Raw genomic sequence first — 115343 nt, 5'->3', positions numbered from 1 at the left:
GCCCAGCGGGTAATGGTGATGAACGGCGGTGTTGCCGAACAGATTGGCACACCGGTGGAAGTGTACGAAAAGCCCGCCAGCCTGTTTGTAGCGAGTTTTATCGGTAGCCCGGCGATGAACCTGCTGACAGGCCGCGTGAATAACGAAGGCACGTATTTCGAACTGGACGGGGGTATCGCGCTGCCGCTAAACGGTAGCTACCGTCAGTACGCCGGACGTAAAATGACCCTCGGTATTCGCCCGGAACATATTGCGTTAAGCTCACAGACAGAAGGCGGTGTGCCGCTGGTGATGGACACGCTGGAGATCCTCGGCGCAGATAACCTGGCGCACGGACGCTGGGGCGAACAGAAGCTGGTGGTAAGACTGGCGCATCAGGAACGCCCGACGGCAGGCAGTACACTGTGGCTGCATCTGCCGGAAAATCAGCTGCATCTTTTTGATGGTGAAACAGGACAACGAATATGAGTAACTGGCCTTATCCCCGCATCGTCGCCCATCGTGGCGGCGGTAAACTGGCCCCGGAAAACACTCTGGCGGCAATCGACGTGGGGGCAAAATACGGTCATAAGATGATCGAATTTGACGCAAAGTTATCGAAAGATGGCGAGATCTTCTTGCTTCATGACGATAATCTCGAACGCACCAGCAACGGCTGGGGCGTCGCTGGCGAACTGAACTGGCAGGATTTGCTGCGCGTGGATGCGGGCAGTTGGTACAGCAAAGCGTTCAAAGGTGAGCCGCTGCCATTGCTTTCGCAGGTGGCGGAACGCTGTCGCGAACACGGGATGATGGCGAATATCGAAATCAAACCCACCACTGGCACCGGGCCGTTGACGGGCAAAATGGTGGCGCTGGCGGCACGCGAGCTTTGGGCTGGTATGACGCCGCCGCTGCTGTCATCGTTTGAGATTGATGCTTTAGAGGCCGCACAATTGGCAGCGCCGGAACTGCCGCGCGGTTTGTTGCTTGATGAGTGGCGCGACGACTGGCGCGAACTGACGACGCGGCTGGGCTGCGTCTCTATTCATCTCAATCATAAGTTGCTTGATAAAGCGCGAGTGATGCAGTTGAAAGACGCCGGATTACGGATTCTGGTGTATACCGTCAACAGACCCCAGCGCGCGGCAGAGCTGTTACGCTGGGGCGTGGATTGCATCTGTACTGATGTGATTGATGTGATTGGTCCGAACTTTACGGCCCAATAGTTTTCAACGGAATGTCAGGCTGCGACGTGCTGGGCGGATTCAGCATGTCGCCGTTTCTCCTCTCTTGCAGCATATGCTGCTGATTTAGCGAGCTATCCGGATTATGGTTGCTGTTTAACATCCCGCCGTTGGTGTTGGGTAGCATTTGCTGCCGGGCGGGATTTAGCTCCCCCGGCTGCGACTGCAATACCCGCTGGGAGTTGCTATTAATCTGATTTTCTAAATGCTGCTGCTGCAACTGAGTCTGTGTTTTCAGTTGCTGGTTTAGCATCCCTTTTTGCTGGATTTGCTGCGTTTGCATTTGAGTTTGCATCCGCTGCTGGCTGGGGATCTGATATCCCGGCTGGTTGGGGTTATTCAGAGTATTAATGGGCTGTGCAAAGCCGACAAACGGCAGGAGTGCCGTCAAAAGCAGAAGTCGTTTCATCGCGTATCCTCCTCTGAAGATATCCTTTAAGTTTACTCTGTTCCCGGCGAAACGATGATTATTTCAGAGTTATACACCAGGCTTAAGTGGGGAAGGCCCCTCACATAACTGGAGAATAACGATGATAAAACCGACGTTTTTACGCCGGGCGGCGATTGCTACTTTGCTTTCAGGATGCTGTTTTAGTGCTGCCGCCGCGCCACCTGCGCCGCCGCCCGTTTCGTATGGCGTGGAGGAAGATGTCTTCCATCCGGTGCGCGCGACGCAGGGGATGGTGGCTTCTGTGGACGCCACTGCCACTCAGGTGGGGGTAGATATCCTTAAGCAAGGCGGGAATGCCGTTGATGCCGCCGTTGCGGTAGGGTACGCGCTGGCGGTAACGCATCCGCAGGCGGGGAATCTGGGCGGCGGCGGTTTTATGCTGATCCGTTCTAAAAATGGTAACACCACTGCTATCGACTTTCGCGAAATGGCGCCAGCCAAAGCGACCCGCGATATGTTCCTCGATGACCAGGGCAACCCGGACAGCAAAAAATCACTCACTTCGCATCTGGCTTCCGGCACACCGGGTACGGTAGCGGGCTTCTCGTTGGCGCTGGATAAATACGGCACCATGCCGTTGAATAAAGTGGTGCAACCGGCGTTTAAACTGGCACGCGATGGTTTTATTGTTAACGACGCGTTGGCAGACGATCTCAAAACCTACGGCAGTGAAGTGCTGCCTAATCACGAAAACAGCAAAGCTATCTTCTGGAAAGAGGGCGAGCCGCTGAAAAAGGGCGACAAACTGGTGCAGGCGAATCTGGCAAAGAGCCTGGAGATGATTGCTGAAAACGGCCCGGACGAATTCTACAAAGGCACGATTGCGGAACAGATCGCTCAGGAGATGCAGAAAAACGGTGGTTTGGTAAGCAAAGAAGATTTAGCCGCGTATAAAGCGGTAGAACGCACACCGATTAGCGGCGATTATCGCGGGTATCAGGTTTACTCCATGCCACCGCCATCTTCCGGCGGGATCCATATCGTGCAGATCCTCAATATTCTGGAAAACTTCGATATGCAGAAGTACGGTTTTGGCAGCGCCGATGCGATGCAAATCATGGCAGAAGCTGAGAAACACGCCTACGCCGACCGCTCGGAGTATCTTGGCGACCCGGATTTTGTCAAAGTCCCGTGGCAGGCGCTAACCAATAAAGCCTATGCCAAATCTATTGCCGATCAAATAGATATCAATAAAGCGAAGCCATCCAGCGAAATCCGCCCAGGCAAACTTGCACCTTATGAGAGTAATCAAACTACCCATTATTCGGTGGTAGATAAAGACGGTAACGCGGTGGCGGTGACCTATACGCTGAACACCACCTTCGGTACGGGCATTGTTGCGGGCGAGAGCGGTATTTTGCTTAATAATCAGATGGATGATTTCTCCGCCAAACCGGGCGTACCGAACGTTTATGGGCTGGTGGGCGGTGATGCCAACGCCGTCGGGCCGAATAAACGTCCGCTGTCGTCAATGTCGCCAACGATTGTGGTGAAAGATGGTAAAACCTGGCTGGTGACTGGCAGCCCTGGTGGGAGCCGGATTATCACCACCGTGCTGCAAATGGTGGTGAACAGCATCGATTATGGAATGAACGTTGCCGAAGCGACCAATGCGCCGCGTTTCCATCATCAGTGGTTACCGGACGAACTGCGTGTCGAAAAAGGATTTAGCCCGGATACGCTCAAACTGCTGGAAGCAAAAGGTCAGAAAGTGGCGCTAAAAGAGGCGATGGGCAGTACGCAAAGCATTATGGTTGGACCGGACGGCGAGTTGTACGGCGCATCCGACCCGCGCTCGGTGGATGATTTAACAGCGGGGTATTAATATTTCCCTTATTTTTCAGCCCTCTCTCGGTGGGAGAGGGCTGAAATGAGAGCGTTCGACCGAAAATTCTTTATTTCACCCGCGCCATATAATACGCATCGACATATTCACCGTTTCGTAATGCGTACTTCTTACCAGTCCCTTCAATTTCAAAGCCGAATTTTTTATAGACCTTAATCGCCGGGGCGTTATCGACAAACACAGTTAGCTCAATGCGATCTACCCGCAGCCAGTTATCACACATCTCAATCATCTCTCGCATCAGGGCGCTGGCGACACCGCGATTCTTCCAACGGAAGTCGACGCAGATACCAAAATCGGCAACATGACTGCGGCGAGGGCGTTGCTGTACGTCAATGGTGAGATGACCCACGACGGTTCCATCAATACAGGCGACTAACTGTTTGATACCAGGAAGATCGGCGAGTCGCTCCTGCCACATATGATCGGAAGGATGAGGCACTTGTAGTGTGTTGTAATACACCTCCGGCTGGGCGTGAATTTGCCGAATGGCCTCGTAATCCCGTGTTTCAGCGTGGCGTATTACTATCTCACTCATTCCTCTGTCCTCTTTGGGGTAAATGTCCCTTTCAACATCATTGACTTTCAAATACGAGTCAAATGCATTTTTTTGCAAAAAGTGTTGGACAATTGCGAATGAGAATGATTATTATTGTCTCGCAATCAGGAAGACCCTCGCGGAGAACCTGAAAGCACGACATTGCTCACATTGCTTCCAGTATTACTTAGCCAGCCGGGTGCTGGCTTTTTTTTTTTGCTTGTCATTTTGTCCACGGGGAATGTTCCTCGTGTTGAGACAAATGCAAAATCGCCAGATGCGTTACGCTTATCAGACCTACAAATAGTCCTGAACCGTAGGCCGGATAAGGCGTTCACGCCGCATCCGGCATGAATAAAACGCACTTTGCCAACAATCTGACCTACTGAAGCACAGGCATAGGAACCGTGTCCGCTTTGCGCTAAGGTGTAACTAACCACCTTAAAAAGGACGAAATCATGGTCATCAACTGCGCCTTTATTGGCTTCGGCAAAAGCACCACCCGTTACCATCTGCCGTATGTACTTAACCGCAAGGATAGCTGGCATGTCGCGCATATTTTTCGCCGCCATGCGAAGCCGGAAGAACAGGCCCCCATTTACTCCCATATCCATTTCACCAGCGATCTCGACGAAGTGCTAAACGATCCCGACGTTAAGCTGCTTGTCGTCTGCACCCACGCGGACAGCCACTTCGAGTACGCGAAACGCGCGCTGGAAGCCGGGAAAAATGTGCTGGTCGAAAAACCGTTCACCCCGACGCTTGCTCAGGCGAAAGAGCTGTTTGCGCTGGCGAAAAGTAAAGGGCTGACCGTTACGCCGTATCAGAATCGTCGCTTTGACTCCTGCTTCCTGACGGCAAAAAAAGCGATTGAAAGTGGCAAGCTGGGAGAGATTGTTGAAGTGGAAAGCCATTTTGACTATTACCGCCCGGTAGTAGAAGCCAAACCTGGACTGCCGCAGGATGGCGCGTTCTATGGTCTTGGCGTGCATACTCTGGACCAGATTATCTCGCTGTTTGGTCGTCCTGATCATGTGGCCTATGACATCCGCAGCCTGCGTAATAAAGCTAATCCTGACGACACCTCCGAAGCGCAGTTGTTTTATGGCGACCTTAAAGCGATCGTTAAAACCAGTCATTTGGTGAAAATCGATTATCCGAAATTTATCGTTCACGGTAAGAAAGGTACATTTATTAAATACGGCATCGACCAGCAGGAAACCAGCCTGAAGGCTAATATTATGCCGGGCGAACCGGGATTCGCGGCGGATGATTCAATCGGTGTGATGGAGTATGTCAATGACGAGGGCGTTACGGTCAGAGAAGAGATGAAGCCGGAGATGGGCGACTATGGCCGTGTATATGATGCGTTGTACCAAACCATCACCAACGGTGCGCCAAATTACGTCAAGGAATCTGAAGTTCTTACCAATCTGGAAATCCTTGAACGCGGTTTTGAGCAAGCCTCTCCCTCCACAGTGACTCTCGCGAAGTAAGTTTTATGGCCCCTCAAATAGTTCAATTTTTTTGAATAGAGGGGTCAATTTTCACCCTCTATCATCCCAGGCGGATCGGGTCCACACTAAGCCCATCGAAATCATTCAGGGGGCGAATACAAATGATCTACTTACGCAAAGCAAATGAACGCGGTCATGCTAATCATGGCTGGCTGGACTCCTGGCATACTTTCTCTTTTGCCAACTATTACGATCCGAACTTTATGGGCTTCTCCGCGCTGCGCGTGATTAACGACGACGTGATTGAAGCAGGGCAGGGCTTCGGCACTCACCCGCATAAAGATATGGAAATTTTGACCTACGTGCTGGAAGGTACTGTTGAGCACCAGGACAGCATGGGTAATAAAGAGCAGGTTCCGGCGGGCGAGTTCCAGATTATGAGTGCGGGTACGGGTATTCGTCACTCAGAGTACAACCCAAGCAGCACTGAGCGTCTGCATCTGTATCAGATCTGGATCATGCCAGAAGAAAACGGGATTACGCCGCGTTATGAACAGCGTCGATTCGATGCCGTGCAGGGCAAACAACTGGTGCTCTCGCCGGATGCGCGTGACGGTTCGCTGAAAGTGTATCAGGATATGGAACTGTACCGCTGGGCGCTGGTAAAAGATGAGCAGTCGATACATCAGATTTCCGCTGAACGCCGCGTCTGGATCCAGGTAGTGAAAGGCAATGTCACGATTAACGGTGTCAAAGCTTCTACCAGCGATGGTCTGGCGATTTGGGATGAGCAGGCGATTTCCATCCATGCTGATAGCGACAGTGAAATTCTGTTGTTCGATTTACCGCCAGTCTAAATTTATCTCACAACCTTCCTGAGGAATCAGGAAGGTTGTGATGCGTCCGTGGTAAACTAAAGGAATCTATCCCTTTTGTACCTTTCAGGACGATGAAAAAGAAAAGACCCGTACTTCAGGATGTGGCTGACCGTGTAGGCGTGACCAAAATGACGGTCAGCCGTTTTTTGCGCAACCCGGAGCAAGTTTCCGTCGCTCTACGTGGCAAGATTGCCGCCGCTCTTGATGAACTGGGCTATATTCCCAATCGCGCGCCCGATATCCTCTCTAACGCCACCAGCCGGGCGATTGGCGTCCTGTTACCTTCGCTTACTAACCAGGTTTTCGCTGAGGTTTTACGCGGCATCGAAAGCGTCACCGACGCGCACGGTTATCAAACTATGCTGGCCCACTACGGTTATAAACCGGAAATGGAGCAAGAACGCCTCGAATCAATGCTCTCCTGGAATATCGACGGCCTGATCCTTACCGAACGCACCCATACGCCACGCACCTTAAAGATGATTGAGGTAGCGGGAATTCCTGTGGTGGAGTTGATGGACAGCAAGTCGCCGTGCCTCGATATCGCCGTCGGTTTTGATAACTTTGAAGCGGCACGCCAGATGACCACCGCCATTATTGCTCGCGGGCATCGTCACATTGCCTATCTCGGCGCACGTCTCGACGAACGTACTATCATCAAACAGAAGGGATACGAACGGGCGATGCTGGATGCGGGCCTGGTGCCGTATAGCGTGATGGTCGAGCAATCTTCTTCTTACTCTTCTGGTATTGAGCTGATTCGTCAGGCGCGGCGGGAATATCCGCAACTGGATGGCGTGTTCTGTACCAACGATGACCTGGCTGTCGGCGCAGCGTTTGAATGCCAGCGTCTGGGGCTGAAAATCCCTGACGATATGGCAATTGCTGGTTTCCACGGCCACGATATTGGTCAGGTGATGGAGCCTCGGCTGGCGAGCGTGCTGACGCCGCGTGAGCGGATGGGCAGCATTGGCGCTGAACGCCTGCTGGCGCGTATTCGTGGCGAAACCATAACACCAAAAATGTTAGATTTAGGTTTCACCTTGTCACCGGGCGGATCTATTTAAGCTCACAAATTTGAAGTAGCTCACACTTATACACTTAAGGCACGGATGGATATTGCTTCTGTTTTTGTCCGGCTGGAGAATGTTACCGATAACAGTTACCCGTAACATTTTTAATTCTTGTACTGTGGGGGCACCACTTTGAGCACGACTAATCATGATCACCACATTTACGTCTTGATGGGCGTATCGGGCAGCGGCAAATCTGCGGTTGCAAGTGAAGTGGCGCATCAACTTCATGCCGCGTTTCTTGATGGCGATTTCCTCCATCCGCGCTGCAATATCGAAAAAATGGCTTCCGGCCAACCGCTGAATGATGACGATCGCAAACCGTGGTTACAGGCGCTGAACGACGCCGCGTTTGCTATGCAGCGCACCAATAAAGTGTCGCTGATCGTCTGTTCCGCACTGAAAAAGCACTATCGCGACCTGCTACGCGAGGGCAATCCGAATCTCTCTTTCATCTACCTGAAAGGTGATTTTGATGTGATTGAAAGCCGCCTGAAAGCGCGCAAAGGCCATTTCTTTAAAACCCAAATGCTGGTGACGCAGTTTGAAACGCTGCAGGAGCCTGGTGCGGACGAAACCGATGTACTGGTGGTGGATATCGATCAACCGCTGGAAGGTGTTGTGGCAAGCACCATTGAGGTTATTAAAAAAGGCAAATAAGTAGTGACTACATTAACGCTTGTTTTAACAGCAGTAGGGTCTGTTTTACTGCTGCTGTTTTTAGTCATGAAAGCGCGTATGCACGCTTTCCTGGCTTTGATGGTGGTGTCTATGGGGGCTGGCCTTTTTTCCGGTATGCCGCTCGATAAAATCGCAGCGACAATGGAAAAAGGGATGGGAGGCACCCTCGGCTTCCTGGCGGTGGTTGTCGCCCTGGGAGCCATGTTTGGCAAGATCTTACATGAAACCGGCGCAGTCGATCAGATTGCTGTCAAAATGCTCAAATCCTTCGGTCACAGCCGCGCGCATTATGCCATTGGCCTTGCGGGTCTGGTTTGTGCGCTGCCGCTGTTCTTTGAAGTGGCAATTGTTCTGCTGATTAGCGTTGCCTTCTCGATGGCACGCCACACCGGCACGAACCTGGTGAAACTGGTGATCCCGTTGTTCGCAGGCGTGGCGGCAGCGGCGGCATTTCTGGTGCCAGGGCCAGCGCCGATGCTGCTGGCATCGCAGATGAATGCCGACTTTGGCTGGATGATCCTGATTGGTCTGTGTGCGGCAATTCCGGGGATGATTATTGCTGGTCCGCTGTGGGGCAACTTCATCAGCCGTTACGTTGAGCTGCACATTCCTGACGACATCAGTGAACCGCATCTTGGCGAAGGCAAAATGCCATCCTTCGGATTCAGCCTTTCGCTGATCCTGCTGCCACTGGTGCTGGTAGGTCTTAAAACCATTGCTGCGCGTTTTGTACCAGAAGGATCAACTGCTTACGAATGGTTTGAGTTTATCGGCCATCCGTTTACCGCGATTCTGGTTGCTTGTCTGGTAGCGATTTATGGCCTGGCCATGCGTCAGGGCATGCCAAAAGACAAAGTGATGGAGATTTGCGGTCACGCGTTGCAACCGGCGGGGATCATTCTGCTGGTGATTGGTGCGGGCGGCGTATTCAAACAGGTGCTGGTTGACTCTGGCGTAGGTCCGGCACTGGGCGAAGCATTAACCGGGATGGGTCTGCCGATTGCCATCACTTGCTTCGTGCTGGCAGCAGCGGTGCGTATCATTCAGGGTTCTGCCACCGTTGCCTGCTTAACGGCGGTAGGGCTGGTGATGCCGGTTATTGAACAACTGAATTACTCCGGTGCGCAAATGGCGGCACTGTCTATTTGTATCGCCGGTGGTTCGATTGTTGTCAGTCACGTTAACGACGCTGGTTTCTGGTTGTTCGGTAAATTTACCGGTGCAACCGAAGCCGAAACGCTGAAAACCTGGACCATGATGGAAACCATCCTCGGCACTGTCGGTGCTATCGTCGGGATGATTGCGTTCCAGCTGTTGAGTTAAGTTTGTTCGCCCGGTAGTTCTGACGCTACCGGGCTCATTTCGAGAAATTATCCCCGTCACCCCTTCATCCACATCCGAATTCCGTCGAGGAACATCTGGGTTGCCATCATCACCAGAATCAATCCCATCAGACGTTCCAGTGCATTCACTCCTTTCTCACCCAGCAGACGCAAAAATAGCGATGACTGTAGCAGGATGACAAATGTGCCGCCCCAGGCCAGCAGCAGAGCAATCACCAGATGCCCCATCTGATTCGGGTACTGATGAGACAGCAGCATTAATGTGGCGAGGATAGTCGGTCCAGCCACTAATGGGATTGCCAACGGCACGATAAACGGCTCTTCACCAGCCGGAAGCCCGCTACTGTTTCCTGAGGCGCTGGGGAAAATCATCTTAATGGCGATCAGAAATAGAATGATGCCGCCGGAAATGGAGACGGTTTCTGCCCGCAGGCTAAGAAATGCCAGAATTTTCTCACCCGCAAACAGGAACACCAGCATCACCAGGAGAGCAATAAGCAACTCTCGCACCATGATTGCCCGACGTCTTTTCGGTTCAGTATGTTTCAGTACGGACATAAAAATAGGTAGGTTTCCGAGCGGATCCATAATCAAGATCAATAAAACTGCTGCAGAAATGATTTCATTCATAACTCAAGTTCCCTGATAATTGCCTTGGACTTTCTGCGTGCTACGAAAGCAGGATAAGTCGCATTACTGATGGCTTCGCTATCATTGATTAATTTCACTTGCGACTTTGGCTGCTTTTTGTATGGTGAAAGATGTGCCACGAGGACACCGGCACATATATACAGCACACATCTTTGCAGGAAAAAAACGCTTATGAAAAATGTTGGTTTTATCGGCTGGCGCGGTATGGTCGGCTCCGTTCTCATGCAACGCATGGTAGAAGAGCGCGATTTCGACGCCATTCGCCCTGTCTTCTTTTCGACTTCCCAGTCTGGTCAGGCTGCGCCTTCCTTTGGCGGTGCTTCTGGCACACTTCAGGATGCCTTTGATCTGGAGGCGCTGAAGGCCCTCGATATCATCGTAACCTGTCAGGGCGGCGATTATACCAACGAAATCTATCCAAAGCTCCGTGAGAGCGGATGGCAAGGTTACTGGATTGACGCAGCATCGTCTCTGCGCATGAAAGATGATGCCATCATCATTCTTGACCCAGTCAATCAGGACGTCATTACTGACGGATTAAATAAAGGCATCAGGACTTTTGTTGGCGGTAACTGTACCGTAAGCCTGATGTTGATGTCGTTGGGCGGTTTATTCGCCAATGATCTTGTTGATTGGGTTTCCGTTGCGACCTACCAGGCGGCTTCCGGCGGTGGTGCGCGACATATGCGTGAGTTGTTAACCCAGATGGGCCAGCTGTACGGCCATGTGGCGGATGAACTCGCGACACCGTCCTCTGCTATTCTCGATATTGAACGCAAAGTCACGACCTTAACCCGCAGCGGCGAGTTGTCAGTGGATAACTTTGGCGTGCCGCTGGCGGGCAGCCTGATTCCGTGGATCGACAAACAGCTTGATAACGGTCAGAGCCGCGAAGAATGGAAAGGGCAGGCGGAAACCAACAAGATTCTCAACACATCTTCCGTTATTCCGGTAGATGGTTTGTGTGTGCGTGTCGGGGCGTTGCGCTGCCACAGCCAGGCATTCACCATCAAATTGAAAAAAGATGTGTCTATTCCGACCGTGGAAGAACTGTTGGCGGCCCATAACCCGTGGGCAAAAGTGGTTCCAAACGATCGCGAAATCACCATGCGTGAGCTAACCCCAGCTGCCGTCACCGGTACGCTGACCACGCCGGTAGGCCGTCTGCGTAAGCTGAATATGGGACCTGAGTTCCTGTCAGCCTTTACCGTGGGCGACCAGCTGCTGTGGGGGGCCGCGGAGCCGCTACGTCGGATGCTTCGTCAACTGGCGTAATGTTTATTCATTAAATTTGGGGCGTAATGCAGCCCCTTTTAGTGCGTAGTACAGGAGTAAGCGCAGATGTTTCATGATTTACCGGGAGTTAAATAGAGCATTGGCTATTCTTTAAGGGTGGCGGGATACATACGTATTCAATGCCTTACCTGAAGTGAGGACGGCGTAGAGAGGATGCACAGAGTGCTGCGCCGTTCAGGTCAAAAAAATGTCACAACCAGATGTCAAAAATTAGTTGGATGGGGTGACACAATAAAACAGGAAGACAAGCATGTCCGATCGTATCGATAGAGACGTGATTAACGCGCTAATTGCAGGTCATTTTGCGGATCCTTTTTCCGTACTTGGAATGCATAAAACCACAGCGGGACTGGAAGTCCGTGCCCTTTTACCTGACGCCACTGATGTGTGGGTAATTGAACCAAAAACTGGACGCAAAGTTGCTAAACTGGAGTGTCTCGACTCTCGTGGCTTCTTCAGCGGCGTCATTCCTCGGCGTAAGAATTTTTTCCGCTATCAGTTGGCGGTTGTCTGGCATGACCAGCAGAATCTGATTGATGATCCTTACCGTTTTGGCCCTTTAATCCAGGAAATGGACGCCTGGCTGTTATCTGAAGGTACCCACCTGCGCCCATATGAAACCTTAGGTGCGCACGCAGATACTATGGATGGCGTTACCGGCACGCGTTTTTCTGTCTGGGCGCCAAATGCCCGCCGTGTCTCGGTTGTTGGGCAATTCAACTACTGGGATGGTCGTCGTCACCCGATGCGCCTGCGTAAAGAGAGCGGCATCTGGGAACTGTTTATCCCTGGCGCGCATAACGGTCAGCTCTATAAATACGAAATGATTGATGCCAATGGCAATCTGCGTTTGAAGTCTGATCCTTATGCCTTCGAAGCACAGATGCGTCCGGAAACCGCTTCCCTTATTTGCGGACTGCCTGAAAAGGTCGTGCAGACCGAAGAGCGCAAAAAAGCGAATCAGTTTGATGCGCCAATTTCTATCTATGAAGTTCACCTGGGGTCATGGCGTCGTCACACCGACAACAACTTCTGGTTAAGCTATCGCGAACTGGCCGATCAACTGGTGCCTTACGCTAAATGGATGGGCTTTACCCACCTCGAACTGCTGCCAATCAACGAACATCCATTCGATGGCAGCTGGGGCTATCAACCGACGGGGATGTACGCGCCAACTCGCCGTTTTGGTACTCGCGATGACTTCCGCTATTTCATTGATGCCGCCCACGCAGCAGGTTTGAACGTCATTCTCGACTGGGTACCGGGCCACTTCCCGACTGATGACTTTGCACTTGCCGAATTTGACGGCACAAATCTGTATGAACACAGCGATCCGCGTGAAGGTTACCATCAGGACTGGAATACCCTGATCTACAACTATGGCCGTCGCGAAGTCAGCAATTTCCTTGTTGGTAACGCGCTGTATTGGATCGAGCGTTTTGGTATCGATGCGTTGCGCGTCGATGCTGTAGCTTCGATGATTTATCGTGATTACAGCCGTAAAGAGGGCGAGTGGATCCCGAACGAGTATGGTGGACGCGAGAATCTCGAAGCGATTGAATTCCTTCGCAATACCAACCGTATTATCGGTGAGCAAGTCCCGGGCGCGGTGACGATGGCGGAAGAGTCTACCGACTTTCCTGGCGTTTCTCGCCCGCAAGATATGGGCGGTCTGGGTTTCTGGTACAAGTGGAACCTGGGATGGATGCACGACACCCTCGACTACATGAAGCTCGACCCGGTTCATCGTCAATATCATCACGATAAACTCACCTTCGGCATGCTCTACAACTACACTGAAAACTTCGTCCTGCCGTTATCGCATGATGAAGTGGTGCACGGCAAAAAATCGATTCTCGACAGAATGCCGGGCGATGCATGGCAGAAATTTGCCAATCTGCGAGCCTACTATGGCTGGATGTGGGCGTTCCCGGGCAAGAAACTGTTGTTCATGGGTAACGAATTTGCCCAGGGGCGTGAGTGGAACCACGATGCCAGCCTCGACTGGCATCTGCTGGAAGGCGGTGACAACTGGCATCACGGTGTCCAGCGACTGGTACGCGATCTGAACCATACTTATCGTCACCACAAAGCACTGCACGAGCTGGATTTCGACGCGTATGGCTTTGAATGGCTGGTGGTGGATGACCATGAACGCTCGGTGCTGATCTTTGTGCGTCGCGATAAAGAGGGTAACGAAATTATCGTTGCCAGCAACTTTACGCCAGTGCCGCGTCATGATTATCGCTTCGGCATTAATCAGCCAGGTAAATGGCGTGAGATTCTCAACACCGATTCCATGCACTACCACGGCAGCAATGCTGGCAATGGCGGCGCGGTACATAGCGATGAAATCGCCAGCCACGGTCGTCAGCATTCATTAAGCCTTACGCTACCGCCGCTGGCCACTATCTGGCTGGTCCGGGAGGGATAATGACACAACTCGCCATTGGCAAACCCGCTCCCCTTGGCGCGCACTATGATGGTCAGGGCGTCAACTTCACGCTCTTTTCCGCTCATGCCGAGCGGGTAGAGCTGTGTGTGTTTGACGCTCAGGGCATCGAACACCGGTATGACTTGCCAGAACGCAGCGGCGATGTCTGGCACGGTTATCTGCCGGATGCGCGCCCGGGTTTGCATTATGGTTACCGCGTTCATGGCCCATGGCAACCCGCCATGGGACATCGCTTTAACCCGGCGAAGTTGTTGATTGATCCTTGCGCGCGGCAAATTGTCGGGGAATTTAAAGATAACCCGCTGCTGCACGCAGGGCATAGTGAACCTGACTATCGCGACAATGCTGCCATTGCGCCGAAATGCGTAGTGGTGGTCGATCACTATGACTGGGAGGATGATGCCCCGCCGCGTACGTCGTGGGGCAGCACCATCATTTATGAAGCCCATGTCAAAGGCTTAACCTATCTGCATCCGGAAATCCCGGTGGATATCCGCGGCACCTATAAAGCGCTCGGTCATCCGGTGATGATCAACTATTTAAAACAGTTGGGCATTACGGCGCTGGAACTGTTGCCGGTGGCGCAGTTTGCCAGTGAACCACGCCTGCAACGCATGGGGCTAAGTAACTACTGGGGCTACAACCCGGTGGCGCTGTTTGCGCTGCATCCGGCATATGCCTGCTCGCCCGAAACGGCGCTGGATGAGTTTCGCGATGCAGTCAAAGCTCTGCACAAAGCGGGCATTGAGGTCATTCTTGATATCGTGCTCAACCACAGTGCGGAACTGGATCTCGACGGCCCGCTATTCTCACTGCGCGGGATCGACAACCGTAGCTATTATTGGATAAGAGAAGACGGCGATTATCACAACTGGACCGGTTGCGGCAATACGCTCAATTTGAGTCATCCAGCTGTGGTGGAGTACGCCAGCGCCTGTCTACGCTACTGGGTGGAAACCTGCCACGTTGATGGCTTCCGTTTCGATCTCGCAGCAGTCATGGGGCGAACACCGGAGTTTCGTCAGGATGCGCCGCTGTTTACGGCTATCCAGAATTGCCCGGTGCTTTCACAAGTGAAGTTAATTGCTGAACCGTGGGATATCGCGCCCGGCGGCTATCAGGTGGGCAATTTCCCACCGCTGTTTGCTGAGTGGAACGATCATTTCCGCGATGCCGCCCGCCGTTTCTGGCTGCATTATGATTTACCGCTGGGAGAGTTTGCCGGACGCTTTGCCGCATCCAGCGATGTTTTTAAACGTAATGGCCGTCTGCCGAGTGCTGCGATTAATCTCGTTACCGCGCATGACGGTTTTACGCTTCGCGACTGTGTTTGTTTCAACCATAAACACAATGAAGCAAACGGAGAAGAAAATCGCGACGGAACCAACAACAATTACAGTAACAATCATGGTAAAGAAGGGTTAGGCGGTACTCTTGATCTGGTTGAACGGCGGCGCGACAGCATTCACGCCCTGTTAACGACGTTGTTGCTTTCCCAGGGTACGCCGATGTTGCTGGCAGGTGATGAACATGGTCACAGCCAGCATGGCAATAACAATGCCTACTGTCAGGATAACCAACTAACGTGGTTGGACTGGTCACAGGCAAGTAGTGGGTTAACGGCGTTTACCGCCGCGTTAATCCATCTGCGCAAGCGCATTCCTGCTTTGGTAGAGGATCGCTGGTGGGAAGAAGGCGATGGTAATGTCCGTTGGCTGAATCGATATGCTCAACCTTTAAGCTCGGATGAGTGGCAAAACGGGCCAAAGCAGCTGCAAATTTTGCTTTCGGATCGTTTTTTGATCGCAATAAACGCCACGCTTGAGGTAACAGAGATTGTTTTACCTGCTGGGGAGTGGCACGCCATTCCCCCATTCGCTGGAGAGGATAACCCAGTGATTACGGCTGTCTGGCCGGGACCTGCACACGGACTGTGTGTGTTCCAGAGATGATAAAAAAGGAGTTAGTCATGATTAGTTTAGAGAAGAACGATCACTTAATGTTGGCGCGCCAGCTGCCATTGAAATCTGTTGCCCTGATACTGGCGGGAGGACGTGGTACTCGCCTGAAGGATTTAACCAATAAGAGAGCAAAGCCTGCCGTACACTTCGGCGGTAAGTTCCGCATTATCGACTTTGCGCTGTCCAACTGCATCAACTCTGGAATCCGTCGTATGGGCGTGATCACCCAGTACCAGTCTCACACCCTGGTGCAGCATATTCAGCGCGGCTGGTCGTTCTTCAATGAAGAAATGAACGAGTTTGTCGATCTGCTGCCCGCGCAGCAGAGAATGAAAGGGGAAAACTGGTATCGCGGTACCGCAGATGCGGTCACTCAAAACCTCGATATCATCCGCCGCTATAAAGCGGAGTATGTGGTGATCCTGGCCGGTGACCATATCTACAAGCAAGACTACTCGCGAATGCTTATCGACCACGTCGAGAAAGGTGCGCGCTGTACCGTTGCTTGTATGCCTGTACCGATTGAAGAAGCCTCTGCATTTGGCGTTATGGCGGTTGATGAGAACGATAAAATTATCGAATTTGTTGAAAAACCGGCTAACCCACCGTCAATGCCAAACGATCCGAGCAAATCTTTAGCGAGTATGGGGATCTACGTCTTTGACGCAGAGTACCTGTATGAACTGCTGGAAGAAGACGATCGTGATGAAAACTCCAGCCACGACTTTGGTAAGGATTTGATTCCAAAAATTACCGAAGCAGGCCTCGCCTATGCGCATCCATTCCCGCTCTCTTGCGTACAGTCCGACCCGGACGCCGAGCCGTACTGGCGCGATGTGGGTACGCTGGAAGCTTACTGGAAAGCGAACCTGGATCTGGCCTCTGTGGTGCCGGAACTGGATATGTACGATCGCAACTGGCCGATTCGCACCTACAATGAATCATTGCCGCCAGCGAAATTCGTTCAGGATCGCTCCGGTAGCCATGGGATGACCCTTAACTCACTGGTTTCCGGCGGTTGTGTAATCTCTGGTTCTGTGGTGGTGCAGTCCGTTCTGTTCTCGCGCGTTCGTGTTAATTCATTCTGCAACATTGATTCCGCCGTATTGTTACCGGAAGTATGGGTAGGTCGCTCGTGCCGTCTGCGTCGCTGCGTCATTGACCGCGCTTGTGTCATTCCAGAAGGCATGGTGATTGGTGAGGATGCAGAAGAGGATGCACGTCGTTTCTATCGTTCAGAAGAAGGCATTGTGCTGGTTACGCGCGAAATGCTACGGAAGTTAGGGTATAAACAGGAGCGATAATGCAGGTTTTACATGTATGTTCAGAGATGTTCCCGCTGCTTAAAACCGGCGGTCTGGCTGATGTTATTGGGGCATTACCCGCAGCACAAATCGCAGACGGCGTTGACGCTCGCGTACTGTTGCCTGCATTTCCCGATATTCGCCGTGGCGTGACCGATGCGAAGGTGGTATCTCGCCGTGATACCTTTGCCGGACATTTCACGCTTCTGTTTGGGCATTACAACGGGGTTGGCATTTACCTGATTGATGCACCGCATCTCTACGATCGTCCCGGAAGCCCGTATCACGATACCAACTTATTTGCTTACACCGACAACGTATTGCGTTTTGCACTGCTCGGGTGGGTTGGAGCGGAGATGGCAAGCGGGCTTGACCCATTCTGGCACCCCGATGTTGTGCACGCGCACGACTGGCATGCGGGTCTTGCGCCTGCGTATCTGGCGGCAAATGGGCGTCCGGCGAAGTCGGTGTTTACTGTGCACAACCTGGCCTATCAAGGCATGTTTTATGCACATCACATGAATGACATCCAATTGCCATGGTCATTCTTTAATGTTCACGGACTGGAGTTCAACGGGCAAATCTCTTTCCTGAAAGCCGGACTGTATTACGCTGACCATATTACAGCGGTTAGTCCGACCTACGCTCGCGAGATTACTGAACCACAGTTTGCCTACGGTATGGAAGGTTTACTTCAACAGCGTCATCGTGAAGGACGGCTTTCCGGCGTACTGAACGGCGTGGACGAAAAAATCTGGAGTCCAGAGACGGACTTACTTTTAGCCTCGCGTTACACCCGCGATTCATTGGAGGATAAAGCGGAGAATAAGCGCCAGCTGCAAATCGCAATGGGGCTTAAGGTTGACGATAAAGTGCCGCTTTTTGCAGTGGTGAGCCGTCTGACCAGCCAGAAAGGCCTGGATCTGGTGTTAGAAGCCTTACCGGGCCTTCTGGAACAGGGCGGACAACTGGCGCTGCTCGGCGCGGGCGATCCGGTATTGCAGGAAGGTTTCCTTGCTGCAGCGGCGGAGCATCCCGGCAAGGTTGGTGTACAGATTGGTTATCACGAAGCATTTTCGCATCGCATTATGGGCGGCGCGGACGTCATTCTGGTTCCCAGCCGTTTTGAACCATGCGGTTTAACACAACTTTATGGATTGAAGTACGGCACGCTGCCTTTGGTGCGGCGTACCGGTGGGCTTGCTGATACGGTTTCTGACTGTTCTCTTGAGAACCTCGCAGATGGCGTCGCCAGTGGGTTTGTCTTTGAAGATAGTAATGCCTGGTCGCTGTTACGAGCTATTCGACGTGCTTTTGTACTTTGGTCCCGTCCTTCACTTTGGCGGTTTGTGCAACGTCAGGCTATGGCAATGGATTTTAGCTGGCAGGTCGCGGCGAAGTCGTACCGTGAGCTTTACTATCGCTTGAAATAGTTTTCAGGAAACGCCTATATGAATGCTCCGTTTACATATTCATCGCCCACCCTTAGCGTAGAAGCGCTTAAGCACTCTATCGCTTATAAGCTGATGTTTACGATTGGAAAGGATCCTGTCGTCGCCAATAAACATGAGTGGCTGAACGCAACGTTATTTGCTGTGCGCGATCGTCTCGTGGAGCGTTGGTTGCGCTCGAACCGTGCCCAACTGTCGCAAGAAACTCGTCAGGTTTACTACCTGTCGATGGAGTTTTTGATTGGCCGTACTCTCTCCAACGCCATGCTGTCGTTAGGTATTTATGACGATGTCCAGGGGGCGCTGGAGTCGATGGGATTGAATCTCGAAGAGTTAATTGATGAAGAAAATGACCCGGGCCTCGGGAACGGTGGTCTGGGCCGTCTGGCAGCTTGCTTCCTGGACTCACTGGCGACTTTAGGGTTGCCAGGTCGCGGCTACGGTATTCGTTACGACTATGGCATGTTCAAACAGAACATCGTTAACGGCAGTCAGAAAGAGTCTCCGGACTACTGGCTGGAGTACGGCAATCCGTGGGAATTTAAACGCCACAATACGCGCTACAAAGTGCGTTTTGGCGGTCGTATTCAGCAAGAAGGCAAGAAAACGCGCTGGATTGAAACTGAAGAAATTTTGGCCGTGGCTTACGACCAAATCATCCCCGGCTATGACACTGACGCAACTAATACCCTGCGTTTGTGGAGCGCACAAGCCAGTAGCGAAATAAACCTGGGTAAATTTAACCAGGGGGATTACTTCGCAGCGGTGGAAGACAAAAACCACTCCGAGAACGTATCCCGCGTACTGTATCCGGACGACTCCACTTATTCCGGACGTGAACTGCGCCTGCGTCAGGAATACTTCCTGGTTTCCTCGACCATTCAGGACATTTTAAGCCGCCATTATCAGTTGCATAAAACCTACGATAATCTGGCAGATAAAATCGCGATTCATCTCAATGACACCCATCCGGTGCTGTCAATTCCTGAGCTGATGCGTCTGCTGATTGACGAGCATAAATTCAGCTGGGACGACGCTTTTGAAGTGTGTTGTGAGGTCTTCTCTTACACCAACCACACGCTGATGAGCGAGGCGCTGGAAACCTGGCCGGTCGATATGCTGGGTAAAATTCTGCCGCGTCACTTGCAGATAATCTTTGAAATCAATGACTATTTCCTGAAAACCTTGCAAGAGCAGTATCCTAACGACACTGACCTGCTTGGACGGGCGTCAATCATTGATGAATCTAACGGGCGTCGTGTGCGGATGGCCTGGCTGGCGGTTGTCGTGAGTCATAAAGTCAACGGTGTGTCGGAGTTGCACTCTAACCTGATGGTGCAGTCGCTGTTTGCTGATTTTGCGAAAATCTTCCCGGGTCGTTTCACCAACGTTACCAACGGTGTGACGCCGCGTCGCTGGCTGGCGGTTGCGAACCCATCGCTTTCAGCCGTGCTGGACGAACACCTGGGCCGTAACTGGCGTACCGATCTGAGTCAATTAAACGAGTTGCAGCAGCACTGTGATTTCCCGATGGTCAACCATGCGGTGCATCAGGCGAAGCTGGATAACAAAAAACGTCTGGCGGAGTACATCGCCCAGCAGTTGAATGTGGTGGTGAATCCAAAGGCGCTGTTCGATGTGCAGATCAAACGTATTCACGAATACAAACGTCAATTGATGAATGTGTTGCACGTTATCACTCGTTATAACCGTATCAAGGCCGATCCGGATGCTAATTGGGTGCCGCGCGTGAATATTTTTGGCGGCAAGGCGGCTTCGGCTTATTACATGGCGAAGCACATTATCCATTTGATCAACGATGTCGCTAAAGTGATCAACAACGATCCACAGATTGGCGACAAGCTGAAAGTGGTGTTTATCCCGAACTACAGCGTTAGCCTGGCGCAGTTGATCATTCCGGCGGCCGATCTGTCTGAACAGATTTCGCTGGCGGGGACGGAAGCCTCCGGCACCAGTAACATGAAGTTTGCGCTTAACGGTGCGCTGACTATCGGTACGCTGGACGGTGCGAACGTCGAGATGCTGGATCATGTCGGTGCTGACAACATCTTTATCTTTGGTAACACAGCGGAAGAAGTGGAAGAACTGCGTCGTCAGGGCTACAAACCGCGTGAATACTACGAGAAAGACGAAGAGCTGCATCAGGTGCTGACGCAAATCGGCAGCGGCGTGTTCAGCCCTGAAGACCCAGGCCGTTACCGCGATCTGGTTGATTCGCTGATCAACTTTGGCGATCACTACCAGGTGCTGGCGGATTATCGCAGCTATGTCGATTGTCAGGATAAAGTTGATGAACTCTATGAGCGTCAGGAAGAGTGGACTGCGAAAGCGATGCTGAACATCGCTAATATGGGCTACTTCTCTTCAGACCGTACGATCAAAGAGTACGCCGATCTTATCTGGCATATTGATCCGGTGAGATTGTAATTTCGCTAAAAATAGAACGGGGCCAAAAGGTCCCGTTTTTTTTCGCCTTTATTTCGGAAAAGTGTCCAGCGGGGGGGAGGATACAGGAGGAGTATAATTTCGCCATTCAGAAAGAATGGACAGAATGATGCAAAACAGAAAATGGATTTTGACCTCGTTGGTAATGACTTTTTTTGGTATTCCCATACTGACGCAATTTTTGGCAGCGGTTGTTGCCATGCTGGGTGCCGGGCTTGCCGCTATTCTTGAGTTTTGCAATCTACTCCTCACACCAACAATTTACCTTCTGCTTAACATTTTTATGCTGGCGCTGGGCGCAATAGTGATATTTTTCTCGGGGCGAGTGTGGGCGGGAGATAGTGCACCAGAAAACAGAGAAATAGCCGTCTGGAGACAGTGTCTTTTTTTAATACCCGCATTATTAACCCTGGTTGGCTGGATAATCACGCTATATCTGGCCGATTATCAATTTCGCCAGATGGGAACTGGTTGGTTGGCAAACCTTATGCTTCCCTGGCTGGGCGTTTTGTTAGTCTCATTAGTCGGTGGTGAGTATTGGTGGGTAGTCATAATTCCCGTTGGGGCGCATATCAGTTTTTCGCTGGGATACGCCTGGCCGACAAGACATCCTTTAACCGGCACGTCCGGACTACGTTGCCGTAACTTACTCCTGTTTCTACTTCTCTTACTCGGTATTGTCGCCGGGTATCAGGCCCATTTATATAAGCAACAAAACCCTGGTGTCGGTGTGCGCGAAAATATTGATACCTGGGCCTGGCGACCCGATAAACTCAATAATCAACTGACGCCACTGCGTGGTAAACCGCAAATTCAGTTTACGCAAAACTGGCCGCGACTCGATGGCGCGACGGCGGCATATCCAATTTACGCCTCTGCCTTTTATGCGTTAAGCGTAATACCAGAGGATTTTCACGCCTGGGAATATCTGGCGAACTCTCGCACGCCAGAAGCGTATAACAAAATCGTTAAGGGCGATGCCGATATTATTTTCGTGGCGCAACCTTCCGGTGGGCAGAAAAAACGCGCAAAGGAATCGGGCGTCACTTTGCTGTACACACCCTTTGCCCGTGAAGCGTTTGTTTTTATCGTCAATGCGGATAATCCGGTTAATTCCCTGACTGAACAACAAGTACGTGACATCTTTAGTGGTGCAATTACTAACTGGCGTAATGTCGGCGGTAACGATCAGGAGATCCAGACCTGGCAACGCCCTGAAGACTCTGGCAGTCAGACGGTGATGCAATCACAGGTCATGAAAAATGTCCGCATGATCTCGCCGCAGGAAACGGAAGTGGCAAGCGTGATGGAGGGAATGATTAAGGTCGTTGCCGAATACCGTAATACAAACAACGCAATAGGCTACACCTTCCGCTATTACGCGACGCAAATGAACGCTGATAAAAATATAAAATTGCTAGCGATTAACGGCATTACACCGACTGCGGAAAACATCCGTAACGGTAAATATCCGTATATCGTCGATGCTTTTATGGTAACGCGGGAAAATACGACATCAGAAACACAAAAATTGGTGGAATGGTTTTTAACTTCGCAGGGGCAGAGCCTGGTGGAAGATGTGGGCTATGTGCCGCTGTATAAAACGCAACCTTAAAGCAGGGGAATAATATGGATACCGTTACTATTCGCCTGAACGCAGCGAATGCCCGTTTTGTCTGTCAGCCGTTTACATGCGATCAGCGGGAGAGGGGATAATTATGCAACCCAGTCCCGCCATGCAGGTATTAATTGAGCAGATATATTACACCTTTCGCCGTTATCCGGCGCCGAAGCAATTTGTGGTTTGTTGTGAATATTGCCTGAGTCAGCAGGAACAAAAGGCATTACGCAATACATCGTTACGAGCGATCCCTTATTCCTTAATCAATGCCTGGAATAGTAGTCCAGGTCCTGATCCGCAAAACAGCGATGAAGTCCGTTATTTTCTGCCGCGTTTACTGGAGTTTGTTGTGCAGGGGTATTTTGACAACATTCACGAAGTATTTACTCTACGCCGTATAAACCTTGCTAATAAAGCAAACTGGCGTGCGGATGAACTGGCGATATTGCAGCGATTTGCCTGCCAGTATATGGCTGATTGGGTATCTGGCGATGAAGCTGTCGAATTACATTACATGCTGGAGATGTTTTTCCGTGCCGATATCGCCCTTGCGCCATTGCTTGATGCGGTTATCTCTGTACCCGGTTACCAGCCCACAGTATCGATGGCATGTTTGCTGTGGCATAACAGGGAAGAGAATATCCAGAATAGTCGTTTTGAGCAGAATGATGACGATAAAGCGATTACCGCCCAAATCAATGCCTGGGCCGTCAACAATCAATCCATCCTGAAAGAACGCGCGCGGCAAGCGATTGAGAACCCGCTTAAGCAGCCCGAACAGGATACACGATATCAGGTCTGGGAAGACGACTGGATGATTGATGAGTGTTTATGCGTGATGTATGACGCATCACCCGAACCATCAGGACAATAAAGATGAACAAATTCAGACTTTATATTCCACCTGTCATTCTCGGCTTTGTTATCGTGCCGTTGTTGGTATGGCCGACGGTGGTTGCGCTGGCTGCTTGTGTTATCACATTGAGTTTTCTGGGGGAGATACTGTTCTCTATCCCGCTCATGATCAGGCGTATTTCACTTCTGGAATTACAACTTTGGTTATTGGCTGAATATACGCTTGCTTTCTGTGCAATGTGTTACGTCGGTTGGCAATTTGCCCGCAGAACACCATCGGAACTAAAAAACAGACCTCACTGTTGGCTGGTATTCACACCGGTCTATTTCTGGTTAATTCTCTGGAATATTATTTTTTATATTGCGCCAGAGAAGTCAGCTGTGCTGGAAAATATCCGCAAGTTCTTTCTGAGTGTTGTCTGGTTACCGCTGAATTTTTCGCCATTTTGGTCCCAACCCTGGACCGACTTTGTCGGTCCGATAAGCGCACAGCTTGGTTTTGCGTTGGGATATTACTGCCAGTGGCGCAGCAAAAACAGAAGTCAGGGGCAGAAGTGGAGCGAGTGGGGAACGTGCTTAAGTTTTGTTACGTTGGGTATGATGGCGTGGGCTTTGTCGTAATTCCCTGAATCCAAAAGTTGGTCAGATTGTTGACAAAGTGCGCTTAGTTCATGCCGGATGCGGCGTGAACGCCTTATCAGGCCTACAAAATCATGCAAATTCAATATATTGCATAAACCACGTAGGCCTGATAAGCGTAGCGCATCAGGCAGTTTTTGTGTTTGTCATCAGTCCAGCCCGCTTACGTTAAATCACGACGCCAGCGACAATTTCTGCTGCGTATACTCCAGCAACCACTGACTCACTCGAGACTGTTGTTCCGCATTCAGCCACATACCTTGTTTCGTGCGACGCCACAGGGCATCGTCGGCGCGGCGGACCCATTCATGATCCACCAGATATTTTAGCTCCGCTTCGTAGAACTCATGACCGAAATCTTCCCCGAGGTCGCTTATAGCCCCCGCATTGCCGAGCAGCAGCTCGCTGTTGCTGCCGTAGGTGCGTGCGTAATGACGTGCCAACGATTCGGTCAGGAACGGGTAACTGCGGCGCAGGCGGGCTGCGTAGTCGTCGCGGTCGCCTTCGATGGCGCCACCCGGTAACACACTCTCTTTCGTCCAGGCCGGGCCAATACCCTGATAATACGGTGTCAGTTTTTCCAGCGCGTGCTCTGCCAGTTTGCGGTATGTGGTCAGCTTGCCGCCAAATACCGACAACAGCGGCGCTTTGCCGTTTTCATCATGGATATCGAGCGTGTAATCACGGGTAATGGCCTGCGGCGAGTCGGATTCATCATCACAAAGCGGGCGCACACCGGAGTAGGTCCAGACGATATCGTCCCGGCTTAACTGCTTTTTAAAGTGCGTGTTATACACTTTCAGCAGGTAATTGATTTCACTCTCTTTAATCTTCACTGCTTTCGGGGAGCCTTTGTATTCCACATCGGTGGTGCCGATGATGGAAAACTCGTCCATCCACGGGATCACGAACACAATACGTTTATCTTCGTTTTGCAGAATGTAGGCTTGTTTTTGGGTATGTACGCGTGGCACCACAATATGGCTGCCTTTGATCAGGCGAATGCCATAAGGTGAAGGCAGATGCATGCCTTCGTCGAAGAACTGTTTCACCCACGGGCCGGTGGCATTAACCAGGCCGCGTGCCTGCCATGTGTATTTTTTGCCGGTATCGATATCTTCCGCTTCCACAATCCACATACCGTTTTCGCGGCGAGCAGACGTGGCGCGAGTACGGGTAAGTACTTCGCCGCCTTTACGCACCACCATCTGAGCGTTGGCGAGTACCAGACGGGCGTCGTCTACCCAGCAGTCGGAATATTCGAATCCGCGCGTAATTTCCGGTTTTAACACTGAATTTGCGCCAAAACGCAAACCGGTTGATCCCGGCAGACTGGTGCGTTTTCCCAGATGATCGTACATAAACAGACCAATACGAATCATCCACGCCGGGCGCAGATGCGGGCGATGCGGCAGGCGAAAACGCATCGGGAAGGCGATATGTGGAGCCATTTTCAGCAGCACTTCACGTTCAGCCAGCGCCTCGCTGACCAGACGGAATTCATAGTGTTCAAGGTAGCGCAGGCCGCCGTGAATGAGTTTTGAACTGGCGGAAGATGTCGCACAAGCAAGATCCTGCGCCTCCAGCATCAGCACGGATAAACCGCGTCCAGCGGCGTCTGCCGCGATACCAGCACCATTGATGCCGCCACCTATCACAATCAGATCTTTGGTTTCCATGCTGCCCTCATTCACTTTCGTTAAAGCTCATAAATGTTCGTTATCGAACATATTAGCAAAGAATCGCGCTTTAGGTAACATTGAAAAAACATTTTAGAGTGATATGTATAACATTATGGCGTTTATCTGCCGCTTCGACGTAAACTGGGCGGTAAATTTGCCCACTTGTTTGTAAAGAAAGAGAGACGCATGGATCAGTTCGAATGTATTAACGTTGCCGACGCGTACCAGAAGTTGCAGGAAAAAGAGGCGGTGCTGGTCGATATTCGCGATCCACAGAGTTTCGCAATGGGGCATGCGGCGCAGGCTTTTCATCTGACCAACGATACGCTGGGCGCGTTTATGCGTGATAACGACTTTGACACTCCGGTAATGGTGATGTGTTACCACGGTAACAGCAGCAAAGGCGCGGCGCAGTATCTGTTGCAACAGGGCTACGATATGGTCTACAGCATTGATGGCGGTTTTGAAGCCTGGCAGCGTCAGTTTCCCACAGAGGTGGCGTACGGCGCGTAAGGCTTTATACTGTCCCCTTTTGTGTGGAATAAGCGACAGCAACAATGTTGATGATTACCTCTTTTGCTAACCCCCGCGTGGCGCAGGCGTTTGTCGATTACATGGCGACGCAGGGTGTTATCCTCACGATTCAGCAACATAACCAAAGCGATGTCTGGCTGGCGGATGAATCCCAGGCCGAACGTGTGCGGGCGGAGCTGGCGCGTTTTCTCGAAAACCCGGCTGATCCGCGTTATCTCGCCGCCAGCTGGCAGTCAGGCCATACCGATAGTGGCCTGCATTATCGCCGTTATCCTTTCTTTGCTGCCTTGCGTGAACGTGCTGGCCCGGTAACCTGGGTGATGATGATCGCCTGCGTGGTGGTGTTTATCGCCATGCAAATCCTCGGCGATCAGGAAGTGATGTTATGGCTGGCCTGGCCATTTGATCCGACACTGAAATTTGAGTTCTGGCGCTACTTCACCCATGCGTTAATGCACTTCTCACTCATGCATATCCTCTTTAACCTGCTCTGGTGGTGGTATCTTGGCGGCGCGGTGGAAAAACGTCTCGGTAGCGGTAAGTTAATTGTCATTACGCTAATTAGCGCCCTGTTAAGCGGCTATGTGCAGCAAAAATTCAGTGGGCCGTGGTTCGGTGGACTTTCTGGCGTGGTTTATGCGCTGATGGGCTACGTCTGGCTGCGCGGCGAGCGCGATCCGCAAAGTGGCATTTACCTGCAACGTGGGTTAATCATCTTTGCGCTAATCTGGATTGTCGCCGGATGGTTTGATTTGTTTGGGATGTCGATGGCGAACGGAGCACACATCGCCGGGTTAGCCGTAGGTTTAGCGATGGCTTTTGTTGATTCGCTTAATGCGCGAAAACGAAAATAATTCCAGGGACTTGTAAATGAAACAAACACAACGTCACAACGGTATTATCGAACTGGTTAAACAGCAAGGTTATGTCAGCACCGAGGAACTGGTGGAGCACTTCTCCGTCAGCCCGCAGACTATTCGTCGCGACCTCAATGAACTGGCGGAGCAAAACCTGATCCTGCGCCATCATGGTGGTGCGGCGCTGCCTTCCAGTTCGGTTAACACGCCGTGGCACGATCGTAAAGCCACCCAGACCGAAGAAAAAGAGCGTATTGCTCGCAAAGTGGCGGAGCAAATCCCCAACGGCTCCACGCTGTTTATCGATATCGGCACCACGCCGGAAGCGGTGGCGCACGCGCTGCTCAATCACAGCAATTTGCGCATTGTCACCAACAATCTCAACGTTGCTAACACGCTGATGGTAAAAGAGGATTTTCGCATCATTCTTGCCGGTGGCGAATTACGCAGCCGTGACGGCGGGATAATCGGTGAAGCGACGCTCGATTTTATCTCCCAGTTCCGCCTCGACTTTGGCATTCTCGGGATAAGCGGTATTGACAGCGACGGCTCGCTGCTGGAGTTCGATTACCACGAAGTTCGCACCAAACGCGCCATTATTGAGAACTCGCGTCACGTGATGCTGGTTGTCGATCACTCGAAATTTGGCCGTAACGCAATGGTCAATATGGGCAGTATCAGCATGGTTGATGCCGTCTACACCGACGCCCCGCCGCCTGCGGGCGTGATGCAAGTGCTGGCGGACCACCATATTCAGCTGGAGCTGTGCTGATCCTGCACTTCCTCCCACGTCAGACCAAAACGCGCCAGGTATTTGCGTAGCCGATCCGCGTCGTTGACGCTGGCTTTGCCCTGGCGCGAAACGTCAAAAAGCTGACGTCCGGCAGCAGAAAGCGACTTTGCCTGGCGGCAGATAGCGATAACGTGTTCCAGTTGCAGTCTGTCAAAAAGGTCGATGTTTTCCGCCTCTGCGCCCAACAGTTGTGTAAGCGCCGAAGGATGACTTTCCTGCCAGTTATAGCGCAGACGATTAATCTCATCTTCTACGGTTTTAAGAGTGATTCGTCCACTTTCGGCAAACGTCGCCATCCGCGTAACGCTGGCAGAAAGTTCGCGAAAATTACCGCGCCATGTCGCCTGAGGCGATGTCGCAAAAGCCAGCCAGGCGCGCCGCGCTTCGGTGTTAAAGCGTACGTGGTCGCCAGTGAGCGAGGCGTGGCGCTCTACTTCATAATCCAGATTAGGTTCGATATCTTCCTGGCGCTGGCGTAGCCCTGGCAGGGTGAAGGTCCAGAGATTAATCCGTGCATACAGGTCTTCGCGAAACTTGCCTTCGGCAACCAGCTGGCGTAAATCGCGCACCGTACCGGCGATAAGCTGAAAATCACTGCTCACCTGGCGATCGCTGCCAAACGGGTAAAAGGTTTTCTCTTCAATGGCTTTCAGCAGCATTGCCTGTTCGTCCGCGCCCAGTTCGCCAATCTCATCGAGAAACAACATCCCGCCGTTGGCGCTACGTAGCAGCCCTTCCCGTGATTCCCGCGCCCCGGTGAACGCGCCTTTCACATGACCAAATAGCGCCGACATGGCGGTATCACCGCGCAAGGTGGCGCAGTTCACTTCCACAAACGCGCCGCTAAACTGATGCCGCGCCTGTTTTAACTCGAAGATGCGTCGCGCCAGAAACGACTTACCCGCACCAGTAGGGCCGTTAAGCAGAATTGGCGCGCGGGATTTGATCGCCACTTTTTCGATCTGCTCAATCATGCGGTTAAAGAGGGGGTTACGCGTAGCGATACCGGATTTGAGGAAATCGAGGGTTTGCTGGCGTTCTTCGGCAAAGCGGCTGGCGATAGCGTTATAACGGCTTAAATCGAGATCGATAATCGTCACTTCACCTGCGCTGCGCGGTTGTTCTTTTTTGCGCGGTGGTGAAGATTGTATCAAACGGGCGGGCAAGTAACGGGCTTCCGCCAGCAGAAACCAGCAAATCTGCGCGACGTGGGTGCCGGTGGTGATGTGAATTAAATAGTCTTCTTTATCAGGTTTAAAAGCGTAATGCCGGGCGAAATCATGCAGGCAGGCGTAAACCTCTTCGAAATCCCACGGGTTATGCAGTTCAATCTCAACGCCTACCACTTCTGTTTCTGGCGAAACGCTGGCGATATCGCGTTTAAGCGTTTCAAATAGCGAGCGCGAGCGGGCGTCATGCAACAATTCCAGCCGATCGATGACTAACGATTCTTGCTGGCATAAACAGAGCGTCGGGCGCCATTTTGACCAGCGTTGACTGCCGCGCCCGGCATAATCCAGCACGGTTCCGACAAAGCCAAAAGCCACTGTTTTACGCATCTTAGATATCCTTATAAAAGACGATATTTCATTATCGGTTAAGTGACTTTATAGAAAATCTCCGTTTACGGACTTTGTACTTTTAATTAAATAAAAACAAACAATTATAAAATTAATTCGCTGATTTAATTTTCTGGCACGACGGTTGCAATTATCAGGACAGCAAACAACGAAAAGAGAAAAACATAATGAATTACGAATTACTGACCACTGAAAATGCCCCGGTAAAAATGTGGACCAAAGGCGTACCGGTAGAAGCCGATGCGCGTCAGCAACTTATTAATACGGCGAAGATGCCGTTTATTTTCAAACATATTGCGGTAATGCCTGACGTGCACCTGGGTAAAGGTTCCACCATTGGTAGCGTGATCCCAACGAAAGGGGCGATTATTCCGGCGGCGGTGGGGGTGGATATCGGTTGTGGAATGAACGCGCTGCGTACCGCGTTAACGGCAGCGGACCTGCCTGAAAACCTGGCGGAGCTGCGTCAGGCGATTGAAACTGCCGTGCCGCACGGGCGTTCCAATAATCGTAGCCGTCGTGATAAAGGCGCATGGGAAAATCCGCCTGTTAACGTCGACGCTAAATGGGCCGAGCTGGAAGCCGGTTATCAGTGGTTAACGCAAAAATATCCGCGTTTCCTTAATACCAATAACTACAAACATCTGGGAACGCTGGGAACGGGTAACCACTTTATTGAAATCTGCCTAGATGAGTCTGACCAGGTGTGGATTATGCTGCACTCTGGTTCACGCGGAATCGGTAACGCCATCGGGACGTACTTTATCGATCTGGCACAAAAAGAGATGCAGGAAACGCTTGAAACGTTGCCGTCGCGTGATCTGGCGTACTTTATGGAAGGTACGGAATACTTTGATGATTACCTGAAAGCCGTGGCCTGGGCGCAATTATTCGCAAGTCTTAACCGCGATGCGATGATGGAAAACGTGGTAACGGCGTTGCAGAACATTACGCAGAAAACGGTGAGACTGCCGCAAACGCTGGCGATGGAAGAGATTAACTGTCACCACAACTATGTGCAAAAAGAGCAGCACTTTGGCGAAGAAATCTATGTAACGCGTAAGGGCGCGGTGTCTGCGCGTGCCGGGCAGTACGGAATTATTCCCGGTTCGATGGGAGCGAAAAGCTTTATCGTCCGTGGGCTGGGAAATGAAGAGTCATTCTGTTCGTGTAGCCACGGTGCCGGGCGGGTAATGAGCCGTACCAAAGCGAAAAAACTGTTCAGCGTGGAAGATCAAATTCGTGCCACCGCTCATGTGGAATGCCGTAAAGATGCCGAAGTGATCGACGAAATTCCGATGGCGTATAAAGATATTGATGCGGTGATGGCGGCACAAAGCGATCTGGTGGAAGTTATCTACACCCTGCGTCAGGTGGTGTGCGTAAAAGGATAAATGATGAAAAGGATGATTGCGCTGGATGGCGCACAAGGCGAAGGTGGCGGGCAGATCCTGCGCTCGGCGCTGAGTCTGTCGATGATAACCGGCCAGCCATTTACCATCACCGGCATTCGTGCCGGGCGGGCGAAACCGGGGCTGTTGCGCCAGCATCTGACCGCAGTAAAGGCGGCGACGGAAATTTGCGGGGCAACGGTAGAAGGCGCGGAACTGGGGTCGCAACGTCTGGTCTTCCGGCCCGGCACCGTGCGCGGCGGCGATTACCGCTTTGCTATCGGTAGCGCCGGAAGTTGTACGTTGGTGCTGCAAACGGTGCTGCCCGCGCTGTGGTTTGCCGATGGGCCATCGAGTGTTGAAGTGAGCGGAGGCACCGATAACCCGTCGGCGCCGCCTGCGGATTTTATCCGCCGGGTGCTGGAGCCGCTGCTGGCGAAAATAGGAATTCATCAGCAAACCACATTATTACGCCACGGTTTTTACCCTGCCGGAGGCGGCGTGGTGGCAACGGAAGTCTCGCCCGTGGCATCGTTTAACACCTTGCAACTTGGCGAGCGCGGGAACATTACGCGCCTGCGTGGTGAGGTGTTATTAGCTGGCGTGCCGCGCCATGTTGGTGAGCGTGAAATCGCTGCGCTGGCAGCGAGTTTTTCTCTGCATGAGCAGAATATTCATACCCTGCCGCGCGACCAGGGGCCAGGTAATACCGTCTCGCTTGAGGTCGTTAGTGAAAATATTACCGAACGCTTTTTTGTCGTCGGTGAAAAACGTGTCAGTGCCGAAGTGGTAGCCGCGCAGTTGGTGAAAGAGGTGAAACGTTACCTGGTAAGCCCGGCGGCGGTGGGGGAATATCTCGCTGACCAGCTTGTGTTACCGATGGCGCTGGCGGGCGCGGGAGAGTTTACGGTCGCCCATCCTTCATGCCATCTGCTGACCAATATCGCCGTGGTGGAGCGTTTCTTGCCGGTGCGGTTTGGTCTGATAGAAACAGACGGCGTAACGCGGGTTAGCGTTGAATGATGTAAAGATGTAAGCCGGATCCGACGCGTTATCCGGCAAACTCACACTCCATACCCCATCATCTTCAACAGTTTCTGTGCATGTTGCACGGCAGCCTGACGATGGGCCACGCCGAGTTTCTGATACAGATTACGGATATGCGTCTTGATGGTGGTCGCCGCCACTTCCAGCTCGCCTGCAATTTGTTCGTTACTGTAACCGGAGTAAATCAGCCCCAGTACCTGCCATTCGCGTTGGGTTAGCGGACTGGTACGGATCAATTCTGGTACTTCCGGATGATTTAGCAGACGTTCAACGAAACTCTCATCGAAATGGGCGAATTTATGTCGATGATGTTGATTTATTTTCCGCAGAATACGCTGCGCGCGGTGCTGTTCCAGTTCCGGCAGCGTATTGAGCTGAATCAGCTGACGTAACTGCTGCGCCATCGCTTCGCCTTCAATTACAAAATGGCTGATAAATCCGGTGCGATTCGCCAGTTTTAATGCATCCAGCAATACTCGCTGGGCGTCGCTTTTACGCCCGGCTTGCCAGTACAACTGATTGAGTAAAAGCAGGTTACGGTTGAGATCGCTCATTAACCGCAGACTGCGGGCATTTTCGTTCAGTTCTTCGAGGACTATTTCCGCAGGTTCAAACTCGCCCAGCAAGATTTGTGCGCGGGCAATGTTGCGCCATTGACCTTGCAGGAAGTGGTTGTTAGCAAACTCCGGTTTGGCTGTGTGACGCAACCAGTTGGCAGCAGCCGCTTTATCGCCGGTCATCTGCCAGTAAATCACGCGAACTTTGTTGGCGTTAGAGATCCAGTCGCTGTGGTATTTGCCATTTCCCAGCAGGTTTTCCAGACGGTTTAGCTGGCTACGGGCATTATCTAAATCGCCACGGGCCAGCGAGCATTGAATTAACATTGCCAGGCACTGAAGCTGTTGCTGCGGCTGATAAGATGACAAGACTTCAATCCCGCTTCGCGCCGAGGCTTCTGCTTCATCCAGCCGCGCCCAGGCCCATAGCAACTGTGCACGGATGCGCACCAGAAACTCATGCATCGGCAACTGTTCCAGATGCTGCTCGTTAATCAACTGGAACGCTTTTTCCTGCGTTTCCCACGCAGTTTGCAAGAACCCCTGGGCAAACAGAATTTCACTTTGCTGGATTAAACTCCACAAGGCGTAGTGCCAGACATCATGCTGACGCGCCATTTGCTCGGTTTGCTGCATAAGCGCCAGCGAGCGGGTAAGTTCACCTTTACAGTGCAACACTTCGCCAAGTACGGAGGTCGCGACAATGCGACTGTAGAACCAGCCCGGAGGCAGTTCTTCCAGTGCCTGTTTTGCCAGCCGTTCGGCTTCTTCCGGATTACCGTCGTTAATGGCGACCTGGGCGCGCAGAGCGTTAAATTCTGCGTGCATGGTGCCTTCTCTGATGCCCTGGATTTCGTGTTCGGCTCGTGCCAGCAGGGTATTTACTTCGCCGTAGCGATGCTGACTTTGCATCAACCAGGCCTGCAACAACACCAGTTGCGGATTTTCCAGCAGACTGTCCCACGGCAGGGCTTTGAGTGACTCTTCCAGCAGCGAAAGTTCACTGTGGTTGAACAGGCTCCAGGCATGATTAAGCAGAATATCGCGCAGCATTAGCGCGTCGCCCGCGGCCAGTGCATGATGGATGGCTTCGCTTGGGAAGCCCTGAGTCATCCAGCTTTCTGCGGCGGCACGATGAATTTCGGGCAGTTCCGCCGCCAGTTCCCACTGGCAGCGCTGGCGCAGGAAGTTGCCAAACAATGGGTGATAGCAGAACCACTCGCCGGTATCATCCATCCGTTGCAAAAACAGCCCCTGACGCTCAATCTCTTCAAGGCGCATTTGCCCGTTTTCTTCGCCGGTAACACGGGTGATGAGTGCATCGTTCATTGAACGCAAAATGGCGCTTTTCAACAGAAAATGGCGCGTCGCCAGATCAACGTTATCCAACACTTCATCGACCAGATAATCAGAAAGATGACTGGCATTAATGCCCGCCAGGCGGCGTGCAGATTTGTGCGCAGAGTGGGTATTCTGCCGGACGGAGAGGGCGATTAATTGTAAAGCCGTTGCCCAGCCAGAAACGTCATCGCAAATCCGGCTACTTTCAGCGGCTTCAATGGGTGAAGACAGACGGCAATCAAAAAACTGCTTGGCTTCCTGGTGGGTAAATGCCAGTTGCTGGCTGCCAATTTCCAGCAGTTGGTCACGTACACGCAAATTGGCAATACCCAGTTGCGGAAGATTTCGCGATAAAACCACCAGGGTCAGATTTTCCGGCTGATGGCGAATAAAGAAGCGCATTGACTCGTGAATCACGGGGTTAGTGATCAGATGATAATCGTCAATAACCAGGTAGAGCGGCTGGTGCCATTCTGCCAGTTCGATAAACAGTTGGGCAAAAAGTGAGGATAGATTGGCATATTGCCGCTTTTGCGCCATCACTTCACTGGCGGGGCAATGCCCGTTGGTTGCCTGTTGAATTGCGGCAATCAGGTAGCTGGCGAACCGCTCTTGCTGGTTATCGCCGTCATCCAGCGAGTACCAGCCCAAATCGTTTTTGCCTGCCGCCCATTGGGATATGAGCGTTGTCTTTCCGTAGCCCGCAGGGCTTGTGATCAGCACCAGCCTGAAGTTGTTCGCGCCGGAAAGTTTAGCCAGCAGGCGTTCACGAACCACGGTATGGTCGAGTCGAACCGGGCGACTTAATTTTGACGGAATCAGCATAGTTAATCACTTCACTGTGGAAATTGAGGAAATATTATTTTTTTTGCGCTTCGTAATTAATGGTTATAAGGTCGGCCAGAAATCTGTGCAATGCAAGCGATGACGGTTTTTTATGTGTCTGAATTTGCACTCTGTCACAATTCAAAACCTTTATTAATGATTCACCTAAAAACTACGCTGATACAGCGTAGATACTGGATCTTATGGTGTTTTCTCGTGATTCAAAAGCGTTATTAAAGCAATGATGCTTCCTTAATTCATGATGAAAGGTCTATCTAAAAAGATGAACTTAATAAATCTATTAAGAATGAAATGAATCACGATTGGTATTTCATTACTGAAACTATTTCGCTGCTTTACTTGATTTATAGAGTGACTTTCCGCTTTTTGATAATACGCAATGGCCCTTTCTTACTGTTAATCGTCGGTTTTCTGCGTTCTTTGGCACTGGGTCGATGCTTTTGCAGTTGATTGCACTACCTTTAAGTGGTCGCGATCACATTTTCTTGCTCATCCCCGTCACTCCTCCCCGCCTAATCCCCCGTAGGATGAGGAAGGTCAACATGGAGCCTGGCAAACTAACGATAACGTTGTGTTTAATGTCTAAGAAAACTGGAACTCCTATGTCACAACCCATTTTTAATGAAAAGCAATTTCAGGAAGCCCTGTCACGTCAATGGCAGCGTTATGGTTTAACTTCTGCAGCTGAGATGACCCCTCGTCAGTGGTGGCAGGCAGTGAGTGAAGCTCTGGCGGAAATGTTGCGTGCCCAGCCTTTTGCCAAACCGACGGCGAATCAGCGCCATGTCAACTACATCTCAATGGAGTTTTTGATTGGTCGTCTGACGGGCAACAACCTGTTAAATCTCGGTTGGTATCAGGCTGTTCAGGATTCGCTGAAATCCTATGACATCAACCTGACAGATCTGCTGGAAGAAGAGACTGACCCGGCGTTGGGCAACGGCGGTCTGGGCCGTCTGGCGGCATGTTTCCTCGACTCAATGGCGACCGTCGGACAGTCCGCAACAGGCTATGGCCTGAACTATCAATATGGTTTGTTCCGTCAGTCATTTGTTGACGGTCAACAGATGGAAGCGCCAGATGACTGGCATCGCGGTAACTATCCGTGGTTCAGCCATAATGAAGCGCTTGATGTGCAGGTTGGGATTGGTGGCAAGGTCACGAAAGACGGACGTTGGGAGCCTGCATTTACCATTACCGGCCAGGCGTGGGATTTGCCTGTACTGGGCTACCGAAACGGTGTGGCGCAGCCGCTGCGTTTATGGCAGGCGACGCATGCGCATCCGTTTAACCTCACCAAATTCAACGACGGCGATTTCCTGCGTGCTGAACAACAGGGCATCGACGCTGAAAAACTGACCAAAGTTCTCTATCCAAACGACAACCACACCGCGGGTAAAAAACTGCGTCTGATGCAGCAATATTTCCAGTGTGCCTGTTCGGTAGCAGATATTCTGCGCCGTCATCATCTGGCGGGGCGTAAGTTGCACGAACTGGCAGATTACGAAGTCATTCAGCTCAACGATACCCACCCAACTATCGCTATTCCAGAACTGCTGCGCGTGCTGATTGATGAGCATCAGATGAGCTGGGATGACGCCTGGGCTATCACCAGCAAAACTTTCGCTTACACCAATCATACCCTGATGCCAGAAGCACTTGAGTGCTGGGATGAAAAATTGATTAAAGCGCTGCTGCCGCGCCATATGCAGATAATCAATGAAATTAACAACCGCTTTAAGAAACTGGTGGAAAAAAACTGGCCTGGCGACAAAGCGGTTTGGGCGAAACTGGCGGTGGTACATGACAAACAAGTTCGCATGGCCAATATGTGCGTGGTAAGCGGTTTCGCGGTGAACGGTGTAGCGGCGCTGCACTCGGATCTGGTGGTGAAAGACTTGTTCCCGGAATATCACCAGCTGTGGCCGAACAAATTCCATAACGTTACAAACGGCATTACCCCACGTCGCTGGATCAAACAGTGCAACCCGGCACTGGCGGCGCTGCTCGATAAATCGCTGAAAAAAGAGTGGGCTAATGATCTCGATCAGCTGATTGATCTGGAAAAATTCGCGGATGACGCGAAATTCCGCCAGCAATATCGCGAGATCAAACAGGCGAATAAAGTGCGTCTGGCGGAGTTTGTGAAAGTCCGTACCGGTATTGAAATCAATCCTCAGGCGATTTTCGATATACAGATCAAACGCCTGCACGAGTACAAACGCCAACACCTGAACCTGCTACATATTCTGGCACTGTACAAAGAGATCCGCGAGAACCCACAAGCCGATCGCGTGCCGCGCGTGTTCCTGTTCGGAGCGAAAGCGGCACCGGGCTACTACCTGGCGAAGAACATTATCTTTGCGATCAACAAAGTGGCAGATGTGATCAACAACGATCCACAGGTGGGCGACAAGCTGAAGGTCGTGTTCCTGCCAGACTATTGTGTATCTGCGGCGGAAATGCTGATCCCGGCGGCGGATATCTCCGAACAGATCTCCACCGCAGGTAAAGAAGCTTCTGGTACTGGCAATATGAAACTGGCGCTTAACGGTGCGCTCACTGTCGGTACGCTGGATGGTGCAAACGTAGAGATTGCTGAGAAAGTCGGTGAAGAGAACATCTTTATCTTCGGTCATACCGTCGAGCAGGTTAAGGCGCTGAAAGCGAAGGGCTACGACCCGGTAAAATGGCGGAAGAAAGATAAGGTCCTAGATGCGGTATTGAAAGAGCTGGAAAGCGGCAAATATAGCAATGGCGATAAACACGCTTTTGACCAGATGCTGCATAGTATCGGCAAACAAGGCGGCGATCCGTATCTGGTAATGGCGGACTTTGCGGCTTATGTCGAAGCGCAAAAACGCGTGGATGTGCTGTACCGCGACCAGGAGGCCTGGACTCGCGCGGCGATCCTCAATACCGCTCGCTGCGGTATGTTCAGCTCGGATCGCTCAATCCGTGATTATCAGGCTCGTATCTGGCAGGCAAAACGCTAAGGAAGCGCGATGGAAAGCAAACGTCTGGACAAAGCCGCGTTGGCGGCGGGGATCAGCCCCAATTACATCAATGCCCACGGAAAACCGCAGTCGATTAGCGCCGAAACCAAACGGCGTTTGCTTGATGCGATGCATCAAAGTGCCGCCACGAAAGTGGCGGTAACACCAGTGCCAAATGTCATGGTGTATACCGCCGGGAAAAAAATGCCAATGGCGGTAGAGGGCAGCGGCGAATATAGCTGGCTGCTGACCACCGAAGAAGGAACGCAGTACAAAGGTCATGTGAGCGGTGGTAACGCGTTCAATCTACCGGCAAAACTGCCGGAAGGTTATCACACGCTGACGCTTGCTCAGGATGAACAGCGTGCTCATTGTCGGGTGATTGTCGCACCTAAACGCTGCTACGAACCGCAGGCTTTGCTCAACAAGCAAAAGCTGTGGGGCGCTTGCGTTCAGCTTTATACGCTGCGCTCGGAAAAAAACTGGGGCATTGGCGATTTTGGCGATCTCAAAGCGATGTTGGTGGATGTGGCAAAACGCGGTGGATCGTTTATCGGCCTGAATCCGATTCATGCGCTGTACCCGGCAAACCCGGAAAGCGCCAGCCCATATAGCCCGTCATCTCGCCGTTGGCTGAACGTGATTTATATCGACGTCAACGCCGTTGAAGATTTTCAGCTTAGTGAAGAGGCACAGGCCTGGTGGCAGATGCCGACCACGCAACAGACGCTGCAACAGGCGCGGGATGCCGACTGGGTCGATTACTCTACCGTCACCGCACTGAAAATGACGGCGCTGCGGATGGCGTGGAAAGTCTTCGCGCAACGTGATGATGAACAAATGGCAGCATTTCGCCAGTTTGTAGCTGAACAGGGCGACAGCCTGTTCTGGCAGGCGGCGTTTGACGCGCTACATGCCCAACAAGTGAAAGAAGATGAAATGCGCTGGGGCTGGCCAGCATGGCCCGAGATGTATCAGAACGTAGATTCGCCAGAAGTGCGTCAGTTCTGCGAAGAACATCGCAATGACGTCGATTTTTATCTCTGGTTGCAGTGGCTGGCTTACAGCCAGTTTGCCGCCTGCTGGGAGATAAGCCAGGGCCATGAAATGCCCATTGGCTTGTATCGTGACCTGGCGGTTGGTGTAGCAGAAGGTGGAGCAGAAACCTGGTGCGACCGCGAGTTGTATTGTCTGAAAGCGTCGGTTGGCGCGCCACCGGATATCCTCGGCCCGTTGGGGCAGAACTGGGGATTACCGCCGATGGACCCGCATATCATCACCGCGCGCGCCTATGAACCGTTTATCGAGCTGCTGCGCGCCAATATGCAAAACTGCGGCGCGTTGCGAATTGACCATGTGATGTCGATGCTGCGTTTGTGGTGGATACCGTATGGCGAGACGGCGGATCAGGGCGCGTATGTTCACTATCCGGTGGATGATCTGCTCTCTATTCTGGCGCTTGAAAGTAAGCGCCATCGCTGCATGGTAATTGGCGAAGATCTCGGCACCGTACCAGTAGAGATTGTCGGTAAGCTGCGCAGCAGCGGTGTGTACTCCTACAAAGTGCTCTATTTCGAAAGCGATCACGAGAAGACGTTCCGCGCACCAAAAGCGTATCCGGAACAGTCGATGGCGGTCGCGGCGACGCACGACCTGCCTACGCTTCGCGGCTACTGGGAGAGCGGGGATTTAACGCTGGGCAAAACGCTGGGGCTGTACCCGGATGAAGCCGTGCTGCGCGGTTTGTATCAGGATCGCGAACTGGCGAAGCAAGGGCTACTGGATGCACTGCATAAATACGGTTGTCTGCCTAAACGCGCTGGGCATAAGGCGTCGCTAATGGCGATGACGCCGACGCTTAATCGTGGTTTGCAGCGCTACATTGCCGACAGTAACAGCGCTCTGTTAGGGCTACAGCCGGAAGACTGGCTGGATATGGCGGACCCGGTGAATATCCCCGGCACCAGCTACCAGTACAAAAACTGGCGACGTAAGCTTTCTGCAACGCTTGAGACGATGTTTGCCGATGATAGTGTGAACAAGTTGATTAAGGATCTGGACAAGCGGCGCAGGTTGGTCGCGAAGAAGTAATTGAGGAAGTGCCTGGTACACGTTGCCAGGCTTTTTTTTCAAGGAAAAAAGTTATGGACATATCAGTCAAAGCAGACCTTGAAGATAAGATAAAACAAAAATATACGATTGGGGATTATGAATTTGATGCAGTAAATAAATGCTTTTGGGGTGATGCAGAAATCGAATTGTATCTCTATGAAGTAGATACAGATATCTGGCGAAGCTGCGATGTATGGTATTTTGATGGCTATGAAAATCAATTATCCGATCATGAGACCGAAGATCTTGTTTTCTTTGGTGATAAGGCTTCTGTAAAGAGTAAAGCCATTGAAAAATTTAATGAAAATCCAACGGAGTTTATGGGGTACAAGATATTTTATAGAAATATAGCCATTGTCTTCGAAACGCGAAGGCACCTGTTATAAGCGACGCAGAGTGGCAGCGAAGAAGAAGTAGAGTGCGGTTGATGCCGGATGCGCCACATCCGGCAGTCAGTGTTATCAAATCACCATATTCAGCAGCAGACAGCCTACCAGACCGCACACCGAGATAATGGTTTCCAGCATCGACCAGGACTTAATGGTCTCGCCGATAGTCAGGTTAAAGTACTCTTTGAACAGCCAGAAGCCTGGATCGTTCACGTGCGAGAAAATCACACTACCGGAACCAACCGCAATAACCATCAGCTCTGGGCTAACGCCTGTCGTTGCAATCAGCGGCGCAGCGATACCACCCGCAGTGATTGCCGCAACGGTTGCGGAACCCAGCGCGATACGCAGTACGGCAGCAATCGACCAGGCCATCAGCAGCGGAGAAATGTTGGTTTCGTGCATCATGGAAGCAATGTATTTGTCCACGCCGCTGTCTACCAGCACCTGCTTGAACGCACCGCCACCACCGATGATCAACAGCATCATCGCAATGATTTTGATGGAAGAAACCAGCGTGTCGTTAATCTGATCCATTGAACGACCACGGTTCAGACCAAAGGTGAACATCGCGATCAGCACGGCAATCAGCGTTGCCATTACTGGGTCACCGAGGAACTCCGCCACCGGCAGGAAAGCGTGACCTTTCGGCAGGATCATTTCGGCAATTGCACGCATCGCCATCAGCACAACCGGCACCAGAGAGGTCCAGACGCTGACGCCAAAGCTCGGCATCTCTTCTTCGCTAAAGGTTTTCGCGCTGTACAGACCTTCCGGAATTGGCTTATCGATACCTTTCAGCACGCGAGCGTAAACCGGACCCGCGAGAATAACGGTCGGGATTGCCAGAATGGTGCCGTACAGCAGGGTTTTACCCATATCGGCATTGAAAATGGTGGCAATCGCAGTCGGGCCCGGATGCGGCGGCAGGAAGCCGTGGGTCACAGACAGTGCAGCCGCCATTGGTACACCAACATACAGCAGTGGAATATTTGCAGCAGCAGCGATAGTGAACACCAGAGGCAGCATCAGTACGAAGCCTACTTCATAGAACAGGGCAAAACCGACGGTAAAACCGGTTAATACCACTGCCCACTGGATGTGTTTTTTACCAAATTTGGCAATCAGCGTGGTGGCGATACGTTGTGCGCCGCCACAGTCTGCCAGCATTTTGCCCAGCATCGCACCAAAGCCCATGATCAGGGCAAGGCTACCGAGCGTCCCGCCGACACCGGCTTTGATAGAGCCAATAACTTTATCCAGCGGCATCCCTTGCATTAATCCAACAGCAAGCGCCACCAGGACGAGAGCGATGAAGCCGTTCATTTTGAAGCGGATCATCAGGAGTAATAACAAGATTACACCGATAGCAACAATGACTAATGGCATGATTTACCTGGCCTTTAATTTGTTATGGGTAACGTCAGGTTTCTGACGACAAATCCTGGTTGTCCCAACTGGGAACAGAGATATAACGGCACCACGGCTGATGACCCCTAAAACGTATTAGTGTAGTCAGATGTTATGAGTGTGTTTGGTGCCCATGCGAATGATACGGGTAACATTGTGTGCTTGAGAATCACCAGAGCGGGGTAAATTTAAATTATGAGAGGTTGGTCATATTATCGCGGGGAAACTTAGGGATTGGATTTGCCGAGGCAATGTAGCGCTAACGCCTGACAGACGGCCCGATAAGACGCTTTAGCGTCGCATCGGGCAATCTACAAAAGAGAGGATAATTTAGTAGTAAGAGTGTTCGCCGCGCTGGTGTTCTGTGAGATCGCGGACACCTTTCAGTTCCGGGAATTCGTTCAGCAACTGCTTTTCGATCCCTTCTTTCAGCGTTACATCGACCATTGAACAACCGTTACAGCCGCCGCCAAATTGCAGAATGGCGTAGCCGTCTTCGGTGATTTCCATCAGCGAAACGCGACCACCGTGACCGGCAAGTTGCGGGTTGATCTGCGATTGCAGCATATACTCCACACGCTCCATCAGAGGCGCGTCGTCAGCCACTTTACGCATTTTGGCGTTCGGGGCTTTCAGCGTCAGCTGAGAACCCAACTGGTCGGTAACAAAGTCGATCTCTGCATCTTCCAGGTATGGCGCGCTCAACTCATCAACATACGCAGTCAGCAGGTCAAATTTCAGGGCGGTGTCGGTGGCTTCCACAGCGTCCGGCGGACAATAAGAAACGCCACATTCAGCGTTAGGCGTGCCGGGGTTAATCACAAATACGCGGATTTGTGTCCCTTCTTCCTGGTTTGCCAGCAGTTTGGCAAAGTGCGCTTGTGCAGCATCGGAAATACGGATCATAGTAATGGCCTAATAGTTGACTATTTTAGTTGGTTATAATACGCCCATCATCGAGGCTCTACAAGGTTCGACAAAGGCACCAGACCTGGACAGTCGCCGCACCATTGCGTAAAAGCAACTGCGCAATCTCTGCGACGGTACTTCCGGTGGTGACGACATCATCCACAATCACCATATGGCGACCTTGCACAGGCAATTCAAGGCGAAAGGCATTTTTCAGGTTGCGCTTGCGCAGACGGGCGCTGAGAAAATGCTGGGTCGCGGTGGCCCGTGTTCGTGTGACGGCTTCGCTATCCCATTGGCAGTGCAACCAGCGTGATAACGGCTGACACAGCAAATCGCTCTGATTAAATCCCCGACGCCAGTGACGCCGCTGCCATAACGGAACGCTGATGATGCGATCCGGCAGTTGCAACCCGGTGGTGCGACGAGCGTGTAAGACTTCCAATAGTAACAGACGTGCCAGGGCGCTGGCGATTTCACTGCGCCGCGAAAACTTAAGCTGGTGGATAAGCGGGCTTAATGGCGGCGTGTAGTTGGCGACCGTGACCAGTCTTTGCCACGGCGGCGGTTTTTGCAGGCAGCGACCGCAGGGAAGATGTGAGTATGTTGCCGGTAACCCACATTGCGGGCATAACGTTTCATGTTTACGGGCGGCACAAGAGCAGACCGAACAAATTCCCCAATGACCTAACGCCAAAGGCATTCGGCATAGCCAGCATAATCCTGGTACTGTTAGCATATGTTCATCCTTGTTAGTCAAAAGAGAACAATAGCGGATGAATAACATCTGGTGGCAGACCAAAGGTCAGGGGAATGTTCATCTTGTGCTGCTGCACGGATGGGGACTGAATGCCGAAGTGTGGCGTTGCATTGACGAGGAACTTAGCTCGCATTTTACGCTGCACCTTGTTGATCTGCCCGGCTTCGGGCGCAGTCAGGGATTTGGTGCGATGTCGCTTGCTGACATGGCGGAAGTCGTGCTGCAGCAGGCACCGGATAAAGCTATTTGGTTAGGCTGGAGCCTGGGCGGGCTGGTGGCAAGCCAGATTGCGTTAACCCATCCCGAGCGCGTTCAGGCGCTGGTCACCGTGGCGTCGTCGCCGTGTTTCAGTGCTCGTGACGGCTGGCCGGGGATAAAACCGGACGTGCTGGCTGGTTTCCAGCAGCAACTCAGTGAAGATTTTCAGCGTACGGTGGAACGATTCCTTGCGTTACAAACCATGGGGACAGAAACGGCACGCCAGGATGCGCGAGCGCTGAAGAAAACTGTTCTGGCATTACCGATGCCGGAGGTTGACGTGCTCAATGGTGGGCTGGAAATTCTGATAACGGTCGATCTCCGTCAGCCGCTGCAACACGTACCCATGCCGTTTTTACGATTGTATGGTTATCTCGACGGTCTGGTGCCGCGCAAAGTGGTGCCGATGCTGGATGAACTCTGGCCGCACAGCGAGTCATATATCTTCGCCAAAGCGGCCCATGCGCCGTTTATTTCGCATCCGGACGAGTTTTGTCAGCAGCTGGTGGCGTTGACGCAGAGGGTGTAGGCAGCATTTGAAATGGCGAGGCAGAACTTTACTGACTCGCCGCAGCCAACTCTTCTTCTGACACCCCAGTAAAGCGCATGATGTCCGCAAGAGGGACTCCGGACTCAAGCATTATTTTGGCTATATGCAAGGCTTTGGATTGCTCCCCCTCCTGCCGCAATCTTTCCGCAATAGTCATTAAACTCTCCTTGTGTTTTGGTGAATGTTCAGCAACGCCGTCGATAAAATCGTTAAAACGTACCGCATCGCCGGTTTGCAGTATTTGACTTACTCCCAGCCCAAATGGGCGGGGATTCTTGTTTCGCGGAGCCGAACCTAAGCCGCGTTAAGCGGTTTAGGAATTACAGGCTCTCCACAAGCTAACACGGCGAGTCCCGCCGCTTTTATATTACGGGCCGCATTGATATCACGGTCATGATCTGCGCCGCATTCAGGGCAGTGCCATTTCCGCACATCAAGAGGCATTTTTTGCATGGTGAAGCCACAACAGCTACAGCGTTTTGAGGACGGGAAAAATGGGGCGATTGCGACTACTGACCGCCCTGCCCATTCGCCTTTGTACCGGAGCTGGCGCACCAGTTCGCTCCAGCTCGCGTCTGCTATCGCTTTGGATAGCGACGGGTTGCGGATCATGTTTTTCACCTTAAGAGATTCGACGCAAACAACCTGGTTTTCGTTAATCAGTTTGCGGGTTGTCTTGTGCAAGGCATCCAGCCGGCAATCGGCAATTTTCGCGTGGAGTCGGGCCACCTTTAAGCGGGCTTTGGCGCGGTTCTTCGAGCCTTTGGCCTTTTTGCTTAGTCGGCGCTGTAGCAGCGCCAGGCGTGCCGCGTATTTAGCGGTATGGCGGGGATTGCTTTGTCTGAATCCGGCATCAGTGACGAACAAATCTTTTAAACCAACATCAATACCGACCGTTTTAGCAGTGATCGGCAGTGATACAGGTTCAAACTCGCAGAGGCAGGACACGAAATATCGTCCGGCAGCGTCTCTGGAAATGGTGATCGAGGATGGCGCAGACGGTAGAGCGCGACTCCAGCGCACATCTAACGGCGCTTTGCTCTTTGCCATATACAGCTTGCCATCACGGTATTTAAACGCCGTATTCATGAAGGTAGCGGCCTGTTTATGGCGCTTGCTTTTGAATGTCGGGTATTTGGCACGTCCAGCGAAGAAGTTTGAAAACGCTGTTTGTTGGTGACGTATGGCTTGCTGGAGCGGCACGGCTGATACATCGCCCAGCCATGAATATTCTGGCATGGCTTTAATCGCAGTCAGCCGCTTATCGGCTTGAGGATAGCCGATCTTCTCCTGCCGTTCGTACCAGGCGTCAGTGCGCCAGCGGAGAATCGAGTTATAGACAAAACGCACGCACCCGAACGTTTGAGCCAAAAGCTCAACCTGATCGGGTGTTGGATAGAATCTGTATTTATAGGCGCGTTTCATAGTCTTACTAAATACTCTGAAATTTGTAAGTCGTATTAATGAAGGTCAAAAATGTTACGTAGTTACCGCGCTTATATCCCCGCCCGATAGGGCGAGGCTTTACGCGCAATATCGGTAATTAAACAGCCCTTTGATTTGTCTGTCATTAGCGTACCCACTACTTAATAAGCAGGCCATTTGCTCTACCAGCCCCATCAGGTCGCGTTGGCGTATATGTTTTTGAATTAACTCCAGCAACGCCATGCGTCGGTGCAGCATGATTTCATCATCAGGCATGACGGTGACATCAATCAGCGGAAATGCAGAGGCATAGAGCTGTCTCGCCAGTTTGGGGTCGGCGAAACAATCCAGCCAACACAGTGAATAGGGATAGGGGCTTTCAATGCCGTGGTAAAACAACAATGGCACCACCATCGGCAACGTTTTGTATCCGGCATCAAGGTGGTTTTGCATTGCGGCAATGGCGTAACGCATCATGCGAAAAGCGATCAGTTTGTTTGAGGTGCTTTGATGTTCAATCAGACAATAGATATATCCCGGTCCTTGCTCCGTTTTCACCGACCACAGCACGTCGGAATAGCTTTCACGCAGATCGTCATCAATAAAGCTGCTCGACTCCAGCTTGAGGGTTTTCATATCACAGAGCGCGTGAATGGATGCCGGTAAATGGAACGCAAGAAAATCACGCGCCGTGTCTGGTTGGCGTAAAAAGAGTTTGAATAGCGCGTCGTGTGGGGTAGAACTCTGCTTTTTGCTCATGGCGTTCCTTCACCTGTTTTCTTTGAATTCCGCGACTCTACGCGCTGCTCCACATCTACGCATTAGCCAGTTGTCATCCCTGCGAGGCGCTTTCAGAGGAATTTACGCCATGCTGCAAGAGTTGCATTTTTATGGAAAACCGCACGCAAAAAAGCCCGGTTGCAAAAGCATACCGGGCTTTCAAAACAGGCAGTGAAACAAGGTTAACGCAACGCCCACCACTCACGCAGACAGGCTTTGCCTTCCGGGCAGCTTTTACAACTGCCAGAGAGGCAGCCGTCAGGTTCTTCCTGAATCCGCACCGCTTTGCCCATACTTTCCAGCTGTTGCAGCATGGCGTTAATCATTGGCTGTGGAGTGTTCAATGTCTGGCTTATCTGGGCCGCTTCCATACGGCCCCGTAACGCCAGCAAATCACGCACCTGAATGAGCGAAGCCATTGCTGTATCCTTAGTGGCAATCGCCGGTGGTGCTGGCTGCACAGCAACTGCTTACCGATTTGCGCGTTGCCAGCAGTTCGATATCTACCCGGCTACGCGCGCGGCGCAGCAAACCGATAACAACGATGTTAAACAGGATAACCGCCAGAATGCATACCAGACTGTAGGTTGGGTGCTGGCTGTAGCTGGCAACCTGATAGAACAACGTTGCCAGCGAGTAAGCGATATTCAGCCCCCACAGGATGGAGAAGCCCATCCAGCCACGGCTTGATTCACGAGCAATAGCACCCATCACCGAGATGCACGGTACATACAGCAGAACGAAAATCAGATAGCTGTATGCTGCAGCCGCGCTGCCAAATTTTTCATCCATCACGCCCATCGCTCCGGTACCCATTTCGCCGTCTCCTTTGCTGGCTTCAATTGGGTTCATCAGTACGCTAAGACTGAAGGTGTCTTTCAGGCTCTGCCAGGTTTCATCAACCGCGCTGAACAGCTCTTCACCGAGGTTAAATTCTGCCGGATTGAACTCTTCGTCCTGAATATTTTCTGCGGTGTAGAGGGTGTTGAGCGTACCCACCACCACTTCTTTCGCCATTGCGCCCGTGAACAGGCCAACCGTTGCCTGCCAGTTATCTTCATGTACGCCAATCGGTTTGAAGACAGGGGTGATCACACGGCTAACGGAAGCCAGCGCCGAATCGTTGATGTTATCGACGATTTTCCCGCTCAATGAGAAGCTGTTGAAGGCGCTAAGGAAAATGCTGACGATGATGATCACTTTACCTGCGCGCATCACGAAGCCTTTCAGACGCTGCCAGGTCTGGATAATCAGACTCTTAACGTGTGGCACGTGGTAGACCGGCAGTTCCATGACAAACGGCGTCGCTTCACCGCGCATGATGGTGTACTTGAGCATCAGGCCAGTCAGCACCGCCATCACAATACCAAGCATATACAGCGAGAAGACTGCCAGCGCGCCATTCTGTCCGAAGAAGGCTGCTGCAAAGACCGCGAAGATAGCCAGACGCGCGCCGCAGGACATAAACGGGGCCATCATAATGGTCATCAGGCGTTCACGCGGAGCATCAAGAGTTCGTGCACCCATCACCGACGGCACGTTACAACCGAAGCCGACGATCAACGGCACAAAGGATTTCCCCGGCAAGCCCAACGCTTGCATCAAACGGTCCATCACAAATGCCGCGCGCGCCATATACCCTGAGTCTTCGAGGAAGGAGAGGAACAGGTACATCATGCCGATCTGCGGCACCAGCGGCAGCACGGTGTTAATACCACCCCCCAGGCCCTGGGCGAGGAAGATAGTCAGCCAGTCCGGGAAGTGGAGCGTATAGCCAATCCACTGAATACCATGCACAAACAGCGCTACGGAACCAACGTCAAACAACGGCTGTAACGCACCGCCGATGTTGATAGCCAGCAGGAACATCAGGTACATCACAAAGAGGAAGATCGGCAGGCCGAGGAAACGGTTGAGCACGATTTTATCCACTGCCGTGGTGAAGCGACTGGGTTCTGCCGTCAGCGTGTTGCTTACCACATCGCAGATAGCAGCAATACACTGGTAACGCGCATCGGCAATATGCAGTGCCGGATCGTCCATCTCATTACGCAGACGGGCGAGGGCGGCATCCAGATGCTGCGACGCTTCACCGGCGTAAGCGCGGCTGTAAATATCACCTTCCAGCATTTGCAGGCCCAGCCAGCGACGCTGTTTGAGCGGGATGTTGGACGGCATCACTTTTGCCAGTGAGTCGGCTTCGTTGAGCAGCGGCTGGGCGTAATGCACCAGCTCCACATTTTCGTTGGCTTTATAGCGATCGATCGCCAGCTTGAGCGCTTCGATACCGCGGCCACGCGTGGAAACCAGCGGGATCACCGGGCAGCCAAGACGTGCCGACAGCGCATCAATTTCAATACGAATATTTTGCTTCTCGGCAATGTCGAGCATGTTCAGCGCTACGATGCAGGGAATGCCGAGTTCCAGCAGTTGCAGCGTCAGGTAAAGGTTACGCTCAAGGTTTGACGCATCCACCACGTTAATCAGCAGGTCGGCGTCGCCACTCAAAATGTAGTGGCAGGCGATTTGCTCGTCCAACGACGTCTGAGATGAAATGGTGGTCAGAGAATAGGTGCCGGGTAGATCCACCAGCGTGACCTGATGATCGGTGGTAGAGAACAGACCCTCTTTACGTTCGACGGTAACGCCAGCCCAGTTTCCTACACGCTGACGTGCGCCGGTGAGCTGGTTAAATAAGGTTGTCTTGCCAGAATTTGGATTACCAATTAAGCCAATGGTTAATTTTTTCATTGTTATTCTCACTGTATTAACAGGAAACCGCTTCCACTTCTAATAAGGCCAGATCTTTTTTGCGTAATACCAGGCTCACACGACGGGTTTCGATATGAATGGGGTCGCCAAGTGGGGCAACGCGCACCACGTTGAACGAGGAGCCAGGTAACATGCCCAGAGAAAGCAGTTTCTGACGATATGCCGGGCTGATTTCACGGGAAAAGCCAGTGATTTTCCACGCAGTATCTGGAGTGTATTGCATAGGTGCCTACTTGTTTCTCATTAACTGGATAACTACCTCATGGGGCGTTTGACAGCGACATGGGACCAGATGATTTGCCAACGAAGGAGAGATTAAATAATCAACAGTACAATGATAATGAGAATGGTTTCTATCAGCAATACTTAAAATGTGTGCGAATGTTGGTTTAGATAATAATCTGCCTCAATGTTGATGTGGCTCAAGGTTATATCTGGGTCGAAATAAAATTCGAATGGCGAATTATTAAGGTGGGTTAATGTTTGTTTAAGGTTTCAGTTGTTAATGCCGTGATAAATATTGGCGGGAATATGTTGTGCGTTTAGATGTGAAATAAAAATGCAGGAAATAATCTCCTGCATTTTTATGTCAGGCAAGATGCTCGTTGTGAGTTGCCAGATGCGGCGTGAACGCCTTATCTGGCCTACGATTTCGCACAAATTTAAATAACAATGATTGAACCGTAGGCCCGATAAGCTTGCTCATCGGCAAGTTTACGTTTGCCCATCGAGGCGTTTAACGCTTTTTGCCCATTGCTGCTGCCAGCGCATCCATCATTGCGCTATTACCGGCAGTCTGCGCTTCACGACTGCGTGGTTTGGCTGCCGTGCGGCTGTTTTGCGGGCGATCGTTACCGCCGCCGCGACGGGCGTTGGTTTCGCCAGGCTGCTCGTCCAGACGCATGGTCAGGGCGATACGTTTACGCTGAAGATCCACTTCCAGCACTTTCACCTTCACAATGTCGCCCGCTTTCACCACGGTATGCGGATCTTCCACAAACTTGTTCGACAGGGAAGAGATGTGAACCAGCCCGTCCTGATGCACGCCGATATCGACAAACGCGCCAAAGTTAGTGACGTTGGTCACCGCACCTTCGAGGATCATGCCCGGTTGCAGGTCGTTCATTGTCTCGACGCCATCGGCAAACTGAGCGGTTTTAAACTCAGGACGTGGGTCGCGGCCCGGTTTTTCCAGCTCTTTGATGATGTCGGTTACTGTCGGCACACCGAATTTCTCATCGGTAAAGTCAGAGGCTTTCAGGTTACGCAGTTCGCTGCTGTTACCCATCAGATCTTTCAGCGCCTGCTGCGTTGCCGCCAGAATACGTTCCACCACCGGATAGGCTTCCGGGTGAACGGTAGACGCGTCCAGCGGGTTATCGCCGTGGTTAATCCGCAGGAAGCCCGCGCACTGCTCGAAGGCTTTCGGCCCCAGACGGCTCACTTTTAACAGCTGCTGACGGTTCTGGAACTGACCGTTTTCATCGCGCCAGGCAACGATGTTTTGCGCCATCATGCGCGTCAGGCCCGCTACGCGAGTTAACAGCGGAACGGACGCTGTGTTCAGATCGACGCCAACGGCGTTTACACAGTCTTCCACTACCGCATCCAGCTTGCGGGCCAACTGCGTCTGGCTGACGTCGTGTTGATACTGGCCCACGCCGATAGATTTCGGATCGATTTTCACCAGTTCTGCCAGTGGATCCTGCAAACGACGAGCGATAGATACCGCGCCACGCAGAGAAACATCGAGGTCCGGGAACTCCTGTGCCGCCAGTTCGGAAGCGGAGTAAACCGATGCGCCTGCTTCGCTGACGATCACTTTCTGCGCGGTAACTTTCGGGAACTGCTTCTGCACGTCGAGATAGAAACGCTCGGTTTCGCGGGAAGCCGTACCGTTACCGATCGCCACCAGTTCAACATTATGTTTTTCACACAAGGCGGCAACGGTCATCGCCGCTTTTGCGGCCTGTCCGGTGTGTGGATAAATGGTATCGGTTGCGACCAGTTTGCCGGTTGCGTCGACCACCGCCACTTTTACCCCGGTACGCAGACCCGGATCGAGGCCCATCGTCGCACGCAGCCCGGCTGGGGCTGCCATCAGCAGATCGTGCAGGTTACGGGCAAAGACGTTAATTGCTTCATCTTCCGCACGTTCGCGCACGGTACCCATCAGTTCGGTTTCCAGGTGCATCAGCACCTTGATGCGCCAGGTCCAGCTCACCACGCCTTTGCGCCAGCTATCCGCCGGGGCATTGTTCAGGCGCAAGCCGAGGTGGTCCATGATGATTTGCTCGCAATAGCTCTCTTTCGGTGGTTCGTCGAACTGCGGATCGGCATTCAGCGAAAGCTGGAGTACGCCTTCGTTACGACCACGGAACATCGCCAGCGCACGGTGAGAAGGCACCGTTGACAGCGGTTCGTGATGATCGAAATAGTCGCGGAATTTTGCCCCTTCCTCTTCTTTACCGCTCACCACGGTGGACACCAGGTGCGCGTTTTTCCACAGATAATCACGCACTTTAGCCAACAGGGCTGCATCTTCGGCAAAACGTTCCATCAGGATATAACGCGCGCCGTCCAGTGCGGCTTTGGTATCTGCCACGCCTTTATCGGCATCAACATATTGCGCAGCGGCAACTTCTGGCGTGTGTGAAGGATCGTTCCACAGCAGATCAGCCAATGGCTCAAGCCCTGCTTCAATAGCGATTTGCCCGCGGGTACGACGTTTGGGTTTGTAAGGCAGGTAGAGGTCTTCGAGTTCGGTTTTGCTCAAGGTGGCATTGATGGCATTCGCCAGCTCGTCGGTGAGTTTACCTTGCTCAGAAATGGACTTGAGAATAGCCTGACGTCTCTCTTCCAGCTCGCGCAGATATCCCAGACGCGTTTCCAGATTACGCAACTGCGTGTCATCCAGACCGCCGGTGATTTCCTTACGATAACGTGCGATAAACGGCACGGTATTCCCTTCGTCAAGCAGGCGAACGGCGGCTTCAACCTGTTCCGGGCGCGCCTGAATTTCACCCGCAATAATGCGGCAGAACGAATCATTCATCATGGTTTGAGTTCATCTTTTCGGATCAAAAATCAGGGGATAGTTATACGGACTGGCTGGCAAAAATGCCAGCCATTGACAGGAGGTTAAGACTCTTCCTTACGGTTTCACGTATTCGATGGCATTAACATACCAGCTTGCTTCCCCGGCAGGGGTATTCACCACCGCCAGATCGCCCACTTCTTTTTTCAGTAATGCGCGGGCCATCGGGGAATCGATAGAGATGTAATCTTTACGGCCAAAGATTTCATCGTAGCCGACGATACGAAAACGGTGAGTAACGCCATCATCGTTTTCAATCTCTACCCACGCGCCAAAGAAAACTTTGCCTTCCTGCTGGGGCGAGTAATCGACGATTTTGAGATTTTCCATGCATTTAGTGAGATAGCGCACACGACGGTCGATTTCACGCAGGCGCTTTTTATTATACTGATAGTCAGCATTTTCGCTGCGGTCACCCAGACTCGCGGCCCAGGTCACCTTCTTTGTGACTTCCGGGCGCTCTTCGCGCCAGAGATAATTTAGCTCTTGTTTGAGTTTTTCATACCCTTCCCGGGTAACCAGGGGCGTTTTCATCTCGTTGATTCCCTTTGTCTGTTTAATAATGCGCACATTGGGTATAACGTGATCATATCAACAGAATCAATAATGTTTCGCCGAATAAATTGTATACTTAACCTGCTGTTTAATATGCTTTGTAACAATTTAGGCTGAAATTCATACCAGATTTAGCTGGTGGCGAACGTAAGCTTTTTTAAGAATACACGCTTACAAATTGTTGCGAACCTTTGGGAGTACAAACAATGCAAGAGAACTACAAGATTCTGGTGGTCGATGACGACATGCGCCTGCGCGCGCTGCTGGAGCGTTATCTCACCGAACAAGGCTTCCAGGTTCGAAGCGTCGCTAATGCAGAACAGATGGATCGCCTGCTGACTCGTGAATCTTTCCATCTTATGGTACTGGATTTGATGTTACCTGGTGAAGATGGCTTGTCGATTTGCCGACGTCTTCGTAGCCAGAGTAACCCGATGCCGATCATTATGGTGACGGCGAAAGGAGAAGAAGTTGACCGTATCGTTGGCCTGGAAATTGGTGCTGACGATTACATTCCAAAACCGTTTAACCCGCGTGAATTGCTGGCCCGCATCCGTGCGGTACTGCGTCGTCAGGCGAACGAACTGCCGGGCGCGCCGTCGCAGGAAGAAGCGGTGATTGCTTTCGGTAAGTTCAAACTTAACCTGGGTACGCGTGAAATGTTCCGCGAAGATGAACCGATGCCGCTTACCAGCGGTGAATTTGCGGTACTGAAGGCGCTGGTCAGCCATCCACGTGAGCCGCTCTCCCGTGATAAGCTGATGAATCTTGCCCGTGGCCGTGAATATTCCGCAATGGAACGTTCTATCGACGTGCAGATCTCGCGTCTGCGTCGCATGGTGGAAGAAGATCCGGCGCATCCGCGTTACATTCAGACCGTCTGGGGTCTGGGCTACGTCTTCGTGCCGGACGGTTCTAAAGCATGAGGCGATTGCGCTTCTCGCCACGAAGTTCATTTGCCCGCACGTTATTGCTCATCGTCACCTTGCTGTTCGTCAGCCTGGTGACGACTTATCTGGTGGTGCTGAACTTCGCGATTTTGCCGAGCCTCCAGCAGTTTAATAAAGTCCTCGCTTACGAAGTCCGTATGTTGATGACCGATAAACTGCAACTGGAGGACGGCACGCAGTTGGTTGTGCCTCCCGCTTTCCGTCGGGAGATCTACCGTGAGCTGGGGATCTCCCTCTATTCCAACGAAGCTGCCGAAGAGGCCGGGCTGCGTTGGGCGCAACACTATGAATTCTTAAGCCATCAGATGGCGCAGCAGCTTGGCGGCCCGACGGAAGTCCGCGTCGAGGTCAACAAAAGTTCGCCTGTCGTCTGGCTGAAAACCTGGCTGTCGCCCAATATCTGGGTGCGCGTGCCGCTGACCGAAATTCATCAGGGCGATTTCTCCCCGCTGTTCCGCTATACGCTGGCGATAATGCTGCTGGCGATAGGTGGCGCGTGGCTGTTTATTCGTATTCAGAACCGACCCCTTGTTGATCTCGAACATGCAGCTTTGCAGGTGGGTAAGGGGATTATTCCGCCGCCGCTGCGTGAGTATGGCGCTTCGGAGGTGCGTTCGGTTACCCGTGCCTTCAACCATATGGCGGCTGGCGTCAAGCAACTGGCGGATGACCGCACGCTGCTGATGGCGGGGGTAAGCCACGACCTGCGCACGCCGCTGACGCGTATTCGCCTGGCGACCGAGATGATGAGCGAGCAGGATGGCTACCTGGCAGAATCGATCAATAAAGATATCGAAGAGTGTAACGCCATCATTGAGCAGTTTATCGACTACCTGCGCACCGGGCAGGAGATGCCGATGGAATTGGCGGATCTTAATGCGGTGCTCGGTGAGGTTATTGCCGCCGAAAGTGGCTATGAGCGGGAAATTGATACCGCGCTTTATCCCGGCAGTATTGAGGTGAAAATGCACCCACTGTCGATCAAACGTGCGGTGGCGAATATGGTGGTGAACGCCGCCCGCTATGGCAATGGCTGGATCAAAGTCAGCAGCGGCACCGAGCCAAATCGCGCCTGGTTCCAGGTGGAAGATGACGGCCCAGGTATTGAACCGGAGCAGCGTAAGCACCTGTTCCAGCCGTTTGTCCGTGGTGACAGCGCGCGCACTATCAGTGGCACTGGCTTAGGACTGGCGATTGTGCAGCGGATCATCGATAACCATAACGGGATGCTGGAACTTGGCACCAGCGAGCGGGGCGGGCTTTCCATTCGCGCCTGGCTGCCATTGCCAGTAACGCGGGCGCAGGGCACGACAAAAGAAGGGTAAATAAACGGGAGGCGAAGGTGCCTCTCGTTTTTTTAAATAATTAATATACTCGTCATACTTCAAGTTGCATGTGCTGCGTCTGCGGGTTATTCGCCCCATCCATGGGCCTCACCCCTTACGGGGCCGCTGCAAGCAGCGTTCAAATCCGCTCCATGCGGATTTGTCGCTCACCCCAGTCACTTACTTATGTAGGCTCCTGGGGATTCACTCGCTTGCCGCGTTACTCGGCCTGAGGCCTCGCCCTTTCAGGGCCAACGCAAGCGTTGTTCAAAACGACCCTGCCGTTTTGTCCTGCAACTCGAATTATTTAGAGTATAAGAATGGAATCATTATGCTTAATTCGCAATCTGTCAGGGATGTAGTGCAGGAAGCCATTGCTGGTCAGGACTATGAAAGAATTAATACTGTTACTGAACAACTGCTGTCAGCGAATAATCCACGTTTTCATCTTGATGCCCTTAATTTGTTATTAGTTACATCTGGTCATTACCATCATCAGGAAGTGGCGATGAAACTTCAGCAAATTGGAGATCCGTCCACGATTCCTTATGTCAGGCAGGTATTTGCCCACGGGTTTGATTACCTCGATTATACATGTTCGGATTCTGGCGCAATTGCAAAATGGTTTAGCCATCTGTTATGGAAAATAGGCACGCCAGAGGCCCTGGCATTGATTCAGGAGTACACATCTCATTCAGATGAAGGTATCCGCAAAGAGATGCTTTATCGACTTAAACGTATTGCACATATGATGAGTATCAGCAAATTTGATCCACGAACCGCACATTACCTCGGCACAGTGCAAATCCATTATACTCCAACCACCTTCAACGCTGCCGTTAGGCATTACACCTATTACATTAAAAAGCGTTTTAAATGGTGCAAACGGGGAATTTGGGCCGGTGGTTTACTGGCAATACTGCCTGTGATCCTACAATGGTTGAATTCTTCCCATGACTTTAAACTCAACGGAATTAGTCGGTTAATTCTCCTGTTCACGTTGGTCTTCCTATGGTTAATGTTCCTGTTAATCACCCGAAGAATCAAAGATTTTAAGTCAAAAACAGTGCAGGTTACTTTTACTGAACCCGTACGTTATGAGTTTTATAGCGAGGGGATTGTTTTTTATGAATCTCATCAGCAGGGCATACTTCGCTGGGGGGATTTTTATGGTATTCATTACGAAGAAGATTATTTGTGGCTTTTTCTGCATTTACCGAAGAGTTTTTCCAGAGAAGCGACGAAAGAGTTTAGTGATATTTTTATTCCCGCCAGTGCGATAAAAGCGCAGCCTGAACTGGATACGTTTTTTCGTGAAACACGCCACTTGCTGGAATATATGTTTTCCCCATTTAATTCAGACAGAAAGTAAAAAATCCCCCGAATCTCGCGAAACGGGGGAACTTCGTCACTTAACTTAACGGATTACAGCTTCGGACCCGCAGCTACCAGCGCGGCACCGGCTGGGGTGTCGGTGTATTTATCGAAGTTGTCGATAAACAGTTTCGCCAGCGTTTCGGCTTTTTCCTGCCACTGTTCCGGAGATGCGTAGGTGTTACGCGGATCGAGGATCTTCGTGTCGACGCCCGGCAGTTCGGTTGGGATCGCCAGGTTAAACATCGGCAGAGTGAAGGTTTCTGCGTTATCCAGCGAACCGTTCAGGATGGCGTCGATAATGGCGCGGGTATCTTTAATGGAGATACGTTTGCCAGTGCCGTTCCAGCCGGTGTTAACCAGATATGCCTGCGCACCTGCCGCCTGCATACGTTTCACCAGCACTTCTGCGTACTGAGTCGGGTGCAGCGACAGGAATGCCGCGCCAAAGCAGGCAGAGAAGGTTGGCGTCGGTTCGGTGATGCCGCGCTCAGTACCAGCCAGTTTGGCGGTGAAGCCAGAGAGGAAGTGGTACTGGGTTTGGTCGGCCGTCAGACGGGAAACCGGCGGCAGCACGCCAAAGGCATCTGCGGTCAGGAAGATAACCTTAGTCGCATGGCCCGCTTTGGAGACTGGCTTAACGATGTTATCAATGTGATAGATCGGATAAGAAACGCGGGTGTTCTCGGTTTTTGAACCATCGTCAAAGTCGATAGTGCCATCTTCACGTACGGTGACGTTTTCCAGCAGCGCATCGCGGCGGATAGCGTTGTAGATTTCAGGTTCTGCTTCTTTCGACAGTTTAATGGTTTTCGCGTAGCAGCCGCCTTCGAAGTTAAACACGCCGTCATCATCCCAGCCGTGCTCGTCATCGCCAATCAGACGACGTTTCGGGTCGGTGGAAAGGGTAGTTTTACCTGTGCCAGAAAGGCCGAAGAACACGGCAACATCGCCTTTTTCGCCAACGTTGGCGGAGCAGTGCATAGAAGCGATACCTTTCAGCGGCAGCAGGTAGTTCATCATCGAGAACATCCCTTTCTTCATTTCGCCGCCATACCAGGTGCCACCAATCAACTGCATGCGTTCAGTCAGGTTAAACGCCACGAAGTTTTCAGAATTCAGACCCTGCTCTTTCCACTGCGGGTTGGTACACTTCGCGCCGTTCATGACGATAAAGTCAGGTTTGAAACCTTCCAGCTCTTCATCACTCGGGCGAATAAACATGTTCTTGACGAAATGCGCCTGCCAGGCCACTTCGGTGATGAAACGTACGGAAAGGCGAGTATCCGGGTTAGCGCCACAGAAAGCATCAACCACGAACAGGCGTTTGCCGGAAAGCTGTTTGGTCACCAGGCCTTTCAGATGTTGCCAGGTTTCCGGAGTGAGTGGTTTGTTATCGTTTTTACCTTTGCCTTTGTCTGCCCACCAGAAAGTATCGCGAGTGGTATCGTCACGGACGATATACTTATCTTTTGGTGAACGACCAGTGAAGATCCCGGTATCCACGGCAACGGCACCCAGATTAGTTAACACCCCGCGCTCATAACCTGTCAGGCTCGGATCGAGCTCTTCCTGATACAGCAGGTCGTAGCTTGGGTTGTAAACGATATCATGTACGTCACTGATACCATAAGCCTCGAGTTCTTGCGGGGTCAAACCATTGTTAACGCGCATTTCACTGCTCCTTAGCCAATATGTATTGCCTGAATAGTAAAGTCTTTTTGGGGGTGTTAACCGCGACAAGGCTCATAGATTTACGCATCTGGAGAAATTCATATTTGACAAAAAACTCCGTGATTCCTGTCACGAAACGGTTGCTATTATCGCAGAAATGACATTCCAGGTGTGGAAAATGTTCCTAAAAGGTTAAATGTTGGTTTAATTGACCATTATAATGTGAGTGAAATCTCATTCATGATTGAAATTTATGCAAAATCAATCAGTAAAGTATCGATTCACCACCGCAAAATTTTTTGTAAATTTTTCTGAAAATAAATATTAGTACTGTCTGAATGCAATAATTAACCTTCCTTTTGATTCCGGATCACTAACATGGATAACGTTGAACTTTCACCTGCAACACGGTGGGGAATGGTCGCCACTGGATTAATCCAGGGACTGGTTTGCTATCTTCTAATAACCTGGCTGGCTGTGGACAATAACAACTGGATTGTTTACGGCGTCCCTGCAACCGTGGCGCTTTCATCCGTTTTGTTATTCACCGTGGAGTCCTTCAAACAGAAGCGTTTGTGGGGATGGTTGGCGCTGGTATTTATTGCCACTCTGGCGATGAGCGGCTGGCTGAAGTGGCAAATTGATGGCATGAGTTCCTGGAGAGCGGACCAGGAACTCTGGGAATTTGGTTGTTATCTGCTGTTAATGGCGATGTTGTTATTGCCCTGGATACAACTGAATTTACACGACAGAAAAGGGCGAACGAACTATAGCTTTTTTTACCAGTCGGTGTGGCACAACACTCTAATATTGATGGTGATTTTTATCACTAATGGCCTGACCTGGCTGGTGCTTTTACTGTGGAGTGAGTTATTTAAACTTGTTGGCATCACGTTTTTCAGTACCCTCTTTTTTTCAACCGACTGGTTTATTTATCTTACGTTGGGCCTGGTTACCGCGCTGTCAGTCATTCTTGCGCGGACACAATCGCGGTTAATCGCCTCTATACAAAAGCTCTTCACGTTGATCGCTACAGGTTTGCTACCGCTGGTTTCACTGCTGACGCTGCTGTTTATTATCACTTTGCCTTTTGCTGGTTTGAATGCGATTTCTCGCCACATTTCCGCCGCTGGTCTGCTGTTAACTCTGGCCTTTTTGCAGTTGCTCTTAATGGCCATTGTCCGCGATCCACAAAAAGCATCGCTTCCCTGGACTGGCCCGTTGCGTTGCCTGATAAAAACGTCTCTGCTGGTGGCACCGCTCTATGTGCTGATCGCCGCCTGGGCTATATGGATGCGGGTCGCTCAATACGGCTGGACAGCCGAACGCTTGCACGGCGCACTGGCGGTGGTGGTGTTACTGGCCTGGTCGTTGGGGTATTTTGTCAGTATCGTCTGGCGTAAAGGGCAAAATCCCCTTGTTCTTCAGGGCAAAGTGAACCTTACGGTTTCGTTATTGGTGCTGGTGATACTGGTGCTTCTTAATTCGCCGGTGCTGGACAGTATGCGCATTAGCGTGAACAGCCATATAGCGCGTTATCAGAGCGGCAAGAACACGCCAGACCAGGTAAGTATCTACATGCTCGAACATAGCGGTCGCTATGGACGTGCAGCGCTGGAGTCGTTGAAAAGCGATGTCGAGTATATGAAAGACCCGAAACGCAGGCGGAGTTTGCTGATGGCGTTTGATGGCGTGCAGCGACTTCAGCAGCAGATATCAGAAAAAGCATTAGCTGATAATGTATTTATCGCCCCAGGTTCTGGCAAACCGGATGCGACATTCTGGTCGGCAGTGATGAAAAATCGCTATAACGCAATGATATGTATTGAAAAAGATGCCTGTGTTCTGGTAGAGCAAGATCTGAATAGTGATGGTAGGGCAGAGCGGATCCTGTTTGCCTTTAATGATGAAAGATACATTGTCTATGGCATTGAGCCTTCCGGGAAAGAATGGAAAGAGATTACGATGAGTTCACTCCCGGATGTAATAACGAAAGAGAAATTACTCACTGCCGCGAAGGATGGAAAACTGGGGACGAAGCCTAAAACGTGGCGCAATCTTACGGTGGATGGAGAAACGCTGGATTTGAATCTGAAGGAATGACAGCGCGCATCTGATTTTTTCTTGGATGCGGCGCCTTATCTTACCTGCAATAAATTGCATTTGATCCGCAGGCCAGATAAGCGCAGCGCATCAGGCAATGTAGTCATGAAATCCGGCAGAGTTATCTCTGCCGGAACGACTAATTAATGAACCTGCGGGTCTGCCGGAGACGCATTGTTGCGGATCTCGGCAATATCCATCGCATTGAACAGATAGTGGTTACCGCAGTAATCACAATGCATGTCAATTTCGCCATCTTCCGCGAGGATGCTATCAACTTCTTCATCCGGCAGCGTTTTCAGCGCGTCGGCGCAACGTTCACGCGAGCAGGTGCATTTGAACTCAACATCCTGCGGATCGTAAACCGTCACTTCTTCTTCGTGGTACAAACGCCACAACACTTCGTTTGCCGGTAAGGTCAGCAGCTCTTCAGTTTTGATGGTTTCGGTCAGCGTCGCGAGGTGGTCGAAGTCGTCCTGCTGGGCATTTTGCGCAGGCATTACCTGCAACAACATACCACCCGCAGCCGGTTTGCCATCTACGTCGCCGGTGCGAATAAACAGGCGCGTCGGCAGCTGTTCAGAACGCATAAAGTAATCTTCCAGGCAGGCCGCCAGGGTGTCACCTTCCAGACCAACTACGCCCTGATAGCGTTCGCCTTCGCTCGGGGTAATCGTGATCACTACGTAACCATTGCCGACCAGTGTTTTCAGATCGGCATTTTCCGGAATTTCGCCCTGCACACGCGCGACGCCACGCATCTGCTGTTTGTTGTTTCCGTTGATGACCGCCAGACTCATTGGGCCGTCGCCTTGCAGCTGTACGGTGATATCACCATCAAACTTCAGCGTAGCGGTCAACAGGCTGGTCGCGACCAGCAGTTCTGCCAGCACGTTTTTCACCGGCTGCGGATAATCGTGATTCTCAAGGATCTGTTGCAGGGTTTCCGAAACGGTTACCAGTTCGCCGCGCACGGCAAAGTTTTCAAACAGATAGCGATGTAATTGGTCATGTTGCGGCATAATCATCTCTCTTGCAGGTGACAGTTATTCACTGTCGCCGTGTTTAAATCGTAACAGGTCACGGCGCTCTTTTTTGTCCGGGCGCCGGTCCGGGTGCGGCATGGTTAAGGCATTAAGTTTACGTGCCAGCGCCATTTTTTCGCGTTTCTCTACACTTTCCGCAGTCTCTTCATACAACAAGACCGCCTCGCTGGCGGGGCGACGCTGTTCAGTAATCGCCTTTACAATCACCGTTCGTTCGTCATTTCCCTGGCGCAGTGTGAGCGTGGCATTCAGCTCGACGACTTTACTCGGCTTGCTGCGCTGCCCGTTGTAATGCACCTTACCGCCTTCAATCATTTCGCGGGCCAGCGCACGGGTTTTATAAAAACGGGCGGCCCATAGCCATTTATCCAGTCGAACCTCAACAGCCGGTTTTTCTTTCATGGCGTCTCCTTCACATTAGCGAGGGGATCAGGCGGCGGTAGTCATTCAGTGACGGATGGCGCTCATACTGTTTTTCGGCTATTCCAGAGTCAGGGTTTGTGACGCCGAGACAGTAACGAATACCAAATTGCGCGGCAGCATCGAGAATGGCTTCGCTGTCATCAATAAACAGCGTTCTTTCAGCTTTCAGACCCGTAGCTTCGGCCACCGCATGCCATAACCGCTGATCCTCTTTCGGATAACCAAATGTGTGGGTGGAAAGTAATAAATCAAGGTGTGCGTCCAGACCCGTATGCTCAAGTTTAACGGCCAGGTTATGTGGATGGGCGTTAGTGAGCAAAATTCGCTGCTTGCCGCTGGCTTTCAGCGCTTCGAGAAACGGAATAGTATCTTCACGCAACACGGCTCGCGGCCCCATCTCGGTGGTCATCGCACAGATATCCAGACCCAGTTGCTCGCTCCAGTAATCAAGACAGTACCAGTTTAGCGTATGCTGCACGTCGTGATATTGCTGGCGCATATATTCCATTGCTTCCTGTGGCGTAACACCGTTTTTCGCGCCCCAGGTTTCAGGCACCAGCTTTTGCCAGAAATAGTTATCGAAGGCGAGGTCGAGCAACGTGCCGTCCATATCCAGCAGAACGGTATCTACGTCCTGCCAGGCAATGTTGATATGCATGAGGGAAATCTCCAGAGTGAAGCAATTTGCGCGACAGGGTAGCATAACCTGCCGCGCAAACGTGTTATTCGGTAAGGCTTTCTGAAGACGTGAGCAACGTCGGATTCAGGCAGCTTTCGTAGTATTCCTGAATTTCCATCATGCGGGTGCGATGACGCTGGTAACGACGCCAGGCCTGCACGCCATTATAGATGGCACAGCCGAACATCGTCAGTAGCAGTAATGTGGTGCCGAGATAGCGCCACAGGCCAGAACGGTCCGGAATAGGGTGCAAGCCGATATGCTGCGTGCCGTTGGCATCGGTGAAGATATTGGTGACGATCCCCTCGGCGTTAAACGGTGTATGCATCAACATTTGCGCCAGCTTCTGGAAAGCGTTCCATTGTTCTTGCGCCGGGTAGTCATAAAGCGAGGTTGCTGGCCACGGTTGATCGACAAAATCGCTGCCTTCGTCGCTGACAATCAGGAAGCCGCCAGGCGCTGGGCTATTCAGTGATTGCGCCGCTCGCGCCGTTTCATGAGTGATAAACGGTGCGGTGGAAGTCGCCACCAGATTATCCAGCGATTCTGCGCTCACCGGGCGAAGTAATACATTCACACCATCAAGTTTTCCTGCGTTGGCGCGTTTCACCAGTGCGTCCCAGTCCTTACTGTTGCCGAGATTAACCAGTGCGTTTTTTAAGCGCACACAATCATCTTTGGCTGCACAGAGATCGGCAGTTTTCAGCACGATGTCGCCAAAGTCATCAAGCAAAACCATGCCGGATTTCTGAATCGCAGAACGTAATGAGGCACTGACGCGAGATTCATCATCCGGTTTCGGGTGCAACTGGCGGTTTACTGCCTCGGTCAGTGCCGTGGCCTTGTTAACCAGTTCCGATTCCGGTAATGGCAATGAACGGGCGTCATTCCAGATGATCTGCGAGCAGTCAAATGGCAAAAACGGTGAATTGGTTTTCGCGCTCCAGGTGCCGGAAGTGCGGATATTACACATGCCTGTACCGCTTAGACGTAAGGTATCGCCCACGCGTACGCCAGCGTCCGCAAGTTGTTTAACACTGGTGGCTTCAATAGTCTGCGCGCCTTTCATCCACGAGAGAGTGAATTTCAGCGGCATATCCAGTGGGATCCAGAACAGCAGCATAAACAAGACTAACAGCGAACCGGCTGCGATAACCGTGCTGCGTAGCCAGTGCTGCAACGGGAAGTTTTTTACTTCGTCATGTAGCGAAAGATAGCGCCCCTGGCGCACGACGTGGCGGTCCAGGTAGATATCGATATCGGTTTGTTGTCCGAGATCCTGGGCAATGTAAGGTTGCCAGTGCGCGGGGTAGACCAGGTCGATAATACCAAGCGAAATATTGTTAATCTGTTCCTGCGAGTTTTCGCCAAACAGCCCCCAGCGACGCGGTGTCCCGCGCAGGCAGTGGATCTCCCGTAGGGAAGATTTGGCAGGTGGCGCATATAATCCCCACAGACCCGCCCCCAGCAGCAGTAGCGCGCCGCCAACCAACCACGGGACAAATACATCAGGGGTTACCAGGCAGAAATAGAACATCAGGAATGAGGCGACTATCAGCAGCGCTTCCCGCAATCCTCGTGGGCGGCTAAGTGCATACTCTTCGTGCGTTTCCTGGCGAATGTTGAGCAACTCAATTTGTTCGCTCTCTTCACCGCGAATCGACGCCTGCGTTGATGGAATAGGTTGTAACGCGTAACCGCGAGTCTCCTGCATATACTCTTGCAGCGTATGACCGTTGAGTGAAATGACTAATGGGAGTGAGTCGGTATAAATCAGTTCAACGGTGTTTTCGTCGTTGATGTACTGCTCCCAGAAAGGCGGCAGGTGAACTTCTACCGAGTCAAGGTAGTAGCGCCATTTATTGGGATCGTCAGTAGAGATGCCATAACGTGTGATAGCGTGCGTCAACATCATCACATTATTGCTTTCGGCGTTCAGCGTCAGAGAGACAGGCGCCGTGCTGGCACCCGTCGGGCCGGGAACCTGCAAAATCTGCGTCAGGCTCTCGAGATAATTTTCAATAGCGCTACGTTCTTCCGGAGTGAGTTTGCGCGTTTGCGCATCAGCGAAGGCGTTAGCCCAGGGCAATTGTCGCCGCCTGGTGCGTGCTTTTATCAGCCATCCCGCAAATAGTGAGCAGGCCAGCAAAGCAGCTAAAAAAATCACAATGGTGCTCATGCTTTCCCCATCTTACTTAATTTGTCAGGCGTGATTATTCGCACCCTGGACACAATATAGGATTCTGCGGTTGGCTATCGGCAAGCGTGGAGTTGAACTTGAGCATCATTAAGCGCATCCCGGTAACTGCTGATCATAGCAAACCCTCTGAGGGCGGAATATCAGCAAATTCCTGGAGTTATTTCAACCTATTGACTTTTAATTTGATTTGAGAACGATTATTTATCAGGTTGCATAAATGTAAATAACATGCAATTCACATTGCCGAAACGGTGTCCGATATCGCACAATAAATACTGATTTCACTGCAAAGATTCCACAATGAGAAAATCATTACAAAAACCCACCATTCTGAATGTTGAAACTGTAGCCCGTTCCCGACTGTTTACCGTCGAAAGCGTGGATCTGGAGTTCAGCAATGGCGTGCGGCGTGTTTATGAACGAATGCGTCCAACCAACAGGGAAGCGGTGATGATTGTGCCTATTGTGGACGACCATCTGATCCTGATTCGTGAGTACGCGGTGGGAACTGAATCCTACGAGTTAGGATTTTCAAAAGGGCTGATTGATCCCGGTGAAAGCGTCTACGAAGCAGCTAATCGCGAGCTAAAAGAAGAAGTGGGCTATGGTGCGAACGATCTGACTTTTTTGAAGAAACTCAGCATGGCGCCGTCTTACTTCTCCAGCAAAATGAATATTGTGGTGGCGCAGGATCTTTACCCTGAATCGCTGGAAGGCGACGAACCAGAGCCACTGCCGCAGGTTCGCTGGCCGCTGGCGCATATGATGGATTTGCTTGAAGACCCTGACTTCAATGAAGCGCGCAATGTCAGCGCACTGTTCCTGGTACGTGAGTGGTTGAAGGGGCAGGGGCGGTTGTAAAGCCTCTGGTTATGCAGGTTGGCGTGACTGGGCGATTTTTTCGCGAATAAACGCCAGTGCTTCCTCTTCTTTATCACCCAGCCATATAAAAGTTGATTTGTTCATAACCAATACGAATATATCTTTATAGGGGATAAGGTCATTTATCTCTGACCAGACACATAAGCTGTGGGTGCCAGAGTTTTTCCAGCATTTAACGCCAGTCTCATCGATTTTAAAGTTCAATCCTTCTGTTATTGCGTTTTGATTGTAGAGATCAGACCGCGCTTTCTTCAGCTTATGCCTTGTCCAATAGGTCTTTACTAAGAAAAACATACCATGTAACCAAAATACGATAACTAATAGTTTGTTTTTGTTGAGGATAAACAGAAGGTCATCGGTGATGTTATTCCAGGCTGATAATTCAATTTCTATATTACATATCCCTAAAATCACGAGAGAAGCAGGGCATATCAAGAAAAACATGACGCCAATGATGTCATAGAGAGTCGCTTTGTGTAGGCGCGGCATTTTCTCTGGATGATACCTTCGTAGAACAAGGCTGGTGATGGTTAGAAAATCAGTTTGGTTAAGGCTGAATGGGGGATATTGCCTGGTGAACTGACGACTGATTTCGCTGTAATTCTTCGAAAGAGAAGGAGAGTGAATTTCCATTTTCGTTGACATCTTCCATAGTAAAAAAAGCCCGGCAACATTAACGCTGCCGGGCGTCGTTTTTAGAACAATTCCTGCGCCTCACCATTATCAATAATGGTTGTACCTACTTCGCGTACCGCCTGCTGTGTAGGCTGCGTACCTTCGATGAAATACTCTTCGCGGCTGTTACCGCCGCTGGCCAGTTGCCCGGTGCTGCGATCGATATTCACCATCACAATACCCGGCGGCGGTGTCAGGGGGTGTTCTGGCACACCTTCCAGAACGGCTTTCATATAAGCGTCCCATGCAGGCTGCGCGCTTTTAGCACCACCTTCATAACCAGAGATCTGATCTTTAATCGCCCCGGAAGCCGTGGTGTGACCGAGATTACGGCGGTGATCGTCAAAGCCAATCCATACCGAGGTCACAACGCCCGGACCGTAACCCGAGAACCATGCATCCTTCGAGCTGTTGGTGGTCCCGGTTTTCCCGCCGATATCATGACGCTGCAAATCACGACCTGCGCGCCAGCCAGTACCCTGCCAGCCTGGTTCACCAAATATATTGGTGTTCAGTGCGCTCTTAATCAGGAATGCCAGCGGAGTGCTGATGACGTGCGGAGCGTATTCTGGCGCGCCAGTCTTCGCCACTAATGCCTGATTAGCTTGCTCCAGCTGCGGCATCGGAACGGAAACATTCTGCTGTTCGCGAGAGATAGCAACGTCTTCAACGTCGCTGTTTTCTAGCACGTTCGATTTTTGCGTATCACCGTAAATCACCGGGATATCGCATTCCGGGCAAGCGACTTTCGGTTTCGCTTCGAAAATCACCCCGCCCTGGTCGTTTTCAATTTTGCTGATAAACCATGGATCCACCAGGAAGCCACCGTTCGCCATTACCGCGTAGCCGCGCGCCACCTGCAGCGGCGTGAAGGACGCGGAACCCAGCGCCAGCGATTCGGTATGGACAATGTTTTGCGCCGGGAAGCCGAAGCGTTGCAGATACTCTGCAGCGTAGTCGACGCCCATCGCCCGCATTGCACGCACCATCACCACGTTCTTCGACTGACCCAGCCCCTGACGTAAACGGATTGGGCCGGCATATTGCGGTGGTGAGTTTTTCGGCTGCCAGTCAGAACCAGCACCGGCATCCCAGCGGGAAATCGGCACATCGTTCAGCATACTTGCCAGTGTCAGACCTTTATCCATCGCTGCGGTGTAGAGGAATGGTTTGATATTCGACCCCACCTGACGCAGCGCCTGAGTAGCGCGGTTAAACTTGCTCTGGTTGAAGTCAAAGCCACCAACCAGCGCCATAACGGCACCGTTTTGCGGATTGATAGATACCAGCGCCGAGTTCACCTCTGGCACCTGCGCCAGCCACCAGGCATCGCCAACCTGGCGAACCCAGATTTGCTGACCTGTTTGCATAACATCAGTCACTTTACGCGGCGTCGGTCCCTGTTGAGTGTCTGAACGGTAAGGACGCGCCCAGCGAACGCCTTCCATACGCAACGTTACGGATGTTCCGTCAGCCAGCATCGCTGTCGCTTCCTGCGGGTTGGCGCTGGTAACTGCGGCAGGTAGCAGCGGACCGTAAGTCGGTAACGCTTTTAGCGTATTGGTTATCTTTTTGGTGTCCCACGGCGTCTCTCCCACCTTCCACAACACATTAGCCGGGCCGCGATAACCGTGACGCATGTCGTAGTCCAGTACGTTATTACGCACTGCTTGCTGTGCGGCCTGCTGTACTTTGCGGGTAATGGTAGTGTAAATGCGATAGCCGTCTTCATAAGCGTTTTCGCCGTAACGGTTATACATCTCCTGACGTACCATTTCGGTGAGATACGGCGCTGAGAAGGCGATCTCCGGTGCGTGATAGTTGGCGTTAATCGGCTCACTACGCGTCTGATCGTACTGTTGCTGGGTGATATACCCTTCGCTCAACATACGCGACAGCACAACGTTGCGCCGCGCGACGGCGCGATCCATTGAGTAGAGCGGGTTGAAGGTGGAAGGGGCTTTCGGCAGCCCGGCAATCATCGCCATTTCGTTCAGCGTCAGTTGGTCGACGGTTTTACCGAAATAGACTTGTGCCGCAGCACCGACACCATAGGCGCGGTAACCGAGGTAAATCTTGTTCAGATAAAGCTCGAGGATCTCGTCTTTAGTCAGCAACTGTTCAATACGAATCGCGAGGAAGACTTCCTTAATCTTACGCATCAGCGTGCGTTCCGGACTCAGGAAGAAGTTTCTCGCCAGTTGCTGGGTAATGGTGCTCGCCCCTTGTGACGCGTGACCAGAGAACAACGCCACACTTGCCGCACGGAAGATCCCCACCGGGTCAACGCCGTGATGCTCATAAAAGCGGCTGTCCTCCGTCGCGATAAAGGCTTTCACCATTTCCGGCGGGATTTGATCCAACGTAACCGGAATACGACGCTTTTCACCATATTGCGCAATTAGCTCGCCATCGGCGCTGTAAATCTGCATCGGAATTTGCAGGCGAACATCTTTTAATGTCGCCACATCCGGCAGTTGTGGCTCGATGTAGCGGTATAGGCCATAAATCGAGCCTGCTCCCAGCAGAATGCAACAGACTGCAAGGATCAATAAATACTTTACGAACTTCACTGGAAATTTCCCATTTAGTTTCATTTGGGCAGTTTATAAACAAACGCGCGGTAGTATAAAGGCAAGCCAGACGCATTGATATACCCGTCAGAGTGACGGGGGATAAGGAGATCATCACCATGGCATTTAAGATCTGGCAAATTGGTTTGCATTTACAACAGCAAGAAGCGGTAGCGGTTGCTATCGTGCGTGGTGCAAAAGAATGCTTTTTGCAACGTTGGTGGCGCTTGCCGCTGGCGACCGACATTATCAAAGATGGGCGCATTATTGACGCGGAACGGCTGACTAAAACGTTGCTACCGTGGAGTCGTGAACTGCCGCATCGACATCACATTATGCTGGCATTTCCTGCCGCTCGAACGTTACAGCGGTCATTTCCACGCCCGGCGATGTCTCTCGGTGAGCGAGAGCAAACGGCATGGCTGGCTGGCACAATGGCACGTGAGCTGGATATGGAACCGGACTCCCTGCGCTTCGATTATCGCGAAGATTCACTAAGCCCCGCCTATAACGTGACCGCCGCGCAAAGCAAAGAACTGGCAACTCTGCTAACCCTGGCAGAAAGATTGCGTGTTCACGTTAGCGCGATTACCCCGGATGCCTGCGCTTTACAGCGGTTTCTGCCTTTTTTACCCCCTCACAAGCAATGTCTGGCCTGGTGTGACCACGAACAGTGGTTGTGGGCGACGCGTTATAGCTGGGGGCGCAAGCTGGCGGAGGGGATGACAAGCGCGAATGACCTTGCAGCGATGTTATCCGTGGACCCCGAAAGTATCGCGATATGCGGCGAAGGCGGATTTGACCCCTGGGAGGCGGTTTCTGTTCGTCAGCCGCCGCTACCGCCACCAGGCGGAGACTTCGCCATTGCGCTGGGGCTGGCGCTTAGGGAGAGTCGCTAATGAACCCACCAATCAATTTTTTGCCCTGGCGACAGCAACGCCGGGCGGCCTTTTTTCGCTTCTGGTTGCTAATGTTCGTTGCGCCTCTGCTGCTGGCCGTCGGGATAACGCTAATGCAGCGTCTGTCATATAACGCCGAAGCACACGTAGACGCCATTTTGCTCGAGGCTGAACAACAACTCGCCCGTAGCTTACAGGTCACTAAGCCACGTTTGCTGGAACACCAGCAGTTACGCGAACAGCATCTGCGACGTCAGCATCAGCGACAATTTACCCGCGACTGGCAACCCGCGCTGGAAGCGCTGGCGACGCTTTTACCAGAGCATGCCTGGCTGACAACGATAAGCTGGCAGCAGGGAACGCTGGAGATCAAGGGGCTGACAACAAGCATTACCGCGTTAAACGCACTGGAAACGTCACTTCGCCAGGATGCTTCTTTTCAGCTCAATCAGCGAGGGGCCACGCAGCAGGATGCACAAGGGCGCTGGCAATTTGAGTATCAGTTAACAAGGACAGTTAGCGATGAACACGCTCTTTGACTGGTGGTTCGCCACATCACCCCGTATCCGCCAGCTTTGCTGGGTAGTCTGGTTAATGATGTTAGTTACACTCATTTTTCTTTTATCGAGCCATCAGGAAGAGAGCGACGCATTAATTCGACTACGGGCAAGTAATCATCAGCAATGGACTGCACTGTATCGCCTGATTGACACCGCTCCCCTCAGCGAAGAAAAGACGTTGCCCTTTTCGCCGCTGGATTTTCAGTTGCCCGGCGCGCAACTGGTTTATTGGCATCCGTCTGCCAGGGGAGGCGAGTTAGCGTTGAAAACGCTCTGGGAAGCGGTGCCGTCGGCATTTACACGACTGGCAGAGCGCAATGTCAGCGTAAGTCGTTTTTCGTTAAGCGTCGAAGGTGATGAACTCTTGTTCACACTCCAACTGGAAGGGGCGAATGATGGCTAAACGTTGGCTGCTGGCAGGTGTTGCATTATGGCTATTAACTGGCATGCGTGACCCCTTTAAACCGCCGGAAGATCTATGCCGGATTAGCGAACTTACCCAGTGGCGCTATCAGGGGATGGTAGGAAGAGGCGAGCGCGTTATCGGCGTAATAAAAGATGGGCAAAAGAAATGGCGACGGGTGCAGCAAAACGATGTGCTGGAAAACGGCTGGACGATCTTACAGCTGACGCCAGACACATTAACGCTGGGAACCGGGACAAACTGCGAACCGCCACAGTGGTTGTGGCAACGGCAAGGAGAGACAAATGAAGCAATGGATAGCCGCACTACTGTTGATGATGATACCCATCGTGCAGGCGGCAAAGCCGCAAAAAGTCACGCTGATGGTGGATGACGTTCCGGTTGCTCAGGTTTTGCAGGCGCTGGCCGAACAGGAGAAGCTAAACCTGGTGGTGTCGCCAGACGTCAGCGGTACGGTATCGCTACATTTAACGGACGTTCCCTGGAAGCAGGCGCTACAAACCGTAGTGAAAAGCGCCGGGCTGATAACGCGTCAGGAAGGTAACATTCTTTCAGTGCATTCCGTGGCCTGGCAAAATGAAAATATCGCCCGGCAGGAGGCAGAGAAGGCACGGGCGCAGGCAAATCTGCCGCTGGAAAATCGCAGCATTACACTGCAATACGCCGACGCCGGAGAGTTGGCGAAAGCGGGGGAGAAGCTACTTAGCGCCAAAGGCAGCATGACCGTTGATAAACGCACTAATCGCCTTTTGCTGCGTGATAACCAGGCGGCGTTAACCGCGCTGGAACAATGGGTCATGCAAATGGATTTGCCGGTAGGCCAGGTTGAACTGTCGGCGCATATTGTCACCATTAATGAAAAAAGTCTGCGCGAGTTAGGCGTGAAATGGACGCTGGCCGATGCACAACAAGCTGGCGGCGTTGGGCAAGTGACCACGCTCGGTAGCGATCTCTCGGTGGCGACGGCGACGACGCATATCGGTTTTAATATTGGGCGGATCAACGGACATTTGCTGGATCTGGAGCTTTCCGCACTCGAACAGAAACAGCAACTGGATATCATCGCCAGCCCACGTTTACTGGCTTCGCATCTCCAGCCTGCCAGTATTAAACAGGGGAGCGAAATTCCGTATCAGGTTTCCAGTGGTGAAAGTGGTGCAACATCGGTGGAGTTTAAAGAGGCGGTGCTGGGAATGGAGGTCACGCCCACCGTGCTTCAAAAAGGCCGCATTCGGTTGAAATTACATATTAGTCAGAATGTGCCGGGGCAAGTCCTTCAACAAGCCGATGGCGAAGTGCTGGCAATTGACAAGCAGGAGATCGAAACGCAAGTCGAGGTCAAAAGCGGAGAAACGTTGGCGCTTGGCGGCATTTTTACCCGAAAAAATAAATCAGGCCAGGATAGCGTGCCACTGCTGGGTGACATTCCCTGGTTTGGGCAATTATTTCGTCATGACGGAAAAGAAGATGAACGACGTGAGTTAGTGGTATTTATCACGCCACGGCTGGTTTCCAGTGAGTAAACAGCCGTAAAACCGGCGATGTTTTTTATGCTGAACACGTTTCATCTATTTGACGTGCGCAGGTATTTAGCATACAAGGAGTACCGATTTGAGAGTTGGTGCTCTTCGCTGCCTGCGTTTCATGATGATGATTTATCATTCAGGCGGCATTTTGCTGTCTTTTTTACGCTAATCTTACCCGGTGATTTATCGCCAAAGCGGTAATAGCAAGGCAGCACGCTTGCAGCGACCAGATATGCAGAGGGATGGGCGATTTATTCAGTTGCCAAACCGGCTGGAGTATTGAGATAATTTTCAGTCTGACTCTCGCAATATCTTATGAGGTTTCAGTTCATGTCCTGCTGCGCTCTCTGAGCGAAGCGGGTTTATCATTAACGAATAGTCTTAGTAGTACCGAAAAAATGGCAGAGAAACGCAATATCTTTCTGGTTGGGCCTATGGGTGCCGGAAAAAGCACTATTGGGCGCCAGTTAGCTCAACAACTCAATATGGAATTTTACGATTCCGATCAAGAGATTGAGAAACGAACCGGAGCTGATGTGGGCTGGGTTTTCGATTTAGAAGGCGAAGAAGGCTTCCGCGATCGCGAAGAGAAGGTCATCAATGAATTGACCGAGAAGCAGGGTATTGTGCTGGCTACTGGCGGCGGCTCTGTGAAATCCCGCGAAACGCGTAACCGTCTTTCCGCTCGTGGCGTTGTCGTTTATCTTGAAACGACCATCGAAAAGCAACTTGCACGCACGCAGCGTGATAAAAAACGCCCGTTGCTGCACGTTGAAACACCGCCGCGTGAAGTTCTGGAAGCGTTGGCCAATGAACGCAATCCGCTGTATGAAGAGATTGCCGACGTGACCATTCGTACTGATGACCAAAGCGCTAAAGTGGTCGCAAACCAGATTATTAACATGCTGGAAAGCAACTAATTCTGGCTTTAAATACACTCGTCTGCGGGTACAGTAATTAAGGTGGATGTCGCGTTATGGAGAGGATAGTCGTCACTCTCGGGGAACGTAGTTACCCAATTACCATCGCATCTGGTTTGTTTAACGAACCAGCTTCATTCTTACCGCTGAAATCGGGCGAGCAGGTGATGTTGGTCACCAACGAAACCCTGGCTCCTCTATATCTCGATAAGGTCCGCGGCGTACTTGAACAGGCGGGTGTTAACGTCGATAGCGTTATCCTCCCTGACGGCGAGCAGTATAAAAGCCTGGCAGTACTCGACACCGTCTTTACAGCGTTGTTGCAAAAGCCGCATGGCCGCGATACTACGCTGGTTGCCCTTGGCGGCGGCGTGGTGGGCGATCTTACCGGTTTCGCTGCGGCGAGCTATCAGCGCGGCGTTCGCTTCATTCAAGTCCCAACGACGTTATTGTCGCAGGTCGACTCCTCCGTTGGCGGCAAAACCGCGGTAAACCATCCCCTCGGTAAAAACATGATTGGTGCGTTTTACCAACCTGCATCGGTGGTGGTAGATCTCGATTGTCTGAAAACGCTTCCTCAGCGTGAGTTAGCTTCGGGACTCGCGGAAGTCATCAAATACGGCATTATTCTTGACGGCGAGTTTTTCCTCTGGCTGGAAGAAAATCTCGACGCGCTGCTTCGTCTGGATGGCCCTGCAATGGCGTACTGTATTCGCCGTTGCTGTGAGCTGAAAGCAGAAGTTGTCGCCGCCGACGAGCGTGAAGCTGGCTTACGTGCTTTACTCAATCTTGGACATACCTTTGGTCATGCCATTGAAGCTGAAATGGGCTATGGTAATTGGCTACACGGTGAAGCGGTTGCTGCGGGTATGGTAATGGCGGCGCGCACATCGGAACGTCTCGGGCAGTTCAGTTCTGCCGAAACGCAGCGTATTATTACCCTGCTCACGCGGGCTGGGTTACCGGTCAATGGGCCGCGCGAAATGTCCGCGCAGGCATATTTACCGCATATGCTGCGTGACAAGAAAGTCCTTGCGGGAGAAATGCGCTTAATTCTTCCGCTGGCAATTGGTAAGAGCGAAGTTCGCGGCGGTGTTTCGCACGATATCGTTCTTAACGCCATTGCTGATTGTCAGTTAGCGTAACAACAAGAAAGGTCAGGCCGCTTATCCAGCGGTTTATTAGCTTCAGGTTAATTGCAACGTGGTAAGCATTAACCTTTTAGTGGGGTGTTAAATGGATGAATTCAAACCAGAAGACGAGCTGAAACCCGATCCCAGCGATCGTCGTACTGGTCGTTCTCGTCAATCTTCTGAGCGTTCTGAACGTACTGAACGTGGCGAACCGCAGATCAATTTTGATGATATTGAACTTGATGATGCGGATGATCGCCGTCCGACCCGCGCGCAAAAAGAGCGCGATGAGGAACCGGAAATCGAACAAGAATATGACGAATCCGAAGATGAAACCGTGGATGAAGAGCGTGTAGAGCGTCGTCCGCGTAAGCGCAAAAAAGCAGCCAGCAAACCCGCTTCTCGTCAGTATATGATGATGGGCGTCGGTATTCTGGTTCTGTTGCTGTTGATCATCGGTATCGGTTCTGCGTTAAAAGCCCCCTCGACCTCTTCCAGCGATCAAACTGCGTCTGGCGAGAAGAGTATTGATCTTGCTGGCAATACTGTCGATCAGGCAAATGGCACGCAGCCTGCGCCGGGAACCACATCTGCGGAAAATACCCAGCCGGATGTTTCTCTGCCGCCGATCTCGTCTACGCCGACTCAGGGGCAAACCCCGGCGGCAACGGATGGTCAACAACGTGTTGAAGTGCAGGGTGACCTGAATAACGCGCTGACCCAGCCGCAAAATCAGCAACAGCTGAACAATGTGGTGGTCAACTCCACGCTGCCGACCGAACCCGCGACTGTAGCGCCAGTTCGTAATGGCAACGCATCGCGTGATACGGCGAAAACGCAAACCGTTGAACGTCCGACCACTACGCGTCCGCCACGTCAGCAGGCGGTGATTGAACCGAAAAAACCGCAGGCAACTGTGAAAACGGAACCTAAGCCGGTAGCACAGCAGCCGAAGCGTACCGAACCTGCAGCGCCAGTGGTGAGCTCGAAGGCACCGGCTGCGACTTCTACGCCAGCGGCAACGCCAGCGCCGAAAGCGACTGCCAGCACGGAGTCGACACAAACGGCATCTCCGGCGCAAACCACGACAACACCAGCTGCTGGGGCGAAGACCGCAGGTAATGTTGGTTCGTTGAAATCGGCACCGTCAAGCCATTACACTCTGCAGTTGAGCAGTTCCTCTAACTACGACAACCTGAACGGTTGGGCGAAGAAAGAGAACCTGAAAAACTACGTTGTCTATGAAACGACGCGTAATGGTCAGCCGTGGTATGTGTTGGTTTCTGGCGTGTACGCTTCGAAAGACGAAGCGAAAAAAGCGGTATCTACATTGCCAGCCGATGTCCAGGCCAAAAACCCCTGGGCGAAACCGCTGCGTCAGGTACAGGCCGATCTGAAGTAATCAAGGCTATTTCCCGCAATGGATAACCGTTGCGGGAACTGCCTGAAGCGCTGGATGCTGTCGGAGCTTTCTCCACAGCCGGAGAAGGTGTAATTAGTTAGTCAGCATGAAGAAAAATCGCGCTTTTTTGAAGTGGGCAGGGGGCAAATATCCCCTGCTTGATGATATTAAACGGCATTTGCCTAAGGGCGAATGTCTGGTTGAGCCTTTTGTGGGTGCCGGGTCGGTGTTTCTTAACACCGACTTTTCTCGTTATATCCTTGCTGATATCAACAGCGATCTGATTAGTCTCTACAACATTGTAAAGACGCGTACCGAAGAGTATGTGCAGGCTGCCCGCGAGCTGTTTGTTCCCGAAACGAATTGCGCCGAGGTCTACTATCAGTTCCGCGAAGAGTTCAACAAAAGCCAGGATCCCTTGCGTCGGGCAGTGCTGTTTTTATATTTGAACCGCTACGGCTACAACGGTTTGTGCCGTTACAATCTGCGCGGTGAATTTAACGTGCCGTTTGGCCGTTATAAAAAGCCCTATTTCCCGGAAGCTGAGTTGTATCATTTTGCCGAAAAAGCGCAGAATGCCTTTTTCTATTGTGAGTCTTACGCCGACAGCATGGCGCGCGCAGATGATGCATCCGTCGTCTATTGCGATCCACCTTATGCGCCGCTTTCTGCCACCGCTAACTTTACGGCGTACCACACAAATAGTTTTACGCTTGAACAACAAGCTCATCTGGCGGAGCTCGCTGAAGGTCTGGTTGATCGCCATATTCCAGTGCTGATCTCCAATCACGATACGATGTTAACGCGTGAGTGGTATCAGCGCGCAAAATTGCATGTCGTCAAAGTTCGACGCAGTATAAGCAGCAACGGCGGCACACGTAAAAAGGTGGACGAACTGCTGGCTTTGTACAAACCAGGAGTCGTTTCACCCGCGAAAAAATAATTCTCAAGGAGAAGCGGATGAAACAGTATTTGATTGCCCCCTCAATTCTGTCGGCTGATTTTGCCCGCCTGGGTGAAGATACCGCAAAGGCCCTGGCAGCTGGCGCTGATGTCGTGCATTTTGACGTCATGGATAACCACTATGTTCCCAACCTGACAATTGGGCCAATGGTACTGAAATCCTTGCGTAATTACGGCATTACCGCCCCTATCGACGTGCATCTGATGGTGAAACCGGTGGATCGCATTGTGCCGGATTTCGCTGCCGCTGGTGCCAGCATCATTACCTTTCATCCAGAAGCCTCCGAGCATGTTGACCGCACGCTGCAACTGATTAAAGAAAATGGCTGTAAAGCGGGGCTGGTATTTAACCCGGCGACACCATTGAGCTATCTGGATTATGTAATGGATAAGCTGGATGTGATCCTGCTGATGTCTGTTAACCCAGGCTTTGGCGGTCAGTCTTTCATTCCGCAAACGTTAGATAAACTGCGTGAAGTGCGCCGCCGCATCGACGAGTCTGGCTTTGATATTCGTCTGGAAGTGGACGGCGGTGTGAAAGTGAATAACATTGGCGAAATTGCCGCGGCGGGTGCCGATATGTTCGTCGCCGGTTCAGCCATTTTCGATCAGCCGGACTACAAAAAAGTGATTGATGAAATGCGCAGTGAACTGGCAAAGGTAAGTCATGGATAAGTTTGAAGATATTCGCGGTGTTGCCTTCGATCTCGATGGCACGCTGGTTGACAGTGCTCCCGGTCTTGCTGCCGCAGTAGATATGGCGCTGTACGCGCTGGAGTTGCCCGTTGCAGGCGAAGAGCGCGTTATTACCTGGATTGGTAACGGCGCAGATGTCCTGATGGAGCGAGCATTGACCTGGGCGCGTCAGGAACGTGCGACCCTGCGTAAAACCATGGGTAAACCCCCCGTTGATGACGACATTCCGGCAGAAGAACAAGTACGTATTCTGCGCAAGCTGTTTGATCGTTATTATGGCGAAGTTGCCGAAGAAGGAACGTTTTTGTTCCCGCACGTTGCCGATACGCTTGGCGCATTGCAGGCTAAAGGCTTGCCGCTAGGTCTGATTACCAACAAACCAACGCCGTTCGTCGCGCCGCTGCTGGAAGCCTTAGATATTGCCAAATACTTTAGCGTGGTCATTGGCGGTGATGATGTGCAAAACAAAAAACCACACCCGGACCCGCTATTACTGGTGGCTGAACGGATGGGTATTGCCCCGCAACAGATGCTGTTTGTCGGAGATTCTCGCAATGATATTCAGGCAGCAAAAGCAGCCGGTTGCCCTTCAGTTGGCTTAACCTACGGATATAACTACGGCGAGGCTATCGATCTCAGCCAGCCTGATGTAATTTATCACTCTATAAATGACCTTCTGCCCGCATTAGGGCTTCCGCAAAGCGAAAATCAGGAATCGAAAAATGACTAAGCCCATCGTTTTTAGTGGCGCACAGCCTTCAGGTGAATTGACCATTGGTAACTACATGGGTGCGCTGCGTCAGTGGGTAAACATGCAGGATGATTACCATTGTATTTACTGCATCGTTGACCAACACGCCATCACCGTGCGCCAGGATGCGCAGAAGCTGCGTAAAGCGACGCTGGATACGCTGGCGTTGTACCTGGCTTGCGGTATCGATCCTGAGAAAAGCACCATTTTTGTTCAGTCCCACGTGCCGGAACATGCGCAGTTAGGTTGGGCACTGAACTGCTATACCTACTTCGGCGAACTGAGCCGCATGACCCAGTTCAAAGATAAATCTGCACGTTATGCCGAAAACATCAACGCAGGGCTGTTCGACTATCCGGTGCTGATGGCGGCAGACATCCTGCTGTATCAAACCAATCTGGTGCCGGTTGGTGAAGACCAGAAACAGCACCTGGAACTGAGCCGCGATATCGCCCAGCGTTTCAACGCACTGTACGGCGACATCTTTAAAGTGCCGGAGCCGTTTATCCCGAAATCTGGCGCTCGCGTTATGTCGCTGCTGGAACCGACCAAGAAGATGTCCAAGTCTGACGATAACCGCAATAACGTTATCGGCCTGCTGGAAGATCCGAAATCGGTGGTGAAGAAAATTAAACGTGCGGTCACTGACTCCGACGAGCCGCCGGTAGTTCGCTACGACGTGCAGAACAAAGCGGGGGTTTCTAACCTGCTGGATATCCTGTCTGCAGTTACTGGCCAGAGCATCCCGGAACTGGAAAAACAGTTCGAAGGCAAGATGTATGGTCACCTGAAGGGCGAAGTGGCAGAAGCGGTTTCCGGTATGTTGACTGAATTGCAGGAACGCTACCACCGTTTCCGCAATGACGAAGCCTTCCTGCAACAGGTGATGAAAGACGGCGCAGAAAAAGCCAGCGCGCACGCTTCCCGTACGCTGAAAGCGGTGTACGAAGCGATTGGTTTTGTGGCGAAGCCGTAATTCACTATTCACTATTGCTGGCAAAGTGCGCTTTGTTCATGCCGGATGCGGCGTGAACGCCTTATCCGGCCTACAAAGTCATGCACATTCAACATATTGCAAGGAAATGTAGGCCTGATAAGCGTAGCGCATCAGGCAGTTTTGCTTTTATCATCACTCTCAAACCGGGGAAACCCGGTTTTCTCTTTTCGCAGCCAGCAAAAAAAATGTGAAGCATCTCGCCGTTTCCACATTTCGTCGTTGTCACTTATCTTCATTTTAATGAAGATATAAATATTCACTTTATTGAAAATTTACTATGCGTCGAACGTTTATCAAAAAAGAAGGCGTCGTCATCACGACACTGGCCCGTTATCTGTTAGGTGAAAAGTGCGGTAATCGACTGAAAACTATAGATGAACTGGCAACTGAATGCCATTCGTCCGTTGGTCTGACGCAGGCTGCACTGAAAACGCTGGAATCAAGCGGTGCGATACGGATTGAACGTCGTGGGCGCAATGGCAGTTATCTGGTGGAAATGGATAACAAAGCCCTGCTGACCCATGTGGATATCAACAACGTGGTATGCGCGATGCCCTTGCCCTACACCCGTTTGTACGAAGGCCTGGCGAGCGGGTTGAAAGCCCAGTTTGATGGCATTCCTTTTTACTATGCGCATATGCGCGGCGCGGATATTCGCGTGGAGTGTTTACTTAACGGCGTCTATGACATGGCGGTAGTGTCCCGCCTGGCGGCAGAAAGTTATCTCACGCAAAAAGGTTTATGTCTGGCGCTGGAACTTGGGCCGCATACCTATGTTGGCGAGCACCAGCTGATTTGCCGTAAAGGGGCGTCCGGCAACGTGAAACGTGTGGGGCTGGATAACCGCTCGGCGGACCAGAAAATCATGACCGATGTCTTTTTTGGCAATAGCGATGTGGAGCGCGTCGACCTCTCATATCACGAGAGTTTACAACGCATTGTTAAAGGCGATGTCGATGCGGTTATCTGGAACGTGGTGGCAGAAAGCGAACTGGCCATGCTGGGATTAGAGGCGACGCCGCTGACGAACGATCCCCGATTTTTACAGGCCACTGAAGCTGTTGTACTGACGCGTGCCGATGATTACCCGATGCAACAATTGCTACGTGCGGTTGTTGATAAACATGCCCTGCTTGCTCATCAACAGCGAGTAGTCAGTGGGGAACTTGAACCCAGTTATTAAGCGAAAGGCGTCTTAAATGGAAAACAGACTCAACCTGCTTTGCGAGGCAGGAGTCATTGATAAGGACATCTGCAAAGGCATGATGCAGGTCGTCAAAGTAATGGAAACTGAATGTCATCTACCGGTGCGTAGCGAGCAAGGGACGATGGCGATGACACATATGGCGAGTGCGTTGATGCGCAGTCGTCGTGGTGAGGAAATTGAGCCGCTGGATGACGAATTACTGGCGGAGCTGGCGCAATCCACACACTGGCCAGCGATTGTGCAATTGCATCAGGTGCTTTTGAAGGAATTCGCGCTGGAAATTACCCCGTGTGAAGAAGGGTATTTGCTGGCCAATCTTTATGGATTATGGATGGTCGCCAACGAAGGTGTCTGAGTCATACGGCAAATCCACGTCGCACAACCTAAATATTCAAAAAAATGAATATTTAATTCAAGGAACAGAAACGAGGCAACAAGATGTTTGTAGAAGCATTGAAACGCCAGAACCCGGCGCTGATTTCCGCCGCACTAAGCCTGTGGCAACAGGGCAAGATCGCTCCGGACAGCTGGGTTATTGACGTGGATCAGGTACTGGAAAACGGTAAACGACTTATTGAGACGGCGCGGCTTTACGGCATTGAGCTGTATCTTATGACCAAGCAGTTTGGCCGTAATCCATGGCTGGCGGAAAAACTTCTGGCGCTTGGCTACAGCGGTATTGTGGCGGTGGATTACAAAGAGGCGCGGGTCATGCGCCGCGCCGGTCTGCCGGTGGCGCATCAGGGGCATCTGGTACAAATCCCTTGTCATCAGGTCGCCGATGCCGTTGAACAGGGAACCGATGTCATCACCGTGTTTACCCTTGCCAAAGCGCGGGAGGTTTCTGCGGCGGCGGTGAAGGTCGGGCGAGTCCAGTCGGTGTTACTCAAAGTTTATAGCGATGATGATTTTCTTTATCCGGGCCAGGAGAGCGGTTTTACCCAAAACACGCTGCATGACATTGTCGCTGAAATCCAAAAACTACCAGGACTCCATTTAGCTGGACTTACCCATTTCCCTTGCCTGCTTTGGGATGAAACAAGCGGGAAAGTTTTACCCACGCCGAATCTTCACACGCTGGTACAGGCACGGGATCAACTGGCCGAAAACGGTATTGTGCTTGAGCAACTGAATGCGCCTTCGGCGACTAGCTGCACTTCGTTGCCGATGCTGGCGCAATATGGTGTTACCCATGCCGAACCTGGGCATGCGCTGACTGGCACGATTCCGGCAAACCAGCAGGGCGATCAGCCTGAACGTATCGCCATGCTTTGGTTAAGTGAAATTTCCCACCATTTCCGTGGCGACAGTTATTGCTATGGCGGCGGTTACTACCGTCGTGGTCACGCTCACCGCGCTTTGGTTTTTACTAAAGAAAATCAAAAGATTACTGAAACCAATCTCAAGACTGTGGATGACAGCAGTATCGACTATTACCTGCCGTTAGCAGGTGAGTTTCCGGTGAGTAGTGCCGTAGTGTTCTGTTTTCGTACGCAGATTTTTGTTACCCGCAGTGATGTGGTGCTGGTATCTGGTATTCAGCGTGGCGAACCGGAAATCGTCGGTCGTTATGACAGTCTTGGAAACTCTCTGGGGGCGTAATGGCGCGATTTGTGGTGTTAGTGATTGATAGTTTTGGCGTGGGCGCAATGAAAGATGTCACGTTGGTGCGCCCGCAAGATGCCGGGGCGAATACCTGTGGTCACATCCTGAGTCGGCTGCCGCATTTGCAGCTACCAACGCTGGAGAAAATGGGGTTAATCAACGCATTAGGTTATGCGCCGGGCGATATGCAGCCGTCAGACTCCGCAACCTGGGGCGTAGCAGAGCTGCAACATGAAGGTGGCGATACCTTTATGGGGCATCAGGAAATTTTAGGCACGCGCCCGTTACCGCCGCTGCGGATGCCTTTTCGCGATGTGATTGACCGTGTTGAGCAGGCATTAGTCGTCGCGGGATGGCAGGTTGAGCGTCGTGGCGAAGAGTTGCAATTTCTGTGGGTCAATCAGGCGGTTGCGATTGGCGATAATCTCGAAGCGGATTTAGGCCAGGTCTATAACGTCACCGCCAATCTCTCTGCGATGCCGTTCGATGAAGTTGTCAAAATTGGTCGTATCGTGCGTGAGCAAGTTCAGGTTGGCAGAGTGATTACATTTGGCGGCCTGTTAACCGACAGTCAGCGCATTCTCGATGCCTCAGAAAGTAAAGAAGGGCGCTTTATTGGCATAAATGCCCCACGTTCTGGTGCTTATGACAACGGATTCCAGGTTATGCACATGGGTTACGGCGTCGATGAGAAAGTCCAGGTGCCGCAAAAACTGTATGAAGTGGGCGTGCCAACCGTGCTGGTGGGGAAGGTGGCAGATATAGCCAGCAATCCTTATGGCGTGAGCTGGCAAAATCTGGTGGATAGCCAGCGGATTATGGATATCACCCTCGACGAATTTATCACCCATCAGACAGCGTTTATTTGCACCAATATTCAGGAAACCGACCTCGCTGGTCACGCAGAAGATGTCGCACGTTATGCTGAACGCTTGCAAGTCGTTGACCGTAATCTTGCTCTCCTTGTTGAGGCGATGCAGCCAGATGATTGCCTGATCGTCATGGCCGATCACGGTAACGACCCGACAATCGGTCACAGCCACCATACCCGCGAAGTCGTGCCGGTGCTGGTTTATCAGCAAGGTCTGGCTGCCACGCAGCTCGGTGTTCGCACCACGCTTTCTGATGTGGGCGCCACCGTGTGTGAATTCTTCCGCGCGCCACCGCCACAAAATGGTCGTTCTTTTCTTTCCACCCTCCGGTATGCAGGAGACACCCTATGAGTTTTGATCCAACGGGCTACACCCTGGCCCATGAGCATCTGCATATTGATCTCTCCGGCTTTAAAAATAACCTGGACTGCCGCCTTGATCAGTATGCGTTCATTTGCCAGGAGATGAACGACCTGATGGCCCAGGGCGTTCGTAATGTGATTGAGATGACCAACCGCTACATGGGGCGCAATGCGCAATTTATGCTCGATGTAATGCGTGAGACGGGGATCAACGTGGTGGCCTGCACCGGCTATTACCAGGATGCCTTTTTTCCTGAACATGTGGCGACCCGCAGCGTAGAGCAACTGGCGCAGGAGATGGTCGATGAAATTGAACAGGGTATCGATGGCACCGATCTGAAAGCCGGGATCATTGCGGAGATTGGCTCCAGCGAAGGAAAGATTACGCCGATGGAAGAGAAGGTGTTTATTGCCGCCGCGCTGGCGCATAACCAGACCGGGCGCCCAATCTCTACGCATACGTCGTTCAGCACGATGGGGCTGGAACAGTTGGCGTTGCTGCAAGCTCACGGTGTTGATCTTTCGCGCGTCACCGTCGGTCACTGCGATCTGAAAGACAACCTCGACAACATTTTAAAGATGATCGATCTCGGCGCATTTGTGCAGTTCGACACCATTGGTAAGAACAGTTACTACCCGGACGAAAAGCGCATTGCGATGCTTCATGCGCTACGTGAACGTGGGTTGCTTAACCGCGTCATGCTGTCGATGGATATTACGCGCCGCTCTCATTTAAAAGCCAACGGTGGTTATGGCTATGACTTTTTATTGACCACCTTTATTCCACAATTGCGCCAGTCAGGATTCAGTCAGGCCGATGTGGATGTGATGTTACGTGAAAATCCCTCTCAATTTTTCCAATAAGGACAGACTCATGAAAAAGATTGGCGTTGCAGGTTTACAGCGTGAGCAGATTAAAAAAACCATTGAAGCGACGGCTCCTGGCTGTTTTGAAGTTTTCATTTATAACGACATGGAAGCAGCGATGAAGGTGAAATCCGGGCAACTGGATTACTACATTGGCGCGTGTAATACCGGCGCTGGCGCGGCATTGTCGATTGCCATAGCGGTGATTGGTTATAACAAAAGTTGCACCATTGCCAAGCCGGGTATCAAAGCGAAAGACGAACATATCGCCAAAATGATTGCCGAAGGGAAAGTCGCATTTGGGCTTTCCGTTGAGCACGTTGAACACGCGATTCCGATGCTGATTAACCATCTGAAATAAAAGGCACGACTATGGATCTGTATATTCAGATTATCGTGGTGGCGTGCCTGACGGGTATGACATCGCTTCTGGCGCATCGCTCGGCGGCTGTTTTTCATGACGGTATCCGCCCGATCCTGCCACAACTGATTGAAGGCTATATGAACCGTCGCGAGGCGGGGAGTATCGCTTTTGGTCTGAGCATTGGTTTTGTGGCGTCGGTGGGGATCTCCTTTACCCTGAAAACCGGACTGCTCAACGCATGGCTACTCTTTCTTCCTACCGATATTCTCGGTGTGCTGGCGATAAACAGCCTGATGGCGTTTGGTCTTGGCGCTATCTGGGGCGTGCTGATCCTCACCTGTCTGTTGCCAGTAAACCAGCTGTTGACCGCACTGCCGGTGGATGTATTAGGTAGCCTTGGGGAGTTAAGCTCGCCGGTGGTTTCAGCTTTTGCACTGTTCCCTCTGGTGGCGATTTTCTACCAGTTTGGCTGGAAGCAAAGCTTGATCGCCGCCGTGGTTGTGTTGATGACCCGTGTGGTGGTAGTGCGCTATTTCCCGCATCTTAATCCGGAATCCATCGAAATCTTTATTGGCATGGTGATGCTGCTGGGGATCGCGATCACTCACGACCTGCGTCATCGTGATGAAAATGATCTTGATGCCAGCGGGCTTTCAGTCTTTGAAGAACGCACGTCGCGGATTATCAAAAACTTACCCTATATCGCCATCGTGGGAGCATTGATTGCTGCCGTTGCCAGCATGAAGATTTTTGCTGGTAGTGAAGTGTCTATCTTCACACTGGAGAAAGCATATTCCGCAGGCGTTACGCCGGAACAATCACAAACGCTGATCAACCAGGCAGCGCTGGCAGAATTCATGCGCGGACTCGGGTTTGTGCCGTTGATTGCCACCACGGCGTTAGCCACTGGCGTGTATGCAGTTGCGGGTTTTACCTTTGTTTATGCGGTGGGCTATCTCTCGCCGAATCCGATGGTTGCGGCGGTATTAGGCGCAGTGGTTATTTCGGCGGAAGTGCTATTGCTTCGTTCTATCGGAAAATGGTTGGGGCGTTACCCGTCGGTACGTAATGCGTCGGATAACATCCGTAACGCCATGAATATGCTGATGGAAGTGGCGTTGCTGGTCGGTTCGATTTTCGCAGCAATCAAAATGGCAGGCTATACCGGATTCTCCATCGCGGTTGCCATTTACTTCCTCAACGAATCCCTGGGCCGTCCGGTACAGAAAATGGCGGCACCGGTCGTAGCAGTAATGATCACCGGCATCCTGCTGAACGTTCTTTACTGGCTTGGTCTGTTCGTTCCGGCTTAAGGAAGGCACCTATGAAGACGTTTCCTTTGCAAAGCCTGACTCTTGCTGAAGCACAGCAAAAGCAGTTTGCGCTGGTGGACACGATTTGCCGCCATTTCCCCGGCAGCGAGTTTCTTACTAGCGGTGATTTAGGGTTAACTCCAGGGCTGAATCAACCGCGTATTACCCAACGGGTAGAGCAGGTGCTGGCTGACGCGTTTCATGCGCAAGCGGCAGCGTTAGTACAGGGCGCGGGTACTGGAGCGATTCGTGCGGCGTTGGCGGCTTTGCTCAAACCGGGGCAGCGTCTTCTGGTGCATGACGCGCCTGTTTATCCGACAACGCGGGTCATTATTGAGCAGATGGGGCTGACGCTTATTACTGCTGATTTCAATGATCTGTCGGTACTTAAGCAGGTCGTCGAAGAGCAACAACCGGATGCGGCGCTGGTACAGCATACGCGCCAGCAGCCGCAGGACAGTTACATTCTGGCAGATGTGCTGGCAACATTGCGCGCGGCTGGCGTTCCAGCGATAACCGATGACAACTATGCGGTGATGAAGGTGGCGCGAATTGGCTGCGAATGTGGGGCAAATGTCTCGACATTTTCCTGCTTCAAGCTGTTTGGGCCAGAGGGTGTTGGCGCGGTGGTTGGCGATGCCGATGTTATTAGTCGGATTCGCGCCACGCTCTATTCCGGCGGCAGCCAGATTCAGGGCGCACAGGCGTTAGAAGTATTGCGTGGTTTGGTGTTCGCGCCGGTAATGCATGCAGTGCAGGCGGGGGTATCTGAGCGGTTGCTGGCTTTACTTAACGGTGGCGCGGTGCCGGAAGTTAAAAGTGCCGTCATTGCCAATGCGCAATCGAAAGTGTTGATTGTGGAGTTTCATCAGCCAATTGCCACCAGAGTACTGGAGGAAGCGCAGAAACGCGGTACCTTGCCTTACCCTGTGGGAGCGGAGTCGAAATATGAGATTCCGCCGCTCTTTTATCGACTTTCAGGAACGTTTCGTCAGGCGAATCCGCAATTAGAACATTGTGCGATTCGCATTAATCCAAATCGTAGCGGCGAGGAGACGGTACTGCGGATTTTACGTGAGAGTATTGCCAGCGTTTAATTGTTGTGAACGATATTTTCAAAGACAAGGTAAAAACAAATACGCCCTCGGGTAATCCCGAGGGCGTCAGGTAATTAAATCAGCGTTAGCTAATTTCAGTCAGAGACTTACTGTGCAGTAGGACCGCAGCCGCCAATGATTTTAGAAATAGAAATTGCCGGGTGCAGCAGGTAGTCGTAAGAGCAGTTCTTTTCACGGTTTTCAATATGACCAGTACATGCAGTTAATGTTGCCAGTACCGCACCAACCAGTGCTACTTTAATAAACTTGTTCATTTTCATTCCCTATGTAAAATATATCGAGTAATATTCATTGATTGTGTGAATATAAGCAAACAGCTCGCTAAAGACGATACAGGAATACCTATTATGCGTCAGCGAACGGACTATGAATATTATGCTTATATTTGTAACCTGCTGTAACTGTAGGGCATTATTAAAATAAATTAGTTAAAGGTTTGTTTTATGTATGCTGAAAATAAAAATTAATATAAGTATGTTTGTAAATAAAAAAAAGGCCAGAAATATCCGGCCTTAGTTAATTTTCTTAAATTAATGGTTAGAGAACCAATTTAATTTATCGCGCAGACCAACGACCCGACCAATAATAATTAATGATGGGCTGTTCATTTGCTGCGCCAGTTCGCCCAACTGCGTAAGCGTACCGTCAATCACACGCTGCGTGACTGCCGTGCCGTTTTCGACAATTGCCACCGGCATTTCACCAGGCATTCCGTGTTCAATCAGTTTTTGCTGAATGGTCGCAGCCTGATTCAGCCCCATATAGAACACCAGCGTCTGTTTTTCTGCCGCCAGGTTTTCCCAGTCCAGCTCACCACCGGTTTTTAAGTGTCCGGTAATTAAGCGTACGCTCTGCGCATAATCGCGATGCGTAAGTGGAATACCCGAATAGGCAGAGCAACCAGAAGCTGCGGTAATACCCGGAACCACCGAGAACGGAATGCCTGCATTGCATAGAGTTTCCAACTCTTCGCCGCCACGCCCGAAAATAAACGGATCGCCACCTTTTAAACGTACCACGCGTTTGCCTTTTTGCGCTTCCCGCAGCAGGATCTGGTTAATCTCTTCTTGCGGTACGCAGTGGTATCCCGCGCGTTTGCCAACGAAAACACGGTCAGCATCGCGCCGTACCAGATTCATAATATCGTCAGAAACCAGACGGTCGTAGACCACCACATCAGCCTGCTGAATTTGTTGCAGGCCTTTCAGCGTCAGCAGCCCGGCATCGCCTGGACCTGCGCCAACCAGCACCACCTCACCACGATGGTCGAGCGGCTCGTTGATTAACTGTTCGGTAGTTTCAGTAATGGCTTTCTGATCGTTGTTCGCCAGCGACTGCGCCAGACGGTCGTTAACGAACAGTTTTTCCCAGAAACGGCGACGTTCACCCATCGTGGCGAACTGTTGTTTGACCCGGCCGCGTAATTGCCCGGCATATTTCGCCACCTGGCCCAGATGCAGCGGCAGCAGTGATTCAAGTTTTTCGCGCAACAGTCGTGCCAGAACCGGAGAAGTACCGCCAGAAGAAACCGCTACCATCAGCGGTGAGCGGTCAATAATCGACGGCATTATGAAGCTGGCGGCTTTCGGCGCATCGACCACGTTACAGAAGATGCGACGAGATTCGGCGGCTTCGCTGACGCGCTGGTTAAGTGCGTCATCATCCGTCGCCGCAATCGCCAGCCAGCAGGTGTCGAGAAGGCTTTCATCAAATGGCCCCTCGACGAGGGTTAACATGCCTGCATCTGCCCATGCGGTGAACTGTGGAATAAACGCTAATGCATTCACCGTTAAGCGAGCGCCTGCGTCTAACAGCAACCTTGCTTTGCGCTCCGCGACATCACCACCGCCGACAATCAGACAGTCGCGATCGCGTAATTGGCAAAATATAGGCAAATGATCCACGTAAAAACCCCTTAGTAATTAACCAGCAGCCGTTTCAGTTTGATTAAATTTGTCCGCAACCGGACGATTCGCTTTAGGCGTAGCATACCAATAACCCAATCCCATGAATACGGCGCCCGATAAAGTATTACCCAGCGTCACCCACAGCAGGTTATGACCAATACCTGCCAGCGTGTAGGCTTCGCTGTGGTTGCCGAACCAGGAGAGTGCGAACAGTGTCATGTTGGCAACGGAGTGTTCGTAGCCGGACGCAATAAACGCCAGCAGACACCACCAGATAGCAATAAATTTCGCCGCACCTTCAGTGCGCAGCGCCATCCAGATTGCCAGGCAAACCAGCCAGTTACACAATGCGCCTTTGAAGAACAACACCATTGCCGGTGCGGTGGTTTTGGCCAGCGCCACGGAGTGAACGATGCTGGTATCTACCGGCAGCAGGCTACCGCCACCCCAGCTATAAAGCATGGCAACAAAGACGGAACCGACCAGGTTACCCAGCCAGGTTTGCGGCAGGATTGCCCACATTTGCCCGTGGCTGATGGTGCCCGCTTTTACCCCAAAGGTGAGGAACATAGTGTGTCCAGTAAACAGCTCAGAACCGGCAATAATCACCAGTGTTAAGGCGATACCAAAGGTCGCGCCCATCACCAGCGGACGTACGGACGGATCGAGCAAATTACCGAGTGTGAAAATCAGGATGATCCCAAGACCCACATACGCGCCCGCCATGGCGGAGCTGACCCAAAAGCCGAGCGGGTTATTTGCCGACAGGCGTGCAATGCGCGCAGCGTTAGCCGCACACTTATTAATAGTGTCTGTAAACATTTGATTATCCTTAAAAAAGTAAAAACAAAAAATAAAACAAAGAGTTTAAAAAATGTCCTGCAATATACCGAAGGCCATTACAGGACAATGCAAAAAGGGGAGGCATTGCGCCTCCCGTTAAAACATTAACCGCGTAGCTGTACTACGCCGTCTTTCACTCGTGCTTCGTAATGCTTGACGGAAAACTGTTCGTCTTCCATGCACAAGCCGTCGCTTAAGCGAAAACGCTGTTTTTTCAGCGGGCTGGCAACCCACAGCTCGCCCTGGTGTTCCGCAATCAGCCCGCGTGACAGCACGCTGGACTCGAAGAACGGGTCGATGTTGCTGATCGCAAACACCTGGTCGCTGTGATACGGGCGGAAAATCGCGACCTGCTCGTCACCTAACAGCGCGCAGACGCCGGTTTCAGGCAGGATGTCATCGATTTTGCAGATGTCTTTCCACTGGCTCATGCGTTGTCCTCCACCAGAGTTACCGGGATACGTTCATACGGCGTTGCCGGACGGTGCTGTTCGCGCTCTGGCACCATCTGCACGTTCGGGTCACGCTTGTCGCTGTTGATGAAGTGTTTGAAGCGAGTCTGCGCGGACGGTGTATTGACCGTTTCAGTCCACTCACACACTACCGCTTCACGCAGGCGCGCCATCTCTTCTTCCAGATGTGCGTTCAGCCCCAGTTTGTCGTCAATGATCACCGCTTTCAGGTAATCAATGCCGCCTTCAAGGTTTTCTAACCACGGCGCGGTACGCGTCAGTTTGTCGGCGGTACGGATGTAGAACATCATGAAGCGGTCGAGATATTTGATCAGCGTTTCGCGATCGATATCCGCTGCCAGCAGATCCGCATGACGTGGTTTCATGCCGCCGTTACCGCAAACGTACAGGTTCCAGCCTTTTTCGGTGGCGATGATCCCGACATCTTTGCCCTGGGCTTCTGAACATTCGCGCGTACAGCCAGAGACACCGAACTTCATTTTGTGTGGAGTACGGATGCCTTTGTAGCGGTTTTCCAGTTCCACACCGAGGCCGACGCTGTCGCCAACGCCGTAGCGGCACCAGGTGCTACCCACACAGGTTTTCGCCATACGCAGTGCTTTCGCATAGGCATGACCGGTTTCGAAGCCTGCCTCAATCAGCTGACGCCAGATCTCCGGCAGATCGTCTTTCTGTGCGCCAAACATCGCCAGACGCTGGGAACCTGTGATTTTGGTGTAGAGATTAAATTCACGCGCGATACGACCTACTGCCATCAGTCCTTCCGGGGTGATTTCACCGCCCGGAGAGCGCGGGATCACCGAGTAGGTGCCGTCTTTCTGGATGTTAGCGAGGAAGTTGTCGTTAGAATCCTGCAGCGGAGTATGTTCCGGTTTCAGAATGTATTCGTTCCAGCAGGAGGCCAGCAGTGAACCGACGGTTGGCTTACAGACTTCACAACCGTAGCCTTTGCCGTGTTTCGCCAGCAGTTCTTCGAAGGTTTTAATGCCTTCAACGCGGATCAAATGGAACAGTTCCTGACGCGAGTACGCAAAGTGTTCGCACAGGTTGTTGTTAACTTCGATACCCTGTTTCGCCAGTTCTGCGTTCAGCACCTGAGTTACCAGTGGGATACAACCGCCGCAGCCAGTACCAGCTTTGGTTTCGGCTTTCAGCGCCGCAACGGTGTGGCAGCCTTTGTTGATGGCAGCAATCAGGTCGCCTTTGGTGACGTCGAAGCAGGAGCAGATTTGTGCGCTGTCCGGCAGTTTATCTACACCGATAGACGGCTTACCGCTACCAGAGTGCGCTGGCAGGATCAGAGAATCCGGGTTTTCCGGCAGTTCGATAGCATTCAATACCAGTTGCAGCAGGTTGCCGTAGTCGCTGGTATCGCCCACCAGTACCGCACCGAGCAGCGTTTTGTTGTCTTCGCTGACAACCAGGCGTTTGTAGATCTCTTTGCTTTCGTCGAGGTAAACATAGCTACGAGCGCCTGGTGTACGACCATGCGCATCGCCAATACCGCCAACGTCCACGCCCAGCAGTTTCAACTTGGCGCTAAGGTCTGCACCTTCAAAGGCGTTTTCGCTGCCGAGAATGTGGTCAACGGCGACCTGCGCCATTTTGTAGCCTGGCGCTACCAGACCAAATACACGGTTGTTCCAGCTTGCGCATTCACCGATAGCGTAGATATCCGGATCGGAAGTCTGGCAGGAATCATTAATGACGATACCCCCACGCGGAGCAACGTCCAGACCACACTGGGTTGCCAGTTTATCGCGCGGACGGATACCGGTAGAGAAGACGATAAAGTCGACTTCCAGCTCGCTACCGTCGGCAAAACGCATAGTTTTACGCGCTTCAACGCCTTCCTGCACAATCTCAAGGGTGTTTTTGCTGGTGTGAACGCGCACGCCCATGCTTTCGATTTTGCGACGCAGCTGCTCGCCGCCCATCTGATCAAGCTGTTCCGCCATCAGCATTGGGGCAAATTCGATAACGTGGGTTTCGATGCCTAAGTTTTTCAGTGCGCCAGCGGCTTCCAGACCTAACAGGCCGCCGCCAACAACGGCACCGCGCTTGCTGCGACGGGCGCAAGACTCAATAGCGTTGAGGTCTTCAATGGTGCGATAGACAAAGCAGTCCTGAGTATCAGAACCTTTGATCGGCGGGATCCACGGGTACGATCCGGTCGCCATGATCAGCTTGTCATAATAAACGGTACGCCCGGCGCTGGAGTGGATCACCTTCTCCTGACGGTTAATGGTGATAGCGCGTTCGCCGACCAGAACTTTAATGCCGTGTTTCTCGTAAAAGCCTTCGCGCACCAGCGACAGCTCTTCGGCGGTGTGGTGAGAGAAGTAAGACGAGAGGTGTACGCGGTCATAAGCGATGCGCGGTTCTTCACAGAAAACGGTAATATCAAAGTTGGCCGCATCAGATTTATCAAGAAGATCTTCGATAAAGCGATGGCCGACCATACCGTTACCGATAATTGCGAGTCTGACTTTGCTCATTTTTGCCTCGATTTCTTTTCTATTACCGCCTACCTTAACGATTCAGCAACCCCGCTTATTGATGTAAATCAAATTCACCTTTATATACCTCTTAAGTGGTATATTGCTGATTTGTATAAATTTTCTTAAGTCACGGAATTGTCTGACATTTCATGTTTGTGCAAAAAACAGACAAAATGAAAGGTTTTATAGAGATGAAGGCACGCTGCGGTGGAAGAGAAGAAAAAGCCGGACGACGATAGCGCCGCCCGGCATGAGCAATTAATGAGAGGTCAGGGTGTTATGCTGACGGTGACGGCTGACAAAACCTAACAAGAAGCACATCACAAAGACGACAGCGTACAGACCGTTTGCGGTAAGCAGTGCCGCCTGCGGACCGCTATGTTCAACAATCGGTCCGGTAACCACAAAGGTCAACATGGTGCCGATGGTCCCGCAGGTAAGTACGAAGTTAACCAGTTTTGGTGACGGTACTTTGGTCTGCTGGGAACCCAGGGTGATGATAGTGGTATAGATTGCGCTGGAGAAGAAGCCCAGAGCGAGAATGGACCATGCCATGTGTGCTGGTGTTCCAGTGTTAAAGACATACATCAGAATTGCGGCCAGCCCAGCCAGTACGGTCAGAATGCGTTGCAGATCAAAGAAGCGAAGAATAAAGCTGAATGCCCACATGCCAACCATGTACGACATCCAGAAGTTGCTTACCAGCGTACCTGCGTCGTTCAGGCTCATACCGAGGCCTTTGGCATATTCCGGCACCCAGGAGATAAAACCTAACTGACCGAGGATGTAGCACAGCGCCGCAATAGAAAGAAACAGCACGCCGATCCCCCATTTCTCTTTCGCTACCGGAGCGTCAGTTTTTGGCGCATGTTTACCCAGTGCCGGGAATTCACAGCCGAAGGTCAGAATAAAGATAGCGACGTACACCAGTCCGATGCAGGCATAAACCCAGTACCACTCAATGCTGCGCGCCAACAGAAACGCGGCGATCATTGGGAAAATCATCCCGGCCATACTGAAGAAGGAGTCGGTAAATAACAGGCGAGAACCGCGCTGACGCCCTTCGTACATTTGTGTTATCAGGAATGTACCAATCGACATGGTGATGCCGCTGACCACCCCGAGAATGAACATCGCTGCCGAGAAAAGCGCCAGGCTGTGGCTGAACATCAAAGCAGCAACCGCCAGCACCATCAGGAGAAAGCCAAAACGTAACTGCGTTTTCAACGGGACGATTTCCATCAGCCAGGCGTTGAGGAAGATTGAGATTAAAATGCCGGCATTGAGGAAGGTGAAGGTGTTACTCATACTGGAAACAGGCAGATTGAAATAATCGGCGATATTTCCCATCACCATCCCGGTGACAATAACCAACGCACCGGTCAGTGCGTAGGAGAGAAAGCTAATCCATGTGAGCTTGATGCGATTGCTGTTAGTCATGATTGGCCTGCGTTTAAAGATAAAATGGCATAGTGGATATGCCGCGAGCGGGCGATTTTAGGTGATTTTGTGATCTGTTTAAATATCTAATTGCAAACGGTTGCTAATTTGCAATATTTAAAGTGATTCTGATCACGGAATATAAGTGATCATCAGGTTACATATATTTCAAGTACGTAAAATTAGGTAAAGGAATGGCCTTGTCATTGAAGGCTATTTAGAATCTCTCCACTTGCTTTTTTTCTGCACAGTTAAGGAAATCTCATGTTCAAATCGACCCTGGCAGCTGTTGTAGCTGTTTTCGCTCTTTCTGCTCTCTCACCTGAAGCAATGGCAGCGAAAGGGGATCCGCACGTATTGTTAACAACCTCTGCTGGTAATATCGAACTGGAGCTGGATAGTCAGAAAGCGCCAGTATCAGTGCAAAATTTCGTCGATTATGTGAACAGCGGCTTTTATAACAACACCACTTTTCACCGGGTGATCCCGGGCTTTATGATTCAGGGCGGTGGATTTACCGAGCAGATGCAGCAGAAAAAACCGAATCCGCCGATCAAAAATGAGGCTGATAACGGTCTGCGCAATACGCGTGGCACTATTGCTATGGCGCGTACTGCGGACAAAGACAGCGCCACCAGTCAGTTCTTTATCAACGTAGCCGACAATGCCTTCCTCGACCACGGTCAGCGTGATTTCGGTTACGCGGTGTTTGGGAAAGTGGTGAAAGGCATGGATGTTGCTGACAAGATTTCCCAGGTGCCGACCCATGACGTTGGCCCGTACCAGAATGTGCCGTCAAAACCGGTAGTTATCCTTTCTGCTAAAGTCCTGCCGTAAGAATTTCGCGCGCGGGCAATCTTGTCCGCGCCTCTGCTCTCCCGGCGTAACCTGGATTTGCCGCTTATACTTGTGGCAAACGGACACGTTCAGGGAGGCATCAAGTGAAGAAACTCACCGATAAGCAAAAGTCCCGTCTCTGGGAGCTTCAGCGTAATCGTAATTTCCAGGCCAGCCGCCACCTTGAAGGCGTCGAGATGCCATTAGTCACTCTTACTGCCGCAGAGGCTTTAGCACGCATTGAAGAGCTGAGGAGGCATTATGAGCGATAAATTCGGCGAAGGGCGCGACCCGTATCTCTATCCCGGCCTTGATATCATGCGTAACCGGCTGAACATCCGCCAGCAGCAGCGGCTGGAACAGGCCGCTTACGAAATGACGGCGCTGCGTGCTGCGACCATTGAGCTTGGTCCGCTGGTGCGCGGTTTACCGCATTTGCGCACTATCCATCGCCAGCTGTATCAGGATATTTTCGACTGGGCAGGGCAACTGCGTGAAGTTGATATTTATCAGGGCGATACGCCGTTCTGCCACTTTGCTTATATCGAAAAAGAGGGCAATGCCCTGATGCAGGATCTGGAGGAAGAAGGTTATCTGGTTGGCCTGGAGAAAGCGAAGTTCGTCGAGCGGCTGGCGCATTACTATTGTGAAATCAACGTGCTGCATCCCTTCCGGGTGGGAAGTGGTCTGGCACAGCGGATCTTCTTCGAGCAACTGGCGATTCATGCCGGATATCAACTGAGCTGGCAGGGTATCGAAAAAGAGGCCTGGAATCAGGCAAATCAGAGTGGAGCAATGGGGGATCTCACCGCGCTGCAGACGATATTTAGCAAAGTGGTAAGCGAAGCCGGGGAATCTGAGTAAAATAGCGCGGTTCTTTCGTACCGGAGCCGCCATGATCCTGCTTATAGATAACTACGATTCTTTTACCTGGAACCTCTACCAGTACTTTTGTGAACTGGGGGTGGATGTGCTGGTTAAGCGCAACGATGCGTTGACGCTGGCGGATATCGACGCCCTTAAACCACAAAAAATTGTCATCTCACCCGGCCCCTGTACGCCAGATGAAGCCGGGATCTCCCTTGACGTTATTCGCCACTATGCTGGGCGCTTGCCGATTCTTGGCGTCTGCCTCGGTCATCAGGCAATGGCGCAGGCATTTGGCGGTAAAGTTGTGCGCGCCGCAAAGGTTATGCACGGCAAAACCTCGCCGATTACACATAACGGTGAGGGCGTATTTCGGGGGCTGGCAAATCCACTTACCGTGACACGCTACCATTCGCTGGTGGTGGAACCTGACTCATTACCAGCGTGCTTTGAAGTGACGGCCTGGAGCGAAACCCGCGAGATTATGGGGATTCGCCATCGCCAGTGGGATCTGGAAGGTGTGCAGTTCCATCCAGAAAGTATTCTTAGCGAACAAGGACATCAACTGCTGGCTAATTTCCTGCATCGCTGATTTCTGATTGCTATTAAGTGATTTTTTATGCATATTTTGTGATTATAATTTCACATTTATTTATGCGTAACAGGGTGATCATGAGATGGCAATTGAACAAACAGCAATTACACGCGCGACTTTCGATGAAGTGATCCTGCCGATTTATGCACCGGCAGAGTTCATTCCGGTAAAAGGTCAGGGCAGCCGAATCTGGGATCAGCAAGGCAAGGAGTATGTCGATTTCGCGGGTGGCATTGCAGTTACGGCGTTGGGCCATTGCCATCCTGCGCTGGTGAACGCGTTAAAAACCCAGGGCGAAACTCTGTGGCATATCAGTAACGTTTTCACCAATGAACCGGCGCTGCGTCTTGGGCGCAAACTGATTGAGGCGACGTTTGCCGAACGCGTGGTGTTTATGAACTCCGGCACGGAAGCTAACGAAACCGCCTTTAAACTGGCACGCCATTACGCCTGTGTGCGTCATAGCCCGTTCAAAACCAAAATTATTGCCTTCCATAACGCTTTTCATGGTCGCTCGCTGTTTACCGTTTCGGTGGGTGGGCAGCCAAAATATTCCGACGGCTTTGGGCCGAAACCGGCAGACATCATTCACGTTCCCTTTAACGATCTCCACGCAGTGAAAGCGGTGATGGATGATCACACCTGTGCGGTGGTGGTTGAGCCGATCCAGGGCGAGGGCGGCGTGACGGCTGCGACGCCAGAGTTTTTGCAGGGCTTGCGCGAGCTGTGCGATCAACATCAGGCATTATTGGTGTTTGATGAAGTGCAGTGCGGGATGGGGCGGACAGGCGATTTGTTTGCTTACATGCACTACGGTGTGACGCCGGATATTCTGACCTCTGCGAAAGCGTTAGGCGGCGGCTTCCCGATTAGCGCCATGCTGACCACGGCGGAAATTGCTTCTGCGTTTCATCCTGGTTCTCACGGTTCCACCTACGGCGGTAATCCTCTGGCCTGTGCAGTAGCGGGCGCGGCGTTTGATATCATCAATACCCCTGAAGTGCTGGAAGGCATTCACGCGAAACGCCAGCGTTTTGTTGACCATTTGCAGAAGGTAGATCAGCAGTTTGATGTGTTTAGCGATATTCGCGGTATGGGGTTGTTGATTGGCGCAGAGCTTAAGCCGCAGTACAAAGGTCGGGCGCGTGATTTCCTGTATTCGGGCGCAGAGGCTGGCGTAATGGTGCTGAATGCCGGACCGGATGTGATGCGTTTTGCACCGTCGCTGGTGGTGGAAGATGCGGATATTGATGAAGGGATGCAACGTTTTGCCAACGCGGTGGCGAAGGTGGTTGGGGCGTAAATAAGACGCGGTAAGCGTCGCATCAGGCAAAGGGTGTCGGATGCGGCGTGAACGCCTTATCCGACCTACGGTTTGCTTCTGGCAATGATGATATTACGCCTTCGAATCCCGTAACTTCCGATTCAACCAAATCCCGTGATGCGGTCGCTGCCGCCAGGCCATCGCTGAAATGGTGTGCATCGTATTCAGATGGCCAATAACCCGTTGTAAATGCTGTTCCAGGGTACCAGCCGCGCCTTCGTGCGGCAGCATCTCTGGCGAGTCTATGATATTGGCGTCACCAGAACTACCCGGTTCGTCATACTCCAGCCGCTGCTGACAGCGTTGAATAGCGATTTCACAAGACTGCAAATACTCCTGCGCCAGCTCCGGCGGCAATGCCCGGTGCTCCCGCGCCAGCGTGGTCATGGCATTAATATGTTCAACAATAAACTGACTGTGCGTTACCCACAGTTTCATGTCTGCCAGATAATGGCTATTAAACGCCGGTTCCTGCATCGCCTGATTTAATGAGTTATACAGAGTGTTATGTGCCTGATTTACCCGCATTCGCTGCCAGGCCAGTGGCGTAGGTTGTGGATCTTTACTCAGGATCAGACGAATCGCTTCCTGGTAGGTTTCTAAGGCGTCATGGGCGTTTTTACGCAATAAACCACTCTGCCACTGCGGCCACAGCCATACCGTGCCGCCGAAGGCAATCAAACAACCAATAATGGTATCGATAAGACGGGGAATGATGTATTGCTCGCCGTTTAGCCACAACAGTTGCAGGGTATACACCGCGGTAATGGTAAAGCCGACTGTCGCCCAGCCGTAGTTTTTGCGCAATATCAGATAGCTGGCGAGCGTGGTAAACAGCATCAACGTCAGGGTGTAACCTTCGGGAATTTTAAAGTGCAGCGCCACGCCCGCAATGATTAACCCGACCACGGTCCCCACGGAGCGATTCACAATCCTCAGACGGGTCGCGCCGTAACCATTCTGTGTCACCAGCAACACCGTCATCAGGATCCAATACGACTTCGGCAGATGCAGCGCGGTCCCCATCAAACTGGCAACGCTTAACATCACGCTCAGTCGTCCGGCATTACGTAGTGCTGGCGATTTCAGGGAAAGATAACTTTTTAGCGCCGGAAGTAACGGCATTCGTCGCTGTTTATCCGCCAGCAGATCGCGGGCATAAAGCGGTTTCTGGGTACGCAGCACTCGAGCGATGCGGCTGAAGTGCCAGTAGCAGAATTGCCCCACAGGGTTATCCGGATGCTGGCGGGCGATTTTCTCCAGTGCGCCAATTTGCTTTTCCATCGTAAAACGCGTCGGCAGGCGATGGTAAAGAATGTCATCAGCCAGCACGCGCAGGCGAGCGGCGACGGTTTGCGCATTCCAGCGGATAACTTCTTCTGCATGGCTACGCTCGACCAGCTTTTGCACCTCTTCAGGTTGATGCAAACTGACCGAAATATGTTCCTGTAAATCCAGTGCTTCCTGAAAAATGCGCAACATCCGCTTGTAATCGGTATTATTTTGCGCGGAAAGCATGTGCATTTGCTGATAGCACTGGGTAATCAAATCGACCGCTTTTTGCTGGCGTACCAGCAGTGGCGGGAGTGCTTTTTCAGGATCGGTATGCTGAGTGAGCAGACTGTATTTGATTTCACAGTAATCAGCCAGTTCACGGTAGAGCAGACTAAGTGACTCGCGTAGGGGCTGTTCGCGCCAGAGCCAGAACCAGAACCAGTTAAACAGTCCGTACCAGAGCGTGCCTAACGCGTAGATGAGCAACGGTTCCCAGACCGGCATATATCCCGCCAGACTGAGTGTAAAAATGGCGGCGAGTAACGATGCGGGAAGCAATTTTGCGTGCAATGGCCCAAGCTCGGCAGTGACGCCAAGTACCAGCGTTAACCCGGTCAGCAAAAAGGGCAGGGGGATATCTTTTTCCAACAGCAGCTGTGTCAGTAAGCTACAGGTAGCAAACAGCGACGCGCCAATAATCAGGCGTTTGAAAAAACGTTTATGGGGGGTATCAAGCCCCGCAATGTTGCAACAGGCAGGGACGAGTGAAAACAGCAGGCCGAGTCTTAATTCGCCAAACAACAGACCAACGGCCACGGGCAAACATAGCACCAGAGTTTGTCGTAGTGCATAGTTGATATCAGGATGATAAATCAGTCTGCGCCACATCGGTTTAAACAAAATGGCGCGCTACCAGGTAACGCGCCACTCCGACGGGATTAACGAGTGCCGTAAACGACGATGGTTTTACCGTGTGCGGAGATCAGGTTCTGATCTTCCAGCATCTTCAGAATGCGCCCTACGGTTTCACGAGAACAGCCGACAATTTGACCAATTTCCTGACGGGTAATTTTAATTTGCATACCGTCCGGGTGAGTCATTGCATCGGGTTGTTTCGCCAGATTCAGCAGCGTCTGCGCGATGCGACCTGTAACGTCGAGGAACGCAAGGTTTCCGACTTTCTCTGAAGTGACTTGCAGACGACGCGCCATTTGCGCGGAGAGACGCATCAGAATATCCGGGTTCACCTGAATTAATTGACGAAATTTTTTGTAGGAAATTTCAGCTACTTCACAGGCGGTTTTTGCACGTACCCATGCGCTACGTTCCTGGCCTTCTTCAAACAGGCCCAATTCGCCAATAAAATCACCCTGATTCAGATAGGAGAGGATCATTTCTTTACCCTCCTCGTCTTTGATCAGCACTGCCACAGAGCCTTTAACGATGTAGTACAGCGTTTCCGCTTTTTCACCCTGGTGAATAAGCGTGCTCTTGGATGGGTACTTATGAATGTGGCAATGAGACAAGAACCATTCGAGAGTCGGGTCTGTTTGCGGTTTGCCAAGCACCATGCGCGGTTATCCTCTGTTATAAGCTTTCTCCAGAGCCAGAAAACGCCGCTGTCTCTGGATTGCCGAAATGTGCTTCCCGCTACCTGGGAAGGGGCTATCAACTGAACTGCACGGTAATGTGACGTCCTTTACATACATGCAGTACATCAATGTATTACTGTAGCATCCCGACTGTTTTAGCATAGCTTTCGCTTTGTGTCTCCTGGTGTCTCGCTTCAGCATGACCCAGGTCGCCTTCCGTTGCGCGATTTGGTCAGTACGCGTACTCTGTCAGGAAAACTGACGCAATGGAGTTTCGATTATGCAAGCGCGTGTAAAGTGGGTTGAAGGGTTAACTTTTCTGGGCGAATCCGCCTCTGGTCACCAGATTTTAATGGATGGTAACTCTGGCGATAAAGCGCCAAGCCCGATGGAAATGGTGCTGATGGCGGCGGGTGGCTGTAGCGCCATTGATGTGGTTTCTATCCTGCAGAAGGGGCGTCAGGATGTGGTCGATTGTGAAGTAAAACTGACCTCTGAACGCCGCGAAGAGGCACCGCGCCTGTTTACCCATATCAATTTGCATTTTATCGTCACCGGTCGCGACTTGAAGGATGCAGCGGTTGCGCGTGCGGTGGATCTCTCTGCTGAGAAATATTGTTCAGTGGCGCTGATGCTGGAAAAAGCGGTGAATATTACCCACTCTTATGAAGTGGTTGCTGCGTGATTTAACTACCCCGTTGTGATGCCGGATAGTATTTTATCCGGCTTATTGGTGAAGTTACTCGATTTTCTTCCCTTCCATCAGTCGTTGCACCAGCGGCAGCATAATTAACTCCATTGCCAGACCCATTTTGCCTCCCGGCACCACTAATGTATTGATGTGGGAAATGAACGAACCTTGCAACATCGCCAGCAGCCAGGGGAAATCGATCCCCTCCAGATTACGAAAATGAATCACCACAAAGCTTTCATCCAGCGATGGAATGCCTTTTGCGGCGAAGGGGTTTGAAGTGTCGACGGTGGGGACGCGCTGGAAGTTAAGATGGGTGCGGGAAAACTGCGGCGTGATGTAGTTGATATAGTCTTCCATTGAACGTACAACCGAGTCCATCACCGCTTCTCGTGAGTGTCCGCGCTCGCCGGTGTCACGGATAAGCTTTTGAATCCACTCCAGGTTAACGATAGGCACTACGCCTACCAGTAAATCCACATGCTGCGCGACGTTATGTTGTGGTGTGACCACGCCGCCGTGCAAACCTTCATAAAACAGCACATCGGTGGGTTCCGGTAGCGCCTGCCACGGGGTGAATGTGCCTGGCACCTGATTCCACGGTACGGCTTCGTCGTAGGTATGCAGGTATTTGCGTGATTTCCCTTTGCCGCTCTGGCCGTATTCAATAAAGGTTTGTTCCAGCAGGCCGAAGTCGTTGGCTTCGGGGCCGAAGTAGCTGATATGCCGCCCGGCATCGCGCGCCTTGCGGATCGCCATATCCATTTCCGGGCGGGTGTAGCGGTGAAAACTGTCGCCTTCCACCTCGGCTGCTTGCAGATTTAACTGCGCGAATATTTTACGAAACGCGAGGCTGGTGGTGGTGGTCCCCGCGCCGCTGGACCCTGTTACCGCAATGACCGGATGTTTGGCAGACATAGTAACTCCATGACCTGGTTATCATTATTATTTCGTCCGCCGACGGTTGCAGGTTATTCGCGAAACTGACTGCGCGGCATGATATTGACCGTTTCGTGCAGTTCCGACCAGACCAGTACCGCTTCTCCGCACTGTAGCTGGCGTTTGACGTCGGCGACTTTCTGTTCAAGCGTACGCTCTTGTTCACCATAATCGGTGCCTTCACGTAACACAAAGCTTTCAATTAAATTTTCCAGCGTTTCAGGGGAGATGTCTTGCCAGGGAATCAACATGATTTCGTCTCCAGATACGTTGTTAACCAGTCAGGAATGCGTGACTCCAGCCACATTTGTGGGTGAAATAATGTACCGCCAATAAAACCAACATGACCGCCATGTTCAGTCAGTTGATACTCTACTTGCGGAGGAAGATTTTCTGGTTTCGGGATCACCTGATGATCCATAAACGGATCGTCTTTGGCGTGAATAATCAGCGTCGGTTTGACGATCCGATTGAGCAGCGGCATGGCGCTACACTGACGATAATAGTCGATAGCATCGGCGTAGCCGTGAATTTTGGCGGTGATTAGATCGTCAAATTCGCGGATGCGGCGCACCGATTTCAACTGAGCGAGATCTATTGGCAGTGTTCCGGGGTACGCCTTCAGTTTACGCGCAGCATTGGCTTTTAACAGATTCACCAGGTAACGCTGATAAACGCGGGAAAAGCCCTTTTCCATATGGTAACTACAGGCTTCCAGCACAAACGGCGCGGAGACAATCACCGCCGCATCAATCGGGACATTATTACCTTCTTTGGCCAGCAGGCATGCCAGCATATTGCCGCCGAGAGAATAGCCGACGGCAGCCGTTGGCGCATGGCCAAACTCACGTTGCAGCCAGCGTAAAAACCAACTGGCGTCTTCGGTTTCGCCCGAATGGTAAATGCGGTGCATGCGGTTAGGTTCACCGCTGCATCCGCGAAAATGCATCACCACACCCAGCCAGCCGCGTTTTTTAGCCGCATCAACCAGGCCGTGGGCATAAGGGCTATTCAGACTGCCCTCCAGACCATGAAACACCACCAGACGCGGTTTATGCTGCGCCTGTGTGGGATCTTCACTCCACGCGAGATCGACAAAGTCGCTGTCGGGCAACTCCAGCCGCTGCCAGTGCGGAGTGAATTTCACCTGACGACGAAACAGACGCGGCAGCATGGTTTGTAGATGGCAATTGCTGAAACCGCGCATAGGGGTGAATTCAGCACTGCTGCTGAATTCATTGACATCGGTCGTCGTTATCTGCGCCATCAGTTGCTTTGGCCTTCCAGCAGCATCTGTTCCAGTTGCTCCTGGGCTTCCAGCCATGCCATTTCGCACTCTTCCAGGCCGGATTTCGCGCTCGCTTGTTGTTGCAGGCAGGCGGTCAGTTCCGCTTTACGGCTCTGGTCGTACAGTTCGCTGTCACCCAGCTTTTCTTCCGCCTGCGCCAGTTGCGCGTTCAGCTTCTCCATCTCTTTTTCCAGACGGGCGATCTCTTTACGTAGCGGCTGGGTTTGCGCACGCAGTTCTGCTTCCCGACGCTTCTGATCCTTACGCGCCTGGGCGCTGTTAGCGTTCTCTTTTGGCGCGTCGTCGGTTTGGTTTTCCTGCTTTTGTACGTCGCTCAACCATTGTTGATAATCTTCCAGATCGCCGTCGAACGGTTCGACTTTACGATCGTGAACCAGATAGAGATCGTCAGTGGTGGAACGCAGTAAATGGCGGTCGTGCGAAACGACAACTAGCGCGCCTTCGAACTCAATCAACGCTTCGGTGAGTGCCTGGCGCATGTCGAGGTCAAGGTGGTTGGTCGGTTCATCGAGCAGCAACAGATTCGGGCGCTGCCAGACGATCAATGCCAGCACCAGACGCGCTTTTTCACCACCTGAGAAACGGCGCGTCTCTTCGGTTACTTTATCGCCCTGGAAACCAAAACCGCCGAGGTAGTCACGCAGTTTTTGCTCCAGTTCCTGCGGAGCTAAACGCGCCAGATGCTGAATAGGCGATTCGTCGGCGCGCAGGTATTCCAGTTGATGCTGGGCGAAGTAGCCGAGTTTGATCCCTTTCGCCAGGCCAATTTCACCGCTGACTGGCGCAAGTTCACCGGCTAACAGTTTGATTAATGTCGATTTACCCGCGCCGTTACGGCCTAACAAACCAATGCGCGAACCGGGGACCAGATTCAGTTTGATTGAGTCGAGAATAATGCGATCGCCATAGCCCGCACTGACTTTTTCCATCTTCAACAACGGGTTAGGCAGGCTTTCCGGCGCGCGGAAGCTAAAGCGGAACGGGTTGTCGACGTGCGCGGGGGCAATCAGCTCCATGCGCTCGAGCATCTTAATGCGGCTCTGTGCTTGTTTTGCTTTGGTGGCTTTAGCACGGAAACGGTCGATATAACTTTGCAGATGTGCCACGCGCTCTTGCTGGCTTTCGTACATCGCCTGTTGCTGCGCCAGGCGAGTGGCGCGCTGCACTTCAAACGAGCTGTAGTTGCCGGTGTACTCGAACATGTTTTGCTGTTCGATATGAATGATTTTATCGACGATTGGATCGAGGAAGTCACGGTCGTGGGAGATCAGGATCAGCGTGCCCTGATAGCTCTTCAACCATTTTTCCAGCCAGATAACGGCATCGAGATCGAGGTGGTTAGTTGGTTCGTCGAGCAGCAGCAAGTCTGAACGGCAAATCAGCGCCTGGGCGAGGTTAAGACGCATACGCCAGCCACCGGAGAAATCACTCACCGGGCGCTCCAGTTGTTCGTTGCTGAAACCGAGGCCGTGCAGCAGGCTGGCGGCGCGTGAACGAATACTCCATGCATCGATGGCATCCAGCTTGCCGTGAATGGTGGCGATGGCGTGCCCGTCGTTACGTTCGTTGGCGTCGTGGAGCTGTGCTTCCAGTTGGCGATATTCGCGGTCGCCGTCAATGACATATTCCAGCGCCGCTTGCGGTAACGCTGGCGTTTCCTGATTCACCCACGCTAGTTGCCAGCTTCCAGGAAAGGTGTAGCTGCCGCCGTCGGCGCTGATTTCATTTTTCAGCAATGCCAGCAGGGTAGATTTACCGCAGCCGTTTTTACCCACCAGGCCGACTTTCTGGCCGGGGTTGATGGTGGCGGTGGCATTATCCAGCAGGACGCGCACGCCGCGACGAATTTGTAACGAGGAGAAAACAATCATAAGGCGCCGTATGTTCAGACTATGTTAACTTATCATTATGATAATGTAATGTATGGGCGAGCTGCCGCACCGGGCGCAATGGTAGCCCAAAACAGCGACTATACACAAAAACATACCGGGAGGGGGATGATGTCTCAGCCAGCGAAAGTTTTGCTGCTGTATGCCCATCCGGAATCTCAGGACTCGGTGGCAAACCGGGTACTGCTTAAACCGGCCACGCAGCTCAGCAATGTTACCGTGCACGACCTTTACGCGCACTACCCCGATTTTTTTATTGATATCCCCCGTGAGCAGGCGTTACTGCGCGAGCACGAGGTGATTGTTTTTCAGCATCCTCTTTATACCTACAGTTGCCCGGCGTTACTCAAAGAGTGGCTGGATCGGGTATTGAGCCGCGGCTTTGCCAGTGGGCCAGGAGGAAATCAACTGGCGGGAAAGTACTGGCGCAGCGTGATCACCACCGGCGAGCCGGAAAGCGCCTACCGCTATGATGCGTTGAATCGCTATCCGATGAGCGATGTTCTACGCCCCTTTGAACTGGCTGCGGGCATGTGCCGGATGCACTGGTTAAGCCCCATCATTATTTACTGGGCGAGACGGCAAAGCGCACAGGAGCTGGCAAGTCACGCCAGAGCCTACGGTGACTGGCTGGCAAATCCGGTTCTCGTGGGAGGCCGCTGATGGAAGGTTCCGATTTTTTACTGGCGGGAGTGCTGTTTCTCTTCGCGGCGGTGGCTGCGGTGCCGTTGGCATCGCGGCTGGGCATTGGCGCTGTGTTGGGATATTTGCTGGCTGGAATTGCGATTGGCCCGTGGGGACTGGGGTTTATTAGCGACGTCGATGAGATCCTCCACTTTTCGGAACTCGGCGTGGTATTTCTGATGTTTATCATCGGGCTGGAGTTGAATCCCTCCAAACTCTGGCAATTGCGGCGCTCTATCTTTGGCGTAGGCGCGGCGCAGGTGCTGTTAAGTGCGGCGTTGCTGGCAGGGTTATTAATGCTGACCAATTTTGCCTGGCAGGCTGCAGTGGTGGGGGGCATTGGCCTTGCGATGTCCTCAACCGCAATGGCGCTGCAACTGATGCGCGAAAAAGGGATGAATCGCAGCGAATCTGGTCAGCTCGGGTTTTCGGTACTGCTGTTTCAGGATTTGGCGGTGATCCCGGCGCTGGCATTAGTGCCGCTATTGGCGGGATCGGCAGACGAACATTTCGACTGGATGACAGTCGGTATGAAGGTGCTGGCGTTTGTCGGCATGCTGATTGGTGGGCGCTATTTGCTGCGTCCGGTATTCCGCTTTATTGCGGCTTCAGGCGTGCGAGAAGTGTTCACCGCCGCGACGTTATTGCTGGTGCTGGGTTCCGCGTTATTTATGGATGCGCTGGGGCTGTCGATGGCGCTCGGTACGTTTATTGCGGGCGTGTTGCTGGCGGAAAGCGAATATCGCCACGAACTTGAAACAGCTATCGATCCATTTAAGGGGTTGCTGCTCGGGCTATTTTTTATCTCAGTCGGGATGTCGCTCAACCTCGGGGTGCTTTATACCCATCTGCTGTGGGTGGTGTTAAGCGTTATTGTGTTGGTGGCGGTGAAAATTCTCGTGCTGTATCTGCTGGCGCGGCTGTATGGCGTGCGCAGTTCCGAGCGGATGCAGTTTGCTGGCGTGTTGAGCCAGGGCGGCGAGTTTGCCTTTGTCCTCTTTTCTACGGCTTCTTCGCAACGGCTGTTTCAGGGTGACCAGATGGCACTGTTGCTGGTGACGGTTACGCTTTCCATGATGACCACGCCGCTGCTGATGAAGCTGGTGGATAAATGGCTATCCCGCCAGTTCAACGCCCCGGAAGAAGAGGATGAAAAACCGTGGGTAAACGATGATAAACCGCAGGTGATTGTCGTGGGCTTCGGACGTTTTGGACAGGTGATTGGTCGTTTGCTGATGGCGAATAAAATGCGCATTACCGTGCTGGAGCGGGACATCAGTGCCGTTAACCTGATGCGCAAATATGGCTACAAAGTTTATTACGGCGACGCCACGCAAGTTGACCTGTTGCGTTCTGCAGGCGCAGAGGCCGCAGAGTCTATCGTCATCACCTGTAACGAACCGGAAGACACCATGAAGCTGGTGGAAATATGCCAACAGCACTTTCCGCATTTGCATATTCTTGCGCGAGCGCGCGGACGTGTAGAGGCGCATGAGTTATTACAGGCGGGAGTGACGCAGTTTTCCCGTGAAACATTCTCCAGTGCGTTAGAGCTGGGGCGCAAAACGCTGGTCACGCTTGGCATGCATCCGCATCAGGCGCAGCGCGCGCAACTGCATTTTCGCCGCCTGGATATGCGAATGCTGCGGGAGTTAATCCCGATGCATGCTGACACCGTACAAATTTCTCGCGCCAGGGAAGCCCGACGCGAACTGGAAGAGATTTTCCAGCGTGAGATGCAACAAGAACGACGCCAGCTGGACGGCTGGGATGAATTTGAGTAGAGGGTAAAGATGGCAATCCGAAAACGTTTTATCGCGGGCGCAAAATGTCCGGCCTGTCAGGCACAAGATTCCATGGCGATGTGGCGCGAAAATAATATTGATATTGTTGAATGCGTTAAGTGTGGACACCAAATGCGAGAAGTCGATAAAGAAGCCCGCGATCACGTTCGCAAAGATGAGCAAGTGATCGGGATTTTTCATCCGGACTAGCGATATGCTTCGAGTTTTTTTAAGCTAGTGAGTACACGGCTGCAGAATTCCGCTACAATCTGCGCCACTATTCTTCCCATGCTCAGGAGATATCATGAAAGTAGCAAAAGACCTGGTGGTCAGCCTGGCCTATCAGGTACGTACAGAAGACGGTGTGTTGGTTGATGAGTCTCCGGTGAGTGCGCCGCTGGACTACCTGCATGGTCACGGTTCCCTGATCTCTGGCCTGGAAACAGCGCTGGAAGGTCATGAAGTTGGCGACAAATTTGATGTAGCTGTTGGCGCTAACGACGCTTACGGTCAGTACGATGAAAACCTGGTGCAGCGCGTTCCTAAAGACGTATTTATGGGCGTTGATGAACTGCAGGTAGGTATGCGCTTCCTGGCTGAAACCGACCAGGGTCCAGTACCGGTTGAAATCACTGCGGTTGAAGACGATCACGTCGTGGTTGACGGTAACCACATGCTGGCTGGCCAGAACCTGAAATTCAACGTTGAAGTTGTGGCGATTCGTGAAGCGACTGAAGAAGAACTGGCTCATGGTCACGTTCACGGCGCGCACGACCATCACCACGATCATGACCACGACGGTTGCTGCGGCGGTCATGGCCACGATCACGGTCATGAACACGGTGGCGAAGGCTGCTGTGGTGGTAAAGGTAACGGTGGTTGCGGTTGCCACTAATACCGAAAAGGTGACAAAAAAGCGGGGGATTCCCCGCTTTTTTTTGCCTCAATAATGCGGCGGCGGCGTTTCTTCAGCCTGCGACGCGATGTTCGACGGCTGGCTGGCTTTTAACTTCTCGGTCAGCAGACGCAGATGATCGCGCAGTTTCGCCATCTCCATTTCATGAGCGGTCACCGTGACGTTCAGTTCTTCAATGGTGATTTCCTGAAAAGCCAGTCGGCTCTCCAGTTCTGCCAGGCGTGCTTCCAATGTTAAATCCTGCATGATTCACCTCTTTGGTCGAATGATCGCTGCGGATTCTACTTAACTTTGCTGCCAGAGACAGCACTCATTTCGCGACATCGAAACTAATTTAAACAAAAAGAGTCTGAAAATAGATGATAATAGGGCGTGTCTGTATGTAGATTTATCCGACAACGCTTTATAGTACCCTTCTGATAATAGTTAACCCTGGGGTGAGATGCCCCGATCCTGGAGATATGGATGAAATCACTGTTTAAAGTAACGCTGCTGGCGACCACAATGGCCGTTGCCCTGCATGCACCAATCACTTTTGCTGCCGAAGCGGCGAAACCAACTGCAACTGCTGACAGCAAAGCAGCGTTCAAAAATGACGATCAGAAATCAGCTTACGCGCTGGGTGCTTCGCTCGGTCGTTACATGGACAATTCTCTGAAAGAACAAGAAAAGCTGGGCATCAAACTGGATAAAGATCAGCTAATCGCGGGTGTTCAGGATGCATTTGCTGATAAAAGCAAACTCTCTGATCAAGAGATCGAACAGACTCTGCAAGCGTTTGAAGCACGTGTGAAGTCCTCCGCTCAGGCGAAGATGGAAAAAGATGCTGCTGATAACGAAGTAAAAGGTAAAGAGTATCGCGAGAAATTTGCCAAAGAGAAAGGTGTGAAAACCTCTTCAACTGGCCTGGTTTATCAGGTAGTGGAAGCCGGTAAAGGCGAATCACCGAAAGACAGCGATACTGTTGTAGTGAACTACAAAGGTACGTTGATCGACGGTAAAGAGTTCGATAACTCTTACACCCGTGGCGAACCGCTCTCTTTCCGTCTGGACGGTGTGATCCCGGGCTGGACTGAAGGTCTGAAGAACATCAAGAAAGGCGGTAAGATCAAACTGGTTATCCCACCAGAGCTGGCTTACGGCAAAGCGGGCGTTCCGGGGATCCCACCGAATTCTACCCTGGTATTTGACGTAGAACTGCTGGATGTGAAACCAGCGCCGAAGGCTGATACGAAGCCAGAAGCAGATGCTAAAGCAGCAGATTCTGCTAAAAAATAAGCATTAAAAACCGCCGCCTGACCAGGCGGCGGTTTTTTTATTGCAGGCCGGATATAATTAGTGCTGGAAAGCGGAACCTCCGCTGTATTAATTTAATTACCCGCATCATTAATGAGCCTGCCCTGAAAAGTTAACGACAGGCTCCTGAAAAGGAGTGTTTTTTTTCATGTCCAGGTCGCTTTTAACCAACGAAACCAGTGAGTTGGATTTACTGGATCAACGTCCTTTCGACCAGACCGATTTTGATATTCTGAAATCCTACGAAGCGGTGGTGGACGGGTTAGCGATGCTCATTGGTTCCCACTGTGAAATCGTTTTGCACTCTTTGCAGGATTTAAAATGTTCGGCCATTCGTATTGCCAACGGCGAACATACAGGCCGGAAGATTGGCTCGCCAATTACCGATCTGGCACTGCGTATGTTGCACGACATGACGGGAGCGGATAGCAGCGTTTCTAAATGCTACTTTACTCGCGCCAAAAGTGGCGTATTAATGAAGTCGCTCACGATTGCTATTCGTAACCGTGAACAGCGAGTGATTGGTCTGCTGTGCATTAATATGAATCTTGATGTGCCATTCTCGCAGATTATGAGCACCTTTGTGCCACCAGAAACTCCCGATGTCGGCTCAAGCGTCAACTTTGCGTCTTCTGTTGAAGATCTGGTTACCCAAACGCTGGAGTTCACCATTGAAGAAGTGAACGCCGATCGCAATGTTTCTAATAATGCTAAAAATCGCCAGATCGTGCTGAATCTCTACGAGAAAGGGATCTTTGACATCAAGGATGCGATTAATCAGGTTGCTGATCGTCTCAACATCTCCAAACATACTGTTTATCTCTATATCCGTCAGTTCAAAAGCGGTGACTTCCAGGGGCAAGATAAGTAATGCGTTTTGCCATCGTGGTGACCGGGCCAGCATACGGTACGCAACAGGCGAGTTGTGCTTTTCAGTTCGCACAGGCGCTGATAGCAGAAGGACATGAGTTAAGCAGCGTCTTTTTCTATAGGGAAGGGGTCTATAACGCTAACCAGTTCACCTCTCCGGCGAGTGATGAATTTGACCTTGTGCGTGGCTGGCAACAACTGAATACGCAACATGGTGTGGCGCTGAATATCTGCGTGGCGGCAGCGTTACGCCGCGGTATCGTCGATGAAACCGAAGCGGGAAGATTAGGTCTGGCGTCCGCTAATCTCCAGCCGGGCTTCACCTTAAGCGGCCTGGGTGCACTGGCGGAAGCCTCACTGACCTGTGACAGGGTGGTACAGTTTTGATGAAACGAATTGCGTTTGTTTTTTCTACTGCGCCTCACGGTACCGCGGCTGGTCGTGAAGGATTAGATGCTTTACTCGCAACCTCCGCATTAACTGACGAGCTCGCGGTTTTCTTTATTGCCGATGGTGTTTTTCAAATTTTGCCTGGGCAAAGGCCCGATGTGGTGCTGGCGCGTGATTACATCGCCACCTTTAAACTGCTGGGGCTGTATGACATTGAACAGTGCTGGGTTTGTGCGGCTTCACTACGTGAGCGTGGGTTAGATCCGCAGACCCCCTTTGTTGTTGAAGCCACCCCGCTCGAAGCAGAAGCCTTACGCCGCGAACTCGGCAACTACGATGTTATTTTGAGATTTTGAGGCATACATGTTGCACACATTACATCGCTCACCCTGGCTGACGGATTTCCCTGCGTTGCTGCGTCTGCTCGGTGAGGGCGACGAACTGCTGTTATTGCAGGATGGCGTAACTGCCGCAGTTGACGGTAACCGCTACCTTGAAAGTCTGCGTAATGCCTCCATTAAAGTCTATGCCCTGAACGAAGATCTCATTGCCCGGGGTTTGGATGGCCAAATTTCGAACGATATCATCCGAATTGACTATACTGATTTCGTCAGACTTACGGTTAAGCACACCGGTCAGATGGCCTGGTGACGGCGGGATCGTTGTATATTTCTTGACACCTTTTCGACACCGCCCTAAAATTCGGCGTCCTCATATTGTGTGAGGACGTTTTATTACGTGTTTACGAAGCAAAAGCTAAAACCAGGAGCTATTTAATGGCAACAGTTAACCAGCTGGTACGCAAACCACGTGCTCGCAAAGTTGCAAAAAGCAACGTGCCTGCGCTGGAAGCATGCCCGCAAAAACGTGGCGTATGTACTCGTGTATATACTACCACTCCTAAAAAACCGAACTCCGCGCTGCGTAAAGTATGCCGTGTTCGTCTGACTAACGGTTTCGAAGTGACTTCCTACATCGGTGGTGAAGGTCACAACCTGCAGGAGCACTCCGTGATCCTGATCCGTGGCGGTCGTGTTAAAGACCTCCCGGGTGTTCGTTACCACACCGTACGTGGTGCGCTTGACTGCTCCGGCGTTAAAGACCGTAAGCAGGCTCGTTCCAAGTATGGCGTGAAGCGTCCTAAGGCTTAATGGTTCTCCGTTAAGTAAGGCCAAACGTTTTATATTAATGTCAAACTAAACTCGTAGAGTTTTGGACAATCCTGAATTAACAACGGAGTATTTCCATGCCACGTCGTCGCGTCATTGGTCAGCGTAAAATTCTGCCGGATCCGAAGTTCGGATCAGAACTGCTGGCTAAATTTGTAAATATCCTGATGGTAGATGGTAAAAAATCTACTGCCGAATCTATCGTATACAGCGCGCTGGAGACCCTGGCTCAGCGTTCTGGTAAATCTGAACTGGAAGCATTCGAAGTAGCTCTCGAAAACGTGCGCCCGACTGTAGAAGTTAAGTCTCGCCGCGTTGGTGGTTCTACTTATCAGGTACCAGTTGAAGTCCGTCCGGTTCGTCGCAATGCTCTGGCAATGCGTTGGATCGTTGAAGCTGCTCGTAAACGCGGTGATAAATCCATGGCTCTGCGCCTGGCGAACGAACTTTCCGATGCTGCAGAAAACAAAGGTACTGCAGTTAAGAAACGTGAAGACGTTCACCGTATGGCCGAAGCCAACAAGGCGTTCGCACACTACCGTTGGTAATCCCTTCGGAGTTTTAGTCACCAGGCGGGCGCTTCCAGTAAGCAGCCCGCTTTGGGCTACTTAAATTGAACGCCTAAAAGATAAACGAGGAAACAAATGGCTCGTACAACACCCATCGCACGCTACCGTAACATCGGTATCAGTGCGCACATCGACGCCGGTAAAACCACTACTACCGAACGTATTCTGTTCTACACCGGTGTAAACCATAAAATCGGTGAAGTTCATGACGGCGCTGCAACCATGGACTGGATGGAGCAGGAGCAGGAACGTGGTATTACCATCACTTCCGCTGCAACTACTGCATTCTGGTCTGGTATGGCTAAGCAGTATGAGCCGCATCGCATCAACATCATCGACACCCCGGGGCACGTTGACTTCACAATCGAAGTAGAACGTTCCATGCGTGTTCTCGATGGTGCGGTAATGGTTTACTGCGCAGTTGGTGGTGTTCAGCCGCAGTCTGAAACCGTATGGCGTCAGGCAAACAAATATAAAGTTCCGCGCATTGCGTTCGTTAACAAAATGGACCGTATGGGTGCGAACTTCCTGAAAGTTGTTAACCAGATCAAAACCCGTCTGGGCGCGAACCCGGTTCCGCTGCAGCTGGCGATTGGTGCTGAAGAACATTTCACCGGTGTTGTTGACCTGGTGAAAATGAAAGCTATCAACTGGAACGACGCTGACCAGGGCGTAACCTTCGAATACGAAGATATCCCGGCAGACATGGTTGAACTGGCTAACGAATGGCACCAGTACCTGATTGAATCCGCAGCTGAAGCTTCTGAAGAGCTGATGGAAAAATACCTGGGTGGTGAAGAACTGACTGAAGAAGAGATTAAAGGTGCTCTGCGTCAGCGCGTTCTGAACAACGAAATCATCCTGGTAACCTGTGGTTCTGCGTTCAAGAACAAAGGTGTTCAGGCGATGCTGGATGCGGTAATTGATTACCTGCCATCCCCGGTTGACGTACCTGCGATCAACGGTATCCTGGACGACGGTAAAGATACTCCGGCTGAACGTCACGCAAGTGATGACGAGCCGTTCTCTGCTCTGGCGTTCAAAATCGCTACCGACCCGTTTGTTGGTAACCTGACCTTCTTCCGTGTTTACTCCGGTGTGGTTAACTCTGGTGATACCGTTCTGAACTCCGTGAAAGCTGCACGTGAGCGTTTCGGTCGTATCGTTCAGATGCACGCTAACAAACGTGAAGAGATCAAAGAAGTTCGCGCGGGCGACATCGCTGCTGCAATCGGTCTGAAAGACGTAACCACTGGTGACACCCTGTGTGACCCGGATGCGCCGATCATTCTGGAACGTATGGAATTCCCTGAGCCGGTAATCTCCATCGCAGTAGAACCGAAAACCAAAGCTGACCAGGAAAAAATGGGTCTGGCTCTGGGCCGTCTGGCTAAAGAAGACCCGTCTTTCCGTGTATGGACTGACGAAGAATCTAACCAGACCATCATCGCGGGTATGGGCGAACTGCACCTCGACATCATCGTTGACCGTATGAAGCGTGAATTCAACGTTGAAGCGAACGTAGGTAAACCGCAGGTTGCTTACCGTGAAACTATCCGCCAGAAAGTTACCGATGTTGAAGGTAAACACGCGAAACAGTCTGGTGGTCGTGGTCAGTATGGTCATGTTGTTATCGACATGTACCCGCTGGAGCCGGGTTCAAACCCGAAAGGCTACGAGTTCATCAACGACATTAAAGGTGGTGTAATCCCTGGCGAATACATCCCGGCCGTTGATAAAGGTATCCAGGAACAGCTGAAAGCAGGTCCGCTGGCAGGCTACCCGGTAGTAGACATGGGTATTCGTCTGCACTTCGGTTCTTACCATGACGTTGACTCCTCTGAACTGGCGTTTAAACTGGCTGCTTCTATCGCCTTTAAAGAAGGCTTTAAGAAAGCGAAACCAGTTCTGCTTGAGCCGATCATGAAGGTTGAAGTAGAAACTCCGGAAGAGAACACCGGTGACGTTATCGGTGACTTGAGCCGTCGTCGTGGTATGCTCAAAGGTCAGGAATCTGAAGTTACTGGCGTTAAGATCCACGCTGAAGTACCGCTGTCTGAAATGTTCGGATATGCAACTCAGCTGCGTTCTCTGACCAAAGGTCGTGCATCATACACCATGGAATTCCTGAAGTATGATGAAGCGCCGAGTAACGTTGCTCAGGCCGTAATTGAAGCCCGTGGTAAATAAGCCTAAGGGTTAATACCAAAGTCCCGTGCTCTCTCCTGAAGGGGAGAGCACTATAGTAAGGAATATAGCCGTGTCTAAAGAAAAATTTGAACGTACAAAACCGCACGTTAACGTTGGTACTATCGGCCACGTTGACCACGGTAAAACTACTCTGACCGCTGCAATCACCACCGTACTGGCTAAAACCTACGGCGGTGCTGCTCGTGCATTCGACCAGATCGATAACGCGCCGGAAGAAAAAGCTCGTGGTATCACCATCAACACTTCTCACGTTGAA

105 protein-coding genes and 2 pseudogenes (1 of these 107 running past the window's edge) are annotated in these 115343 nt (G+C 51.8%); 70 read left to right on the top strand and 37 right to left on the bottom strand.

Going from position 1 to position 115343, the window contains the following annotated elements; translation table 11 throughout:
- Together ugpC and ugpQ are read left to right on the top strand one after the other, a co-directional pair.
- Positions 1-468, top strand: partial view of a sn-glycerol 3-phosphate ABC transporter ATP binding protein UgpC gene (ugpC, locus tag A9180_RS07860; RefSeq protein WP_064527678.1) — the 3' end only. 603 nt of this gene lie to the left of the window's left edge; only the last 468 of its 1071 coding nucleotides appear in the window; the start codon falls outside the window, past its left edge; its stop codon occupies positions 466-468.
- Positions 465-1208 (top strand): glycerophosphodiester phosphodiesterase, encoded by a 744-nt coding sequence (gene ugpQ / locus A9180_RS07855; RefSeq protein ID WP_064527675.1) that lies wholly within the window; start codon positions 465-467, stop codon positions 1206-1208. The genes ugpC and ugpQ overlap by 4 nt, the downstream gene beginning before the upstream one ends.
- On the opposite strand, the gene A9180_RS07850 is transcribed toward ugpQ, so the two are convergent.
- Complete coding sequence (locus A9180_RS07850; RefSeq protein ID WP_064527674.1) at positions 1195-1635, bottom strand: DUF2756 family protein; 441 nt, start codon at positions 1633-1635, stop codon at positions 1195-1197. The two genes, ugpQ and A9180_RS07850, sit on opposite strands and share 14 nt — an antisense overlap.
- Before the next feature lie 121 nt (positions 1636-1756).
- Between A9180_RS07850 and ggt the strand changes: the two genes are divergently transcribed.
- Positions 1757-3502, top strand: a complete 1746-nt coding sequence (ggt, locus tag A9180_RS07845) for a gamma-glutamyltransferase (protein WP_064527672.1) — start codon at positions 1757-1759, stop codon at positions 3500-3502.
- Between the two features lie 70 nt (positions 3503-3572).
- Here ggt and yhhY read toward each other — a convergent pair whose 3' ends face one another.
- Entirely contained in the window at positions 3573-4061 is a 489-nt protein-coding gene (gene yhhY / locus A9180_RS07840; RefSeq protein WP_064527671.1) for an N-acetyltransferase, read from the bottom strand.
- Positions 4062-4519: 458 nt separating this feature from the next.
- Here yhhY and A9180_RS07830 point away from each other — a divergent pair, with 458 nt between their 5' ends.
- From A9180_RS07830 to gntU, 5 genes are all read left to right on the top strand, one after another.
- Positions 4520-5557 (top strand): oxidoreductase, encoded by a 1038-nt coding sequence (locus A9180_RS07830; protein ID WP_064527669.1) that lies wholly within the window; start codon positions 4520-4522, stop codon positions 5555-5557.
- Positions 5558-5679: 122 nt separating this feature from the next.
- Positions 5680-6375 carry a quercetin 2,3-dioxygenase gene (gene yhhW / locus A9180_RS07825; RefSeq protein WP_064527667.1) on the top strand — a complete coding sequence of 232 codons (696 nt, stop codon included), beginning with the start codon at positions 5680-5682 and terminating at the stop codon, positions 6373-6375.
- A 92-nt stretch (positions 6376-6467) separates the two neighbouring features.
- Complete coding sequence (gntR, locus tag A9180_RS07820; protein ID WP_064527665.1) at positions 6468-7463, top strand: gluconate operon transcriptional repressor GntR; 996 nt, start codon at positions 6468-6470, stop codon at positions 7461-7463.
- 138 nt (positions 7464-7601) lie between these two features.
- The gene (gene gntK, locus A9180_RS07815) at positions 7602-8129 is read left to right on the top strand and encodes a gluconokinase (RefSeq protein ID WP_064527663.1); all 528 of its coding nucleotides are present in this window, start codon (positions 7602-7604) and stop codon (positions 8127-8129) included.
- Between the two features lie 3 nt (positions 8130-8132).
- The gene (gene gntU / locus A9180_RS07810; protein WP_000210111.1) at positions 8133-9473 is read left to right on the top strand and encodes a gluconate transporter; all 1341 of its coding nucleotides are present in this window, start codon (positions 8133-8135) and stop codon (positions 9471-9473) included.
- Between the two features lie 56 nt (positions 9474-9529).
- On the opposite strand, the gene yhgN is transcribed toward gntU, so the two are convergent.
- Positions 9530-10123 carry an NAAT family transporter YhgN gene (gene yhgN, locus A9180_RS07805; RefSeq protein WP_001002544.1) on the bottom strand — a complete coding sequence of 198 codons (594 nt, stop codon included), beginning with the start codon at positions 10121-10123 and terminating at the stop codon, positions 9530-9532.
- A gap of 192 nt (positions 10124-10315) precedes the next feature.
- On the opposite strand from yhgN, the gene asd reads away from it, so the two are divergent.
- The 9 genes from asd to A9180_RS07760 all read left to right on the top strand — a co-directional run bounded on the left by asd (position 10316) and on the right by A9180_RS07760 (position 24174).
- Positions 10316-11419, top strand: coding sequence for an aspartate-semialdehyde dehydrogenase (gene asd / locus A9180_RS07800; protein ID WP_064527660.1), 1104 nt, complete (start codon positions 10316-10318; stop codon positions 11417-11419).
- Between the two features lie 271 nt (positions 11420-11690).
- The gene (gene glgB, locus A9180_RS07795; protein ID WP_064527658.1) at positions 11691-13874 is read left to right on the top strand and encodes a 1,4-alpha-glucan branching enzyme; all 2184 of its coding nucleotides are present in this window, start codon (positions 11691-11693) and stop codon (positions 13872-13874) included.
- Positions 13874-15847, top strand: a complete 1974-nt coding sequence (gene glgX, locus A9180_RS07790) for a glycogen debranching protein GlgX (RefSeq protein ID WP_064527656.1) — start codon at positions 13874-13876, stop codon at positions 15845-15847. Before glgB ends, glgX begins: the two co-directional genes overlap by 1 nt.
- Before the next feature lie 17 nt (positions 15848-15864).
- Complete coding sequence (gene glgC / locus A9180_RS07785) at positions 15865-17160, top strand: glucose-1-phosphate adenylyltransferase (protein ID WP_064527654.1); 1296 nt, start codon at positions 15865-15867, stop codon at positions 17158-17160.
- Complete coding sequence (glgA, locus tag A9180_RS07780; RefSeq protein WP_064527653.1) at positions 17160-18593, top strand: glycogen synthase GlgA; 1434 nt, start codon at positions 17160-17162, stop codon at positions 18591-18593. Before glgC ends, glgA begins: the two co-directional genes overlap by 1 nt.
- 18 nt (positions 18594-18611) lie before the next feature.
- Positions 18612-21059: a glycogen phosphorylase gene (glgP, locus tag A9180_RS07775; RefSeq protein WP_064527650.1), complete on the top strand. Its 2448-nt coding sequence runs from the start codon at positions 18612-18614 to the stop codon at positions 21057-21059.
- Positions 21060-21183: 124 nt separating this feature from the next.
- Positions 21184-22692 carry a PstS family phosphate ABC transporter substrate-binding protein gene (locus A9180_RS07770; protein ID WP_149025971.1) on the top strand — a complete coding sequence of 503 codons (1509 nt, stop codon included), beginning with the start codon at positions 21184-21186 and terminating at the stop codon, positions 22690-22692.
- Between the two features lie 103 nt (positions 22693-22795).
- A complete protein-coding gene (locus A9180_RS07765) occupies positions 22796-23572 on the top strand; it encodes a hypothetical protein (protein ID WP_064527646.1) in 777 nt (258 codons plus the stop codon).
- Between the two features lie 2 nt (positions 23573-23574).
- Entirely contained in the window at positions 23575-24174 is a 600-nt protein-coding gene (locus A9180_RS07760; protein ID WP_064527643.1) for a hypothetical protein, read from the top strand.
- 191 nt (positions 24175-24365) lie between these two features.
- Here A9180_RS07760 and glpD read toward each other — a convergent pair whose 3' ends face one another.
- Positions 24366-25871 carry a glycerol-3-phosphate dehydrogenase gene (gene glpD, locus A9180_RS07755; protein ID WP_064527641.1) on the bottom strand — a complete coding sequence of 502 codons (1506 nt, stop codon included), beginning with the start codon at positions 25869-25871 and terminating at the stop codon, positions 24366-24368.
- Positions 25872-26060: 189 nt separating this feature from the next.
- Here glpD and glpE point away from each other — a divergent pair, with 189 nt between their 5' ends.
- From glpE to A9180_RS07740, 3 genes are read left to right on the top strand one after another with little or no spacing between them, the layout of a single operon-like run.
- Entirely contained in the window at positions 26061-26387 is a 327-nt protein-coding gene (glpE, locus tag A9180_RS07750) for a thiosulfate sulfurtransferase GlpE (protein ID WP_064527639.1), read from the top strand.
- A 44-nt stretch (positions 26388-26431) separates the two neighbouring features.
- On the top strand, positions 26432-27262 hold the full coding sequence (glpG, locus tag A9180_RS07745) for a rhomboid family intramembrane serine protease GlpG (RefSeq protein WP_000928734.1): 831 nt from the start codon (positions 26432-26434) through the stop codon (positions 27260-27262).
- Positions 27263-27278: 16 nt separating this feature from the next.
- Entirely contained in the window at positions 27279-28037 is a 759-nt protein-coding gene (locus tag A9180_RS07740) for a DeoR/GlpR family transcriptional regulator (protein WP_064527637.1), read from the top strand.
- Here the strand turns inward: A9180_RS07740 and rtcR are convergent.
- On the bottom strand, positions 28019-29617 hold the full coding sequence (rtcR, locus tag A9180_RS07735) for a DNA-binding transcriptional regulator RtcR (protein WP_064527635.1): 1599 nt from the start codon (positions 29615-29617) through the stop codon (positions 28019-28021). The two genes, A9180_RS07740 and rtcR, sit on opposite strands and share 19 nt — an antisense overlap.
- 188 nt (positions 29618-29805) lie before the next feature.
- Here rtcR and rtcB point away from each other — a divergent pair, with 188 nt between their 5' ends.
- Positions 29806-31032, top strand: a complete 1227-nt coding sequence (gene rtcB / locus A9180_RS07730; protein ID WP_064527633.1) for an RNA-splicing ligase RtcB — start codon at positions 29806-29808, stop codon at positions 31030-31032.
- Positions 31033-31035: 3 nt separating this feature from the next.
- Positions 31036-32052, top strand: coding sequence for an RNA 3'-terminal phosphate cyclase (gene rtcA, locus A9180_RS07725; RefSeq protein ID WP_064527631.1), 1017 nt, complete (start codon positions 31036-31038; stop codon positions 32050-32052).
- A 41-nt stretch (positions 32053-32093) separates the two neighbouring features.
- Here the strand turns inward: rtcA and malT are convergent, their stop codons facing one another.
- Positions 32094-34799 (bottom strand): HTH-type transcriptional regulator MalT, encoded by a 2706-nt coding sequence (gene malT / locus A9180_RS07720; RefSeq protein ID WP_064527630.1) that lies wholly within the window; start codon positions 34797-34799, stop codon positions 32094-32096.
- A gap of 623 nt (positions 34800-35422) precedes the next feature.
- Here malT and malP point away from each other — a divergent pair.
- Genes malP through A9180_RS07705 form a run of 3 tightly spaced genes read left to right on the top strand, consistent with a single transcriptional unit; the run spans position 35423 to position 40314 of the window.
- Positions 35423-37816: a maltodextrin phosphorylase gene (malP, locus tag A9180_RS07715; protein ID WP_064527629.1), complete on the top strand. Its 2394-nt coding sequence runs from the start codon at positions 35423-35425 to the stop codon at positions 37814-37816.
- Positions 37817-37825: 9 nt separating this feature from the next.
- Entirely contained in the window at positions 37826-39907 is a 2082-nt protein-coding gene (gene malQ / locus A9180_RS07710) for a 4-alpha-glucanotransferase (RefSeq protein WP_064527628.1), read from the top strand.
- 53 nt (positions 39908-39960) lie between these two features.
- Entirely contained in the window at positions 39961-40314 is a 354-nt protein-coding gene (locus tag A9180_RS07705) for a hypothetical protein (RefSeq protein ID WP_064527626.1), read from the top strand.
- Between the two features lie 75 nt (positions 40315-40389).
- On the opposite strand, the gene gntT is transcribed toward A9180_RS07705, so the two are convergent.
- From gntT to gntX, 3 genes are all read right to left on the bottom strand, one after another.
- On the bottom strand, positions 40390-41706 hold the full coding sequence (gntT, locus tag A9180_RS07700; RefSeq protein ID WP_001131743.1) for a gluconate transporter: 1317 nt from the start codon (positions 41704-41706) through the stop codon (positions 40390-40392).
- 351 nt (positions 41707-42057) lie between these two features.
- The gene (gene nfuA, locus A9180_RS07695; protein WP_000619389.1) at positions 42058-42633 is read right to left on the bottom strand and encodes a Fe-S biogenesis protein NfuA; all 576 of its coding nucleotides are present in this window, start codon (positions 42631-42633) and stop codon (positions 42058-42060) included.
- Between the two features lie 58 nt (positions 42634-42691).
- A complete protein-coding gene (gntX, locus tag A9180_RS07690) occupies positions 42692-43375 on the bottom strand; it encodes a DNA utilization protein GntX (protein ID WP_064527624.1) in 684 nt (227 codons plus the stop codon).
- Between the two features lie 37 nt (positions 43376-43412).
- Here gntX and bioH point away from each other — a divergent pair, with 37 nt between their 5' ends.
- A complete protein-coding gene (gene bioH, locus A9180_RS07685) occupies positions 43413-44183 on the top strand; it encodes a pimeloyl-ACP methyl ester esterase BioH (RefSeq protein WP_064527622.1) in 771 nt (256 codons plus the stop codon).
- Positions 44184-44211: 28 nt separating this feature from the next.
- On the opposite strand, the pseudogene A9180_RS23855 reads toward bioH, so the two are convergent.
- The 8 genes and pseudogenes from A9180_RS23855 to greB all read right to left on the bottom strand — a co-directional run.
- A pseudogene (locus tag A9180_RS23855) lies at positions 44212-44445 on the bottom strand (transposase); the annotation flags it as partial.
- 53 nt (positions 44446-44498) lie between these two features.
- Positions 44499-45629 (bottom strand): RNA-guided endonuclease InsQ/TnpB family protein, encoded by a 1131-nt coding sequence (locus A9180_RS07680; RefSeq protein WP_064527620.1) that lies wholly within the window; start codon positions 45627-45629, stop codon positions 44499-44501.
- Positions 45630-45743: 114 nt separating this feature from the next.
- Positions 45744-46388 (bottom strand): annotated as a pseudogene (locus tag A9180_RS07675) (Rpn family recombination-promoting nuclease/putative transposase); the annotation flags it as partial.
- 203 nt (positions 46389-46591) lie between these two features.
- Positions 46592-46828: a [Fe-S]-dependent transcriptional repressor FeoC gene (gene feoC / locus A9180_RS07670; protein ID WP_000157586.1), complete on the bottom strand. Its 237-nt coding sequence runs from the start codon at positions 46826-46828 to the stop codon at positions 46592-46594.
- A gap of 10 nt (positions 46829-46838) precedes the next feature.
- Positions 46839-49160, bottom strand: coding sequence for a Fe(2+) transporter permease subunit FeoB (gene feoB / locus A9180_RS07665; RefSeq protein ID WP_064527618.1), 2322 nt, complete (start codon positions 49158-49160; stop codon positions 46839-46841).
- 16 nt (positions 49161-49176) lie between these two features.
- Positions 49177-49404 (bottom strand): ferrous iron transporter A, encoded by a 228-nt coding sequence (feoA, locus tag A9180_RS07660; RefSeq protein ID WP_001200455.1) that lies wholly within the window; start codon positions 49402-49404, stop codon positions 49177-49179.
- A 513-nt stretch (positions 49405-49917) separates the two neighbouring features.
- Complete coding sequence (locus A9180_RS07655) at positions 49918-52239, bottom strand: Tex family protein (protein ID WP_064527616.1); 2322 nt, start codon at positions 52237-52239, stop codon at positions 49918-49920.
- 96 nt (positions 52240-52335) lie between these two features.
- Positions 52336-52812, bottom strand: coding sequence for a transcription elongation factor GreB (gene greB, locus A9180_RS07650; RefSeq protein ID WP_000856744.1), 477 nt, complete (start codon positions 52810-52812; stop codon positions 52336-52338).
- Positions 52813-53039: 227 nt separating this feature from the next.
- Between greB and ompR the strand changes: the two genes are divergently transcribed.
- The 3 genes from ompR to A9180_RS24740 all read left to right on the top strand — a co-directional run bounded on the left by ompR (position 53040) and on the right by A9180_RS24740 (position 56480).
- Positions 53040-53759 (top strand): two-component system response regulator OmpR, encoded by a 720-nt coding sequence (ompR, locus tag A9180_RS07645; RefSeq protein WP_001157751.1) that lies wholly within the window; start codon positions 53040-53042, stop codon positions 53757-53759.
- Positions 53756-55108: a two-component system sensor histidine kinase EnvZ gene (gene envZ, locus A9180_RS07640; RefSeq protein WP_064527613.1), complete on the top strand. Its 1353-nt coding sequence runs from the start codon at positions 53756-53758 to the stop codon at positions 55106-55108. The genes ompR and envZ overlap by 4 nt, the downstream gene beginning before the upstream one ends.
- A 331-nt stretch (positions 55109-55439) precedes the next feature.
- Positions 55440-56480 (top strand): hypothetical protein, encoded by a 1041-nt coding sequence (locus A9180_RS24740; protein ID WP_225221410.1) that lies wholly within the window; start codon positions 55440-55442, stop codon positions 56478-56480.
- Between the two features lie 53 nt (positions 56481-56533).
- On the opposite strand, the gene pckA is transcribed toward A9180_RS24740, so the two are convergent.
- Positions 56534-58156, bottom strand: coding sequence for a phosphoenolpyruvate carboxykinase (ATP) (pckA, locus tag A9180_RS07630; protein ID WP_064527611.1), 1623 nt, complete (start codon positions 58154-58156; stop codon positions 56534-56536).
- A 378-nt stretch (positions 58157-58534) separates the two neighbouring features.
- On the opposite strand from pckA, the gene A9180_RS07625 reads away from it, so the two are divergent.
- Positions 58535-60259, top strand: coding sequence for a DUF4153 domain-containing protein (locus tag A9180_RS07625; RefSeq protein WP_064527609.1), 1725 nt, complete (start codon positions 58535-58537; stop codon positions 60257-60259).
- A gap of 143 nt (positions 60260-60402) precedes the next feature.
- Here the strand turns inward: A9180_RS07625 and hslO are convergent, their stop codons facing one another.
- The 4 genes from hslO to igaA form a co-directional block, all read right to left on the bottom strand.
- Positions 60403-61281, bottom strand: coding sequence for an Hsp33 family molecular chaperone HslO (gene hslO / locus A9180_RS07620; protein ID WP_001402591.1), 879 nt, complete (start codon positions 61279-61281; stop codon positions 60403-60405).
- 24 nt (positions 61282-61305) lie between these two features.
- Positions 61306-61707, bottom strand: a complete 402-nt coding sequence (gene hslR, locus A9180_RS07615) for a ribosome-associated heat shock protein Hsp15 (RefSeq protein WP_000660493.1) — start codon at positions 61705-61707, stop codon at positions 61306-61308.
- Positions 61708-61717: 10 nt separating this feature from the next.
- Entirely contained in the window at positions 61718-62386 is a 669-nt protein-coding gene (gene yrfG, locus A9180_RS07610; RefSeq protein WP_023155832.1) for a GMP/IMP nucleotidase, read from the bottom strand.
- Positions 62387-62450: 64 nt separating this feature from the next.
- A complete protein-coding gene (gene igaA, locus A9180_RS07605) occupies positions 62451-64586 on the bottom strand; it encodes an intracellular growth attenuator protein IgaA (RefSeq protein WP_064527606.1) in 2136 nt (711 codons plus the stop codon).
- Between the two features lie 321 nt (positions 64587-64907).
- Between igaA and nudE the strand changes: the two genes are divergently transcribed.
- Positions 64908-65468, top strand: coding sequence for an ADP compounds hydrolase NudE (gene nudE / locus A9180_RS07600; RefSeq protein WP_064527604.1), 561 nt, complete (start codon positions 64908-64910; stop codon positions 65466-65468).
- 9 nt (positions 65469-65477) lie between these two features.
- Here nudE and A9180_RS07595 read toward each other — a convergent pair whose 3' ends face one another.
- Together A9180_RS07595 and mrcA are read right to left on the bottom strand one after the other, a co-directional pair.
- Entirely contained in the window at positions 65478-66122 is a 645-nt protein-coding gene (locus A9180_RS07595; RefSeq protein ID WP_064527602.1) for a hypothetical protein, read from the bottom strand.
- A gap of 62 nt (positions 66123-66184) precedes the next feature.
- A complete protein-coding gene (gene mrcA / locus A9180_RS07590; RefSeq protein WP_064527600.1) occupies positions 66185-68737 on the bottom strand; it encodes a peptidoglycan glycosyltransferase/peptidoglycan DD-transpeptidase MrcA in 2553 nt (850 codons plus the stop codon).
- Positions 68738-68856: 119 nt separating this feature from the next.
- Between mrcA and hofM the strand changes: the two genes are divergently transcribed.
- From hofM to A9180_RS07490, 20 genes are all read left to right on the top strand, one after another.
- The gene (gene hofM, locus A9180_RS07585; protein ID WP_064527598.1) at positions 68857-69636 is read left to right on the top strand and encodes a DNA utilization protein HofM; all 780 of its coding nucleotides are present in this window, start codon (positions 68857-68859) and stop codon (positions 69634-69636) included.
- On the top strand, positions 69636-70175 hold the full coding sequence (locus A9180_RS07580; RefSeq protein WP_064527596.1) for a PilN domain-containing protein: 540 nt from the start codon (positions 69636-69638) through the stop codon (positions 70173-70175). The genes hofM and A9180_RS07580 overlap by 1 nt, the downstream gene beginning before the upstream one ends.
- Positions 70159-70599 carry a hypothetical protein gene (locus A9180_RS07575; RefSeq protein ID WP_064527594.1) on the top strand — a complete coding sequence of 147 codons (441 nt, stop codon included), beginning with the start codon at positions 70159-70161 and terminating at the stop codon, positions 70597-70599. The genes A9180_RS07580 and A9180_RS07575 overlap by 17 nt, the downstream gene beginning before the upstream one ends.
- A complete protein-coding gene (locus A9180_RS07570; RefSeq protein ID WP_064527592.1) occupies positions 70589-70993 on the top strand; it encodes a DUF2531 family protein in 405 nt (134 codons plus the stop codon). The genes A9180_RS07575 and A9180_RS07570 overlap by 11 nt, the downstream gene beginning before the upstream one ends.
- Positions 70905-72143 (top strand): DNA uptake porin HofQ, encoded by a 1239-nt coding sequence (gene hofQ, locus A9180_RS07565; protein WP_074399479.1) that lies wholly within the window; start codon positions 70905-70907, stop codon positions 72141-72143. Before A9180_RS07570 ends, hofQ begins: the two co-directional genes overlap by 89 nt.
- A 401-nt stretch (positions 72144-72544) precedes the next feature.
- Complete coding sequence (gene aroK / locus A9180_RS07560; protein WP_001507994.1) at positions 72545-73066, top strand: shikimate kinase AroK; 522 nt, start codon at positions 72545-72547, stop codon at positions 73064-73066.
- A gap of 56 nt (positions 73067-73122) precedes the next feature.
- Positions 73123-74211, top strand: a complete 1089-nt coding sequence (gene aroB, locus A9180_RS07555; RefSeq protein ID WP_064527588.1) for a 3-dehydroquinate synthase — start codon at positions 73123-73125, stop codon at positions 74209-74211.
- 91 nt (positions 74212-74302) lie between these two features.
- Positions 74303-75601: a cell division protein DamX gene (damX, locus tag A9180_RS07550; protein WP_064527586.1), complete on the top strand. Its 1299-nt coding sequence runs from the start codon at positions 74303-74305 to the stop codon at positions 75599-75601.
- Positions 75602-75707: 106 nt separating this feature from the next.
- Complete coding sequence (gene dam, locus A9180_RS07545) at positions 75708-76544, top strand: adenine-specific DNA-methyltransferase (protein WP_064527584.1); 837 nt, start codon at positions 75708-75710, stop codon at positions 76542-76544.
- Between the two features lie 17 nt (positions 76545-76561).
- Positions 76562-77239 (top strand): ribulose-phosphate 3-epimerase, encoded by a 678-nt coding sequence (gene rpe, locus A9180_RS07540; protein ID WP_064527582.1) that lies wholly within the window; start codon positions 76562-76564, stop codon positions 77237-77239.
- Positions 77232-77990: a phosphoglycolate phosphatase gene (gph, locus tag A9180_RS07535; RefSeq protein WP_064527580.1), complete on the top strand. Its 759-nt coding sequence runs from the start codon at positions 77232-77234 to the stop codon at positions 77988-77990. The genes rpe and gph overlap by 8 nt, the downstream gene beginning before the upstream one ends.
- A complete protein-coding gene (trpS, locus tag A9180_RS07530) occupies positions 77983-78987 on the top strand; it encodes a tryptophan--tRNA ligase (RefSeq protein ID WP_000165546.1) in 1005 nt (334 codons plus the stop codon). The genes gph and trpS overlap by 8 nt, the downstream gene beginning before the upstream one ends.
- Before the next feature lie 298 nt (positions 78988-79285).
- Positions 79286-80191 (top strand): GntR family transcriptional regulator YhfZ, encoded by a 906-nt coding sequence (gene yhfZ / locus A9180_RS07525; protein ID WP_064527578.1) that lies wholly within the window; start codon positions 79286-79288, stop codon positions 80189-80191.
- 16 nt (positions 80192-80207) lie between these two features.
- Positions 80208-80570 (top strand): hypothetical protein, encoded by a 363-nt coding sequence (locus A9180_RS07520; protein WP_064527576.1) that lies wholly within the window; start codon positions 80208-80210, stop codon positions 80568-80570.
- Positions 80571-80653: 83 nt separating this feature from the next.
- Complete coding sequence (locus A9180_RS07515) at positions 80654-81817, top strand: YhfX family PLP-dependent enzyme (RefSeq protein ID WP_064527574.1); 1164 nt, start codon at positions 80654-80656, stop codon at positions 81815-81817.
- Positions 81817-83043 (top strand): phosphopentomutase, encoded by a 1227-nt coding sequence (locus tag A9180_RS07510; protein WP_064527572.1) that lies wholly within the window; start codon positions 81817-81819, stop codon positions 83041-83043. Before A9180_RS07515 ends, A9180_RS07510 begins: the two co-directional genes overlap by 1 nt.
- Positions 83040-83918, top strand: a complete 879-nt coding sequence (locus tag A9180_RS07505) for a phosphotriesterase-related protein (protein WP_064527570.1) — start codon at positions 83040-83042, stop codon at positions 83916-83918. The genes A9180_RS07510 and A9180_RS07505 overlap by 4 nt, the downstream gene beginning before the upstream one ends.
- 10 nt (positions 83919-83928) lie before the next feature.
- The gene (locus tag A9180_RS07500; protein ID WP_064527568.1) at positions 83929-84282 is read left to right on the top strand and encodes a DUF2620 domain-containing protein; all 354 of its coding nucleotides are present in this window, start codon (positions 83929-83931) and stop codon (positions 84280-84282) included.
- Positions 84283-84293: 11 nt separating this feature from the next.
- On the top strand, positions 84294-85598 hold the full coding sequence (locus A9180_RS07495) for a YhfT family protein (RefSeq protein ID WP_064527566.1): 1305 nt from the start codon (positions 84294-84296) through the stop codon (positions 85596-85598).
- 11 nt (positions 85599-85609) lie between these two features.
- Entirely contained in the window at positions 85610-86695 is a 1086-nt protein-coding gene (locus A9180_RS07490; protein WP_064527564.1) for an aminotransferase class I/II-fold pyridoxal phosphate-dependent enzyme, read from the top strand.
- A gap of 107 nt (positions 86696-86802) precedes the next feature.
- Here A9180_RS07490 and A9180_RS07485 read toward each other — a convergent pair whose 3' ends face one another.
- The 6 genes from A9180_RS07485 to tsgA form a co-directional block, all read right to left on the bottom strand.
- Positions 86803-86970, bottom strand: coding sequence for a YhfL family protein (locus tag A9180_RS07485; RefSeq protein WP_064527562.1), 168 nt, complete (start codon positions 86968-86970; stop codon positions 86803-86805).
- Positions 86971-87246: 276 nt separating this feature from the next.
- The gene (gene cysG / locus A9180_RS07480; RefSeq protein WP_000349874.1) at positions 87247-88620 is read right to left on the bottom strand and encodes a siroheme synthase CysG; all 1374 of its coding nucleotides are present in this window, start codon (positions 88618-88620) and stop codon (positions 87247-87249) included.
- 18 nt (positions 88621-88638) lie between these two features.
- Positions 88639-89445 (bottom strand): nitrite transporter NirC, encoded by an 807-nt coding sequence (nirC, locus tag A9180_RS07475; RefSeq protein WP_064527560.1) that lies wholly within the window; start codon positions 89443-89445, stop codon positions 88639-88641.
- Between the two features lie 125 nt (positions 89446-89570).
- Positions 89571-89897: a nitrite reductase small subunit NirD gene (gene nirD, locus A9180_RS07470; protein WP_000084764.1), complete on the bottom strand. Its 327-nt coding sequence runs from the start codon at positions 89895-89897 to the stop codon at positions 89571-89573.
- Complete coding sequence (gene nirB, locus A9180_RS07465; protein ID WP_000049233.1) at positions 89894-92437, bottom strand: NADPH-nitrite reductase large subunit; 2544 nt, start codon at positions 92435-92437, stop codon at positions 89894-89896. The genes nirD and nirB overlap by 4 nt, the downstream gene beginning before the upstream one ends.
- Positions 92438-92698: 261 nt before the next feature.
- On the bottom strand, positions 92699-93880 hold the full coding sequence (gene tsgA, locus A9180_RS07460) for an MFS transporter TsgA (RefSeq protein WP_064527559.1): 1182 nt from the start codon (positions 93878-93880) through the stop codon (positions 92699-92701).
- Positions 93881-94144: 264 nt separating this feature from the next.
- On the opposite strand from tsgA, the gene ppiA reads away from it, so the two are divergent.
- The 5 genes from ppiA to argD all read left to right on the top strand — a co-directional run bounded on the left by ppiA (position 94145) and on the right by argD (position 97482).
- Positions 94145-94717, top strand: a complete 573-nt coding sequence (gene ppiA / locus A9180_RS07455) for a peptidylprolyl isomerase A (protein WP_064527557.1) — start codon at positions 94145-94147, stop codon at positions 94715-94717.
- Positions 94718-94821: 104 nt separating this feature from the next.
- Complete coding sequence (locus A9180_RS07450) at positions 94822-94989, top strand: YhfG family protein (RefSeq protein ID WP_064527555.1); 168 nt, start codon at positions 94822-94824, stop codon at positions 94987-94989.
- On the top strand, positions 94979-95581 hold the full coding sequence (locus A9180_RS07445) for a putative adenosine monophosphate-protein transferase Fic (protein WP_064527553.1): 603 nt from the start codon (positions 94979-94981) through the stop codon (positions 95579-95581). The genes A9180_RS07450 and A9180_RS07445 overlap by 11 nt, the downstream gene beginning before the upstream one ends.
- Before the next feature lie 31 nt (positions 95582-95612).
- Complete coding sequence (gene pabA, locus A9180_RS07440) at positions 95613-96176, top strand: aminodeoxychorismate synthase component 2 (protein WP_064527551.1); 564 nt, start codon at positions 95613-95615, stop codon at positions 96174-96176.
- 85 nt (positions 96177-96261) lie between these two features.
- Positions 96262-97482 (top strand): bifunctional acetylornithine/succinyldiaminopimelate transaminase, encoded by a 1221-nt coding sequence (gene argD, locus A9180_RS07435; RefSeq protein WP_064527549.1) that lies wholly within the window; start codon positions 96262-96264, stop codon positions 97480-97482.
- A 93-nt stretch (positions 97483-97575) separates the two neighbouring features.
- Here argD and A9180_RS07430 read toward each other — a convergent pair whose 3' ends face one another.
- Positions 97576-99666, bottom strand: a complete 2091-nt coding sequence (locus A9180_RS07430; protein ID WP_064527547.1) for a YccS/YhfK family putative transporter — start codon at positions 99664-99666, stop codon at positions 97576-97578.
- Between the two features lie 50 nt (positions 99667-99716).
- Positions 99717-100349 carry a cAMP-activated global transcriptional regulator CRP gene (gene crp / locus A9180_RS07425; protein WP_000242755.1) on the bottom strand — a complete coding sequence of 211 codons (633 nt, stop codon included), beginning with the start codon at positions 100347-100349 and terminating at the stop codon, positions 99717-99719.
- A 301-nt stretch (positions 100350-100650) separates the two neighbouring features.
- Between crp and A9180_RS07415 the strand changes: the two genes are divergently transcribed.
- The gene (locus tag A9180_RS07415; RefSeq protein WP_001148908.1) at positions 100651-101055 is read left to right on the top strand and encodes an OsmC family protein; all 405 of its coding nucleotides are present in this window, start codon (positions 100651-100653) and stop codon (positions 101053-101055) included.
- 54 nt (positions 101056-101109) lie between these two features.
- On the opposite strand, the gene A9180_RS07410 is transcribed toward A9180_RS07415, so the two are convergent.
- Genes A9180_RS07410 through A9180_RS07395 form a run of 4 tightly spaced genes read right to left on the bottom strand, consistent with a single transcriptional unit; the run spans position 101110 to position 105180 of the window.
- A complete protein-coding gene (locus A9180_RS07410) occupies positions 101110-101979 on the bottom strand; it encodes a phosphoribulokinase (protein ID WP_064527544.1) in 870 nt (289 codons plus the stop codon).
- A 53-nt stretch (positions 101980-102032) separates the two neighbouring features.
- Positions 102033-102251, bottom strand: coding sequence for a YheU family protein (locus A9180_RS07405; protein WP_064527543.1), 219 nt, complete (start codon positions 102249-102251; stop codon positions 102033-102035).
- Positions 102245-103267: a hydrolase gene (locus A9180_RS07400; RefSeq protein ID WP_064527541.1), complete on the bottom strand. Its 1023-nt coding sequence runs from the start codon at positions 103265-103267 to the stop codon at positions 102245-102247. Before A9180_RS07400 ends, A9180_RS07405 begins: the two co-directional genes overlap by 7 nt.
- Positions 103267-105180: an ABC transporter ATP-binding protein gene (locus A9180_RS07395; RefSeq protein ID WP_000634783.1), complete on the bottom strand. Its 1914-nt coding sequence runs from the start codon at positions 105178-105180 to the stop codon at positions 103267-103269. Before A9180_RS07395 ends, A9180_RS07400 begins: the two co-directional genes overlap by 1 nt.
- A gap of 129 nt (positions 105181-105309) precedes the next feature.
- On the opposite strand from A9180_RS07395, the gene kefG reads away from it, so the two are divergent.
- From kefG to slyD, 4 genes are all read left to right on the top strand, one after another.
- Positions 105310-105861, top strand: coding sequence for a glutathione-regulated potassium-efflux system ancillary protein KefG (gene kefG / locus A9180_RS07390; protein WP_064527539.1), 552 nt, complete (start codon positions 105310-105312; stop codon positions 105859-105861).
- On the top strand, positions 105861-107666 hold the full coding sequence (gene kefB / locus A9180_RS07385) for a glutathione-regulated potassium-efflux system protein KefB (RefSeq protein ID WP_064527537.1): 1806 nt from the start codon (positions 105861-105863) through the stop codon (positions 107664-107666). The genes kefG and kefB overlap by 1 nt, the downstream gene beginning before the upstream one ends.
- Before the next feature lie 9 nt (positions 107667-107675).
- Positions 107676-107876: a YheV family putative zinc ribbon protein gene (locus A9180_RS07380; RefSeq protein WP_001007734.1), complete on the top strand. Its 201-nt coding sequence runs from the start codon at positions 107676-107678 to the stop codon at positions 107874-107876.
- A gap of 94 nt (positions 107877-107970) precedes the next feature.
- A complete protein-coding gene (gene slyD, locus A9180_RS07375; protein ID WP_000861334.1) occupies positions 107971-108561 on the top strand; it encodes a peptidylprolyl isomerase in 591 nt (196 codons plus the stop codon).
- Between the two features lie 48 nt (positions 108562-108609).
- Here the strand turns inward: slyD and A9180_RS07370 are convergent, their stop codons facing one another.
- Positions 108610-108828 (bottom strand): protein SlyX, encoded by a 219-nt coding sequence (locus A9180_RS07370; RefSeq protein WP_064527535.1) that lies wholly within the window; start codon positions 108826-108828, stop codon positions 108610-108612.
- Between the two features lie 219 nt (positions 108829-109047).
- Between A9180_RS07370 and fkpA the strand changes: the two genes are divergently transcribed.
- The 9 genes from fkpA to A9180_RS07325 form a co-directional block, all read left to right on the top strand.
- Complete coding sequence (gene fkpA / locus A9180_RS07365) at positions 109048-109860, top strand: FKBP-type peptidyl-prolyl cis-trans isomerase (RefSeq protein WP_064527533.1); 813 nt, start codon at positions 109048-109050, stop codon at positions 109858-109860.
- Between the two features lie 166 nt (positions 109861-110026).
- The gene (locus A9180_RS07360) at positions 110027-110749 is read left to right on the top strand and encodes a transcriptional regulator (protein ID WP_000091466.1); all 723 of its coding nucleotides are present in this window, start codon (positions 110027-110029) and stop codon (positions 110747-110749) included.
- Positions 110749-111135: a sulfurtransferase complex subunit TusD gene (gene tusD, locus A9180_RS07355; RefSeq protein ID WP_064527531.1), complete on the top strand. Its 387-nt coding sequence runs from the start codon at positions 110749-110751 to the stop codon at positions 111133-111135. The genes A9180_RS07360 and tusD overlap by 1 nt, the downstream gene beginning before the upstream one ends.
- Entirely contained in the window at positions 111135-111494 is a 360-nt protein-coding gene (tusC, locus tag A9180_RS07350; protein WP_064527530.1) for a sulfurtransferase complex subunit TusC, read from the top strand. The genes tusD and tusC overlap by 1 nt, the downstream gene beginning before the upstream one ends.
- A gap of 7 nt (positions 111495-111501) precedes the next feature.
- The gene (gene tusB, locus A9180_RS07345; protein WP_064527528.1) at positions 111502-111789 is read left to right on the top strand and encodes a sulfurtransferase complex subunit TusB; all 288 of its coding nucleotides are present in this window, start codon (positions 111502-111504) and stop codon (positions 111787-111789) included.
- A gap of 125 nt (positions 111790-111914) precedes the next feature.
- Positions 111915-112289 (top strand): 30S ribosomal protein S12, encoded by a 375-nt coding sequence (gene rpsL / locus A9180_RS07340; protein WP_000246815.1) that lies wholly within the window; start codon positions 111915-111917, stop codon positions 112287-112289.
- Positions 112290-112384: 95 nt separating this feature from the next.
- On the top strand, positions 112385-112855 hold the full coding sequence (rpsG, locus tag A9180_RS07335; RefSeq protein WP_001138043.1) for a 30S ribosomal protein S7: 471 nt from the start codon (positions 112385-112387) through the stop codon (positions 112853-112855).
- Positions 112856-112951: 96 nt separating this feature from the next.
- Positions 112952-115066, top strand: coding sequence for an elongation factor G (gene fusA / locus A9180_RS07330; protein WP_064527527.1), 2115 nt, complete (start codon positions 112952-112954; stop codon positions 115064-115066).
- A 70-nt stretch (positions 115067-115136) separates the two neighbouring features.
- Positions 115137-115343: GTP-binding protein (locus A9180_RS07325; RefSeq protein ID WP_000031660.1), on the top strand; the 207-nt coding region annotated here is incomplete at its 3' end.

The sequence above is a fragment of the Escherichia sp. B1147 genome (genome assembly GCF_001660175.1).
Classification (GTDB): domain Bacteria; phylum Pseudomonadota; class Gammaproteobacteria; order Enterobacterales; family Enterobacteriaceae; genus Escherichia; species Escherichia whittamii.
This window is presented reverse-complemented; position numbering and strand designations above follow the sequence as displayed.

What these genes read in the sequence shown, in the direction of transcription:
- ugpQ (WP_064527675.1), top strand. Translation starts at nt 465, where the DNA reads ATGAGTAACTGGCCTTATCCCCGCATCGTCGCCCATCGTGGCGGCGGT.
- A9180_RS07850 (WP_064527674.1), bottom strand. Translation starts at nt 1,635, where the DNA reads ATGAAACGACTTCTGCTTTTGACGGCACTCCTGCCGTTTGTCGGCTTT.
- ggt (WP_064527672.1), top strand. Translation starts at nt 1,757, where the DNA reads ATGATAAAACCGACGTTTTTACGCCGGGCGGCGATTGCTACTTTGCTT.
- yhhY (WP_064527671.1), bottom strand. Translation starts at nt 4,061, where the DNA reads ATGAGTGAGATAGTAATACGCCACGCTGAAACACGGGATTACGAGGCC.
- A9180_RS07830 (WP_064527669.1), top strand. Translation starts at nt 4,520, where the DNA reads ATGGTCATCAACTGCGCCTTTATTGGCTTCGGCAAAAGCACCACCCGT.
- yhhW (WP_064527667.1), top strand. Translation starts at nt 5,680, where the DNA reads ATGATCTACTTACGCAAAGCAAATGAACGCGGTCATGCTAATCATGGC.
- gntR (WP_064527665.1), top strand. Translation starts at nt 6,468, where the DNA reads ATGAAAAAGAAAAGACCCGTACTTCAGGATGTGGCTGACCGTGTAGGC.
- yhgN (WP_001002544.1), bottom strand. Translation starts at nt 10,123, where the DNA reads ATGAATGAAATCATTTCTGCAGCAGTTTTATTGATCTTGATTATGGAT.
- asd (WP_064527660.1), top strand. Translation starts at nt 10,316, where the DNA reads ATGAAAAATGTTGGTTTTATCGGCTGGCGCGGTATGGTCGGCTCCGTT.
- glgB (WP_064527658.1), top strand. Translation starts at nt 11,691, where the DNA reads ATGTCCGATCGTATCGATAGAGACGTGATTAACGCGCTAATTGCAGGT.
- glgX (WP_064527656.1), top strand. Translation starts at nt 13,874, where the DNA reads ATGACACAACTCGCCATTGGCAAACCCGCTCCCCTTGGCGCGCACTAT.
- glgC (WP_064527654.1), top strand. Translation starts at nt 15,865, where the DNA reads ATGATTAGTTTAGAGAAGAACGATCACTTAATGTTGGCGCGCCAGCTG.
- glgA (WP_064527653.1), top strand. Translation starts at nt 17,160, where the DNA reads ATGCAGGTTTTACATGTATGTTCAGAGATGTTCCCGCTGCTTAAAACC.
- glgP (WP_064527650.1), top strand. Translation starts at nt 18,612, where the DNA reads ATGAATGCTCCGTTTACATATTCATCGCCCACCCTTAGCGTAGAAGCG.
- A9180_RS07770 (WP_149025971.1), top strand. Translation starts at nt 21,184, where the DNA reads ATGATGCAAAACAGAAAATGGATTTTGACCTCGTTGGTAATGACTTTT.
- A9180_RS07765 (WP_064527646.1), top strand. Translation starts at nt 22,796, where the DNA reads ATGCAACCCAGTCCCGCCATGCAGGTATTAATTGAGCAGATATATTAC.
- A9180_RS07760 (WP_064527643.1), top strand. Translation starts at nt 23,575, where the DNA reads ATGAACAAATTCAGACTTTATATTCCACCTGTCATTCTCGGCTTTGTT.
- glpD (WP_064527641.1), bottom strand. Translation starts at nt 25,871, where the DNA reads ATGGAAACCAAAGATCTGATTGTGATAGGTGGCGGCATCAATGGTGCT.
- glpE (WP_064527639.1), top strand. Translation starts at nt 26,061, where the DNA reads ATGGATCAGTTCGAATGTATTAACGTTGCCGACGCGTACCAGAAGTTG.
- glpG (WP_000928734.1), top strand. Translation starts at nt 26,432, where the DNA reads ATGTTGATGATTACCTCTTTTGCTAACCCCCGCGTGGCGCAGGCGTTT.
- A9180_RS07740 (WP_064527637.1), top strand. Translation starts at nt 27,279, where the DNA reads ATGAAACAAACACAACGTCACAACGGTATTATCGAACTGGTTAAACAG.
- rtcR (WP_064527635.1), bottom strand. Translation starts at nt 29,617, where the DNA reads ATGCGTAAAACAGTGGCTTTTGGCTTTGTCGGAACCGTGCTGGATTAT.
- rtcB (WP_064527633.1), top strand. Translation starts at nt 29,806, where the DNA reads ATGAATTACGAATTACTGACCACTGAAAATGCCCCGGTAAAAATGTGG.
- rtcA (WP_064527631.1), top strand. Translation starts at nt 31,036, where the DNA reads ATGAAAAGGATGATTGCGCTGGATGGCGCACAAGGCGAAGGTGGCGGG.
- malT (WP_064527630.1), bottom strand. Translation starts at nt 34,799, where the DNA reads ATGCTGATTCCGTCAAAATTAAGTCGCCCGGTTCGACTCGACCATACC.
- malP (WP_064527629.1), top strand. Translation starts at nt 35,423, where the DNA reads ATGTCACAACCCATTTTTAATGAAAAGCAATTTCAGGAAGCCCTGTCA.
- malQ (WP_064527628.1), top strand. Translation starts at nt 37,826, where the DNA reads ATGGAAAGCAAACGTCTGGACAAAGCCGCGTTGGCGGCGGGGATCAGC.
- A9180_RS07705 (WP_064527626.1), top strand. Translation starts at nt 39,961, where the DNA reads ATGGACATATCAGTCAAAGCAGACCTTGAAGATAAGATAAAACAAAAA.
- gntT (WP_001131743.1), bottom strand. Translation starts at nt 41,706, where the DNA reads ATGCCATTAGTCATTGTTGCTATCGGTGTAATCTTGTTATTACTCCTG.
- nfuA (WP_000619389.1), bottom strand. Translation starts at nt 42,633, where the DNA reads ATGATCCGTATTTCCGATGCTGCACAAGCGCACTTTGCCAAACTGCTG.
- gntX (WP_064527624.1), bottom strand. Translation starts at nt 43,375, where the DNA reads ATGCTAACAGTACCAGGATTATGCTGGCTATGCCGAATGCCTTTGGCG.
- bioH (WP_064527622.1), top strand. Translation starts at nt 43,413, where the DNA reads ATGAATAACATCTGGTGGCAGACCAAAGGTCAGGGGAATGTTCATCTT.
- A9180_RS07680 (WP_064527620.1), bottom strand. Translation starts at nt 45,629, where the DNA reads ATGAAACGCGCCTATAAATACAGATTCTATCCAACACCCGATCAGGTT.
- feoC (WP_000157586.1), bottom strand. Translation starts at nt 46,828, where the DNA reads ATGGCTTCGCTCATTCAGGTGCGTGATTTGCTGGCGTTACGGGGCCGT.
- feoB (WP_064527618.1), bottom strand. Translation starts at nt 49,160, where the DNA reads ATGAAAAAATTAACCATTGGCTTAATTGGTAATCCAAATTCTGGCAAG.
- feoA (WP_001200455.1), bottom strand. Translation starts at nt 49,404, where the DNA reads ATGCAATACACTCCAGATACTGCGTGGAAAATCACTGGCTTTTCCCGT.
- A9180_RS07655 (WP_064527616.1), bottom strand. Translation starts at nt 52,239, where the DNA reads ATGATGAATGATTCGTTCTGCCGCATTATTGCGGGTGAAATTCAGGCG.
- greB (WP_000856744.1), bottom strand. Translation starts at nt 52,812, where the DNA reads ATGAAAACGCCCCTGGTTACCCGGGAAGGGTATGAAAAACTCAAACAA.
- ompR (WP_001157751.1), top strand. Translation starts at nt 53,040, where the DNA reads ATGCAAGAGAACTACAAGATTCTGGTGGTCGATGACGACATGCGCCTG.
- envZ (WP_064527613.1), top strand. Translation starts at nt 53,756, where the DNA reads ATGAGGCGATTGCGCTTCTCGCCACGAAGTTCATTTGCCCGCACGTTA.
- A9180_RS24740 (WP_225221410.1), top strand. Translation starts at nt 55,440, where the DNA reads ATGCTTAATTCGCAATCTGTCAGGGATGTAGTGCAGGAAGCCATTGCT.
- pckA (WP_064527611.1), bottom strand. Translation starts at nt 58,156, where the DNA reads ATGCGCGTTAACAATGGTTTGACCCCGCAAGAACTCGAGGCTTATGGT.
- A9180_RS07625 (WP_064527609.1), top strand. Translation starts at nt 58,535, where the DNA reads ATGGATAACGTTGAACTTTCACCTGCAACACGGTGGGGAATGGTCGCC.
- hslO (WP_001402591.1), bottom strand. Translation starts at nt 61,281, where the DNA reads ATGCCGCAACATGACCAATTACATCGCTATCTGTTTGAAAACTTTGCC.
- hslR (WP_000660493.1), bottom strand. Translation starts at nt 61,707, where the DNA reads ATGAAAGAAAAACCGGCTGTTGAGGTTCGACTGGATAAATGGCTATGG.
- yrfG (WP_023155832.1), bottom strand. Translation starts at nt 62,386, where the DNA reads ATGCATATCAACATTGCCTGGCAGGACGTAGATACCGTTCTGCTGGAT.
- igaA (WP_064527606.1), bottom strand. Translation starts at nt 64,586, where the DNA reads ATGAGCACCATTGTGATTTTTTTAGCTGCTTTGCTGGCCTGCTCACTA.
- nudE (WP_064527604.1), top strand. Translation starts at nt 64,908, where the DNA reads ATGAGAAAATCATTACAAAAACCCACCATTCTGAATGTTGAAACTGTA.
- A9180_RS07595 (WP_064527602.1), bottom strand. Translation starts at nt 66,122, where the DNA reads ATGGAAATTCACTCTCCTTCTCTTTCGAAGAATTACAGCGAAATCAGT.
- hofM (WP_064527598.1), top strand. Translation starts at nt 68,857, where the DNA reads ATGGCATTTAAGATCTGGCAAATTGGTTTGCATTTACAACAGCAAGAA.
- A9180_RS07580 (WP_064527596.1), top strand. Translation starts at nt 69,636, where the DNA reads ATGAACCCACCAATCAATTTTTTGCCCTGGCGACAGCAACGCCGGGCG.
- A9180_RS07575 (WP_064527594.1), top strand. Translation starts at nt 70,159, where the DNA reads ATGAACACGCTCTTTGACTGGTGGTTCGCCACATCACCCCGTATCCGC.
- A9180_RS07570 (WP_064527592.1), top strand. Translation starts at nt 70,589, where the DNA reads ATGATGGCTAAACGTTGGCTGCTGGCAGGTGTTGCATTATGGCTATTA.
- hofQ (WP_074399479.1), top strand. Translation starts at nt 70,905, where the DNA reads ATGAAGCAATGGATAGCCGCACTACTGTTGATGATGATACCCATCGTG.
- aroK (WP_001507994.1), top strand. Translation starts at nt 72,545, where the DNA reads ATGGCAGAGAAACGCAATATCTTTCTGGTTGGGCCTATGGGTGCCGGA.
- aroB (WP_064527588.1), top strand. Translation starts at nt 73,123, where the DNA reads ATGGAGAGGATAGTCGTCACTCTCGGGGAACGTAGTTACCCAATTACC.
- damX (WP_064527586.1), top strand. Translation starts at nt 74,303, where the DNA reads ATGGATGAATTCAAACCAGAAGACGAGCTGAAACCCGATCCCAGCGAT.
- dam (WP_064527584.1), top strand. Translation starts at nt 75,708, where the DNA reads ATGAAGAAAAATCGCGCTTTTTTGAAGTGGGCAGGGGGCAAATATCCC.
- rpe (WP_064527582.1), top strand. Translation starts at nt 76,562, where the DNA reads ATGAAACAGTATTTGATTGCCCCCTCAATTCTGTCGGCTGATTTTGCC.
- gph (WP_064527580.1), top strand. Translation starts at nt 77,232, where the DNA reads ATGGATAAGTTTGAAGATATTCGCGGTGTTGCCTTCGATCTCGATGGC.
- trpS (WP_000165546.1), top strand. Translation starts at nt 77,983, where the DNA reads ATGACTAAGCCCATCGTTTTTAGTGGCGCACAGCCTTCAGGTGAATTG.
- yhfZ (WP_064527578.1), top strand. Translation starts at nt 79,286, where the DNA reads ATGCGTCGAACGTTTATCAAAAAAGAAGGCGTCGTCATCACGACACTG.
- A9180_RS07520 (WP_064527576.1), top strand. Translation starts at nt 80,208, where the DNA reads ATGGAAAACAGACTCAACCTGCTTTGCGAGGCAGGAGTCATTGATAAG.
- A9180_RS07515 (WP_064527574.1), top strand. Translation starts at nt 80,654, where the DNA reads ATGTTTGTAGAAGCATTGAAACGCCAGAACCCGGCGCTGATTTCCGCC.
- A9180_RS07510 (WP_064527572.1), top strand. Translation starts at nt 81,817, where the DNA reads ATGGCGCGATTTGTGGTGTTAGTGATTGATAGTTTTGGCGTGGGCGCA.
- A9180_RS07505 (WP_064527570.1), top strand. Translation starts at nt 83,040, where the DNA reads ATGAGTTTTGATCCAACGGGCTACACCCTGGCCCATGAGCATCTGCAT.
- A9180_RS07500 (WP_064527568.1), top strand. Translation starts at nt 83,929, where the DNA reads ATGAAAAAGATTGGCGTTGCAGGTTTACAGCGTGAGCAGATTAAAAAA.
- A9180_RS07495 (WP_064527566.1), top strand. Translation starts at nt 84,294, where the DNA reads ATGGATCTGTATATTCAGATTATCGTGGTGGCGTGCCTGACGGGTATG.
- A9180_RS07490 (WP_064527564.1), top strand. Translation starts at nt 85,610, where the DNA reads ATGAAGACGTTTCCTTTGCAAAGCCTGACTCTTGCTGAAGCACAGCAA.
- A9180_RS07485 (WP_064527562.1), bottom strand. Translation starts at nt 86,970, where the DNA reads ATGAACAAGTTTATTAAAGTAGCACTGGTTGGTGCGGTACTGGCAACA.
- nirC (WP_064527560.1), bottom strand. Translation starts at nt 89,445, where the DNA reads ATGTTTACAGACACTATTAATAAGTGTGCGGCTAACGCTGCGCGCATT.
- nirD (WP_000084764.1), bottom strand. Translation starts at nt 89,897, where the DNA reads ATGAGCCAGTGGAAAGACATCTGCAAAATCGATGACATCCTGCCTGAA.
- nirB (WP_000049233.1), bottom strand. Translation starts at nt 92,437, where the DNA reads ATGAGCAAAGTCAGACTCGCAATTATCGGTAACGGTATGGTCGGCCAT.
- tsgA (WP_064527559.1), bottom strand. Translation starts at nt 93,880, where the DNA reads ATGACTAACAGCAATCGCATCAAGCTCACATGGATTAGCTTTCTCTCC.
- ppiA (WP_064527557.1), top strand. Translation starts at nt 94,145, where the DNA reads ATGTTCAAATCGACCCTGGCAGCTGTTGTAGCTGTTTTCGCTCTTTCT.
- A9180_RS07445 (WP_064527553.1), top strand. Translation starts at nt 94,979, where the DNA reads ATGAGCGATAAATTCGGCGAAGGGCGCGACCCGTATCTCTATCCCGGC.
- pabA (WP_064527551.1), top strand. Translation starts at nt 95,613, where the DNA reads ATGATCCTGCTTATAGATAACTACGATTCTTTTACCTGGAACCTCTAC.
- argD (WP_064527549.1), top strand. Translation starts at nt 96,262, where the DNA reads ATGGCAATTGAACAAACAGCAATTACACGCGCGACTTTCGATGAAGTG.
- A9180_RS07430 (WP_064527547.1), bottom strand. Translation starts at nt 99,666, where the DNA reads ATGTGGCGCAGACTGATTTATCATCCTGATATCAACTATGCACTACGA.
- crp (WP_000242755.1), bottom strand. Translation starts at nt 100,349, where the DNA reads ATGGTGCTTGGCAAACCGCAAACAGACCCGACTCTCGAATGGTTCTTG.
- A9180_RS07415 (WP_001148908.1), top strand. Translation starts at nt 100,651, where the DNA reads ATGCAAGCGCGTGTAAAGTGGGTTGAAGGGTTAACTTTTCTGGGCGAA.
- A9180_RS07410 (WP_064527544.1), bottom strand. Translation starts at nt 101,979, where the DNA reads ATGTCTGCCAAACATCCGGTCATTGCGGTAACAGGGTCCAGCGGCGCG.
- A9180_RS07405 (WP_064527543.1), bottom strand. Translation starts at nt 102,251, where the DNA reads ATGTTGATTCCCTGGCAAGACATCTCCCCTGAAACGCTGGAAAATTTA.
- A9180_RS07400 (WP_064527541.1), bottom strand. Translation starts at nt 103,267, where the DNA reads ATGGCGCAGATAACGACGACCGATGTCAATGAATTCAGCAGCAGTGCT.
- A9180_RS07395 (WP_000634783.1), bottom strand. Translation starts at nt 105,180, where the DNA reads ATGATTGTTTTCTCCTCGTTACAAATTCGTCGCGGCGTGCGCGTCCTG.
- kefG (WP_064527539.1), top strand. Translation starts at nt 105,310, where the DNA reads ATGTCTCAGCCAGCGAAAGTTTTGCTGCTGTATGCCCATCCGGAATCT.
- kefB (WP_064527537.1), top strand. Translation starts at nt 105,861, where the DNA reads ATGGAAGGTTCCGATTTTTTACTGGCGGGAGTGCTGTTTCTCTTCGCG.
- A9180_RS07380 (WP_001007734.1), top strand. Translation starts at nt 107,676, where the DNA reads ATGGCAATCCGAAAACGTTTTATCGCGGGCGCAAAATGTCCGGCCTGT.
- slyD (WP_000861334.1), top strand. Translation starts at nt 107,971, where the DNA reads ATGAAAGTAGCAAAAGACCTGGTGGTCAGCCTGGCCTATCAGGTACGT.
- A9180_RS07370 (WP_064527535.1), bottom strand. Translation starts at nt 108,828, where the DNA reads ATGCAGGATTTAACATTGGAAGCACGCCTGGCAGAACTGGAGAGCCGA.
- fkpA (WP_064527533.1), top strand. Translation starts at nt 109,048, where the DNA reads ATGAAATCACTGTTTAAAGTAACGCTGCTGGCGACCACAATGGCCGTT.
- A9180_RS07360 (WP_000091466.1), top strand. Translation starts at nt 110,027, where the DNA reads ATGTCCAGGTCGCTTTTAACCAACGAAACCAGTGAGTTGGATTTACTG.
- tusD (WP_064527531.1), top strand. Translation starts at nt 110,749, where the DNA reads ATGCGTTTTGCCATCGTGGTGACCGGGCCAGCATACGGTACGCAACAG.
- tusC (WP_064527530.1), top strand. Translation starts at nt 111,135, where the DNA reads ATGAAACGAATTGCGTTTGTTTTTTCTACTGCGCCTCACGGTACCGCG.
- tusB (WP_064527528.1), top strand. Translation starts at nt 111,502, where the DNA reads ATGTTGCACACATTACATCGCTCACCCTGGCTGACGGATTTCCCTGCG.
- rpsL (WP_000246815.1), top strand. Translation starts at nt 111,915, where the DNA reads ATGGCAACAGTTAACCAGCTGGTACGCAAACCACGTGCTCGCAAAGTT.
- rpsG (WP_001138043.1), top strand. Translation starts at nt 112,385, where the DNA reads ATGCCACGTCGTCGCGTCATTGGTCAGCGTAAAATTCTGCCGGATCCG.
- fusA (WP_064527527.1), top strand. Translation starts at nt 112,952, where the DNA reads ATGGCTCGTACAACACCCATCGCACGCTACCGTAACATCGGTATCAGT.